This is a genomic window from Bradyrhizobium sp. CB2312 (assembly GCF_029714425.1).
Taxonomy (GTDB): Bacteria; Pseudomonadota; Alphaproteobacteria; order Rhizobiales; family Xanthobacteraceae; genus Bradyrhizobium.
On record NZ_CP121668.1, the window covers coordinates 5,983,274 to 6,095,798 of the forward strand.

Sequence of the window (112,525 nt, forward strand, 5' to 3'; positions counted from 1 at the left end):
CGGCGTATGGCCGCATGCATAGGCCGACGCCGATGCTACTTCTTCTGGCGGGATTCGCGGATCTTGATGAGGCGGTCGAGCTCTTCGTTCTGCTGGTTGATGCGGTCGGCGATCCGCGACTCGTTCTGCTCGCCGGAGGCGGCCGCGGCCTGCTCGATCAGCTGGCGGATATTGTCCTCGATGATCGCGATGCGGTCGTTGAGTGCTTCGAGAGAAATTGAATCTTCGTAGCCATTGCTCATGATGCTTTTTCCGCAAATCAATCAGGAGCGTTAAGGTGGGCAAAGCGAAGCGTGCCCACCTTGATTTAGCGCAAGGAAACTGGTGGGCACGGCGCTTTCGCGCCTTTGCCCACCCTACGCGAGCTTACTTCAGCGGCTCCAGCACGGAGACGTAGTTGGCGACCGCCGCGCCGCCCATGTTGAAGATGCCGCCGAGCTTGGCGTTCTTGAGCTGCATGCCCTCGGGCGCCTGGCCGGCGAGCTGCATCGCGGTCATCACGTGCATGGAGACGCCGGTGGCGCCGATCGGGTGGCCCTTGGCCTTGAGGCCGCCGGACGGGTTGACCGGCAGCTTGCCGTCCTTGAGCGTCCAGCCCTCCTTGATGGCGCGGGCGCCCTGCCCCTTCGGCGTCAGGCCCATCGCTTCGTACTCGATCAACTCGGCGACGGTGAAGCAGTCATGGGTCTCGACGAAGGAGAGATCGGACAGCTGCAGGCCCGCCTTCTCCAATGCACGCTGCCAAGCAATCGTGCAGCCCTCGAACTGGAGGATGTCGCGCTTGGACATCGGCAGGAAGTCCTGGGCATGCGCGGTGGCGCGGAAGCCGATCGACTTAGCCATGCCCTTGGCGGTCTCGGCATCGGCCAGAACCAGCGCCGCGGCGCCGTCGGACACCAGCGAGCAATCGGTACGCTTCAGGGGACCGGCGACGTAGGGGTTCTTCTCGCTCTCGGCGCGGCAGAAATCGAAGCCAAAGTCCTTGCGCATCTGGGCGAAGGGATTGGCGACGCCGTTCTTGTGGTTCTTGGCCGCGATCAGCGCCAGCGCATCGGATTGGTCGCCGTATTTCTGGAAATAGGAGCTGGCGATCTTGCCGAACACGCCGGCGAAGCCGCCGACCGTGTCGCCGTCCTCGGGCAGATAGGACGCCTTGAGCAGGTTTTTGCCGATCTCCGGTCCCGGCGTGCGGGTCATCTGCTCGACACCGACGACCAGCACGATCTTGGCGGCCCCTGCGGCGATCGCGCGCAGACCCTGGTGCACGGCGGCAGAGCCGGTGGCGCAGGCGTTCTCGACGCGGGTCGCGGGCTTGAAGCGCAGCTTCGGGTCGGCCTGGAGCACCAGCGAGGCGGTAAAATCCTGCGGCGAGAAGCCGGCGTTGAAATGGCCGAGCACGATCTCGTCGACGTCGGAGGCGGAAATGCCGGCATCGGCCAGCGCCTCGTTGGCGACGCTGGTGACGAGGCTTTCGACGGTTTCGGTGTCGAACTTGCCGAACGGCGTATGCGCCCATCCGACGATGCTGGCGGTCATGGTCTCTTCTCCCTGGGGTCTCTTAGCCCTGAGCTAAGTCTTAGCCCAGGGATGGCAAGACTTCACGCAGGTTTAAGGGCCTGGAGGGTGCGCTGGCAGATGGCAGTTATGCCGGCCCAGTTCCCCGCCCTGATCTCGGCCGTCGGGCACAGCCAGGAACCGCCGACCGCAATCACATTGGGCTCGGCAAGCCAGCTCGCTGCATTGGCTTCGCCGACCCCGCCCGTCGGGCAGAACCGCACGTTCGGGAACGGCCCGCCGAGGGCGCGCAGGCCCTTGATGCCGCCGGCCTGCTCGGCGGGGAAGAATTTTGCCACGTCGAAGCCGTGCGACAGCGCCAGCATCAGTTCGGAGGCGGTGGCGATGCCCGGCGCGAACGGCAGGGAGCTGTGGGCGGCGGCCGCGAGGAGATCGGGGGTCAGGCCCGGGCTGATTCCGAAGGCGACGCCGAGCTTCTCGACCCGGGTGAAGTCGGCCGGATTGAGGATCGTGCCGATGCCGACGACCGCCTCGGGGACCGCGGCCATCATCGCCCGCGCCGCCTCGATCGCAACGGGGGTGCGCAGGGTCACCTCCAGCGTGCGGACGCCGCCGGCCACCAGCGCACGCGCCAGCGGCACGGCGTCCTGGATCCGCTCGATGGTGAGGACGGGAATGACGGTCGCGGCCTTGAACAGCGCGACGAGGTGGTTCTGTTGGGCAGTGGTGGGCATGTTGATCGCTTCTTTACTTGGTCGCCTGGCGCGAGGTCGCCGGCCGGTGCCGCTTCTTCGGGGGCATGGCATAGCCCGGAATGATGGCGCCGGGATAGCAGATCACGAGACTGGCGAGGCGATGGCCGGCCTGGGCGGCCTCGACCGGTTCCGACCCGGCAAGCCGCGCCGCGATATAGGCCGCGGCGAAGCTGTCGCCGGCCGCGGTGGTGTCGACGACCGGCTTGGTCATGGGCTCGGCCCGGACCTCGTGGGTCCCGCCGGGAAAGCGCAGCAGGCTCACCGGCTCGGCCAGCCGGAACACCAGCTCAGGCGTGGGGATACGCGCCATCAGCTGCTCATGGCTCTCGCCGGGGTAGAGCGCGAGCAGATCCTCGGTCGAGGTCAGCACGATGTCGGCGGCCGCAAACGCAGTGGCGAACACCTCGCGCGCGACGTCGCGATCGGGCCAGCCGCGCGCGCGGAAGTTGGTGTCGAACACGAAGCGGGTGCCGAGCAGGCGCGCCCGCTTGATCGCCGCGAACAGGCGATCGCGCCCCGGAGCATCGTAGATCGAGAGCGTGATCGCGGAGAGATAGACGATGTCGTAGCTCATCAGCGAGTTGAGCAGCTCGTCGGTCTCCGGCAGGCTCATCAGCTGGCGCGCCGCCGCACTGTCGCGCCAGTGGAAGAACTGGCGCTCGCCCTTGGCATCCGTCTGGATCATGTAGAGGCCGGGAAGCTTGCCCGGCAGCCGCGCGACGCGGCGGGTGCCGACGCCCTCTGCATTCCAGGCTGCGATCATCTCATCACTGAGCGCATCGTCTCCGAGCGCGGTGAGATAGTCGACCTTGACCTCGAGCCGGGCCAGATACACGGCCGTGTTGAGGGTGTCGCCGCCGAAGCCGCGCGAGTACAGGCCGCCGCCCTGCCCGGCCTGCCCACCTTGGGCCTGCCGGAGCTCGACCATGCATTCACCGATGCAAGCAACGCTCGCCATCGTCATATCCACGCTGTTCATCTGATAGCTCAGGCGACGAAGTTGCCGCCGAGCTCGTCTTCGATGTGAATGCGGATGATGTCGTCGAAGGATTTTTCTTCGGTGGTGAAGCCGAGCTCGCGCGCGCGCTTGGCCTCGAAATTGCGCGGCCAGCCGCCGACGATGCCGACGATGAACGGATCGAGCTCGTGCTTGATGCGCGCGGCGACCTTGTCGCCGGCGACGCGCCGGAGCGCTGCGATCTGCTCGCCGACCGTGGCCGAGAAGCCGGGCATGGTCAGGTTGCGGCGCGGGCCGACCTTGGCGAGATCCATGGTGCCGGCATGGAGCAGGAAGCCGACCGCCGAGCGCGGCGTGGCGTGCCAGTGGCGGACGTCCTCGGACACCGGAAGGATCGCCTCCTTGCCGGCCAGCGGCTCGCGCAGGATGTTGGAGAAGAAGCCCGATGCCGCCTTGTTGGGCAGGCCGGGCCGGATGCAGATGGTCGGCAGGCGGATGCCGATGCCGTCGAGGAAGCCGCGGCGCGAATAGTCGGCGAGCAGCAATTCGCCGATCGCCTTCTGGGTGCCGTAGCTGAGCAGCGGGGTGTGGAAGAACTCGTCGCCGATCGCATCCGGGAACGGCGCGCCGAACACCGCGATGGAAGACGTGAACACGACGCGCGGCTTGTAGCCGCCGCCGGCGAGGCGGATGGCGTCGAGCAGCATCCGCGTGCCGTCGAGATTGATGCGGTAGCCCTTGTCGAAATCGAGCTCGGCCTCACCCGACACGATCGCGGCGAGATGGAAGATCACGTCGGGGCGGCCGGCGATCAGCTTCTCGGCCGCGCCCGGGACCGCGAAATCGCCCGAGACGGTCTCGACGGGGAAGCCGGCCTTCTCCGGCTTCTTCGGCTCGACCACGTCATGCATAGTCAATTTGGTGATGTCGCTCTTGCCGAGCCGGCCGTCGCGCAGCAGCCGTTCACACAATTTACGGCCGACCATGCCGGCGGCGCCCAGAACCAGAATGTGCAAGAGCCTACTCCTTCTTATTGGCCGGAACGCGCCGCTACTGGCGCGCTCTCAAGGCGGGCCCCGCTGGTCATTCCTTCACGGCGCCGGTCATCGCCGAGACATAATGCTCCACGAAGAAGGCGTAAAGGATGACGAGCGGCAGCGAGCCGGCCAGGGCTCCCGCCATGAGCGACCCCCAGCGATAGATGTCACCGTCCACGAACTCGTTGACGATCGCGACCGGCACCGTCTTGTTGCTGGTCGACTGCAGGAAGGTCAACGCGTAGATGAACTCGTTCCAGCACAGCGTGAAGCAGAAGATGAAGGCCGAGATCAGGCCGGGAATCGCGAGCGGCAGCACGATCTTGATCAGGATCTGCCAGCGGCTCGCCCCGTCGATCAGCGCGCATTCCTCAAGCTCGAACGGGATGGTCTTGAAATAGCCCATCAACAGCCAGGTCGAGAACGGGATCAGGATCGTCGGATAGGTCAGAATCAGCGCCAGCGGCGAATCGAACAGGCCGTACTGGAACACGACGGTGGCGAGCGGAATGAACAGGATCGACGGCGGCACCAGATAGGCGAGGAAGATCAGCCCGCCGACCAGATTGGCGCCCTTGTAGCGCAAGCGCACAATGGCATAGGCCGCGAGTACAGATGCGATGATCGAAAGCACCGTCGCACAGACGGCCACGTACATCGTGTTCCAGAGCCAGTGCGGGTAGTAGCTCTCGAACAGCAGCTTGTGGAAGTGCTTGAACGTCGGATTCCAGGTCCAGAACGGATTGTACCTGTCGAGATCGAGCAGTTGATCATCGGGTTTCACCGACGTCAGCGCCATCCAGTAGAACGGGAACAGCAGAACGATGACGATGATCGCGAGCGGCAGATAGAGCGTCACGAGCCGGCGCGGCACCGACTGCAGGTAGCTCATGCCCTCGCTGTGATCGGCCGTAGGCGCCGAGCCCGACAGCACATTCTTGAGATCGATGGATCTGGTGGGCAGGTCAGTCATTGCTCTCTCCCTGCTGCCATTTCCGGCGCTGCAATCCGAACCATGAGACCATGATCGCGGCGAGCAGGAACGGAATCATGGCGCTGGAGATCGCCGCGCCCTCGCCCAGCTGCCCGGCGATGATCGCGCGCTGGTACGACAGGGTCGCCATCAGATGGGTGGCGTTGACCGGGCCGCCGCGGGTCATGGCCCAGATCAGCTGGAAGTCGGTGAAGGTGAACAGCACCGAGAAGGTCATCACGACAGCGATGATCGGCGTCAGCAGCGGATAGGTGATGTACCGGAAATTCTGCCAGCGCGTGGCGCCGTCGAGCGTTGCTGCTTCATAGAGCGACGGCGACACCGTCTGCAGGCCCGCGAGCAGCGTGATCGCCACGAACGGCACGCCGCGCCAGATATTGGCGAAGATCACGCAGATGCGTGCCCAGGTCGTGTCGCCGAGGAAATTGATGTTCTGGTTGATCAGTCCGAGGTGCTTCAGCGACCAGGAGATGATGGAGAATTGCGAGTCGAAGATCCACCAGAACGCCAGCGCCGAGAGCACCGTTGGCACGATGAAGGGGATCAGGACCATCGCGCGCAACATCGCCTTGAAAGGCATGTTCTCGTTCAGCAACAGCGCGAGATAAAGCCCGATCGCGAATTTGAGGGCGCTGGCGACGAAGGTGTAGAGCAGCGTGTTGAACACCGACAGCCAGAAGATGCTGTCGTCCCACAGCCACTCATAGTTCTCGGTCGCGATGAAGTGCCCCACCCTGCCGATGCGGGTGTCTGTGAAGGACAGCCAGATGCCGAGCCCCAGCGGATAGGCCAGGAAGAAGATCAGGAACGCCATGGCCGGCACCATGAACCAGAAGCCGAGCCAGTTGCGATTGTGTTTGAGCTGGGTCCAGGCGCTGTCCTCGCTCATCTGAGGCTTGGCCCGGGGAATTGCGACATCAGCCATGCCCGATATCCCTGATCGAAATGTTGACGAGCGGGCGGCCGGAAGGCCGCCCGCCCCGTGACGTCAGCGATAGATGCGCTTCAGCTGGCGCTCGGCTTCCGTCATCGCGCCCTTCGCATCCTTGGCGCCGGTGCAGTAGTTGGCGAACATGTCGACGACGATGAAGTCGGCGATCGCGGTCGCCGCCTTCTCACCGACCGTGCCGATGCCGGAGGCCGGCAGCGTGCGCTTGGAAGCCTGCGAGAACACGGCGTTCTTCGGATCGGCGGTCCAGATCGGCGCCGACTCGTAGGCGTTCAGGGTCTGCGTGAGATAGCCCTGCGCGCCGTCCAGCCACTTCTCGTAGTTCTCCTTCTCCAGCATGAAGGCGATGAAGGCCTTCGACGCATTCGGATATTTGGTGAAGTTGAAGGCGAGGATCGGCAGCGCGAGCTGCAACTCGGTCGGCTTGCCGATCGGGCCGACCGGCCAGAGCGCGTGATAGGTATCCTCGGCAAGCTCTTTCTTGGACGCGTCGGTCTTGGCCGCCACGTAGATCGAGATGCCGTTCGCCGTGCAATAGAGCTCGCCGGCGAGGTACGCCTTGTTGTTGGAGGAATCGTTCCAGGACGGGGTGCCCGGAATGAAGCTCTCGTAGAGCGCCTTGCAATATTCCAGCGCCTTCGCCGTCTCCGGCGAATTGATGATGATCTTGTCGTTCTGGTCGACCGTGTAGGCCCCGTGGCCCCACAGCACCCAGTGCAGCCACGAATTGCCATCGCCCGAGGCATGTCCGAGCGCGAAGCCGGCCGGGGTGTTGTTGGCCTTGAGCGCCTTGCACATCTCGAGGAAGCCCGGGAAGTCCTTCGGGAATTCCTTGAAGCCGGCCTTGTCGAGCGCCGACTTGCGGTAGGTCATATAACCGCCGTTGGTCGCGACGGGAATGCCGAGCCAGTCGTCACCGAGCTTGCAGGTCTTGGCCGCCGCATCGGTCCAGCCGCCATATTTCTTGCCGAGGTAATCGGCGACGTCGTTCATCTTCAGGACTTTGGTGGGGAAGAGCTGCGGCAGCGTGTGCAGACCCCAGGCGAGATCGAGTCCCGAGCCGGTATTGGCCGCAACCGAGGCCTTCGGCTGCACGTCCTCGAAGGACTCGCTGAACACGTTCATCTCGGTGCCGGTCGCGGTCTTGAACGCCGCCACCATCGCGTTGAACGCATCGTCTTCCGCCGGCACGAAGCGCTTCCACCGCATCACGGTCAGCTTGGCGCCCGGCTCCGCCTTCCAGGGCGCGCTCTGCGCCCAGGCCTTGGCGAAGTCGAACAGTGCCGGACCGGTCAGCATGCCGGTCGCGGCCAGAGCCGTTCCGCCTTGAAGCAGAGTCCGGCGGGTAAAGTCTTGCATGTCGTCCTCCCTGTGATTCTTTTTTCTTCTTGGTCTTTTACGCGTTGAGGCGTTTGCCTGTCGCGTCGTCGAATAAATGAACCAGCGACGGATCTGGCTTCAGCCGGACCTTGTCGCCCGGGTTGAACTGGTGGCGCTCGCGGAACACCGCAACGACCTGCTCGCCGCCGACCTTGGCGAACACCTGCGTCTCCGAGCCGGTCGGCTCGACCACGATGATCTCGGCCTCGGCGCCGTCATCGGCGATGGTGAAGTGCTCGGGCCGCACGCCGTAGACCGCGGGACGGCCGTCGGACGCCGCCGGCGCGTTCTTGAGCGGCAGCTTGACGCCGTTCGGCCCCTCGAACGTCGCAACGCCGTTGACGCGCACGTGGCCCTTGAGGAAGTTCATGGCGGGCGAGCCGATGAAGCCGGCGACGAACTGGTTGTCGGGCTTGTCGTAGAGCTCGAGCGGCGTGCCCATCTGCTCGACGATGCCGTCATGCATGACGACGATCTTGTCGGCCATAGTCATGGCCTCGATCTGGTCGTGGGTGACGTAGACCGTGGTCGTCTTCAGCCGCTGGTGCAGTTCCTTGATCTCGGTGCGCATGGCGACGCGCAGCTTGGCATCGAGGTTCGACAAGGGCTCGTCGAACAGGAAGACCTGCGGATCGCGGACGATGGCGCGGCCCATGGCGACGCGCTGGCGCTGACCGCCGGAGAGCTGGCGCGGATAGCGATCGAGCAGCGGCGACAGTGCGAGGATCTCGGCGGCGCGCTTGACGCGCTTGTTGATCTCGTCGGAGCTCGCGTTCCGCAACTTCAGCGAGAAGCCCATGTTGTCGGCGACCGTCATGTGCGGATAGAGCGCGTAGTTCTGGAACACCATCGCAATGTCCCGCTCCTTGGGCTGGACATTGTTGACGACGCGGTCGCCGATCGAGATCGTGCCGGAGGTGATGTTCTCGAGACCGGCGAGCATGCGCAGCAGCGTCGACTTGCCGCAGCCGGAGGGGCCAACCAGGACGACGAACTGGCCGTCCTCGATCGGGATCGTCACGCCGTGCAGGACTTCAAAATTGCCGAACGATTTCCGCACGTCGCGGATTTGCACAGACGACATCTAGCTCCCTCCTCGAAAGTCCACGACGCCTCTAGCGCCGCGACCGTCTTGTTTTTCAGACTTCGCCAACCCGAAGCCCGAACCTAGCAGGCGACATTGTCGGCAGTTTGTGCGGTTTTGGCAATTTGTCTTTGGTTAGTCGCTGCTGGTAGCGCTGTCAACGATCCTTTGGTTTCGACATTGGCTATGCTAAAGAGCAGCAAATGGGTCGAAAACGCACCAAGTCAGGCAAAATCCGGCTGGCCGAAGTCGCCGAGCTTGCCGGCGTCAGCCCGATCACCGCGTCCCGCTTCTTCCGTAATCCGGAGGCGCTGTCGGTCGCCAAGCGGACGCGGGTCGAGAGCGCGGCCAAGGAGCTCGGCTACGTGCCGAACCTGGCGGCACGGGCGCTCGCCTCGCAGCGCACCGAAGTGATCGGCGTCTTGATCCCCTCGCTCACCAACAACGTGTTCTCGGACGTGCTGCGCGGCATCTATGACGCCTCCGAGGGCGGCCGCTACTCGATCCAGTTGTCCAACACGCGCTACAGCATCCTCCAGGAGGAGAAGCTGCTGCGCCTGTTTCTGGCGCAGAAGCCGGCCGGGCTGATCGTGACCGGCATCGACCAGACCGCGGAATCGCGCGCGATGCTGGAGGCGGCCGACTGCCCGATCGTGCAGATCATGGAGATCGGGCCCAATCCGGTCGACATGATGATCGGCTTTTCGCACTATGATGCAGCCCGCGCCGCGGTCGCGCACCTGTTCGCGCAAGGCCACCGCAAGATCGGCTTCGTCGGCGCGCGCATGGATCCCAGGGTGCAGCGGCGGCTGGACGGATATGTCTCGGCCATGAAGGATGCCGGCCTGTTCGAGCAGCGCCTCGTCGTCACCACGGCGACGCCGACCTCGGTGACGCTCGGCGGCGCCCTGTTCACCGATCTCTTGGCGCGGGAGCCCGGCCTCGATGCGGTGTTCTGCGCCAATGACGACCTCGCGCTCGGCGTGCTGTTCGAATGCCGGCGCCGGGAGATCGCGGTGCCCGAGCAGATCGCGATCGTCGGCTTCAACGATCTCGAATTCATGGCCTCCGCCGTCCCTACGCTCACCAGCGTGCGCACCAACCGCTACGAGATGGGCAAAACCGCCGCCACCATGCTGATCGATGCGATCGACGGACGGCGGCCGGAGCAGCCGGTGCTCGATCTCGGCTTCAAGGTGATCGAGCGGCAAAGCTCGTCGGCGCGGCATTCGGACAATCGGCCAGCCGCATCTGGCGGGGCCGCCGCGAACAAAATGGTAGCGTTACCAAGCGGCCATGACTAGTATCGGACTTGTGAGGAAACGACCCGCCAACGGGCAGGCCCATCGTCGCTCACATCGTTGGGCATCGCACAAGCCGACACCACAAGACGGACGCCAGTGCGTTTGCATTGCAGGAGAAACCAATGACAAAAAAGCCAACCAATGGGCACGCGGGCGCCGGTAACGGCACGCGCCGCCACCTCCGCTCGCAGGAATGGTTCAACAACCCGCATAATCCGGGCATGACCGCGCTCTATATGGAGCGCTACCTGAACTACGGCCTCACCCGCGCCGAGCTCCAGTCCGGCAAGCCGATCATCGGCATCGCCCAGACCGGCAATGACCTCTCCCCCTGCAACCGGCACCATATCGAGCTGGCGCACCGCGTCCGCGAAGGCATCCGCGAGGCCGGCGGCATCGCGATGGAATTCCCGACCCACCCGATCCAGGAGACCGGCAAGCGCCCGACCGCGGCGCTCGACCGCAATCTCGCCTATCTTGGCCTGGTCGAGATCCTCTACGGCTATCCGCTCGATGGCGTCGTACTCACCACCGGCTGCGATAAGACCACGCCGGCCTGCATGATGGCCGCCGCAACCGTGAACCTGCCAGCGATCGTGCTGTCGGGCGGCCCGATGCTGAACGGCTGGCACGCCGGCGAGCGAACCGGCTCCGGCACCATCGTCTGGAAGTCGCGCGAGCGGCTTGCCGCCGGCGAGATCGACTATGAGGAGTTCATGGAGATCGTGGCCTCCTCGGCGCCGTCGGTCGGCCACTGCAACACCATGGGCACGGCTTCGACCATGAACGGCCTCGCCGAGGCGCTCGGCTTCTCGCTGCCGGGCTGCGCGGCGATCCCCGCCCCTTACCGCGAGCGCGGCCAGATCGCCTACGAGACCGGCAAGCGCATCGTCGAGATGGTCTGGGAAGACCTGAAGCCTTCGGACATCCTGACCCGCAAGGCGTTCGAGAACTGCATCGTGATCAATTCGGCGATCGGCGGCTCGACCAATGCGCCGATCCACATCAACGCGCTGGCCCGCCACATCGGCGTCGAGCTGTCTATCGACGACTGGCAGAAGCACGGTCATGACGTGCCGCTGCTGGTCAACATGCAGCCGGCCGGCTTCTATCTCGGCGAGGAATTCCACCGCGCCGGCGGCGTGCCGGCCGTGGTCCGCGAATTGATGAACCACAAGCGCATCCACGAGGACGCGCTCACCGTCAACGGCCGCGGCATCGGCGAGAACTGCAAGGATGCGCCCAAGCCCGACAACGACGTGATCCGGGCCTACGACAAGCCGCTGGTGAAGGACGCCGGCTTCCTGGTACTCAAGGGCAACCTGTTCGATTCCGCGATCATGAAGACCTCCGTGATCTCCAAGGAATTCCGCGACCGCTATTTGAGCAACCCGAAGGACCTCAACGCCTTCGAAGGCCGCGCCATCGTCTTCGAGGGTCCGGAGGATTATCACGAACGGATCGACGACGCCTCGCTCGACATCGACGAGCACTGCGTGCTGTTCATCCGCGGCACCGGCCCGATCGGCTACCCCGGTGGCGCCGAGGTCGTGAACATGCAGCCGCCGGCGGCGCTGATCAAACGCGGCATCCTGTCCCTGCCCTGCATCGGCGACGGCCGCCAGTCCGGCACCTCGGGCTCGCCCTCGATCCTGAACGCCTCGCCGGAAGCCGCCGCCAATGGCGGGCTTGCGGTCCTCAAGACCGGCGACAAGGTGCGCATCGACCTCAACAAGGGCAGCGCCAACATCCTGATCTCGGACGAGGAGCTGAAGAAGCGCCACGCCGAGCTGAAGGCCAATGGCGGCTTCAAGCATCCGCCGAACCAGACGCCGTGGCAGGAGATCTATCGCAACACCGTCGGCCAGCAATCGACCGGTGCCTGCATGGAGCTCGCCACGCGCTATCAGAACGTCGCCGGCACCTTTGGCGTGGCGCGGGATAATCACTAGCAGCCACACCGTCATTGCGAGCGAAGCGAAGCAATCCAGAGATTTGTCCGCAGAGGCAGTCTGGATTGCTTCGTCGCTTCGCTCCTCGCAATGACGTGGGGCTGGCATTCTAATGAACACAAGGGAGAACAAAATGGCAGATCGCCTCAAGGGAAAGCGCGCCGTCGTCACGGCTGCGGCAGCAGGCATCGGGCGTGCATGCGCCATCGCATTCGCGCGTGAAGGCGCAACCGTCATCGCCACCGACATCAACGAGGCCGGCATCGCTGGCCTGACCAAGGAAGGCATCGCCGAAGTGGCAAAGCTCGACGTCCGCAACACCGCCGACGTCAACGCCTTTGCCAAACGCGTCGGCAAGATCGACATCCTGCTCAACGCGGCTGGCTTCGTGCATCACGGCACCATCCTGGAGTGCTCGGAAGAAGACTTCGACTTCTCCTTCGACCTCAACGTCAAGTCGATGCACCGGACCATCAAGGCCTTCCTGCCCGACATGATCGCGGGCGGCGGCGGCAGCATCGTCAACATCTCGTCCTGCGCGGCCTTGAGGCCGCCGGCGAACCGTTATGTCTACAGCTCGTCGAAGGCCGCGGTGTCGCTGCTGTCGCGCGCGGTCGCGCTCGACTTCATCACCAAGGGCATCCGCTGCAACTCGATCTGCCCCGGCACCGTCGAGACGCCCTCGATGCTCGACCGCGCCGCCGCGCAAGGGCCCCAGGGCAAGGAGATGTTCATCTCGCGCCAGAAGATGGGCCGCCTCGGCACCGCCGAGGAGATCGCATCCATGGCCGTCTATCTCGGCAGCGACGAGAGCGCCTTCACTACCGGCGTCGATCTGGTCGTCGACGGCGGTTACATGCTCTGACGCCAGGGGCACCCGGCATGAACAAGATCGATCTCAATGGCCGTACCGCCGTCGTCACCGGCGGTGCGCAGGGCTTTGGCCGCGCCATCGCCGAGCGCTTCGTTGCCTCCGGCGCCAAGGTCGCGATCTGGGATTTTGACGCGGCGCTGGCCGAGAAGACCGCGAAAGAGATCGGCGACAACGTCCGCGTCTTCAAGGTCGACGTCACCGACACCGCTGAAGTCGAGCAGGCCCGCGATGCGACGCTGGCCGCCTTCGGCAAGATCGACATCCTCGTCAACAATGCCGGCATCGCCGGCGTCAACAAGCCGGTCTGGGAGACCGATCTCGAGGAATGGCGGAAAGTCCTGCGCATCAACCTCGACGGCCCCTTCATCTGCTGCAAGGCCATCGTGCCTGAAATGCTCAAGCGGAAATACGGGCGGATCGTGAACATCGCCTCGATCGCCGGCAAGGAAGGCAATCCGAACGCCTCGCATTATTCGGCGTCCAAGGCCGGCTTGATCGCGCTGACCAAATCGCTCGGCAAGGAGCTCGCCGCGCATGACATCCTGGTGAATGCGGTGACGCCGGCCGCGGCGAAGACCGCGATCTTCGACCAGATGACGCAGCAGCATATCGACTTCATGCTGTCAAAGATCCCGAAAGCGCGCTTCGTGCAAGTCGAAGAGCTCGCCGCGATGGTGAGCTGGCTCGCATCCGAAGATTGTGCCTTCTCCACCGGCGCAGTGTTTGATATTTCGGGTGGACGGGCGACCTACTGAGGCATGGGCCGCCCGAGGGGGCGGACCATGCAATTTCGGCGACGGGACTTCGTGAAGCTCGCAGCGGGCGCGCTGCCGCTGCTGTCGTGCCCAGCGCTGGCGCAACTCGCGCCCAACCCGCCGAGCATCCGCCCGCCCTCGCCGGCCGAGCGCGGCGCCATGGCGCGGCTCGCGCGCAGCTTCATGGACAAATACGACGTGCCGGCGCTGTCCTTTGCGATCGGCTATGCCGGCACTGTCGTCCACGAGGATGCCTTCGGGCTTGCCGACCGCGAGCGCAACGAGACCGTGACGCCGCGACATCTGTTCCGGATCGCCAGCGTCAGCAAGATGATCACCTCGGTCGCGATGTTCCGCCTGATCGAGGAGAACCGTCTCAAGCTGACCGATCGCGTGTTCGGCCCAGGCGCTTTGCTCGGCACCGATTACGGGCAGCCGCCCTACTCTGCCGGCATCGACCAGATCACGCTCGAGCATCTGTTGACCCACACTGGCGGCGGCTGGAGCAACGACAACCGCGATCCCATGTTCACCCATCCGCGGATGGATCATGCCGAGCTGATCGCCTGGACGCTCGCCAACCGGCCGCTGGACCGGCCGCCGGGCCAGCATTACGCCTACTCCAATTTCGGCTATTGCGTGCTGGGGCGCGTGATCGAGAAGCTCACCGGCCAGCTCTATGCCGAGCACGTCCGCAGCGAGGTGCTGGCGCGCTGCGGCGTCACCGACATGACGATAGCGGGCAACACGCGCGACCAGCGCCAGGCCGGCGAAGTCGCCTATTACGGCCAGGGCGAAAGCCCCTACGACATGAAAGTGCGGCGGATGGATTCCCATGGCGGCTGGATCGCGACCCCGTCGGATCTCGTCCAGTTCCTGATGCATGTCGACGGCTACACCAGGCCCGCGACCATCCTGCGGCCGCACACCATCCAGGTCATGACCACCGCACCCAGCTATAGCCCGGACTATGCCAAGGGCTTCTGTGTCAACAAGTCAGGCAATTGGTGGCACAATGGCAGCCTGCCGGGCACGAGCACGATCGCCGTGCGCACCCATGGCGGCTTCTGCTGGGCTGCCTTCACCAACACCAGACGCGGGAATTCCAACATGGATGGCGATCTTGACGATCTCAACTGGAGCATGGCGCGCCAGGTCGGCGAATGGCGGGTGGCCTGAGCCATGATCCGGGAAGGTGGATGCCTGTGCGGCGCGGTGAGGTTCAAGGCGGAGGGCGAGCCGCTCAACGTCCGCATCTGCCATTGCCGCTTGTGCCAGAAGGCGATGGGCTCGCCGTTCTTCGCCCGCGCGCAGTTCGACCAGCGCGCACTGACGGTCGAGGGCGAGACCGAGCGCTATGCGTCGTCCGAGAACATCGACCGCGTCTTCTGCAAGCGCTGCGGCACGCGCCTGTTCGCCTGGCGGCGCAATGGCACGCTCGCCGGTGTCTCGCTTGCGACCTTCGATGATCGCAACGCCTTTACGCCGACCGAGCACATCTGGGTGAGCGAGAAGCTCGCCTGGCTGAAGCTCGATGACGGTCTGGTGCAATATCCGGGGACCATCCCGACGTGAGGTCGCGATCAGCCTGAGGCGCCGGCCGCTTCAACGCGCCGGCCCGTCGTGGTCGCAATCCAGATTCCGGCAAACACCGCGACGATGCCGGCCGCGAGATTCCACCGCAGCGGTTCGTGCAGCAACCAGGCGCCGACCAGCGAGGCCGTGATCGGGTTGACCGTCACCGAGATGGCGACGCGCGTCGGCGTCGTCCGCTCCAGCGCGAAGGCCCAGAGATAGAAGGTCAGCGCCGCGCCGAACGCGCCGAGATATGACGCCGCCAGCCATTGCGGCGCGCCGAAGCTTGCGACCGGCGCAAAACTGCCGCGGCCATACGAGAGCAGGATGAGGCAGGCCGCGCCCGCCGCCATGCTCATGGTGGTGAAAGCGATCGGGCTGGAGCGGCGGATCAGCGGCTTCGACCAGATGCCGTAGAGCGCCATGCATAGCGCAGCCGCCATCATCAGGAGATCGCCGCGCCAGGCACCCGGCGGCGCCGAGGTCAGGTCGGTGAGCAGCGCAACCGCAACACCCAGAGTCGCGATCACGACACCGATCGATTTACGCCAGGTCAGGGCTTCGGCACCGAGTGCGGCTCCGATCACGAGCGACAGCAGGGGAAGCGTCGACAGTGCGAGCGCGCCACGCGCGGCCGTCGTGAAGATCAGCGAGGCGTTGAACAGGATCGGGAACACGGCGAAGAACAGAATGCCGAGGGCGAAGGCGGCCGGCCAGTCGCCACGCCCCGGCCAGCGATCACCGCGCAGCAGCGTCAGCGGCAGCAGCAGGAGAACGCCGATGCCGAACCGGAACGAGCCGATCGCGAGCGGGTCGATGCTGCCCACGAGGTACCGCGTGGCGCCGATCGAGGTGCCGCCAAGGCCGCTCGACAGCACCGCGGCCAGAACGCCAAAAGTCTCGCCCACGCTCCCTCCCCGACTGCTTTGCGGGCGAGCATATGAGACGCGCCGAAACAGGGAATGGAATTTCTGTCATGCCAGGATAAGTTTTCATCATGATCGCACCTGTTCTCGATCCCGACCTGCTGAAGGCGTTTGTCGCCGTTGCCGAACATCGCTCGTTCACACGCGCTGCCGCGACGCTCCACCGCACGCAATCGGCGGTGAGCGTCCAGATCAAACGCCTGGAGGAGCGGCTTGGTGCAAGGCTGTTTCAACGTACCAGGGCGGGCGTCGTGCTGACCGCAGCAGGCGACGAACTCCTCGTCTATGCGAGGCGCCTTCTCGACCTCAATGCGGAAGCAATCGGCGCACTCCGCGCACGCAAGCACGAAGCCGTGGTCCGCCTCGGCGTGATGGACGATTACGGCACGATCGTCATTCCGCCCTTGCTCGCGCGCTTTGCCAAAAGCCATCCGGACGTCAGGGTCGAGATCGAGACCGGGTTGACCGCGACCATGCCAGCAAGGCTCGGCGAGGCCTATGACCTCGTCATCGCCATGCATCCGGAAGGACAAGGCGCTGGCGAGCTGCTGCGGCGCGAGCAGGCGGTGTGGGCGGCGGGCGCGTCCTATCCAGCCGGAGCGCGCGATACGCTGCCGGTCGCACTCTATCCGCCAGGCTGCCTGTTCCGGCAATGGGCCGCGGAGGCGCTGGATGCCGCCGGCCGGCCCTGGCGGCTCGCCTTTGTCAGCCGCACGCTGGCGGCGGTAGAAGCGATTGCGGCGCAGGGCCTCGCGATTACGGTGGTGAAAGCCGGCACCCTGCCCGCCAGCCTGCATAGCCTGTCGGACGGCCTGCCGCCGTTGCCTGCGGCAGACATCCGCCTGCACCGCGCACGCAACCTGTCGCGTGCCGGCGGCCTGCTGGCGGATCATCTACAGCTTGGGATTTCGCAACCAGCGCCCCATATCCTGCCCTGACGCGTTGCCTCACCACCGGATTGGCCGGGTTGGCTGCAAGGCCACGAGGCGCAAACCGGGATCGACGAGCCGTGAACATTTCCTTTTATGACATTTCGGTTTGGGTGCTGCCGCTGGTGCTCGCCATCACCTTTCACGAGGCCGCGCACGCCTTCGTCGCGCACCGTCTCGGCGACAACACAGCCGCGCAGCTCGGCCGCGTCAGCTTCAACCCGATCAGGCACATCGACCCGTTCGGCACCCTGATCCTGCCGGCGATGCTGCTGTTTGCGCATTCGCCGTTCCTGTTCGGCTATGCCAAGCCGGTGCCGGTCAATTTCCGCAAGCTCAACCATCCGAGGCTCGATATGGTCTGGGTGGCGCTGGCTGGCCCTGCCACCAACATCCTGCTGGCGCTCGCGGCCGCGCTTGCCCTGCACGCCCTGCCCTTCGCGCCTACCGGCGCGGCGCAATGGATCTTCGACAACCTCAAGAACGCGCTCCTGATCAACGCGGTCCTGGCGGTGTTCAACATGATGCCGATCCCGCCGCTCGACGGCGGCCGCGTCGCGGTCGGGCTGCTGCCGCGACCACTCGCTTTGCCCTTGGCCCGACTCGAGCCGTTCGGCATGCTGATCCTGATCGGCCTCTTGATCCTGCTGCCGCTGGCGGGCTCGCAGTTCGGTCTAAATCTTGATGTTATTTCAGCAATACTGCGGACGTTGACCGGATATGTGATTCAGGCTGTTCTCTTCCTGACCGGCAATGCGTAGTTGACTGAACACCCGAATTCCAGCCGAAGGGCCAGAGGCCGACTTGGTCAAAGCTGCCGATATGCTGATCGCGCGACGCGCGGACACCCGTGCCCGCGCCGATTTTGCCACCTGGAAGATGATGGCCAAGCTCAACGGGGCGTCCGCGCTGCCTCCAGACGCCCAGGAGTTCCTCGCCAGCTACAAGAACCTGCTGGCGCGGATGAGCGAGGGTGAAGCCACCGAGGCCACCATCGGCGCGATCTACAAGGCCTACTATGCCGAGATGGGCGGTGCGGGAACCGCGCCCGACGTCCGCCCCCGCCAAGCCGAGCCTGCCGCGGACAATGTTACCGCGTTCCGGCGCCCGGCGCCGAAGCCGAAGAAGGTCAGCTTTTTCGGGGCGGCGACCGCCAGCGGAACCCAGAAGCGGCCGCTGCCGGTGGCGCTGATTTTCGCCTGCCTGGTGGTGGTCTATGTCGGGATCAGGCTCTACTGGCGCTGAGCCGTCTTCTTTTTCTTCGCGTCCGGCGGCGTGAAGATGATGTAAACCGTGCGCTCGAATCGATCTTCGGTCAGCTTGGCTGGCGGCTGCGGAATGGGATCGGACTTGCGGACGATCGAGACCGCGGCCGCGTCGTAAGCTGCATCCCCCGAGGACTCCACAACATCCACCGACAGCACGTTGCCCTTCCGGTTGATCGCGAAGCTGACCTTGACCTTCTGGTTATTGGGCTGCTTGCCTTCCGGGTTGATCTTGTGCAGCGCGAGGTGCGCGCTGATCTTGCGGTTCCAGTCGGCTGTCAGCTGCAGGATATCCTTGCCGATGCCGATGATTGGCGCCATCGCCTTCTCGGCCTCGCGCGCGGCGTCTTCAAACGTTTGACGAGTCTGGTCAATCTGCTTTTGCGCCGCCTCCATGGCCGGAGTTTCAACGGCTGCAATCTTGGGGTCTTCCTCCTGCTCCTTCTTCGCCTTGTTTTCGCTGACGAGACGATCGGGATCCTCGGCCTGTTGCGGCCGATCCTGGGGGAGCTCCGTCTCCACCGTTTCGGCCTTCTGCTGCGGCAGCTCAGGGCGCTCTTCTTGCGCTTCAGAGTCGGTGGGCCCAGTCGGTTGATCCGACTCCTGAACGGGTGGCGAGGCCATCTCCACGGCGAACTCGGCGCCTGCCGCGCCCAGACCGTCGCCGTCGTCGTCGGTGCGCAAATGAGCCAACGCCAGCGCAGCACCGCCCAGATGGAGCCCGAGCGCCGCCACTGCCGCCAAGATCCAAAGTTTCCGGGATGGTCTGGGTTCGTCCGACATCACAGGCCTCTCAGGGCTGGGCGGCGCCGGCCGCGGGCGTCCCCGGAGGCCCTTCCAGCGCAACCAGCTTCACCCGATTATAGCCGCCCGAGCGCAGGAGCTCCATGACGCCCATCAACTCCCCATACGGCACCGAACGATCGGCGCGCAGGAAGACGTATTTGTCCTTGCTCATGTCGGACATGCCGTCGAGCGTCCCGATCAGCTCGGCGCGGTACACCGGGTTCTCCCCGATCGCCAGCGTCAGATCGGGCTTGATGCTGACATAGGTCGGCTTGTCCGGTTTCTTCTGCGGCATCGCGCTCGAGGTCGGCAGGTCGATCGGCAGATCGACGGTCGAGAGCGGCGCTGCGACCATGAAGATGATCAGCAGCACCAGGATGACGTCGATGAACGGCGTGACGTTGATGTCGTGCGTTTCCGCGAAATCGTCGTCGTCATCGTTGTCTGCGAGCGAAACGCCCATGGTTCACTCCGCCGCGCGTGAATGCGCGCTGCCGTGGCTGCGGTCGAGATCGCGTGACAATAGCCGCGCCGCCGCGCCCGAGGCACGGCTGACGAGCTCGAGATAGCCCTTCGTCATGCGCGAGAAGTGATTGTAGATGATAACGGCGGGAATGGCGGCGACGAGGCCGATCGCGGTCGCGAGCAGCGCTTCGGCGATGCCGGGCGCGACGACGGCAAGATTCGTGGTCTGCGACTTCGAGATGCCGATGAAGCTGTTCATGATGCCCCAGACCGTGCCGAACAGGCCGACGAAGGGCGATGTCGAGCCGATGGTCGCGAGCACGCCCATGCCGACGCGGATGCGCCGCGCCTCCGCGCGCACGATCTCCTGGAAGCTCGAGGCCGCGCGCTCCTTGATGCCGGCATCGCTGGACAGGCCGGCCGACATCCGCGCCTCGCGCAGCGCCGCCGCCAGGAAGGAAGGCAGGATGCCCCCCTTGGCGCCAAGCGCCATCTGGGCTTCGGCGAGCGAGCGCGCCTCCGCGACCTTTTTCAGCGCCGAACGAAGCTTGCTTGATGCGACCGACAGCTCGATCGACTTGGCGATCAGGACGGTCCAGGTCATCAGCGAGGCGAAGGCGAGCCCGATCATCACCGCCTTCACGATGACGTCGGCCGACATGAACATCACCCAGGGCGACAATTCCTTCATCGCCGGCGCGATACCAGCCGCCGTATCGGGCTTTACGGCCGCCGGCGCGGTGGCTGAGGGGGCCGCGGGTGCCGCCGCTGCCGGAGCAGCCACTGGGGCCGGACTGGTCGCAGCCGGCTGGGCCGTCGCTTGTGCCGGGGCCGCCGGCGGGGTCTGGGCGGAAACAGGAGTTGCGAGCCAGGCGGCCGTCAGGACGACAGCTGCGGCAAGGCTTGCTTGGAAGGACATCATCTTCATACTTCGGCCCAGTAGCGAATGAGGTTGTGATAGATACCCGTCAATTTGACCGTTTCGGGATCGTCACGCCCGAGCCGCTCCACCAGCGCCTGTATCGCGGTGTCGAGGTCAAAGATCATGGTACGGGCTTGATCGTCCCGTATCATGCTCTGAAGCCAGAAGAAAGACGCAACCCGCGTCCCCCTCGTCACGGGCGTCACGAGATGCAGGCTGGTCGAGGGATAGAGCACGCAGTCGCCGGCTGGCAACTTGACTTCGTGCGAACCGTAGGTGTCCTCGATCACAAGTTCGCCACCGTCATACTCTTCCGGCTCGGCGAGAAACAGCGTGACCGACAGGTCGGTGCGGATGCGAAGGCCGGTCAGCCGGTCGCCGCGGATCGCATTGTCGACATGCAGCCCGAAATGATGGCCGCTGTTCGCCGCATAGCGGTTGAACAGCGGCGGGAAGATCTGGAGCGGGATGGCCGCCGCAATGAAGCGCGGGTTCGAGGTCAGCGCCGAGATGATGCGGTTGCCGAGCTTGCGCGCGACCTCGCTGTCCGGCGGCAATTGCTCGTTGCGCTTCACCATCGCCGACTGTGCGCCCGCGGTCGAGCGGCCGTCCTCCCACGCGCTGGCGTCCATGATGCGGCGGAAATCCGCCACATCATTTTTGCTGAGAACGTTTTCGATGCATGTCAGCATGAAACTCGTTGTTGCTCCGTCAGTAGCGGGCTGACAGCACCAGGTAAGCGGCACGCCCCGGTGCTTCCAGCACGAAGGGCGCAGCGCTCTGGTACAGCGCGTCGTAGTAGCGCTTGTCGAAGATGTTGTTCACGAACAGCTTGACCTGCCAGTTCTTGTTGATCTTGGCCTCCGCGAACATGTCGAAACGCCAATAGCTCGGAATCGACGTGCCCTGGTTGGCCGCGAGGAACGTGCCACCATAGATCTTCGAGCGATAGACTGCCTGACCACCCAGCTCCCAGACGTCGTTGAACTGGTACTTGCTGAGCATGCTGAAGGATTGATGGGCGACGTTCGAAAGCGGCAGGCCCACGTTCGTCGTGTAGAGGGCCGTATTTGCAGGCGGGATCAGCGACTTCGTCACCTCGGATTGCATTAACACCAACCCGCCGAAGACACTCCATTTGTCGGTGATCTTGCCGCCGACGCCGAGATCTATGCCTCGAATACGGTAAGCAGCTCCGGCCGTGATACAGGAAACGGTTCCCGTAGTGCCTGCAGGATAAGGACAGGCTGCGGTCGCCGTGGCGGCCGTGATGTTGCGTGACTCGCGCGCATTGTCCTTCTCGGTCTGGAACAGAGCGGCTGTGAGCAGCAGGTGCCTGTCAAACAGCTCCCACTTCGTGCCGAGTTCGATTGCTCTGTTCTTTTCGGGACCAAAAATCTGCGTGGCATTACCGTTGAGCACCGGTGCAAGGCCGCCATACTGGACGCTGGTGCCGTCGAATTCCGCGCCGACCGGGTTCGACGACGTCGCGTAAGCTGCGTAGACGCTGCCGTTCGGCAGCGGCTTCAGCGTGAGACCGAGATTGAAGTTCGGCATTCCGTAGTCTTGCTGCTGCGTGCCGAACACGTTGGCGACCCCATTTACGGTGCCGTATCCGCTCGTCTTGATGTTGTAGTCGTCGTAGCGAACGCCACCATTCAGGATGACCAGATCGCGGTAGTTCGCGCTGTCCATCGCGTAGACGCTCTTGGTGTCGATCGTGATCTTGGTAGGCAGGCCGGACAAGCCGGCCGGTATTCCGAACGGAAGGTTCGTGAACTGCGGATTGAATACGCTCACCCCGGACAATGATCCGGTGCCGCTGAAACCGCCGGGAAGCGCTTCGGAGCTGAGACCGAGATACTTGTCGATGGACGACTTCTCGTGGTCGTATTCGAAGCCGGCAAGTGCCGTGTGTTTGAAGCCGACGCCGTCGTTGAATTTGTATGTCGCCTCCGTCTGGTTGGCGATCACACTGGTCTCCTGGAAGCGGCTCTGCGGATTGGCACTGAGTGTCGACGCCGAAAGCGGATTGGCCAAAACCGGCGCTTCCGGAAGCGTGCCGATGTAGTTCTGGGTGGAATACGAATCCCGGAACTTGTTGGTAATCAACAGGTCGGGTGTGATCTGCACTTCCGCGTTGAGTGTGCCAATGTCCTGGCCGGTCCGATAAAAGTCACGATTGACGAAGCCGTACCAGTTGTTGCGGTTGGAGCCGAAATCCGGGAACGGCCCGCCGGCCGTGCTCGCCGTGCTGGGCCGATAGTAAGGCACGCCGAAGTCGGGCAGACCGGTCAGCTCGGTATGGATGTAACCGGCCTGGATCTTGACCGCATCTACGGGCTTCCACGTCGTAGCGACAAACGCTCCGTCACGATTATCCTTCACATAATCGCGCCCGGCGACGCCTGCGTCCTGGAACAGGCCGCCAGCACGCACCGCCCAGGTCGGGTTGATCACCTGGTTGACGTCGAGCACCACGCGCTTGGTCTGGTCGGTGCCAAACGTCGTGTCCATGTTGTAGAAGCTCCCCGCCGTCGTCGCCTGCTTGGTGACGATGTTGATCGCACCACCGGCGATGCCGCGGCCGGCGAAGGTCGAGCCGGGGCCGCGCAGGATCTCGACCTGCTCGGTGAAGAAGTTCTCACGCACGCTGACGCCGGAATCGCGGACGCCATCGATGAAGACGTCGTTGCGGGCATCGAAGCCGCGGATGAAGAAGCGGTCGCCGAAAGCATTGCCGCCCTCGCCCGTTCCGAGCGTCACGCCGGCCGTGCTCAGGATCGCTTGCTTCAGGGTCGTGGCGTTCTTGTCCTCGAGCACTTCCCTCGTAAGCACGGTGATCGATTTTGGCGTGTTGAGGATTGGCTCAGGGAATTTGCCTGACGCTTGCACTCGGGTGGCCATGTAAGGCGCGGCGGGATTTGCGTATGGATCACGATCAGCAGCAAGACCGCCTGCATTAACCACCGGTGCCGTTGCAGCCTGCTGCCGCTGCGCCGCACGCCGCAGCGCGTTGCGTGCGCGGACCTGCTCGGCCGTCGGTTTCGAAGCGGTGGGACGCGGACGCTCGTGGGGCGCATCGACCGTGACGGGCGGCAGGTTGGACTGCTGCGCATGCGCGCCGCTCGACACCGACGCCACCGCGATCAGGCTCGCAACTGCCGAGACCGTCTTGCCAGAACCACCCGACGACTTCTCATCCATCGAATCGAACGCTGCGACCGAACGCAACGATTTCGGTGCGACCACCTGCCCCATTACCAAACGCCCCATCTTCTTGTTCGCTCATTCACTTCGATGAACGATGGGCTGTTGGTATCGGCGGCAAAATAGCGGGTCAATGCGGGCAAGCCGCCAGAACCCTTGAATACGTCAAGATCAAAACGATTCTAAACTGCAGTTTGAAACGGTTCTAAACGAAGATTGGAGTCGTTCTAAAACAAGCGCGAAAAGCACGTCGCTATCGGCATCGCGCGCACGCTTCAGTCGCTGCTCGGCGGCTTCATCAGCGAGAACAATTCGTCGATGTTTTTCTGCGCGATCGCGCGCACGCGATCGGTGTTGTCCAGCCCGGCGATGTTGACGCCGTTGACGACGGCTTTGATCTCGTCGCGGAAGTCGGTGAGGAAGCGCAATGGGTCGCGCTGCTCGTTGGCGACCCGCGCGATCAGTCCCGTGATCAAGATCTGACACGCGATCAGCTTGCCGTTCAATTCGTCCATCCTGCGCTCCCGTTGTGGCGGCGCCGATATGGACGATGCCGATTTTCCTGACAACCGAAACGGTCTGCGCAGAATTTAGAACCGTTCTTGGCTCGCCTGAGCCGGCCCTCCGCGCGGCGCATCTCGCTCTCGCGCACACCACTTCCGAGCATTGCACAAAGTTTGCCCGCTGATCGTTCCTCGTGGGAAAATGCAGCACTGCACACCGTAGCGTCACGGTGCTGCCTAAGCCGTGCAAAGCTTTCCAATTGTTTAGGATTCTCCACCGATAGTGCTGTTTACACTGGAACTTGGCGTGTATTATACAGGCGCGCTGGAACCCTACGATTGCCCCATAATTCGTTACTCAGGGCATACGAGCCGACACGAGCCGATATGAAAAAAACACGGCCGATCCTCTGGATTCTGATCATCGCGGCCGTGGCCTCCGCGGGTTACTATGGTTGGCAAAAATACGGCTCGCCCGAGGCCGGAAAAGCCCAGACAGCGCAGAAAGGTCCGCCGCGTGCGCCCGCCGTTCCCGTCAGCGTCGCGCCGGTCCAGACGGCCGATTTCCCGGTTTACCTGACCGGTCTCGGCACGGTTCAGGGTTTCAACACCGTCCAGGTCCGCACCCGGGTCGACGGCCAGATAGACAAGCTCGAATTCAAAGAGGGCCAGATCGTCAAGGAAGGTGACATTCTGGTCTCGATCGATCCCCGTCCCTACCAGGCCGCGCTCGACCAGGCCAAGGCCAAGAAGGCGCAGGACGAGGCCAATCTGGCCAATGCCAATCTCGAGCTCCAGCGCGCCATGAAGCTCGGCGAATTCGCGACCGCGCAACGGGTCGACACCCAGCGCTCCACCGTCGCCCAGCTCACCGCGCAGATCGCTGCCGACGAGGCCGCGATCGACAACGCCCAGACCCAGCTCGACTACACCCAGGTCAAGTCGCCGATCACCGGCGTCGCGGGACTGCGCCAGGTCGACATCGGCAACATCGTCAACGCGTCCTCGCAGACCGGCATCGTCATGATCTCGCAGGTCGAGCCGATCTCGGTGATCTTCACCGCGCCGGAGGACCAGCTTCCCTATATCAGCGAGGGCCAGAAGGCCGGCGCGCTCAAGGTGATCGCCTTCACCACCGACGGCAAGAAGACGCTGGCCGAGGGCAAGCTCGCGGTCATCAACAACCAGGTCGACACGAGCAGCGGGACTATTCGGCTCAAGGCGGTGTTCGACAACAAGGACCACGCGCTGTGGCCGGGCCAGTCGGTGTCGACGCGCCTCTTGGTGCGGACGCTGAAGGATGCGACCGTGGTCCCGGATGACGCGGTTCAGCATTCCACCAACGGCCTCTACGCCTATACCGTCAACCAGGACAACAAGGCCGAAGTGCACAAGATCAAGGTCAGCTACGCCATCGACGGACGTTCGGTCGTGGACGAAGGCTTGAGCCCCGGCCAGCAAGTCATCACCGGCGGTCAATTCAAGGTGCAGCCCGGAAGCCTCGTCTCGACGACGGTGGCGAGCTCGGATCCGGCCCAGAACAAGGTACGACGGGAATGACCGAGGGCGGGATTTCGGCACCTTTCATCCGTTATCCCATCGGCACCTCGCTGCTGATGGCCGGCATTCTCTTTGTCGGTCTCGTTGCCTACCCCCTGCTGCCGGTCGCGCCGCTGCCGCAGGTGGACTTCCCGACCATCCAGATCACCGCCAATTTGCCGGGCGGCAGCCCCGAGACCATGGCCTCATCGGTGGCGCAGCCGCTGGAGCGCCAGTTCGCGCAGATTCCCGGCATCGCCCAGATGACCTCGACGAGTTATCTCGGCACCGCCTCGATCACCATCCAGTTCGATCTCAACCGCAGCATCGACGGCGCCGCCAACGACGTGCAGGGCGCGATCAACGCCGCCAGCGGCCAGCTGCCGAAAAACCTGCCCTCGCCGCCGACCTACCGCAAGGTCAACCCGGCCGACGCGCCGATCCTGCTGCTGTCGGCAACGTCCGAGACGCTGCCCCTGACCACCGTCAGCGATGCCGTCGACGCCCAGCTCGCCCAGCAGATCAGCCAGCTCTCCGGCGTCGCCCAGGTCTTCATCGGCGGCCAGCAGAAACCCTCGATCCGCATCCAGGTCGATCCGGCAAAGCTGGTGGCCAAGGGCCTGTCGATGGAGGACGTGCGCAGCCAGATCGCGATCACCACGGTCGACAGCCCCAAGGGCAATATCGACGGCGAGAAGCGCGCCTACACGATCTACGCCAACGACCAGCTGACCCAGTCCAAGGACTGGAACGACGTCATCATCGCCTATCGCAACGGCGGCCCGTTGCGAATCCGCGACATCGGCCAGGCGGTCAGCGGCGCCGAAGACGCCAAGCAGGCCGCCTGGGCCAACGGCAAGCGCGGCGTGTTCCTGGTGATCTTCAAGCAGCCGGGCGCCAACGTCATCGAGACCGTCGACAGGATCAAGGCGACCTTGCCACGCCTCGTGGCGGCGATCCCACCCGCGATCAAGATCGAGCTCATCAGCGACCGCACCACCACCATCCGCGCCGCGGTCGAGGACGTGCAGTTCACGCTGCTCCTGACCATCGCGCTCGTGGTCATGGTCATCTTCATCTTCCTGCGCAGCTTCTGGGCGACGGTCATTCCCACCGTCACGGTTCCGCTGGCGCTGCTGGGCGCCTGCGCCCTGATGTGGGTGTTCGGCTATTCGCTCGACAATCTGTCGCTGATGGCGCTCACCATCGCGGTCGGATTCGTCGTCGACGATGCCATCGTGATGCTGGAAAACATCACGCGCTACATCGAGGAAGGCGAATCGCCGATGGCGGCGGCCTTCCGCGGTTCCAAGGAAATCGGCTTCACCATCGTGTCGATCAGCGTCTCGCTGGTCGCGGTGCTGATCCCGCTGCTGCTGATGGGCGGCATCATCGGCCGCCTGTTCCGCGAATTCGCCGTCGTGCTGGCGATGACGATCTTCGTCTCGATGTTCGTGTCGCTGACGCTGACGCCGATGATGGCCTCGCGCTTCCTGCGCGCCCATGGCGAGGTGACCCACGGCAAGTTCTACCAATGGAGCGAGCGCGCCTTCGACGCCATGCTGCGCGGCTACGAATATGGGCTCGACCATGCGCTGGCCTGGCGGCGCACCACGCTCGTGATCTTCTTCGCCACGCTCGGCCTCTCGGTCTACCTGTTCGTGCTGATCCCGAAGGGCTTCTTCCCGCAGCAGGACGTCGGCCTGATCACCGCAACCTCCGAAGCCTCGCAGGACATTTCGTTCAAGGAGATGCAGCGGCGGCAGGTCGAGCTCGGCAAGATCGTGATGGAGGATCCCGACGTCGCCACCATCGCGATGAACATCGGCGGCAGCGGCCGCGCCGGCAACAACGGCAACATGTTCATCACCCTGAAGCCGCGCAACGAGCGCGAGGCCTCGGCGCAGCAGATCATCGCGCGGCTGCGTCCCAAGCTCGAGAAGGTGTCCGGCGCCCGCCTCTACATGCAGGCGGCGCAGGACGTCCGGCTCGGCGGCCGGCCGACGCGTACGCAGTTCGAGTTCACCCTGCAGGACGCCGATCTCGCCGAGCTCAACGACTGGGCGCCGAAAATCCTAGCCAAGATGCAGACGCTGCCGGAGTTGCGCGACGTCGCGACCGACCAGCAGACCCAGGGCACCACGGTCCAGCTCAAGATCAACCGCGACACCGCCTCGCGCTACGGCATCCAGCCGCAGCTGATCGACGACACGCTGTATGACGCGTTCGGACAGCGGCAGGTGACGCAGTATTTCACCCAGCTCAACACCTACAAGGTGATCCTCGAGATCCTGCCGGAGATGCAGGGCAGCCTCGACAGCCTGGACAAGCTGTACCTGAAATCGCCGCTGACCGGCGACCAGGTGCCGCTCTCGACGTTTGCGACCTGGACCACCGATCCGGTCCGCCCGCTCTCGATCAGCCACCAGGGCCAGTTCCCGGCGATCACGATCAGCTTCAACCTCGCCCAGGGCGTCGCGCTCGGCCAGGCCACCGAGGCCGTGCAGAAGGCGATGGCCGATCTCGGCGCGCCGCCGACGCTGAACTCGAGCTTCCAGGGCACCGCGCAGGCGTTCCAGCAGTCGCTCGGCACCGTGCCGCTCTTGATCCTCGCCGCGCTCGTCGTGGTCTATCTGATCCTCGGCATCCTCTACGAGAGCTACATCCATCCGATCACGATTCTGTCGACCCTGCCCTCGGCCGGCGTCGGCGCGCTCGCGATCCTGATGGCGGCCGGCTTCGACTTCAGCCTCATCGCGTTGATCGGCATCATCCTCCTGATCGGCATCGTGAAGAAGAACGGCATCATGATGGTCGACTTCGCCATCGCCGCCGAGCGCGACGAGCACAAGACGCCGGCGGAATCGATCCGTCAGGCCGCACTGCTGCGCTTCCGCCCGATCATGATGACGACGATGGCCGCGCTGCTCGGCGGCGTGCCCTTGATGCTCGGCCACGGCACCGGCGCCGAAATCCGCCAACCGCTCGGCTACGCCATGGTCGGCGGCCTGATCGTCAGCCAGGCGCTGACGCTGTTCACCACCCCGGTGGTCTATCTCTATCTCGATGAGCTCAACAACTGGTTCTCGGGCTGGGGCCGCACGGGTGACGGCGAAGGCCACGAGACGCCAGAGCACGGCAGCGTCAAGCAAGCCGCCGAGTAAGCTTGCGTCGCGGCTCCCGCGACGCTACAGCGAGACCCCTGGTTCACGCCAACGCGGTTTCGCCATGCTCATGCAATCCAGACTTGTCGCCCTCGCCGCTGCTGTCCTGTTGTCGACGGGTGCCGCGCATGCCCAGCAGGGCGCCAAGAAGAACGCAGCCCCTGCCCCAGCCGCCGCCGCACAGCCCGCCGCCGCACAACCCGCTCCCGCCCCGACGCAGCAACCGGCAGAAGGCACCCCGGGGCAGCCGGGCTGGATCGTCCGCTGCACCAGCGCCAGCCGCGATGCGCCGCTCGAATGCGCGATGGAGCAGAACGCGGTGCTGACCAAGACCGGCCAGACCGTCGTCCTCATCAACATCCGCATCGCACCCGACACCCGCACGCCGATCGCGCTGCTGCAATTGCCGCTCGGCCTCAACCTGCCCGTCGGCGCCAAGCTCCAGGTCGACGAGGGCAAGTCGTTCGACCTCCAGATCCAGACCTGCGAGAACCGCGGCTGCTACGCCTCGACGCCGATCGCGGCGGACCTGCTCGCGGCCCTGCGCTCGGGCAAGCAGCTCAAGGTCTCCTTCCAGAACATGGCCAAGGAGACGATCGCGATCCCGATGCCGCTGAACGATTTCGCGGCGGCCTACGACAAGATCAAGTAAGGGGCGCTGTCATCGCCCGCGAAGGCGGGCGATCCAGTACGCCGCGGCAGCTCGACTCTAGCCGCGCTGGCTCGGAGTACTGGATGCCCCGCCTCCGCGGGGCATGACACCGGTTTTCCCTCACTGCCGCGCCATCTGCGCATTGCCGACGGCATCGCCGTCGAGCTTCTGGTCGTGGTGCATGGTGACGGTGACGCGCTGCAGCCTTCCCTCGAATTCGAACGGCGCCTCGTAATGCGAGACCGGGCTGCCGCGGTCGCGGCCGATGTCGAGGCCGGACCACGAGATCAGCGTGTGGAAGCCGAGCTGGGTCTGGAGCGAGCCGGCCTTCTCGCCGTCGATCAAAAGCGTATATTCGGTGACGCCAGTGCGCGAGCCCTTGGCGGGCGGCTCCTTGCGCACGAGGCGCTCGACGTGCACGCCGAGCCGGCGCGCGCCTGACGGCACCTTGCGATCCGACCGCACGATCTGGTGGCTGCCGCCGATGTTGAGGTCGTGCACGAGGTGACCATCCTTGACGTAGAGGCTGTAGCCGGACGTCGCATCGCCATGCGAGATCAGCACGCCGTCGGCCCCCCGCTCCTCGATCTCGACATGCGCCTCGATCGTGTAGCTGCGGCTGCGCACGTCGGGCGCGACGTCGGTCGGCACGTGGCCCATGCCGGCATGGAAGACGAAATGATGGCGCGCGCCGTGGAAGCGCGCGGCATTCTCGGCAAAGCGCGGCCCGAAGCGGTCGTCGAGCGGCAGCACCTTGTGCTTCTCGGCTTCGTCCCACCATGTCGCAATCATCTTTGCCAGCCGCTCCGGCTCTTTGAGCGCGAGGTCATTGGTCTCAGAGAAATCCTCGTCGAGATGGAAAAGCTCCCATTTGTCGTTCCCGAACGGTGTGCCCGATGGATGAAAGGCGACGGCCTTCCATCCGGCCTGCCAGAGACCGCGATGACCGAACATCTCGAAATATTGCGGCGAGCTTTTTGAGGGCGCGGCCGCATCATTGATCGAGCGCGCGAAGCTCTCGCCTTCCAGCGGCATCTGCCGGCAGCCCATGATCATGCTCGGCAACTCGATGCCGATCAGCTCCAGCAGCGTCGGCGTGAGATCGCAGGCGTGCACGAATTGGTGCCGCAGCTCGCCTTTCGCCGCGATGCGCTTCGGCCAGTTGATGACGAAGGGATCGCGGATGCCGCCGCCATGGGTGTTCTGCTTGTAGCGGCGCAGCGGCGTATTGGACGCCATCGCCCAGCCATGCGGGAAATTGCTGTGGGTGTCGGGCCCGCCGATGTCGTCGATGCGGGCGAGTTTTTCGGCGATCGGCTCCGGCTTGAAGTTGAACGGCCCCATCGCGTTGACAAAGCCGAGCGGCCCGCCCTCCTGGCTCGCGCCATTGTCGGACATCACGATGATGACCGTGTTGTCGCGGATGCCGGCTGTGTCCAGGAACGCGACGAGGCGTGCAAGATGCCGATCGGAATGGTCGAGCATGCCAGCGAAGGCCGCCTGCAGGCGGGTGAAGACGCGGCGCTCGTCGGCCGAATGCTCGTCCCATGCTTTCACCCCATCGTTGCGCGCCGGCATCCGCGTGTCCGGCGGCACCAGTCCCATCGCCTTCTGGCGCGCGAGACGCTGCTCGCGCTCGACGTCCCAGCCGTGCGCGAAGGCAGCATCATAGCTCCTGATGATATCAGCGGGCGCCTGATGCGGCGCGTGACAGGCGCCGAGCGCGATCCAGGTGAGCCAGGGAATCTCCGGCCGATCGGCCTGGTGGTCGCCGATGAAGCGGATGGCCTGGTCGATCAGGTCCTCGGTCAGATGATAGCCGTCGGCATAAGTGCCCGGCGGATCAATATGCGTGTTGTCGGAGACGAGCTCAGGCGCGTACTGATCGGTCTCGGCATCGAGGAAGCCGTAGAAGCGGTCGAACCCGCGCCCTAAAGGCCAGCCGTCGAACGGGCCGGTGGCGCCGCTCTCGGTCAGCGGCGTGACGTGCCATTTGCCGACCATGTAATTGCGATAGCCGTGCACGCGCAGCATCTCGGCGAGCGTTCCCGCCTCGCGCGCGATCTTGCCGCGGTACCCGGGATAGCCCGAGTCGAAATTGGCGAGACAACCGACGCCGACCGAATGATGGTTGCGCCCGGTCAGCAGCGCCGCGCGCGTGGTCGAGCACATCGCCGTGGTGTGGAAGCCGGAGTAACGCAGGCCCTCCGCGGCGAGCCTGTCAATGGTCGGCGTCCTGATCGCCGAGCCGTAGCAGCCGAAATCGGAGAAGCCGACGTCGTCGAACAACACGACGAGGATGTTCGGCGCGCCCTCGGGCGGCTTCACGGCCTCCGGCCACCAGGGTTTTGACTCCGCAACCGTCTTGCCGACGATGCCGCGGAACGGCGCGGTGCTGCCTGCGCTCATCTGCTCCTCCCTGACCCGGCTCTCGCGGTTGACCCGCAGCTTGGCCGTGGCTAAAACTATAATCCGAATTATGGTTATGATTTAGGCCGGATGCAAGCACGGATGAGGCCACGTTCAGAGCCCGAAGTTCGCGACTTCGACCTGCCCGGCGTCGCCCCGTCGCGCCAGAAGCGCAGCCGCGAGACCACGCTGGCGCTGCTGCGCGCCGGCGCCGACATGCTGCGGACTCGCGGCCTTGCCGAGCTCTCGATCGAGGCGCTCTGCACCGAGGTCGGCGCCACCGTCGGCGCCTTCTACAGCCGCTTCGAGAGCAAGGAGGCCTATTTCAACGCGCTGATGGCGCTCGCCGCGCGCGACGGCGAGCAGCGGCTTAGTGAAATCAGGCGACCGTCGCCCGATACGAGCCTCGACAAGCTCTGCCATCTGATCGTCGGTGGCATCATCGCCTGGATGCGCAACCATGAAGGCGTGCTGCGCGCCGCGCTCCAGCACGACGACACCCGCCCGGACAAGTGGACACCGTTCAAGGCGCTGGCGAAAGCCACGACCGAACGCGCTACCCCTCTCCTGCTCCCGGCCATGGGCAGGGGTCGCAAGGCAGCAAAGACCCGCACCATCGCCTTCGGCTTCCAGGTCGTGCTGGGCACGCTGGTGAACGCGATCCTCAACGATCCCGGGCCGCTGTCGCTTGCATCGAAAGAGATGGAGACGCGGCTCGCCGGCTGCCTGTTGCTGCTGCTCCAGGCGGAGCTCGGTCAGTCCACCCCGAGATAGGCCTTCTGCACCTGCGGGTCCTCTGCAAGCGCGGCCGCCGTGCCGGACAGCACGCTCTTGCCGACCTGGAGCACGGTGGCAAAGTCCGAGACTTCCAGCGCGAGCTCGATCGACTGCTCGGCGAGCAGGATGGTCAGGCCCTCGCGATGCAGGCGGCCAAACGTCTCGTACATGGATTCGACCACCGCCGGCGCGAGGCCGAGCGAGGGCTCGTCGAGCATCAACAGCTTCGGGTCGCTCATCAACGCGCGACCGACCGCGAGCATCTGCCGCTCGCCGCCGGACATGGTGCCGGCGCGCTGGTTGCGGCGCTCTTTCAGGCGCGGAAAGATTTCGTAGACGCGTTCGAGCAGCGTGGCCTGGCGCGACCTGTCGTGCAGCGGCGTCGCACCGAGCAGCAGATTGCTCTCGACGCTCTGCTGCACGAACAGCCGCCAGCCTTCCGGCGACAGCGCGAGCCCCTTGCGCACGATCGCAAAGGCCTTCTGGCCGGCGATCTCTTCGCCGCGAAAGCTGATCTTGCCGGAATGCACAGGAATGAGGCCGGCGATCGCGTTCAGCGTCGTGGTCTTGCCGCCGCCATTGGAGCCGAGCAGCGCGACGACCCTGCCTTCGGGCACCTCCAGCGACACGTCGGAGACGCCGATGAGGTCGCCGTAGCGCACGTCGAGGTGCTCGATCCGCAGAAGCGCTCCGCTCATAGGTCCGGCCCGCCCATCAGCTCGACCGGCGTATGGCCTGCGGCAGCCTTGGCTGCGCGCGTGCCGAGATAGGCCGCGATCACCGCCGGGTTCGACGTGACCTCGCGCGGCGAGCCGCGGGCGATCTCCTTGCCCTGATGAAACACCATCACGCGGCTCGCCAGCGACATGATCACTTCCATGATGTGCTCGACGATGACGAGCGTGATGCCGGAGCGGTGGATGTCGCGGACGAGATCGATCGCGAGCTTCACCTCGTTCGCATTGAGGCCGGCCATGGCCTCGTCGAGCAGCAGCACCTTCGGCTCGGTCGCAAGCGCGCGGGCAATCTCCAGCCGCTTGCGGCCGGGTGTGCCGAGCGAGCGCGCCGGCGCATCCGCAAGGCGGCTCATGCCGACGCGCTCCAGCACGGCATGCGCTTTCGCTTCGGCCTCCTTGCGATGCGAGGTGCGGAGGAACGCGCCGATCATGACGTTCTCGAGCACCGTCATGCCCTCGAATGTCTGCGGCACCTGGAAGGTGCGGGCAAGGCCGAGGCCGGCGCGCTGCTCCGGCGTGAAGCCGGTGATGTCGCTCCCCGCGAACAGCACGCGGCCGGAGGTGGCCTGGAGGTCGCCGGTGAGGCAATTGAAGAAGGTGGATTTTCCGGCGCCGTTCGGGCCGATCAGGCCGAGAATGTCGCCCTGCTCCAGGGTCACGGAGGCATCGTCCACCGCCTTGAAGCTGCCGAATGCCTTTGTGATCCCGCGCGCTTCAAGGAGCATGGCCCGCTCCCTTGTCCGTCTTGTGTTTGCTCCGTCCCATGAACAGGCTGAGCAGGCCGCCGGGCTGGAAGCGCGCGATCAGCACGATGATCGCGCCATAGACCACGAAGGTCAGGCCGGCGCCCTTGCCGCCGAGCCAGCTGTTCGAGATCTCCTCCAGCGGCACCAGGATCGCGGCGCCTACCAGCGGGCCGAACAGCAGCCCTGCCCCGCCCAGCGCCGCCATGATCAGGATCTTCACCGAGATCAGGATGCCGAGGCCAGACTCGGGATCGACAAAGCCGAACATCATCGCGTAGAGCGCGCCGGCGACGCTCGTCAGCGCCGCGCTCAGCATGTAGGCGTAAAGTTTCGTGCGGCTCGCCGGCGCGCCGAGCGAGCGCGCGGCACGTTCGGAATCCTTGATTGCGCGCAGGTAAAATCCCATCCGGCTGTTGGTCATCCACCAGGTGATCAGCAGCGTGATCACGAGGACGGCGAGGAAGAGATAGTAATACGGCAGCGACGACAGGAAGGAGAGATCGAAAATATTGCGCGGTACGGCTGGCCCCGAGAGACCAACGGCCGCGCCCAGCCATTCGGTGTTGGTGACGATCAGCCGCATGGTCTCGGCGACGGCAATCGTCGCCATGCTGAAATAATGGCCCGACAGCCGCAGCGTCGGCACGCCGACGATGGCGGCGAGCCCGACCGCCAGCACGATGCCGCCGGGGATGCCGAACAGCGGCGACAGGCCGAATTTGGCGTAAGACCCCATCGCGGCATAGGCGCCGCAGCCGAAGAACACGACATGGCCGACCGAGACCTGCCCGGCATAGCCGCCGACGATGTTCCAGGCGGATGCCGCGATGGCATAGAGCAGCACCAGCGCGCCGAGGCGCTGCTGGAACGGCGAGGACAGCAGCAGCGGATAGGCGATCGCGAAGGCCGCGACGGCCGAGAGCCAGATCCAGCGCCGCATCACATCTTCCCCATCAGGCCCTGAGGCCGGAACCAGAGGAAGAACAGGAACAGCACGTAGACGACGATGTCCTTGTAGACCGCGCCGATCAGATAGCCCGATAGCGACTCGATGACGCCGATCAGGAGCCCCGCGACGAGCGCACCCGGCACGCTGCCGAAGCCGCCGAGCGACACCGTGACGAAGGCGACGATGGCAAGCGTCTCGCCGACGGTCGGCACGATGTAGAAGAAGTTCGCGATCAGCGCGCCGGCGAGCCCCGTGGCGCCCGCCGCGATCGCCCAGGCGATCGCCTGCATGCTGTCGGGCCGGATGCCCATGAGTTGGGCCGCGGTCTGGTCCTCCGCCACCGCCAGCATCTTCGAACCGAGCGAGGTGCGCGTCAGCAAGAGATGCAGGCCGAGCGTCACCAGCAGCGCAACGACGCCGGCCAGCAGCCGCGAGGCTTCGATGCGCAGGCCCGCAAATGCATAGGTGCCGCCGACGATGTTCGGCGGCATCGACAGGAAATTGGCGCCGAACCACCAGAACACGGAATAGCGCAGCAACAGCGCAAGCCCGAAGGTGCCGAGGATCTGGGCCAGCATCGGCCCCTTCATGATGTCGCGGATCAGGCCGAAATAGACCACGACGCCCAAGGTCGCGAGCACGAGCATCGCCAGCGGCGCGCCGACGATGGGCCCTCCTCCCATCAGCGTGTAGACGACATAGGCGACGTACATGCCGAGCATGACGAAGTCGCCATGCGCGAAATTGACGATGTTCATCATGCCCCACACCAGCGTGAGGCCGGACGAAAACAGGGCGTAGACGGCGCCAAGCAGAAGCCCGCCGACGATCACCTGCACGAGGACGAAGGACATGAGCCGCGTTGCTCTGATCAAATCATCTTGGGACAGGCGGGGCGCGCGGCCCCGCCTTCAAAAAATCTCACCAGCCCTTGTAGGGCAGCACCGGCGGCTTCTCGGCATTGGCCTTCGGCCACACCGCGACATAGTTCTCGCCGTCCTGGAGCTGGATGATGGCGCCGGAGGCGAGGATGTTCTGGCCCTTGTCGTCGAACTTGACGCCCTTGTAGCCGATCATGAGCTGCTCGGGCTTCAGGTCCGTCGCCTTCAGCGCCGCCTGGATCTTGGCAGGCTCGGTCGAGCCGGCGCGGTCGATGGCGTCGGCCAGCACGAAGAAGCCTTGCATCTGCCGGGCGACCGTGTCGTCCATGTCCTCGCCGCTCTTCTTTTTGTACATGTCGGCGATGATCGCGGACGGCGAGCCCGAGGGACCAACGACCCAGGACGAGCGGTTGAAGACGCCTTGCGAGATCTTGCCGACCGCCTTGGTGAAGGACGGATCGGAATAGCCGGCATCGTCGGCGAGCAGCACGGGCGGCTTGTAGTCGAGCGACTGCATCGTCTTGGCGAACAGGATCGCGTCCGACGTGTAGCTGATCATGATGACGACGTCGGGCTTCTTGTCCTTGAGCTGGAGCACCTGCCCCTGCACGTCAGTCGCGTTGACGGGATAGGCGACGTCGAGCGCGATCGGCTGGCCCTTGTCCTTGAAGGCGCCGGCGATCGTGTTCGCGACCGAGGTGCCGTATTCGGTGTTGTCGTGAACGATCGCGACGCTCTCGGTCTTGGCCCCCTGCGCCTTGATGTCGGCGAGGAAGTCGACATAAATTTTGGCAAAGTCGGTGGCGATCGGCGTAGTCCGGAAGAACCATTTGAAGCCGCGCTCGGTGAGATTGGCGGCAACCGACTCGGAATTGAGGAATGGCACGCCGTATTTCTCGGCGATCGCGCTCGAGGTCAGCGTCACGCCGGACTGATAGGAGCCGAACACGGCCGCGACCTTCTCTTCCGTGATCAGGCGCAGCGCCTGGTTCTGGCCCGTTGCCGGGTTGCCCTGGTTGTCGGCGATGATCACTTCGACCTTGGCGCCGCCGAGGCCGGCAAGGCCCGCGTTCTTCGCCAGCGGGAAATTGCCGAGCTCGGGATGAGCGTTGTTGATGATGTCGGTTGCGACATCGAGCGCCGCCTTGGCGTGCGCGCCGATCGAGGCGGTGCCGCCGGACATCGGCATGATCACGCCGATCTTGACGACCTTGTCCTGCGCCTGCGCGGCGGACACCAGCGCAAGCGACATCGCGGCTACGCAAAGCAGCCCGGTGACATGCTTCAAATTCATGAAATCAGACCTCCCAAAGGGTTTCCCCGACCAAGGTTTTTTGGAAGCCGTGGCTAAGTGCCCGCTTCCGTTTGTTTATGCCTGGCCATGGGAGGATGGCATGGCGGCCGGACACCGGCAAGGTGCAACGGGGTGAGACGATGCTGCGCGCGGAGTAACCCGCATTCTATCTGGCGTCGTTCGATATTTCCCCGACAACCGCCACGTGAACGCAGCTGTCGCCGTGGCAATCCCGGCGCCGTTGCTGCGGCACAAAACGCACCAAGCACCGTGACGCCGGTTCGCTGGTAGCCCGTTCCGCGGCATGCGGGAGCACGCCCCTGCGCCTCACCGAGACGAGGCTTTCCGAGACAAGTCGTCGCGCCAGTCTATCCGGCTGTAGCTTGAGTCCGCTCCGACGGCAATGTAAGGTTGCATTTTTCGGGAGGTTCATTTGAGCACGAGACTTTCATTGCTTTGCGTTCACGGCGTCGGCCATGCCGAGATCGACGCCGAGTTTCGAAAATCTTGGTCCGAGGCGATCATACGCGCGGTCCAGTCGGTCGATCAGAGCCTCAACCCGGCCATCGACTTCCTCTCCTATGACGAGCTGTTCGACAAGAACCCGCCGAACCTCGTCACCTACGGCGTCGCACTGGCAAAGCTGCTGGCAAGCGCGACCGTCCACGGAATCGGAGATCTCGTCGCGGGCACGCGCAGCCTCGAAGACGTCCCGACCCTGATCAGATGGACCGCGGGCATGGTCGCCCAGTGGTCGGTGGATGAGCAGTTGCAGACCACGCTCCGCAGCACTGTGCTCGACAAGCTGAAGAGCGGCAATTACGACGTCGTCCTCGCTCACAGCCTCGGCTCGCTGATCTGCTACGACACGTTCGTGCGCAATCCGAATGCGATCAAGGACAAGGTCTTCGTTACGTTCGGCTCGCAGATCGGCAATCCCGCGGTGCGCGACATCTTCGCCGGCCGCATCAAGGACCTTCCCTGCCGGAAATGGTACCACCTGTTCAACCGGGAAGATCGCGTCCTCACCTACCCGCTCGAGATCGCCGCGGACAATTTCCAGCAGGTGCTGACGCCGTTCGACGTCCCCAACGACGTCTTGAATCACAACGCGACCTGGTACCTTTCGCGTCCCGAGACCGTCGCCACCGTCTGGCACGACGTGGTCCCGGTGCCGACATCGCGCTCGATCGTCGGCGCCGTGCGCGAGGTCGCGCGCATCGATGCAAGGCCGACCCGCCGCGCCCTCTTGATCGGCATCAACGACTATCCCGATCCTGCCAACCGGCTCGAAGGCTGCGTCAACGACGTGTTCCTGATGAGCTCGGTGCTCCAGGAAAGCGGTTTCAAGGCCGACGAAATCCGCGTCGTGCTCAACGAGCGCGCGACGACGCAAGGCATCATGGAGCGCCTGCACTGGCTGCTCGACGGCGTGCGCAAGGACGACGAGCGCATGCTGTTCTACTCGGGTCACGGCGCCCAGATGCCCAGATACAGTCCGGCCGGCACGCCGGATCGCGTCGACGAGTGCCTGGTGCCCTATGATTTCGACTGGACGCCCGAGCACGCCATCCTGGACCGCCAGTTCGCCCAGCTCTATTCGCAGCTGCCGTACGACAGCTATTTCGTCGCGATGCTCGATTGCTGCCATTCCGGCGGCATGACACGCGACGGCGGCCCGCGCATCCGTGGCCTCACGCCGCCCGACGATATCCGTCACCGGGCGCTGCGATGGGAGGCGAGCGAAGGCATGTGGGTGCCGCGCGACTTCAAGCCGCTGAACGAGAGCCTGAGCAAGCGCAGGAACGGCGCCGACTATGTCGGCCGCAACGGGGCGACGCAGCGGCTCGGGCGCGGCATGGCGCTCCGCACCAAACCCGACAAGGACTACAACAAGATAAGAGCCGAGCTCGGACATCACGGCCCTTATCTGCCGATCCTGCTCGAGGCCTGCCAGGAGGAGCAGCTCTCCTACGAATATCGCGACGGCGTGACGTCGTACGGCGCCTATACGTTCTGCATGGCAAAGGTGTTGCGGGAGCAGCGCGATGGCGGTACCAATCCGTCGTTCCAGGAATTGAGCGATCTGGTTGCGGCCAAGCTCCGCCGCCTCAAATACAGCCAGACCCCCAACCTCGTCGGCGCCAGGGAACAGCTCAAGGCGAAAATTCCATGGAGCGTAGCCGAGGCAGGTCGAGGCGAGCGGCGCGCGCCGAGAAAGCGCGCCGTCAAGCGCGGCCGGAAGCGGCGCGGCTGATCGCCCCGCGCCAGCCAGTCGAGGCATTGTGCCAATCGGGATCGCGAGGTTCGTCGGGCAAAGCCTGCCCGACAGCCGCCTCAACCGGCCGCCTTGCGCTACGGCGAGTGCGCCTGAAGCAGCGTCGTGAAGCCGCCATAGATCATGCGCTTGCCGTCGAACGGCATGTCGCCGCCCTTCAGCCGCGCATCCGCCATCACCTTCTTGTTGACGGCATCGCGGGTCTCGCGATCGCGGTAGATGATCCAGGAGAACACGACCACCTCGTCCTCCTTCGCCATCACCGCGCGCGGAAACGAGGTCAGCTCGCCATAGGGCACGTCGTCGCCGATGCACTCGATATAATCGAGTGCGCCGTGCTCCATCCAGACCGCGCAGGCCGTTCGCGCCAGCGCCTTGTAGGCCTCGATCTTGTCCTTGGGCACGGCTAGCACGAAACCATCGACATAGCGCATTTCGGATCTCCTTGGGTTGTGTGTCCCAAGGACGATGGAGCCGGCGGCGATCCGACCGGGCTCGGATGAGGCAAACCGTCGCGAGCGGCGGTGCGCGGAGCGAATTTCGCAACCGGGGAGCGGGGTCAAACAGAAGCTGGGAATGCGCCCGGAACTGGCTGGGGAACCTGGACCCTGAGGACCCCCAGCAAAAATTCAACGATTTCAATAACGGCATGAAATAAAACAGCTTTTAACGCTGAACGGTTACGAGTAGTGGTTACGAGTCACGGTTACGAGGACTCGAATGTCGATCGCCACAAACATCCAAAAGCGTCCCGGTCGCACGTCCTACTATGTTCGCGTCGGCGTCCCGCTGAAGCTTCAGCCGGTGCTTAAGCGGAAAGAGATTTGGCAGTCCCTCAAGACCACCGACCCACGGCAGGCGCGCGACAGAGCGGCGCCCGTGATCGCTTCGTTCCGCGCACAGTTCGCTGACCTGGAGCAGCGCCGCGAACCCTCCCCCGCCGATCTCCAGGCCGCCGTGTGGTCGCATTACGAGACCGAGCTGAACCAGGACGCCCAGGCGCGCGCGGCGCTACCGACCGACGCCGCGACCCGGGAAGCTGCGAACACGCTCGCAACCGATATCGAGGCCGGCCGGGTGCCCTGGTCCGCCGACCCCATAGTGCAACTCAATGCGACCATTGAGCTGATCGTCATGAAAGACGCGGCGAAGTTCGACCGCGAGCGCCGCGCCGTTCAGCTTGCCGAGCTTAAGAAGCAGTTGGCGACCGGTGAGACTGCTCTGATCGAATGGAAGGCCGATGAGGTGATCCATAGTGAGCGGCTGCTGATCGCCAAGGGCTCGCCAGCCTATCGTGACCTTTGCCAGCGCTTGCAGCGCGCCCAGGTCGAGGTGCTCGAGCGGGCCGCCGAACGTGATGCCGGCAAGTGGTCCGGCGTGCCCTCTGATCCGATTGTGGTGCCTGCCGACCTAACCCAGGGCAAGCGAGTTGCCGCGCCGGGTGAAACGCTAATGGAACTTTACGACAAGTTCAAAGCCGAGCGGATTGGAGACGCGCGGCCGGACACCTGGGACCAGAACCGCAAGATCGTGAAGCTGTTCGCCGAGTTTGTCGGCGGGGCCTCACACGTCACTACCATCAACCGGAAGGCTGTCCGAAACTGGAAACAGGCCTTGGCGCAATGGCCGGTGAAGGCGGCGGACACCAAGGCATTTCAGGGCATGTCCTTCCGCAAGATCATTGAGGCGAACGAGACGGTCAAAAAGCCCGCGATCAGCCAGAAGAGCGTGAACAAATATCTCGCGGCGCTAGGCAGCTTCGCGCGCTGGCTGCTCCAAAACGAATATATCGACGACGACGTGATGAGCGGCATGTATCTGTCGATCGACAAGCGGCGGAAGAACCGATTCCCGTTCACCGAACAACAGCTACAGACGATCTTCAACTCGCCGCTGTTCGGCTCATGCCTGGGCGACGAAGCCGAGAGCAAGCCCGGCAACGTCGCAGTGAGGGATTGGCGCTACTGGATTCCCTTGATTGCGATCTATTCGGGTGCGCGCCTGGGCGAGCTGTGCCAGTTGCTCACCGAGGACGTCTATCAGCTTCACGGCGCATGGGTCTTCCACATCAGCGACTTGGGTGACGAAGAGAAGTCGACCAAGACAGAAGGCTCAAAGCGCGTGGTGCCGGTGCATTCCAGACTGATCGAGCTGGGCTTCCTCGACTACCATGCAGGCGTAATTGCGCGAGGCGAGGCGCGGCTGTTTCCCCAAGTGGTGCGTGACAAGCGCGGCTATTTCGGCGAGGCCTCAAAGTTCTTCAATGGCTACTTCAAGGCCGTTGGCGTGAAAGTGGACAAGCGCGTCAACTTCCATAGTTTCCGCCACAACGTCGCTGATGCGTTCCGCGCTGCCGGTTACCTGGATGAGCAGCATGGCGTGCTGCTGGGGCACACGAAGGCCAGCACGACGGGGCGCTACGGTGTGCTGAAAGAAGGCCCGCTGCGGGATCGGGTGATGATGATCGAGGCCATTAGCTTCTCTCTTTGATCATGAGAGGATACTGCTGCTGGAAGCTCAAGTCGAACTCTCGCACGTGTCCCAAGGCAGGCGGATCAAATGATAGTCCCTGGGGATCCTCCATCCTTTGATCGCCAACGTTGGCCAACACTTTGATGCGGTCGGTTCTGATCGATGGTGACCACTCCGAATAGAATCCAGATACCCCCGACAGACGAAGCTGTGCGCCTGTCGGCCGCGGAAACTTGACGAAGCGCATGACGTGTTCGAATTTATCAGCTGATAGATGAACGTAGGCCTGGATGCTATCCTCTTGGGTCTGGCGCTCGAAATCCCATTCTGATGTGTAGCCTATCGAGCCCCATAGGCGACAGCGGTCCACATCATCGGCAGACTTGTAGATGAACAATCCAAAATCGGTGATTTGTCGTTGCGTGCCAAACATGGAGTAGAACCCGGCCTGCCTCGCCTCTACCGATGGCCTAAGCTTTCCAAAGATGTGTTCTGACACTTCAGCTTTGCTGGTCTCGGCTTCCTTGTCTTCCGATGTTATCCGGACGTTGCACGACGGGATCAACTCGATGACTTCAAAATACAGACTGTATCCCCAGGGGACCTGATCCGGACCGATTTGCCTTCCTCTGCTATCGAACTCTTTGATCGACCAATCGTAGAGATTATTGTGCTCTCTCTCGGTGCTCAGCACGACGCGGTTCTCGACTCGATAATCCATGGCCCCTCCACATTCCCCCGCGCAATCTAAGCGCGAGGGACGATCTTGGGCAATAGGTAGCAATACTACCGGGATTTCGCCGTTCCGAGTTGCATTGCCGTCACTAGCTCAGCCAGCATCCATTCCGCCGTTCCTTCCGGCGTCTTACCGGGCAGGAGTTTGCACGGTGCGGTTTGGTATTGAGGGTGCTCCAGGTAGACAAACTGACCGTCGAAATACCAATCGGCTGTGAGGCCGGATTTGGGGCCGACCGTCCCCTCTCTATCGTCGCTCATGCAGCTTCCTTCAGGAACTCGTGCGGTCCGAGCACGCCCTCGTCGCGGCACCACGCCTCAACGGTATCGATCTCGCCGGTCGCGGTGATGAAGTTGTTCTCCACAATGGCATAGGACGCCTGAAGGCAATTGGCTCCTCGTGGGCTTAGTTTGCAGATGCGCTGGTGTTCGGAGGCGCGATTGAAGCGACGGCGGGCAGCGGAATACGTGACGGGCTTGAACGGCTCGATAGGCATTCGGTTCTCCATGTCAGTGGTTGGATAATCTCCCCTGAAAATCAGCCCGGCGGGGTGATGCCGCCGGGCTGAGCACTGACAGAGGAGATGCGAACGGCCGCGAAGCCTTTCGCTATTGCCGCCTATAGGCAGGCCGTTGTGGGCATTCGCGAAGATTCTTCGCGGAAATTTTAGGCAGGCTCTTAGTGGCCTTCGCAATGCCCAAGCCGGCGAGCACCTGCTCGATCTCCGCGACGTCGTCGCGGGACGGCTCCTCGCTGTGCATCATGATCGACGGATGGCCGCGCCCGCAATCTGCGCTTGATGCCGGATAGATGTCAGCGGCGCACAACGCGACCTGAATTCGGTTCTCGACCCAGGCGCGCCCCATCACGACATAGGTGTCGGAGCCAGCGCGCGCGTCGGTCAGTGTGCGCACAAGTTGTAAGTAGCGGTCGTCAGCGATCAGCATGGCATTCCCTTTTTAGCCCCACCATTAGCGGTGTGGCGCCACTAGATTCATATTCGCAAGGTGGCGTCAATCCGTAATTTCACGTTCAAGTTGTAAGTCAATACTGACTTATATGGTCGCCGGTCGAGATGAAAACGGTGAATAGCCGCCGGGCGCCGCGGAGGTCCACGGTTCGTTTCGTGTTAGAACGCGCGTCGCCAACAGGTTGAATCAGGGGATATCTTTCTATGCTGGATGGCTGGCCACTCATTGCGCGATTTGTCCTGGGAGGAGTGCTCGCGGCGATCGGCGTTGTCGCAGCAACGATGGCGACAGCGATACTGAAGGAAGCGTGGGATTCTTGGAAAGCGAAATCTCAGCCGACGGTCACCTCAGCAAGTCCGTCTATAGGGAGCCCAGCAGCTCTTCTGTTCAAATGCGAACTTGCCAAGCTTCCCTCAACCGTCCCGCCGTCGGGTCGGGTGTCCACGATGGATATCGTCAGCAAGCTTGAGATGGGCGCCGAGCCGTGGGGCCTCGGCACACGCCACGGTCAACCAGGAGAAAAGTGGGAATGGTTCAAAGACGGCGAGATTTCGCTGGTCTCACGCTGCGACATCACCAACTACGCTGATTTCCCGATCTTCAACGTGGTTATGGTTTTCAAGGAAGAGTTCCGCGCTGCCATGAAGCCCCAGGACAACCCGGCGGCTACAAAATCGGGCGACATCGTTGACAGCTCCGATCGGACGGTCATCATCGACAACATTGACGCCAAGTCCACCTTCACGTTCTACGCTTACAGCCAGAGCCGTTACTTCGTGTCCGTCAAAACACCGACAGCGGTCAACTATCTTCGCGCCGGCAGTGACGCTCGTGAAGAGGCCAAGATCCTGCCGGCGGTTTTCGGATGGATGTCTTTCAGCCCTCGGGAGAGCAATCCAGGGCCGGAGACTCCTCCTCCAGGCGCCACCGTTCACTAGAAAAGCCATCATCGACGCCCTTGACGATAGAGCCGCTTTTGTCCCAAAACGGCGATACGGGGGCGAGACGTTATGGCATTAAAACCTTGCCGCGAGTGCGGCGCGCAGGTGAGCACTACTGCGAAAACTTGCCCTCATTGCGGGGTGAACAGACCTGTAAAATCCTCGGCGTCTTCAGTTGGCTGCCTTGCTGTGCTCGTGATCGCCGGAGTCATCGGTTTGGGTATCGCGCTCGCGCCAGGTCCTACTCCGGAGGAAAAAGCGAGGAGAGACGCTGAGGAGGCATTGCGGAAAGCAAACTTCTCAGCTGACTTCGACACACTCCGCTTGGCCGGAGCAATGGCCGTGGCGTCCGGCGATGCCACTAAGTTCGATATCAGCGGATGGAATAGCAGCCTGGACCTTTACCTTCCCAACCGCCTCGATCTTAAGGCCGCAGCGCTAGCGAACTACTACTGCAACCAGAATTTGAAGCTGAAGTCGTCTAAGTGGAAAGTCCGGGTATATCTCGTCGATGGCGCAGTGGGGGCGGAGTGTCGGCTCTTTTAAAATTGGCTGGTGGTGCACCTCACTGGGTCGGTGTTTAGGGTCCGCTCTTCGCTCACGTCGTCCGTCGCGTCCCCGCTCTTATAGCGGACAAACAAGTTCAAAGCACATAACCACAGCCCCATTCCAAGGGAAACTTTCTCCCTCCAGAGACAAGCAGAGAGCAACAGCCCTAATGCTTATCCCGAAGGGAGAGAGGTTCGAGGTTCATTCCATCGAAGGTTAATCTGGAGCGTAGCGTTGGTGATGACCAATGCGGCGAGGTGGCGTCCCGTGCCCTCGCCTTAAACTCCGCATCTCGATCGCAAGCGATCACGCGGTTACCCGGCCGGAGCCGGATGCCCAACCACCCGCTCGATATCCATCAACGGCGTGGTCGGAGAAGGTTGCCGTAAGGCAGTGCCTTCATCTTTTGGCGCGTTCGACAATCTGGTGATTGTCCGGTGCAACCCTACCAAGGCGTCCTATACAGGGGAGCGCTTGATCCGATATCCGTGCGCCTGCGGCTGGCTCATAGGTGGCGTCATGTTCCGCCACACCGTTCGTTCAAAGCCGCTATACTGCCGCGCAAGGCGCGCAACAGGGTCTCATCAACGAATGCATATAGCGGTCGCTTCGAGGTTTGCTCGATGTTTTTTCGCAACCCTCATCGAAAAAACTTCGCGAGAAAGTTGATGCGATTGCTATAATAGAGCCCGACACCGATAGCCGTGTGTCTCATCAGGGAAAGCCTCCGGTGTGCAACTCCACCGGGGGCTTTTCTCTTCATCGGCGGAGAACGCCTCCCGGTCGCATCTGCGTCCGAAATTCCTGCCCCACGATCGCGCGCACCTGATGCGTCACCTGCTCTGCAATATGCTGGGCAAGCTCCTGGTTCTGGGCCGGCGTGCCGTTGGAGACGCCGCCATGGACGTGAATGTCGCCCATCGTGACGCTGGCGCCTGACTGCCCGCTAACCAGGGGCGCCGCCGGCGAGCCGGCACCGACGAGCCCGCCGTCCGCAAATCGCGGAATGCGGTCGGCGTTGATCGCCTCTAGCACGGCGCGGTGCTTCGCTACGGCGGAGGCGCGCACCACGAATTCGCCATTGCTGAGCCGCGCCGGGATGCTGTCTGAGGTGCCCGTTCCTGGTCCGCTGATGTAGCCACCGTCCGCCTTGGCAACGGTCGCGGCGGTGACCAAGCCGCCGTCGCTAAAGCCGAACGTGCCGCTCAGCGAGCGCATGATCGGCTGCACAATCAGCATCTTGATCATGGCTTCCTCTAGGGCGCGCACGACGGCCCTGGACATATCGGCAAAGCCCGCCGACACGCTTTTGGTGCCGTCCAGGATGTCCGCGAGGCCGGAGGTCAGGCTGCTGCTCATGGTGCTGCCGATCGACCGCATGGCCTCATTGGTCCGCATGGCCGACGCCTCCACAGAATTTAGCGCCGTCCCTACGTCCGGATAAAGGCCCTTGAGCTGTTCGGCGATCTGCACGTCCTGGGGATCCAGCAAAGAGGTCTGCCGGCCGCGCCGGATCGACTGCGCCACGGTGGCCTCTTCGATGGCCTCGGTGGCCTTGCCATAGGCCTCGGTGACTTCCTGGATGCGCTGGCGCTGTTCGGCCGTTACGACGCCCTCCCCCTTCCCCGCCGCCGCATTTGCCTGCATGGCGACGACCTGGAGCTGGGCAGCGATCTTGTTTTTCTCACGCGCGGCGGTCGAGAGGTCCAGGCCGGCCGCTTCGGCCTGCAAGGCCGCCGTGCGCTTCTCGATGCTGTCGGCGGCCGTGTCGAGCTTGTCCACGTTGCCGCCGGTGCTGATCTTGGTCGGCGCCGGGCCGGTGCCGCGCGTCTGGCTAGGCGCCGGCGGACCATACTGCTCCCCGTTCGCCGTCAGCGCCGCGATCTCCTTTTGCAGGCGGTCGCGGTGGGCCTCCAGGTCGGCGCGCGTGCCACCGTAGACCTGCCCGATCCCGGGGATGGACAATGGTGGAAGCTCCACGCTGCCGAACAGGCCGCTACCGGTGCCGTTCAACCGCGCCTGCACCTGGGCGAGCGCGTCCCGCTTGGCGTCCAGGTCGGTCGCGCTTGCCGGCATGCCAGGGATGCGCGGAAGCTTGTTCGATAGCTCCGCGGCCTTGGCGATGTAGCCGATCACGTCGGCCCAGGCGGACTTGATGTCCATCATGACGCTGGCGAGGTCGTCCCAGGACGGCTTCAGCGCGGTCGAGAGGCGTTGATGGGCGATCTTGAGCTGGTCGTCGACTTCCTTCGCACGCTCGACCAGGGCGTTGCTGAAGATGCCGTCCGCGTTGGCGCTGGCCTCTCTGATTGTCTGCAACATGCTTTCAGCGCTGGTCTTGCCCTGTCGCATGCGATCAACGATGGCCGTGCCGAACATCTTCTCGCCTAGGTCAAGGCTCGCGGCATGCTGCCCGATCTGGTCGAGCTGGATCATGGCGGCGAGCACGGCCTTGATCTTGTCCTCTTGGGTCTGAGCATCCCGGAACAGGACCAAGCCTTGAAGCTGTTGGCCGGCGTCCTTGGCAAGCGTCTCATTGTAGACGCGCAAGGCCTTCTCAACGGCCGTGATCTTCTCTTCGCCGACCGTCCACTCGCCAATGTCGATCGGCGAGCGGTCCTTGGTCGCCTGGAATGCATGGTCGAGGGCAGATTCAAGCTCGCCGGCCTCTACCTTGAGCTTTCGGGCCTCGCTAGTGAAAGCCTGGAGGAACGCGGGCGATACGCCAAGGTTCTGGGCCTTGTCGGCGATATCGACCATTTGCTGCATCTGCTCGCGGGCGCCGCTGATCGCAGCCGTCATAAGCTTGTAGGCGCCGACCGCGATCGCGACCTTGCCGGCGAGATCAATGGCACCGCGCGCCATGGTCGCAAAGATCGCGTCCTTGGCGAGGTCTTTGTTCATGTCGAGGAACTGCTTTGCGATCTGGCGCGTCGCGGTGCCGGTCAAGCTTGAAGTCTGCCGGAGCTGTTCCTTCAGCTGGTCGAGGTTGACCGAGATCGGAATGCGGAGACTAGGCGCTGGCATTGTCGGCTCCTACAATCAACATGGCCAGAACCGTGCTAGCGACTGGCGCGCTGTGATTCAGCGGCTTATCGCGCACGTGGGCGTCAAGCAGCGCCTCAACGTCGCGCTCCGTCATGCCGCCGCCGATCAAGCCCAACTCGATGACGCGCTCTACATCTTCGGAGCTATAAATTTCACCTCCAAGGCGTGTGAGCAGAGCGTGCGGCGCGTGTCCGTTGATGCCGCGCCAAGCAATCACGCGCCTGACCCACGGATGCCCTAAGTCAAACGTATGGGTGCCGCCCGCCCATGTGATTTCGCGGCCGGTCGATTTAGTCATTCAGAACCTCACTCACTGCATCGTCGATTGCCTGCTGCATGTCGTCTCGCATGGCGTCATAGTTATTGAAAAAGAACGGGCGCGCCGGCTGATGGCTGGTCCCGAATTCAAAACCGAGCGCGTAATCGTATGGCTCGCCACTGCCGTCGCGGACTTCCTTGGTGGTCATATCGCCGCCGGCCTCAACGAAGTATTCCAGGTCATGGGCGCCGGCAGCGACCGTGCAGGACGCTTCCAAAGCGCCGGTCTCCGGTGACTGCTCAAGCGACCGCAACGCGGCGCGCTGAGCGTCGGAAAGCCGGAAAGCCTGCTCGCGCAGAACGTCGTCCAGATGCTCGGTGAGCTTGTCCGGCAACGAATTGAGGAAGTCGTCTAGATCGTCAGCCATGGGTCACCACGATAGAAGGTCAACAGCGTTCGGGAGGTCATATAGCGATCGGTGGCCTTCACCCGCAGCAGCGCGCGATACGGCCATCCAAGTTGCGGCCGCGCCGTCAATGCGATCGGTCGACTTGCTCTTGTGAATGATCCGGTTGTCATTTGCGTCTTTGTGGATGGCGACGTTCGCGAAGTTCCAGCGCAAGACCGGATGGCCGCCGTGCCGGAAGTTGCTGCCGATGATTGCCGCCTCAAGCGTGTTGAGCGCGGGCGATTGCGTCACCCATCCTTGCCGCATAGTGACGATACGTTCGCCGAATTCGTCGCTCAGCAACGCCATGACGGCTTGCGCATAGGCTACGTCAAAGCCGATCTCCTGGACCTGGAAGCGTTCTGCCAGCGATCGGATGTAATCCGCGACCGCAGCGTTATCGATGACGTTCCCGGGCGTCGCTGTGATAAAGCCGTCCTTTGCCCATGAGGCATAGTTCACGCCGTCGAGATCGCCGCGCTTGCGGACATCAGCCTCAGGGCAAAAGAAGTGCGGCAGCACGGTGTAGGTATCGCCGTCCCGGAAGCACGCGACGACGGCAGAGAGGTCGATCGTCTTGGACATATCGACGCCAACCCAGCACGGCGCACCGCGCAAGGCCTCATAGTCGATCGGCGCCGCGCCCTGGTCGTAAAGGTCCATTGCCACTAAGGGCGATGTCGAATGGTCAAGCCAGACGTTGAGCTTGTATTGCAATAGGCTGTCGCGCTCGGTAGGGCTGTCCTTCGCCCGCGCGATGTGACGCTGGTATCCCTTGATCGACGGATAGCCGTGCGCACTGCCGGGGTTAACCCGCCGCCACGCGTCCTCGCTGGCATAGTCCACATCGGCCGGTGACTCGAACAGGACCGGGAGCCACGTCGGGTCAACGATGTCGCCGCGCGCGATCTTGCGGGCGCGCTCAATCACTTCATGGGCGATGTTGTCCTGCCCCCGACCGGCGGTGGTGGCGACCACAAGCAAGCTGTTGTCGATCTTGTCCAGGCCGTTGGTGAGAACCTTCCAAAGATCAGCCCCGCGCCAGATATGGAGTTCGTCAGCCAGAACGAAAGCCGGCGTTCGGCCTTCCTTGCTCGGTGCATCAGCCGAGATGACTTCCAATTCGGTCCCGTCGCCGGGATAGGTGATCTTTTTCGCGCTGTTGAAGGCGTCATAAACCTTTGTCACCGGGACGAGATGCTTGGTATCCGCCTGAACGATGCCGCGCGCTTCCTTAAAGGCGATACCGGCTTGGCTGCGGTCACTGGCGGCAAAGATCACTTCGCCGCCGGAGACGCGTTCGGGGCCAATGGTATGGAGCAGCGCCAGGGCGGCGGATAGGCTGGTCTTACGGTTGCCGCGCGGGACCAGGATCACGACAACGGAGACAATCCGGTTCCCGGCAGCGTCGCGAGGCCCGTAGATCGCGCGCACGATACGTTCCTGCCACGGGTCGAGCTGGAATTGCTTCCGCGCGAGCGTTGACTTGGGATGCTTGAGCGACCGGAGAAAGCGCACGGCCCGATTGGCATGCCCGAAGGGGTCGGGAATGGGCGAGCCGTCGAAAATCCAGTGCGGATAAGTGTCAGACGATGCTGAGCGGGTTTTCATCATCATCCTGGTCGTTGTTGTCGCGGACAGCCGGCCGCGAGCGCGAAACTGGGGTAAGCCCTAGCTCAGCGGCAAGCTGGCGAGCCGTCACCATGGCCTTGTCCTGCATGCGGCAAAGCTTGGGATCGATGCCTGCGCGCAGGAGAATCTCCAGCTCGCGGATACGGCCGATAGCGATGCAGTAGCTTTCTAAGCATCCCAGATCGGCCGGCGTGAGGATGCGACGCTTGGCAAGCTCCGGCATGACGCGGCGCCATTCTGCCTTGGCGTGCTTGCTCAACCAGGATGGCGGCCGGGTCGAGGCATCGAGTGCGTTCGCATCAGCAGCAAGTTGTGGTTTTCGCCCGCGCATGCGTCAACCCCTCTCGACAGTGGGCGGGACGCGGGGCATCTTCGTGGAATGAATTACTTCCACCTCACTCCAATACGGCTTGCTCCCGGAAGCATCGTTCAACCCGGCAACTGGGGACGCATCATTCGCAAATACCAAAGCCCTAGCTCCAATCTGCAAACGTTCGGGAACGCATGGCTTATGGCGCGCGAGCTGATTTTCGAAAGCGTGCGAGCAGCGCAATTTTCGGCCAAACCGAGTCGGCTGGATGCTGCTTTTTGCTGCCTGGATGAGGCGAGCGCGAGGGCTTATCAGAACCAAGCTGACGGCGCCCAGATTCAAACGCTTCACGAAGTCGAGCTTGTAGACCCAACAAAGCCGACGCACCAAGCGCCGCTGCCGATGGTCGACTATCCTCCGCCAATGACACCCTTCATTGAGCAGACCACCCTTCGAGCCGTCCAATACTGGTCTGGCGACCCGAACGGCAATCAAGAGATCGTCACGCTTTCGCCATTGAGGGTGGTGCGGGCGCTTGATTAGACTGTTCACGGCCCAACCCTCTCGCAAGCAACGTCCATCCCAACGCGGCGGCCGATCTCGGTGATCTGCTTCACGTCATACTGATGGCCCTCATAGAGCAGCCGGTCATTGAGGCTGAGGCTGGCGAAGTAATACATGCGGAAGGTCAGCACGACGTTGGTGGTGTGCCCGCGCTCGCCCTCCCGATCGTCAGTGGCATTCTTGAGGAGCTGCGCCCGCATCGTGGCATAGGTGGTCCAGGTGTCGATCACGGTCCCGTAGAGGTCCAGGCCGGTGGTGCGGCGCTGGATTTCAATGATGCGGTCGAGGTTGCCGGCGCGCATGTCAATCCGCCTTCACAATCGCCGCGACCGTGACCACCCCGTGGCTGAACGAGCCGTGCGGGTCGCGGAGATACCGCGTTTGGGAAGCCTGCATGTCATGGACGGCGAAGCCGTCGATCCGCAGCACGCCATCCGCCTGGGCATCAATCCGCAGCGCCGCGACGATGGCGGAGACGGCTTCCTTGCATTGAACCAAGCCCGGTTCAGCAAACCACACATGAAGAGTGGCGTGGCTGGTCGCGTCCCAGCGCCGGAAGATGGTCTGGCCTTCGCCGATATAGACGGCCGGCATGATCTCCGGACGGCCATTGGCGTCCATCACATGGTCGGCCTGGACCAGGGTCATCAGTTCCGGGCTCGCGATGAGCCGCGATCGGATAGCCTTCTGGAGGGCGAGAGACGGGTCGGAAACGGTCATTTCAGAAGGCAAACGCGCGGTAAGGGGCCAACAAATCGAGGAAACCAAACGGCAGCGCCATTGCGGTGATGCCGACAAGGCTGGCCTCCCGGTTCTGATAGAGGTGCGCCGTCAATTGCAGCACCGCCTCCCGGATCGGCGCGGGTGTGGTGTCCGCGTCCGGATCGCCGGCGGTGTAGGCCGAAACCCACGCCTTTGCCGCCGCCAGCTTGTCGGTAAGCAGCGCGTCGTCAGCGTCCAGGGTGACGTTCAGGTGGGCCTTGGCTTGGTCCAGGGTGATGCCGGGCATAGTTGAAAAAACTCCAATTAGACGCTCTCTTGCGTGACCCGGGGGCACCGGTCGCGGACGATTTCTTGGGACTTTTGACCCACCCCCGGGGTAGTAGCGGCGTTGCGGTGGGCTTCGTCGCGCTGTGCGGCCAAGTGCTGATCGAGGCCATGGCGAAGCTCAGCCATCTGCTCTTCCATCTGGCGAACGAACGAGCGCACCGAGCGTGTCATCTGCCGATGTGCCGCGTGCATATCGCGCTGCCAGTCACTGAGCGTCGGCAACTCATGGGCAAGCGACGGTGCGAGCGCCGGCTTGGGCCTGCGACCTTGCTTGCCTACTGGCGTCGTCAAAGCCTCTTCAGCGGACCAGCCCAGATTAAGCCGCTTTGTGATTGTGTCGGAGCTGATGCCGGTGAGCTTTGCCCACTCGCATACAGGGCGAGACATACCGTTGAATTCGATCAGGCGCATGGGTCTACTTGGACCTTTCGAGACGTTGTTTGGTGCTGTTGTGATGATGGGTGCAGAGCGGCTGCCAATTGCCCTTGTCCCAGAACAAGGCGCGGTCGCCTCGGTGCGGCTTGATGTGATCGACCACGACGGCAGGCTTGCCGCACATGGCGCAATCAGGGTGCTTGTCTAGAAAGGCGCGGCGGGCCTTTGACCACTTGCTGTCATAGCCGCGATCGTTGGCGTTGGGTCGGCGCCTGTCGGCTTCCCTGCGGCGCTGGTTTTGGCACACACAGCGAGCGTCGCCGGCAACGATGCGCCCGCATGCGCACACTCGACCACATTTGTAGGGCATCAGCGCGGCCTCACATGGTTGGTGAGATCGCCGATGGCGTTGAGGTCGGCCTTGGAGGGCGGTTCGGTGCCGGCCTGATCGTCCTTGCCGCTGCCGAAGACCGCCTTGAGCATGTCGAGGCGGCCGGCGTGAGCGTTCATGATTTCAGCGGGCGTTGCATTCCAGGTGTCCGCGGCGGTCCAGCCGAGCCAGCCCGTTCCGATCTGATAAAGCTTGGTGAAGTATTCATCGAACGCCATCGGCTTGCCGGACGACTTCTCGCCGGAAGTGTCTGCACCGCTTAAGATCAGGACGAATTTGAGAAGCTGTTTACGCGCGCCCAGGATGGTGCCGATCGACGCAACCGGCATCGCATCGCTGGTCGCCGCAATCAGGTCCATGATGGCGGTGAAGCTGCCGTCATCAATGGCTTGGTATAGCTCCGCAAAGCCATACTTCTGATGAAGGTGAAATGCGGCCCGCAGCGAAGGCTTCAAGTCGAATGACTTGTCGCCAACCTGGAGAGCAAAAGTATTCGCTGCGAGCCGCATGTTCGTTATGCCGTTGCCTTGAGGACGACGACGGCTTCCGGCAGAATCGGCTTGCCACCGACGCGGCGCCGGGCGCGCAGCTTCACGATGCCGTTGTCGGCACCGGTGAAGTCGTCGCGCATCACAGCGACGCCGACCCGATCGACGATCTGGTATGCGCTGGCGTAGTCACCGAAGACGACCGGATAGGTCTCGGCGCCCGGCGAAGCGGTGCTCAGGATGCCGTCCATGTCGGGCGCTTCGAAGATCGGGCGGCCCAAGAGCGTGGCGGGCGTGCCGTTGGCGAGGCTGTCGGACCACATGCTGCGGCGGAGTGGCGAAACGTCGGCGAGCTGGCGAATGAAGCCCATGGTGGAGCGCTTCATCATCCATGCGCCGACGTTCGCGTATTCGCCCGGCAGCGCGTAGAACAGATTGATCAGCTTTTCCAGGAAGTCGGAACCGTCCTGGTCGGCGACGATTTGGGTGTAATCGGCCGGCGTATGCAGCAAACCAGTGGGCTTGCCGTTGCCGTCGCCGACAACGAAAGCGCTTGCTTCCGCCTTGCCGAATTTCTTGGTGATCCAGCGCTGCAACAGACTGGCGAGATCGACGGCGCTATCCTCCAGGAGCTGCACCGACACCGGAAGCGTCGCTGCATACTCAAAGGTCTTGATGTTCGCCTGATCGAAAGCGGGTTCAGCCGACGGACGTGGACCGGTTTCCGTGACCCAGCCGCCATCGGTGCCGGAGGTCAAAATCGGAATGTAGGTCTCGGTGGTGCCAATCGACATGACATTGGCGAGCGAGCGCAGGGGCGAGAACTGGGTCAAGCCCTCGATGACGCGGGTTGAATAGTCGGGTGCGACCACGAAGCCGCCGGCCGTGGTGGTGCCGAGGTTCAGCGTCTTCTTTTCGACGTCGTCGAGCGACTGCAAGCCGCCGCGGAGGAAGCTGTTCAGTGCCTTCGTTTCGACCTGGGGCTCATTGTCGTTCGCCGCCGACTTATTGCCGGGCCGATTGATCTTGGCCTCGATTCGGTCCAGCCGCTCAGTGAGCCTGTTGTCATTGGCCGCCTTCGTTTCGAGGGTCGTCCTCAGGTCCGCCAACTGCTTGGCGACGTCGGCAATCGGATCGTCCGCGTCACCGGTATCTTTGAATTCGAGTGCATGCGCAGTCTTCATTTGGTCGTCTAGCTCCTAGGATTTAAGCGATGCCGTGAATCGCTTGATGAGGTCGGCCACGGCACGCGCCGCGTCGTCGGATTTCGTGCCGGTAATCCGGGCGCGAGAATGGGCGGGGTCGCGGACCAAGCTGATTTCAGCGAGGTCGAGCGCGTCGATAATGCGTCCCCGGGCTTGCTTGCGTGAGGCCTTGGTCCGGAAGCCGATCGAAAGGCCGGTGACCAAGCCGGTCTTGAGCATCGCGCGAATGGAACGCGCGCGCGGCTGGTCGAGGTGAAGCTGGCCCTTAACGGTGAGGCCCTCGTCAGTTTCCTTCACTTCGTTCCAGGTGCCGACTAGGTCGTCAGGCCGGTGCTGATACAGAATGGGCAGGTCGGGCAAGATCGTCCCAAAAGCGCCCTTCGTGATCAGATCGCCGTAGCTGTCGGGGCCGGCGTTGAACGGCCAAGCGATGCCGGTGATCTCACCTTCATCGTTAACGCTGAGCGTTGCTTTGACTTCAAGGCGGTCCATTGCGCTCACGAGCGGTTTGCCTTGAAAGACAGTAATGGAGAGGTCGCGCCATCAAGACTGACCCGGATCAGGCAAGGGGGAAGTTCAAAGTTGCCTTCACCGCTTGCGGTAAAGGTCACGTAGTTGTCGCCGCTGCGATCAACGTCAATCCAGACCACGCCATTGTTTGGCGATTGCTGAAGCTTGGCGGTGCCTCCGCCGAACGTTCCCCATGCAGCAAATGAACCACGGCCTCCCGCCCAGAAGATCGGCGGTGTGGTGCCGTTGGCTGTGAGAGTAGCTTTCATTTCCGTTGGTCCTCATGAGGGTTGCCGAGGAGCGTCCGCTCCAAAATTCGAGCCGCGAGCTCGTAGGGTTCGATCAGGGGGCGGCCGTCCACGTAGGCCACGATCAGTTCATGGGCGCGCTTGGGCGTGGTGCCGCCGCCGATGAGCGCGAGCCGGATGGTCTCGGTTACGTCTGCCTGGGTGAAGTTGCTGCGCGAGAACAGCCGATTGGCGATCATGCCGATGCCGGAGCCGCACTTGGCTTCAAGCTCGCCGATCTGTGCCGGCGTGAGCCTGAACGAGTGCTCGCCGTCGCCGAAGAACGTGGTGTAAGAGGTCATGGTCATTGTCCGAACGCGGTCTCAATTGAGCCGGCGTTGTCGGCATAGACGCTGATGTCTTCCACGTCGGACCAGACTTCGACTGGGGTCGAGCCGACCATTACCTCGCCGTAGATCAGCGGGATTGCATCGCCTTGCCGGCCGGAGTTGCCGATGTTGCCGCCGTTCACGCTGAGCGCATTCGAGGCCTGCGTTTCTTGGCCGGCGGGCTTGGTGAGCAGCGTTGATGCGCCAGACAGTGCGAGGCCAAGGCCGATCGCAGCGACGGTGCCGTAAGTGGTGCCGGATAGAATGCCAGAAGCCGCAAGCGGCGTCGCGAGAACGCCTCCGGACAGGAAGATGGCGCTGCCGACCAGGGCAGCACCGAGCACGACCTTCGTGGTGCCCTTCGCCGTCTGGCTCGTGGCAGCGCCCTTGGCGCGCGGAATGATGTGAAGATCAGCATGTCCGAGATTGAAGCCGTTGACCAATTCAAGATCGAGCTTCATTCCGTTGCGCCGGTCACCCCGGACGACTTCGTAATAGCCCTCCTGGAGCGCCTGAACGAATCGACCGGGGAAAGCGCAGTTGAGCGCGCGAAGCGCTTCACCGGCCGTGGCAACGTCAAAGCGATGGGATTTGCCGAAGTCTTTGCCGAGCTTGCCGTGTAGGTGAACCAAACGCATCGTCATGCGGCTTCCTCCTGATTGTCATTGGCGCCGCCGGAATTGAGCGCGCCACCGGCATGTGCGGATGATGTGTTGAAGTTCTCGAATACGTCGCCACCCTCATAGGCCGGCAATCCGAAACCGATCTGTCGGGCTTCGTTCGGATTGAGGATGCGCGCGGAGACGGTTGCGCTCAGAGCCTGGGCGCGCGCGAGCAGATCGGCGCGGGCGAAGCCGTCGATGTTGAATTCGATGGCATACTGGTCGCGCTCTTCGGGCGTCAGGAGCTTCAACTCAAGCTCTTGCTCAAAGGACTTCAGCCGGGGCAACAGAGCTTGCGAGAGGAATTCTTGGCCGATCGATTCAATGCTGCGAGGTTGAGCGCGATCGACCTGCATCAGCATGTGCAGCGGGACACGATACAATCGCGCGATCTCAGCGACCGCATAGGTCCGCATTTCGAGGAATTGGCTATCGACGCTGTTGAAAGTCAGCGGCTGCCAAGCTGCATCGGTGGGCAGCACTGCGGTGCCGCCGGCCTTGTCGCCGCCCTGCGATGCCTGCCATGCGGCCTTTGCGTTCGTCAGGGTCGCTTCCGTTACCGTGCCCTTGAGACTCAGCACACCGGACGGGCGCGCGGCGTTACCGAAGAGGCGCGAAGCGTGGCGCTCCAGGACCAGGGCAAGCGCGATGGCGTTGCGGCCTTCGCCGACGAGGCCCTTACGAGCATCGTATGCCGGCGTCGGAATATGGATCAGGTCCGCGCCGTCGATCTCGCGACCGTTGAGCTTGTAAGCAGGCTCCAGGTCACTGGTATCAACCGCCACGGATTGGGTTTGCGGATCCAGTCGGATCAGTTCTGCGGGCTTGCCACCATCAACGCGATTGATCAGCGCGAAGCTGCCGTGCGGCTGCAACAACGCGTCGGCCATCAGCTGGGTGCGAAACAGCGCTGCCGGCGCCCAGCTATTCGGCGCATCATGCAGGAGCTTATAGAGCGGGTGGTCGGTGGCCTTCTCTTTGCCGCCGTCCGGAAGCTTCTTGTAAACGTGAAGGGGGAGCGAGCCGGCCGCCTCGGAGATCGAGCGGACTGCGCACGCGACAGGCGCGCAAGTCATGGCGCTGTGCGGGGTCACAACCACGCCGGCCAGGGTCGGAGTCGCGCCGAACAGATCGAAATAATAGCCGCTGCCGTCAGCGAGGCTGGGCGCGACTTTAATCTCGATACCGAGAAGCGATTTGAGGCGGGAAGCGATAGACAAAAGGACACACAACAGAGGCTGGCCCGCTGGTTAGGCGAGCAGTGGAAGGGCTTCTCTGTTTGTGCATTTGTTTCGAGGCGAGCCTCGATAACGCAACTATATTACGCATTACAATTGCGGCGAAAATGAGTCGCGGTTACAGGCAATGGTAGCGAAAAGCGGTTACGAGAGGCACCGTTTTCGAACCACCTAACCGCGCTTAAGTAGCTGATATTGTTATGAAAACACCGATATGGCTGGGGAACCTGGATTCGAACCAAGACAAACAGAGTCAGAGTCTGTTGTGCTACCGTTACACCATTCCCCAACGGAATAGTCGAACAAATTCAATGTCTTACTGATTTGTCCGACTGTGGCCGGAAGCGCGTTTGGCGCAAATCACGGCTCAGGCGTGGCAGCGTTCTAACCGCTCGCCTCTGGACTGGCAAGCGCTACGGTGCACGGGTCTGTTGACCTTCGGGAGGACCGGAAACGCCCTAGTCCGGCGCGAGGGTGGCGAGGCCGGCCTCGATGATCGTGATCTCCTCGCTGACCTGCGCGATGGCCTGCTTCGGATCGACGCCGGTGACCGAGACCAGCTGCCGCAGGAGATCCTGCCGGTGCGCCAGGATGTCGTGAAGCGCATCGCGGTCGTTCAGCCGCACATAGCCTTCGACGATCAATTCAAGGGAACGGGACATCGTACTCTCAAGACGCGGGTTACTGTTTAGGCCCTGAAAATATAGCGATCGCCGCCTTCGATGTGAGCGCGATGTCGCGTCAACCTTGACCGGTAAGGCTAACGGCCCGGGCGCGAAACGGCGGCGCGCCCGGATGGAGGCCTAAAGCATGATCCGGAAAAGTGCGCAGCGGTTTTCCGAAAAGATCATGCGCAAACAACAAGCTAAAGCGCGATGACGATTCATCCTGATCTCATCGCGCTTTAGTTCGGGCGTCCGATGTTGACGACGATCTCGCCCCTGCCGTGCGCGATCATGACCTGGCCGTATTCGTCCTGCGGCGGGCTTTCCTCGTAGCGCAGCGGGATCGTGGTGATCCCCTCCAGCGCTTCGCCGCTCGGCTGCTGCGCGCTCACGTCGAGGATCAGGATCTTCGGATTGATGCCCTGCGGCGAGCGCTTGGTGAGGCGGGCCTGCCAGCCGTTGGTCGGCACCCTGACGTCGCCGACCATGACCAGCTTGGGCGGTGCACCCGGCGCACGGTCGATCCAGGCCTTGAAGGTGTTTCTCAGCAGGACAGTCATGACGCGTCCCTCCTATGCCAAGTTGCGCGATCCTTCGGTCACGGGCGCAACATAGGCGGGCGAGGCGAAGCGGAACGTGAACGGCCCGTGAATTGAATATGACCTCCTGACACCGCGAGGTGGGGCCGCCTGCCGACCGTGCTCGCCTCTCTCCGCGGCACATCCGACCGGCGGATCGCGGCTCGCCGCTCCCGAACAGGATCAATTCCCGCTGGAATCACGTTGAAGGGATTGGGATTTCCGCCCCGCCCGATCTCCCTCGTCCCTAGTCCATCTTGATGTTCGCGGCCTCGATCACCTTCTTCCAGCGCTCGGTCTCGGCGGCGATGTAGGCCTTGAAGGGCCCGGAATCCACCGCGACCGCGGTCGCGCCGAGCTCGGCCATCTTCTGCACCGTCTCCGGCTGCTGCATGAAGGCGCGGATCTCGGCGGAGAGCTTTTCGACGATCGGCTTCGGCGTGCCGGCGGGGACGAAGAAGCCATGCCAGGCGACGGCCTCGAAGCCGGGCAGGAATTCGGCGACCGTCGGCACTTGCGGATCGAAATCGGCGCGCTTGGGCGTTGCGGTCGCAAGCATCGCGAGCTGGCCGGTCTTCACCTGCGGCAGCAGCAGCGGCACATTGTCGAAGGCAAGATCGATCTGACCACTGAGCACGTCCGTCAACATCTGGCTCGAGCCCTTGTAGGGCACGTGCACCATCTTGGTGCCGGTCATCTGCTGGAACAGCTCGGCGGCGAGATGCTGCGAGGTGCCGACGCCCGCCGATCCGAAAGAAACCTTGTCCGGGTTCGCCTTGAGGTAGGCAATCAGCTCCGGCACGGTGCGCGCCTTGATCTTGTTGGGATTGACCACGAGGACGTTGGGCACGACGCTGATCTGCGCGACCGGCGTCAGATCCTTGTCCGGCTGGTAGCTCAGCTTCGGCCCGTAGAGCGACGGATTGATCGCGAGCGCGGAGGTGCTCGCAAGGCCGAGCGTGATGCCGTCGGGCGCCGATTTCGCCAGCCGCGTCACGCCGAGGATCGAGCCGGCGCCGCCGACATTCTCGACCACGAACGGCTTGCCGAGCTTCACCTGCAGATGGTTGGACACCATGCGCGCGAAGATGTCGGCGGTGCCGCCCGCGGCGAAGGGGACGATCACCGTCACCTGCTTGGACGGATAGCCGTCCTGCGCCTTCACCGGGGACACCGCCAGCAGCACTGCCGACACAAGACCAAGCCACATCGATCGCATCGAAGTTTCCTCTACTCTCACTGTGTTGTTGATTGGGTGTTGCGAGCCGCGAGCGTGTTAGAACGCGGCCTCGTACATGTTCAGGATCGCGTCCCGGCTGAGATCACGCGGATTGTTGTCGAGCAGGCGGCGGATGGCGTGCGCCTCGTCGGCCATCACGCCGAGATCGCTCCTGGGCACGCCGAGCGCGGACAGCCGCATCTCGATGCCGAGATTCTTGCAGAACTCGTAGGTCGCATCGAAGGCGTGCTTCGGATCGCGCTGCTGCGGCAAGCCAAGCCCGGTCAGCACGGCGACCGTCTTCTCTTCCATCGCGGGCATGTTGAAAGCCAGCGTGTGCGGGAAGATCACGGCGCAGGCGAGGCCATGCGCCACATGATGACGCGTGCCGAGCGGATAGGCCACGGCGTGGCCCGCTGTCGTGTTTACCGGCCCGAGGCAATAGCCGCCATAGAGCGAGGCCAGGGACAGGCCCGCGCGCGCCTCGCGATCGCCACCATCGGCCACCGCGCGCTCGAGATAGCGTCCGACCAGCCGCGCGCCTTCGAGCGCGTAAAGGTCGATCGTGGGATGCGCCTTGCCGCTGGTGTAAGCCTCGACGCAATGCGCCAGCGCATCGATGCCGGTCGCCGCGGTCACCTCCTTCGGCACGGTCATCGTCAGGTCCGGATCGACGATGGCGATGTCGGCCAGCATGAAGCGGCTCTGCACCGCCTGCTTGTTCTGGCTGACGGGATCGGTGACGAGCGCGCGGGTGCCGGCTTCGCTGCCGGTGCCCGAGGTGGTCGGGATCTGCATCAGCGCGACACTGCGGCCGGCCACCTTCTCCGGCCCGACGATGTCGGCGAAGGCCACGTCAGACGTGCACATCACCGCGACCAGCTTGGCGAGATCCATCGCGCTGCCGCCGCCGAAGCCGACGACGAGATCTGGCTTCGCCTCCTTGGCCATCGCCACCGCCTTCTCGAGATTGGGCAGGTCCGGCTCGGGCTTGACGTCGCCGAACACTTTGACGGCGCCGGGCAGCGCCAGCGTGTCGACGCGGCGCGCATTGAACGGATCGGAGACCACCAGCGGGCGCTTGGCGCCAATCCGCTCGGCAAAGCGCGCGGCAGCGGTGATCGTGCCGTTGCCGAACTCCAGGATGGTGGGACGCTGGATTTCGATGGGCGTGAAGGCGTTGGTCATCCTGGGCTCGATCTCGTTACTTGGAAGCGCCGGCGGCCAGCCGTTCGGCATAGTCGATGGCCTCGATCAGGCTGTGCTCGTTGGCGATGCCCTTGCCGGCGATGTCGAAGGCAGTGCCGTGATCGACGGAGGTGCGGATGATCGGCAGGCCGAGCGTGATGTTGACGCCGGAGAGCTCCTGCCAGCGGCCGGTGGCGGGATCGACCTGGAAGCCGAGCAGCTTGACCGGGATGTGCCCCTGGTCGTGATACATCGCGACCGCCGCGTCGAACTGCCCGGCGCGCAGCTTGACGAAGATGGTATCGCCGGGCACGGGGCCGACAACGTCGAGCCCGTCGGCGACGGCTTTAGCGATCGTCGGCGCCGACACGTCGATATCCTGACGGCCGAACAGACCGCCCTCGCCGGCATGCGGATTGAGCGCGGCAATCGCGATCTTCGGCCTGGCAATGCCGAGCCGGCGCAGCGCATCGTTGGTGAGGTCGATCACCATGCGCAGCCGCTCCGGCGTCAGACGCTTCGGCACGTCCTCCAGCGCCACATGGGTCGAGACGTGGCTGACGCGCATGTTGCCGTGCGCGAGAAGCATCACCGAGCCGCGCACGCCGGTGAGATGCGCCAGCATCTCGGTATGGCCGGGGAAGTGATAGCCGGCCTTGTTGAGCGCTTCCTTGTTCAGCGGCGCCGTGACGATCGCAGCGGTGCGGCCCGCCTGGGTCAGGCGCACGCCCTGCTCGATCGCCTTGTAGGCGAAGCGGCCGCCATCGGCGCTGAGTACGCCCGGCTTGATCGGGTCGCCTTCGGCGTCAGCCTGGAGATAGCAAAGGTTCGGCCAATCGCGATCGTCGGCCGTCACCTCCGGGATCGCAACGTCGGCGCCGAGCGCGGCCTTCGCACCATCAAGCGCGGCACCGCTGCCAATGACGAGCAGGCGCAGATCACCCTTGGCGATGCGGTCCTTCAGCCCGACGCAGGCCTTGACGATGATCTCCGGTCCGATCCCGGCGGGATCGCCCATGGTGATGGCAAGATGGCGAGAGGTCATGTCGGACTCCCCATGTTCAGCAGATGATTATCCCGGAGCAGATCGCGCCACAGCTCGCTGGGGCCGAATGCACCGGATTTCGAGATGATGTCGACGCCGGCCCAGCGTCCGCCTTGCAGCACCGAGCGCGGCAATCCCGGCACGATGCGCCCGGTGACCTCAAGCGCATGCGCGCCGAGGGCAAGGCACGCGGCCTTCAAGGTCTCTCCGCCGGCAACGATCAGCGTGCCCGGCGGCTCGAGCGCCGCGATCAGCACCGTCATTTCACGGGCGATCCGCCGCGCCGCCTCGCCACGCGTCAAGCCTTCGGCGAGCGCGAACTTGACCAGCACAACGCCGTCTTCAGTCAGCTTGCGCTGAACGGGGGCCGCGCCCTCGCCCTCCGCAAGCGCGATCGTCGCCTCGCCGCATGCCGCAAGCTGGGACGCGGTGGCGAGTTGGTCGGAGCCGAACAGCCCCAGCACCGGCCGCTTCAACTGGCTCGGCGCATCGACACGATGGCTGCGGGCGAGCGCGCCGGCCAATCCGCCGCTTCCGCACCACAGCACCGGCCCCGGCATGTGCCGCGCCATCTCGACGACGTGGTCGAGATCGAGGTCGCTCTCGGCATCGAACACCTGAACGCCGCCCAGCGACAGCGTCTCGGGACCACCCTGCCGCGCCTCGATACCCTCGAGCTGGAGTTGGGTCAGGAGATTGTCACCGACGCGATGCCACTCGCCCTGCACCGTGCGCGCAAATTGCTGGCCCTCGACGGTGCGGCGCCCCTGATAATCGAAGGCGGGCGCGACGACGCACGAGACCCAATGGCCGCTGCGCAGGCAGGCGCCGAGCTCAGCCGCCCACGCGCCGCGCAACAGGCTATCGACCTTCTTGTAGGCGATCGTGGCGCCCTGAAGCAGCGGCGCCAGCCGGCCGACGATCTCGACGCTCTCCGCCTTCGAGCGCTCGCGGGTGCCGCTGTCGATGGCGAGGCTCCGGGCGCCGTGTGTCGCAAGTGCTTCCGGCCAGGTGACGTCGAACGGTCCGCACAGGCCGACGAACTCCGCCGCGGTGTCGAGCGCACCGGTGAGATCGTCGGCAAGCAGGCGGATGCTGGTCATGCTCGCGCGCCTCCCGCAGCGAAAATCTTGCCCGGATTCATCAGGCCGTTCGGATCGAGCAGCTTCTTGATATCGCGCATCAGCGCGATATCAAGGGGATCGGTGACGCGGGCGAGCCGGCCTCGATTGGTGATGCCGATGCCGTGCTCAGCGCTGATCGCCCCGCCTTGCGCCGCGGTCTCGTCGTCGACGATCTCGTTGATCTCGGCCACCAGCGCGGCCGTGGCGGCCGGATCCTGGCAATGCGCGCGATCGATCAAGGCCACGACGTGGATGTTGCCGTCGCCGATATGGCCGTGCATCACGACGTTCGCGTGCGGCACCGCCGCCTTGATCCGGGCCTCGACATTGTTGACAAAGACGGCCTGCCGCTCCAGCGGTACCACACTGTCGTGCGAAACTACATAGCCGCTGCGCTTGTTGCCCTCGGACACGCTATGCCTGACAGCCCAGATCGCCTTCGCTTGGGCCAGATTGGAAGCCAATATGACGTCCTCTGCAAGCCCGGCGTCCATCGCGTCCGCCAGCACCGTAGCCAGCGGCTCGTTGAGGTCGACATCTGTGAGCGTGTCCGTCAGCTCGACGATCAGATACCACGGTGTCGTCAGCGCGAAAGGAACGGTCACGTGCGGCACCGTCGCGGCGATCGCCTCGATCTGCGAGCGTGACATGATCTCGAGGCTGCCGAGCCGGTCGCCGACGGCGCCGCGCAGGCGCTGCAAGATCTCGAGCGCCTGCTCGACGCCCTGCAATTTCAACAGCGCCAAGGCCGAGCTGCGCGGCGGCGCGAACAGTTTCAGCACCGCCGCCGTGACGATGCCGAGCGTGCCCTCCGCGCCGATGAAGAGCTGCTTCAGGGCGTAGCCCGTATTGTCCTTGCGCAGCGCGCGCAGGCCGTTGAAGATACGACCATCGGGCAGCACCACCTCCAGCCCGAGCACGAGGTCGCGCGTCGGGCCGTAGCGCAGCACGGCCGTGCCGCCGGCATTGGTCGAGATGTTGCCGCCGATTTGGCAGGAGCCCTCCGCGCCGAGGCTCAGGGGGAAATAGCGATCGACGGCCTTCGCCGCGCTCTGCACCTCCGCGAGGATGCAGCCGGCCTCGACCGTGATCGTGTTGGCGAGCGGACTGACGTCGCGCACGGCTCGCATGCGGTCGAGCCGGATCACGACATTGCCGGCGCGATCATCGGGCGTCGCCGCCCCGCACATGCCGGTGTTGCCGCCCTGCGGCACGATCGCGAACTGCCTGTCCGCGCAGAACTTGACGACGGCGGCGACCTCGGCGGTCGAGCCGGGCTTCACCACCGCAACGGCGCGGCCCTGATAGCGCCCGCGCCAGTCCACGACGTAAGGCCCCTGGTCGGCTCCGGACGCAATGACGTGCTTGCCGCCGACGAGTGCGGCAAGCCCCGAAAGCGCGTCCTGGAAAGAGTCCGACATTGGATCGCCTCGTCGCTCGTGCCCGTGTTAGCCGGCGGCGGCGAATGCCGCAGCATTCGCAAGCAGCTCTTTCTCCTGCTCCGGCGGCAGGGACTCCAGCGGCGGCCGCAGCCGCTTCCATCCGGCATGGCCGGTCCGGTCGGCAGCCAACGCCTTCAGCGAGGCCATCTGCGGGAAGCGCGAAACCAGCTCCCGCGCCTTCACGATGCGCGCCTGAGCCGCCTTGAGCGCGGGATCATCATCGCTGTCGCCGAAGTGCTCAAAGACATAGGCGAGACTGCGCGCGACGATGTTGGAGGTCGCCGTGATGCAGCCTCCACCGCCCTTGCGCAGCAGCGGCAGCATCAACGGATCGGCGCCGCCCAGGACCGAGAACCCGGGGAAGCGCTCGACCATCGCGGACATGTTGGCGAAGTCGCCGGACGAATCCTTGATGCCGGTGAACGTCGCCGGATAAGCCTTGCGCAATCGCTCGATCAGCGCATGCGAGATCGGTTGCGCCGACATCTGCGGGTAGTGATAGAGGACGACTTTCAGGCGAGCATCGCCGATACGCTGCACCACTTCGCTATAGGCGGCATAGACGCCGTCGTCGCTGACGTTCTTGTAATAGAACGGCGGCAGCATCACCACAGTGTCGACTCCCACCGAAAGCGCGTGACGCGTCAGGACGACGGTGTCGGTGAACGCGGCGACGCCGGTGCCGGGCAGCAACTGGTTCGGCCTGATGCCGCCGGCGATCGCGGCTTCGAGCAGCGCAGTGCGCTCGGCGATGGAGAAGGAGTTCGCCTCCCCCGTGGTGCCGAGCAGCGCGATGCCGTCACAGCCTTCATCGAGGAGATAGCGGCAATGCGCGACGAACCGCGCGTGATCGGGCGCAAGCTCGGCGTCGAGCGGCGTCAGCGCGGCAGAGAACACGCCATGGGGGTGCAGCGATGATGTCGACAAAACTTCCTCCGATCGCCAAATCGATGTTGTTCGGAATGCGAACATTTGTTATTGGGTTGGCCTGTCGTAAAATCAGCCGATCCTCGCGTCAAGGGCGATGGCTGTCATGGCGGGCATTCAGGCATGGCCAAGGTCGACAAGAAGACCATCAAGCGCGCATCGGAAACGAGCGCGAAAAATCCCAAGAACAATCCCAAGAACTACGTCGCCTCCGTCGGCAAGGCCTTTGCCGTGCTCAAGAGTTTCACCAGTGAGGCCTTCGAGCTCACCTTGAGTGAGATTGCCGCACGCGCCGATCTCGATCGCGGAACCGCGTTCCGGCTGATCCAGACCCTGGTCGAGCTCGGCTATATCCAGGCCGTGCCGCAGAGCCGACGGTTCCGCCTCGGCGTCGCCTGTCTCGACCTCGGCTACACCGTGCTGTCGCACGGATCCTTGCGCACCATCGTCGAGCCGCTGCTGCGCGACCTCGTGCCTGAGGTTGGCGATGCCGCCTCGCTCGGCATCCTCGACGGCGGCGACGTGGTCTATCTCGCCCGCGTCGGCGCCGGCCTCGACCGCCACAAGATGGACCGGCGGCCGGGCACGCGCATTCCCGCCTACAGCGCCGCGCTTGGCCACGTCATGCTGGCCCATCTGGCTCGCGACGAGCAGATCGCCCGGCTGGAATCGCGCCCTCGCCTCAAGCTGTCGGAGCGAACGCTGACCGATCTCGATGCCCTGCTCGCCCGGCTCGATCAGGTGAAGAAGAAGGGCCATGCCGTCTCCGACGGCGAGAACGCCTATGGCCTGCGCACGCTGGCGACGCCGATCTTCGATGCACAGGGACTCGTGATCGGGGGATTGAGCGTCACGGTCGATGCCATGCGCATGGACATGGCCGCGTTTCGCGACCAGGCCCTGCCGCGGCTGATGCAGGCGACGATCAAGGTTCAGGATCTCGCGATCAAGTCGGGGCTGTCGAGCTGAGCGCGATCGCTAGATCACGATGTGATCGAAATCGGCGGCGATCCGGCTGCTCGGGAAGATCCTTGCCGCTTCGGCCAGGATCTCGTCGTCCTCGTAGCGTCCCGACATATGGGTCAGCATGAGCTGGCCGACCTTGTTCGCGGCCGCGAAGGAAGCTGCCTCCGCCGCGGTGAGATGGCCGTAGTCGCGCGCGGTCGATGCATCGCGATCGAGGAACGTCGCCTCGATCACCAGCATGTCGGCATCTGCAACGTATTGCGACAGCCCCTCGGTGGTCTCGGTGTCGCCGATCACGACGAGCTTTTTGCCGCCGCTTGGAGGCCCCAGCACGTCTTCCGGATTGATCGTGCGGTCGTCGATCACGACCGACCGTCCCGCGGCGAGCTCGCCGCGCATGGGACCGTCGGGAACACCAAACGCTGCGAGGCGGTCCGACAAGAGATGGCGGCGTGCGGGGCTCTGGAAGCAAAAACCAAAACTGTCGGTGTCGCGGTGGCGGACCGGAAAACAGCTGATCGTAAAGTCGCCAGCGTCGAGGACCTGTCCTTCGGCCAGCGGCGCGAACGACACCGGGATCGGCGCCCTGCCCGCGCCCCACAGTCCCGCGAGCATACGGACGACGATGTCGAGCGTGCCTTCCCCACCGTGAATGGTCATCTGGTCGGAGGTCTGCCGCAAGCCCAGCGTCGAGAACAGGCCCGGGATGCCGAGCACGTGATCGAGGTGAGCGTGCGTCAGCAGGATGCGATCGAGCCGCCGAAAGCCGGCACCGCTGCGCAGCAGCTGGCGCTGCGTGCCCTCACCACAATCGACCAGGATGCGCTTGCCGGCGGCTTCCACGAGGAGCGCGGGATGGTTGCGTTCTGCGGAGGGAACGCTGGCGGAAGTGCCGAGGAACGTCAGGGCGAACATGGGCGTGAATTGTCCAGCGGTCTGGAAGCCGCCTTCAATCGACCGGCGGCCTCACCGTCCCCAATGCCACGCGAGCAGCAGCGCGTACAGGCCCATCGAGCCGGCATAGAGCGCGGCGAGCAGCGCATAGCCTGCGATCTGGCGACTGATCGCCGCCTTCGGCGTGATCCACCAGTCCAGTGCTTTGAAGGCGGCGGGCACCAACCACCAGCCGAGCAGTTGGGTGCTGACGAGGTTGCCGATGAAAAGCGACAGCCAGACCGGCACGCCATGGCTGTCGATCAGAGGCCTGCTGATGAAGTAGCCCCAGAGATACACCACGGGATAGAGCACCAGCAGCACGATGAGGTTGCTCTTCCAGATGAAGCCCGGTCCCTGCGCCGGCGCCTCAACCTTGCCGGACGGGAACCAGAAATTGTAGCCGTAGCTCGCCCGCTTCACGTTCATGCCGGCGTTGAAGCGCTCGCCGTCCTTCAGCAGCGTCTGACGCAACGGCGAGTCGAGCCAGGCATTGAGGTTGGCATCGCTGTCGAACGACAGGATGATGATCCACTCATCATGCAGGCCGGGAATCGGCCGCTCGATCTTGTGGCGCAGGAACCCTTTGAACTCGGCTTCCGCGGCCTGGATGCGCTGCTGCCATTTGAGGAACGCATCCTCGAGCCCGTCAGGCACCTTGAAGGAGATCACGGCTGAGACTGCGCTATCGCGCTGGACGCCGGTGTCGGGCAGGATATGGACATCCTCCGAACCGACGAAGTAGCGCTGCACCTCTCCGATCAGCTTCGCCCGCACATCGCTCTGGAGCCAGGCACGTGCCGCGCTCGGGCTTGTGAAACGCAGGATCGTCACCCAGTCCACATGCGCGGGCGGCTGCGGCGGCACCACCTCCTGACTGAGGAAGCCGGGCCAGGTCTTGAGCACCTCGCCGACCTCGCCGTTCCAGCGCGCGAACGCGGCGAAGCCATCGTCCGCGATACGGCGCTGGATGACGAGGGCGACCGGCTGGCCGGCTGAATCAGGAGATGCGCTCATGGGCAGCGGCTTCAGCTCTTCTTGTAGAGACGCTTGCCCATCACCCAGGTCTCGTCGACGCAGCGATCGTCGCCGACCATCATGACGGCGAACAGCATGTTCGCGGCTTCGTCGACCGTGCGCGGACCAGCACCGTCGGCGACCAGCGACTGGTGCCAGGGCTGCGCCAGCTGGCCGGCATTCGGATCGAGCGCGACGAAATCGGCCTCCTTGCCGGGCTCGAAATTGCCGAGCTTGTCATCGATATAGAGGCCTTCGGCGCCGCCGAGCGTGACCGACCAGAAGCCGCGGTAGGGCGAGAGCTTGTTGCGCTCGGCTTCCGCGAGATCCTTGCGCGCCGGATCGATGCTGCCGTCGAGCATCGTGTTGTTGCACATGCCGACCTTGTAGGCATCGTCGAGCACGGCGATCATCGAGAAGCGGTTGCCGCCGCCGACGTCGGTGCCGAACGACATCCTGACGCGATGCTCCGGATCGGTGGCACGGCCGAGACGGAACAGGCCGCTGCCGAGGAACAGGTTCGAGCACGGGCAGAACACCACCGCCGCGCCCTTCTTCGACATGCGTCGGAACTCGTTGTTGGAGAGATAGACGCCATGACCGCCGGAGAATTTCGGTCCGACCAGATCGAACTTCTCGTAGACGCCGAGATAGTCCTGGCAGTCCGGATGCTCGACCAGCACGCCGGTGCATTCGGCCGGGTTCTCGGAGATGTGGGTGTTGACCCAGCAGTCCGGATGCTCGTGCTTGAGGCGCTGGCACGCCTTGAGCAGCTCAGGCGAAGCGCCGAAGGCAAAGCGCGGCGTGATGGCGTAGAGGTTGCGGCCCTTGTTGTGGTACTCCGCGATCAGCCGCTTGCTGTCGCGATAGAAATTCTCGGGCGTGTCGATGAAATCGGCCGGCGCGTTGCGGTCGATCCCTGTGAGGCCCGCGATCACGCGCATGTTGCGTCGTGCCGCTTCCTCGAACAGCTCTTCGGTCGAGACCGGCGAGGAGCTGGTGAAGGCCTGGCAGGTCGTGGTGCCGGCGGCGAGCAGTGCGTCGAGAAAACGCTTCACGCCCTCGCGCGCATAGTTGCGATCCTTGTACTTGATTTCCTCGGGATAGATCGACTTCTGCAGCCACGGCAGCAGCTGCTCGCCATAGGCCCCTAGCACGCGGGTCTGCGGCAGATGGATGTGGCCGTCGATGAAGCCCGGCAGAATTATGCGGTCCTTGATGTGGGTGACCTCGACGCTCCGATGCGCGGCGGCGATCTTGTCGTAGGGACCGAACGCCTTGATCACGCCGTCCGTGACGACCATCAGGCCGTCCTGATGAAAGCGCGCGGCGGCCTGCTCGTTGCCGATGTGCTTCCAGGGATCATCGACGAAGTCGAAGAACGTGCCGCGAATACCGACGGTGGTCATGAGGAGGTTCCTTCCTTAAGTCTGTGTGGCGTTGCGCGCCGAGGGCAGCGAGATCGCAAGCAGCGCGCCCGCGATGGCGCAGAGGCCGAGATAGAGCCAGCCGATCGGCGCCTGCGTCGTTTCGGGCAGCACCGCTGCGATCGCCATGGCGCCGCTGACGGCGAGATAGCAGAGCGCGCTGATGAGGCCGCCGATCAGGCCGTGGTCGCGCTCGAACAGGCCGAGCGCCATGCCGTACATCATCGGGCACAGCACGCCGCAGCCGCCGAGCACCAGCGCACCACCGATCGTGATCGACGTAAAATCGAGGCCCACGGTCATGCCGGTCGCAGTGAGGACCGCGGCGCCGGCAAGGAACAGCGCGAAGGCGCCAAATCCCATCACGCGGGCCGGCATGAAGCGAGCGAAATGCGCGCAGCCGAGCTCGCCGGCGAGATTGACACCGCCGAGACCGAGCGCGACGAGGCCGTAGATGGCCGCCGAATAACCGAGGCCGGTCTGGTAGAAGAACGGCGCAACGACGCCGAAGGCGAGCTGCGCGCTCGCGGCAGCCGCAAACACCAGCACGAAGGCGAGGAAGCCCGGACGGACAAGCGCGTCGCGCAAGATGCCGGAAGTGCGGCGTGGGTCGAACGGCGCGCGGCGATCTGCCGGCAGCGTTTCGGGCAGAAGAAACACGACGATGGTAGCGACGATGGCCGCGGCGATCGCGATGACGATGAAGACGCCGCGCCAGGAGGTCAGCTCGACAATGAAGCCGCCGGCGGCGGGCGCAAGCACGGGCGCAAGGCCCCAGGCCGCCCCGAGCAGGCCGGAGATCGCGGTGAGCTCACGGCCGCGAAAGCAATCGGCGGCGACCGCATAGGCGACGACGAGGCAGGTGCAGCCGCCGATGCCTTGCAGGAAGCGCAAGCCCAGCAGCAGCGAGGCGCTGGTGGCGAGCGCGCAGGCGATGCTCATCGCGATCAGCACCGACAGCCCTGCGAGCAGGACGTTGCGGCGACCGAGCGTATCGGAGGCGATGCCAACAGGCACCAGCGCCAGACTCATGCCGAGCATGTAGGCGGTGACGGTGTTCTGCATCGCGGCGGAATCGGTTGCGAGGTCCACCACCATCTGCGGCAGGCCGGGCGTATAGGCATCGAGCGGAATCTGACTGAACGGCACGACGCACAGCAGGATCGGCACGATCCCACTTCTCGCGCGACCGGCGTCCGAAGCAAGTGCAGTCATGGCTTACGCCCCCTCGATGCCCGCGGGCCCCGTCTTTTCGTGCGCGCAATGAGACGCGACGATGCAGGTTGCGGATATTGACGCGCGGGAAGCTGCCAGAACTGTGTGTAAAAACTCTTAGGAGGTCCGCTTCAATGCGGACAGCAGCGAGGGCTCAAACTGAAAACGCGAAAACAACCCCATGCACAGTACAAATCATTGAGGAATTTCGCCTCGAACGGCGCCAGCCGAGCCGGCGCCGACATTCGACACGTCGGGCAAAACAGGAGCGTCATGCAACGCTCCCGATTTCGAAGTCGCCGCCGGGCCGAACCATTAACCGTTCGGAAGGCATGGGCGTTTCAGCACCGGCCGGCTTTCTGCGAGGCGCCGGTCAGACCAGGAAACCCTCGAGTGCTTCGAGAAACTGTCGCGGCGATTGAAGCTGCGGCACATGCGCGCAACCCGGAATGACCTTGAGCTCGGCGCGCGGCAATCCGGCGGCGAGCTCCCGCGACATTGGCGGCGGTGTCGCTTCGTCGTGCTCACCGACCATCACGAGCACCGGGACCTTCACCGCGGCAAGCTCTCCGCGGAGATCGAGGCTTGCCAATGCAGTGCATGCGGCGCGAAACACATCAGGGTCCGTGCGCAAGAAGGCTGCGCGACGATCCTGCATCAGCTCCGGATGCTGCGCCTGAAACTCGGGCGCGAACAGGCGCCGCATCGCGACGTCGGTGATGGCCTCGAGCCCCTTCTCGCGCGACGCCTTCGCCATGTTGCGAAACGCCTCGCGGCCGGCTTCCGAAAACGCCGCGCCGCTGTCGGCGAGAACGAGCCTGCTGGCGATCGCCGGATGCCGGATCGCCATCTGCAGCGCGACGAACCCGCCATAGCCGTTGCCGAGCACGATCGCCGGCGCGCCGCCGGCGGCATCGCGCACAGCTTCGGCCATCCGGTCGGCAACCGCAGCAAGTCCGCCTTCGACCGCGCGTGAGCGGCCGAAGCCCGGCAGCTCCGGCACGATGGTGCGAAACGATGTCTCGAGCTCAGGCACGATCGCGTCAAAGCTCGCGCGGTCCGACAAGAGCGAGTGGAAGAGGAACAGCGGCGGTCCTTCGCCCGATTGCGCGGCGTTGACGGTCCCGTTGGCAAGAAGCCTGTCCATATCCGGTCTTTCCTTGATTTCGTCGGCCGTTGGCATGCCGCGGAAGCCCTGACTGATAAATCAACTGACAGGGAATTCAAGCATTTGGGCCTTGACGTGAAATATCACGACTGAGATATTAACGCCAAGGAGATCATAAAAATCATGCTTTTGCGCGAAAATATCTACGATCGGCTTAGGTCTGATATTTTAGCTTGCCGCTTAGCGCCAGGCGATGAAATGCGCGAGCAGGATTTAGCCGAGCGCTATGACGTGAGCCGGCAACCGGTCCGGGATGCGCTGCTGCGGCTGCAGCGCGAGCACCTCGTGACGGTGCAGCCGCGCCAGGGCTATCGGGTCACGCCGATCTCGCTGTCCGATGCCCGCGACCTCTTGCGCTTCCGTCTTGCGCTGGAGCCAGCCTGCGTCGCCGAGGCGATCGAAAGCGCGCCCGACAGCGTCTTGAAGTCGCTCGACCAATTCCGCCGCTTCTCCGGCAATCACGAGGACTTCATCGCCTACAATCGCGGCTTCCACACCGCGCTGGCGCATGCCTCCGGCAATCGCCGCATGGCCACGGCGCTCTGCGACCTGATCGGCCAGGCCGACCGCCTGGTCCGTGTCAGCATCTCCAATCTGAAAGGCCACGACCCGGCGAAGCTCGTTGCCGAGCATGTCGCCCTCATCAACGCCATGCAACGGCGCGAGACGCGAACCGCCGCGCGCATCATCAAGGCCCATATCGGGGCCACCGAAAAACGCGTTCTGCCGGCGCTCAAGCGTAACGCCGTCATCGTCGAAGAGAGGTCGTCATGAACATCCCGTCAAAACCCGCGTCGATCGACGTTGAAATCCACGGCAATTTCATCGATGGGCGTGAAGTCGAGGCCGGCGCCGGCGCGATGCTGGACATCCGCAATCCCGCGACCGGCGACGTCATCGCCCGCATACCCAATTCCACCGCCGAAGACATCGACCGCGCCATGAAAAGCGCGCGCGCCGCGTTCGAAGGCAAGGCCTGGGGCGGCATGGACACGCGCGCGCGGGCGAGGCTCGTCAACAAGCTCGCCGACGCGTTCGAAGCCAATCTCGATAGCCTCTACCGGCTGGAGACCCTCAACAACGGCCGCCCGGTCAACGAGACCCGCGCGCAGCTCTCCCGCCTGCCTGATTTCTTTCGCTATTTCGCCGGCGTCGCGCTGTCGCGCCGCGATTCCGTGATCCCCGTCGAAGGCGCCTATCTGAACTACACGCTCCGCACCCCGATCGGGATCGTCGCCAACTGCACGCCGTTCAATCACCCGCTGATGATCCTGTGCAAGTCGCTCGCCGTGGTACTGGCAACCGGCTGCGTCACCGTGGTCAAGCCGTCGGAATACACGCCGCTGACGACCTTGAAGCTCGCGCAGATCTTCACCGAAGCGGGCCTGCCGCCCGGCGTCTTCAATATCGTTCTCGGCCTCGGCCAGAGCGCCGGCAAGATGCTGGCCGAACACGGCGACATCGACAAGCTTGTCCTGACCGGCGGCACCGAGGCCGGCCGCATCGCCGGCAGCGCAGCCGCGAAGGTGTTTGCGCATCAGACCATGGAGCTCGGCGGCAAGACGCCTGTCATGGTGTTCGACGATTTCGACGTCGACCGCGCCGTCAACTACGCCGCGTTCGGCGCCTTCATCGGCGCAGGCCAGACCTGCGTCTGTGCCTCGCGTCATATCGTCCAGGCCTCGATCTACGACGAATTCGTCGAGAAGCTGCAGGCCAAGACCCGCACGATCCGCGTCGGCGATCCCTTCGATCCGAGCACCCAGATGGGTCCCGTGATCTCGGCCAGGCAGCGCGACCGCGTTCTCAGCTATGTGGGCTATGGTCACGCCGACGGCGCGCGTCTCGTCACCGGCGGCGTTGCCGCCAAGGTGCCGGGCCACGACAACGGCTATTTCGTCGAGCCGACCGTGTTCGCCGACGTCAAATCCGACATGCGGATCTTCCAGGAGGAAGTGTTCGGTCCATTCACCTCGGTGACGCCGTTCAAGGACGAGGCCGATGCGCTGCGGCTCGCCAACGACTCGCCGTTTGGCCTGGCCGCCGCGATCCGCACCCGCGACGTCGCCCGCGCCCACCGCGTCGCGGCATCGGTCAAGGCCGGCATCGTCTGGATCAACGATCATCACCGCCTCGATCCGGCTTCGCCCTGGGGCGGCGTCGATGATTCCGGCATCGGCCGCGAGTGCGGCACCGAGAGCTTCAACGACCATTTCAACACCAAGAGCGTGATGGTCGCGACCCACGAGCAGCCGTTCGACTGGTACCGCGACACGGCCAACCAGAAGCGATTGAACTAGCAGAGACCAGAACCGGCAGACCGCCCACAGAAGGCGGGCCGCATCAACCAGAACAACAGTCAAGGGAGAGCGTAAATGTCGACATCGGTGAACGCAGGCAGCCGTCTTGATCGGCTGCCGATCGGGCCATTCCATCGTCGCATCATGCTGCTGATTGGCATCGGCATGTTTTTCGACGGTTTCGACATCTACATTGCCGGAACCGTGCTCAGCGTGACGCTGAAGACCGGCTTTTCGACGCTCGGCCAGAACGCGGCGTTCATCTCGGCGACCTTCGTCGGCATGATGCTGGGATCGTTCGGCACCGGCTTCCTCGGCGATCGCTACGGACGCCGCTTCACCTATCAGTTCAATTTGCTCCTCTTCGGCCTTGCCTCCCTCGCCGCGGCGTTCTCGCCGAACATGGCCTTCCTGATCGCCTGCCGCTTCGTGATGGGCGTTGGCCTAGGTGCGGAGAACGTCGTCGGCTATTCGACGATGACGGAATTCGTGCCCGCGCGCACCCGCGGCAAATGGCTCGGCTTCACCACCGTGTGCGTCGTCACCGGCCTGCCCGTGGCATTGCTCGTCGCGTCCGTGCTGGTCCCGCAATTCGGCTGGCGCTCGATGTTCGTGCTCGGCGGTGTCGGTGCGCTCGTCGTCTGGTACATGCGCAAGTCGTTGCCGGAATCGCCGCGCTGGCTGGAGGCCGTCGGGCGCACCACCGAGGCGGAAGCGCTGATGCAGGCCATCGAGAAGGAGGCGGCGCAAGGCCAGCCCCTGCCTGCTCCCGCGCCCGTCACGTCAGCCCCGGTCGCCGCCGATCTCGGCACGTTGTTCACCGCGCCCCTGCTGTCGCGGATGATCGTCGGCGCGGTCTGCCTGATCACGATCAACACCCTGCTCTACGGCTTCGTGACCTGGCTGCCCGTCTTCTTCGTCAAGCAGGGCCTCTCGATCGCGACCTCGTTCGGCTATTCGCTGCTGATGGCGCTCGGCGCGCCCATCGGTTCGGCCATCGGCGCACTGACCGCGGACCGCTGGGGCCGCAAGCCGACCATCATCGGGGCCTCGCTGGTCTCGGTGGCGCTCGGCATCCTCTACCCCATGATCTCGGATCCGATCCTGCTGCCGGCCGTGGGCTTCGCGCTGACCGTGCCGATCTACGTCCTGGTCGCCCTTCTATTCGGCATCTACATCCCCGAACTGTTTCCGACCGAGGTCCGCCTGCGCGCCTCCGGCATCGTCAACACGCTGGGGCGCGGCGCCACCATCGTCACGCCGTTCCTCGTGGTCTCACTGTTCGAGACGCGCGGCGTCGCCGGCGTGATGGCGCTGATGATCGGCCTCCTGGTGGTGCAGATCATCACGGTCTGGTCGCTCGGCATCGAGCCCCGGCATCGCAGCCTCGAGGAGCTGAAGGCGGAGGACACGGCTTCGCCGGTGCTGAAGGAAGCGTCCTGACTCTCTCCACACCGTCATGGCCGGGCTTGTCCCGGCCATCCACGCCTTTGGCTACGCGGCACGAAGAACGTGGATGCCCGGGACAAGCCCGGGCATGACGACCTCTGGCGAAGCAGATGCCCCCCCGCCCCGACACGCGGGCAGATCTGGTTCCCATTGTGCCGCCTCCTCATCTCGCTGCCAACATTGCATGTTCGATTCCCGGATCGGTTCGCCGAGACGACGAGATACAAGGGAGCGCGCGATGACCGCAGATGCCGCTAACCTCAACTACGGCTCGATCGGCGCGCTCCTCGGCGCCCTGCACGCGCGCAAGATCTCCGCATCGGAATTGCTTGCACATACGATCGCCCGCATCGAGGCGCTGGACGGGCCGATCAACGCGATTGTCGTCCGCGATTTCGATCGGGCCAGGGACGCCGCGCGGGCCGCCGATGCCGCGCTCGGCCGCGGCGAGCGGTTGCCGCTGCTCGGCATCCCCGTAACCCTCAAAGAACCGTTCAACGTCGCGGGCCTAGCGACGACCTGGGGCTTTCCGCATTTCAGGGATTTCAAGCCGGCCGAGGACGCTCTCGTCGTCTCGCGATTGAAGGCGGCGGGCGCCGTCATCATCGGCAAGACCAACATCCCGATCGGGCTCAGGGATTTCCAGAGCTACAACGACATCTACGGCACCACGAACAATCCGTGGGACCTCGGCCGGTCGCCTGGCGGCTCCTCGGGCGGATGCGGCGCGGCGCTGGCCGCAGGCTTCGGTCCGCTCTCGATCGGCTCGGATATCGGCGGCTCGATCCGGGTGCCCTCGCATTTCTGCGGCGTGTTCGGACACAAGCCGAGCCTCGGCCTGGTGCCGCTGCGCGGATACAGCCTGCCGCCGGCGCCGCCTGTTCCCGGCCAGGGCGACCTTGCCGTCGTCGGGCCGATGGCGCGCACCGCCTCGGATCTCGCATTGTCGCTCGACGTGATTGCCGGTCCTGATGAGACCCGCGACGGGGTCGGCTACCGCCTCGTGCTGCCTGCCCCGCGGCATGACCAGCTCAGGGATTTCAGGATCCTCGTGATCGACACCCATCCGCTGATGCCGACGGGCGATGCCGTGCGCTCGGCCATCGGACGATTGGCCGAGCGGCTCGAACGATCAGGCGCGCATGTCGCGCGCTCGAGCACATCGCTGCCCGATCTCGCCGAGTCCGCTCGGCTCTACATGAAGCTGCTCAACGGCGCCCGAAGCCCGCGCCTGACACCGGCCGCCCTCGCCGAGGCACAAGAAGCGGCCGCAGCACTCGCGCCCGACGACCGCAGCCTTGAGGCCGAGCGCGCCCGCGGCTGGGGCATGATCCATCGCGATTGGCTGGCGATTGATGCGGCTCGCCTGCAGCTCCAGGAAAAGTGGTACCAGCTCTTCCGCGAGTTCGATGCGGTGATCTATCCCGTCGCCGCCGTGCCGGCCTTTCCGCACGATCATTCCGAGCCGTTCGACGCGCGAAAGCTCGACATCGATGGCAAGCTCTACAACTATTCCGATGCATGCTTCATCTGGGCCGATCCCGCCTCGACCTGCGGACTGCCGGCGACCGCCGTTCCGATCGAGCGTACGCCGTCGGGCCTGCCGGTCGGCGTGCAGATCATCGGGCCTTATCTGGAGGACCGCACGACGATTGCGCTGGCCGGGCTGATCGAGCGCGAGTTCGGCGGCTTCGTCCCGCCGCCGGCGTTGCCGAGCTGAATCAGGTTCGGTCGGCCGACTGCGCCTCGACCGCCTGCACCGCGACATCAGCGACTTGCCGCAGCGCCTCGCGATCCGCGCCTGATGACGCCATCACGCCCATGCCGACGGAGACGGCCGAAACGTAGCGCGCGAGCGCGGCGGGATCTGACGTGTCCTTGAGATCGCCCTCAGCCTTGGCGCGGACAAAACGCTCGCGGAGCTGGTCTTCGTTCTGGGCGCGGCGGGCGGCGAGCTCGAAGGGGACGCTCTCGGAGCCGGTGCCGCAGGCGATGCCGCCCTGGACGAGCAGGCAGCCGGGCGGATTGGCGGGATCGGTCTGCTTGTCGGCGATGCCCATCAGCATCCGCTCGGCGACCGCGCGGGCGGTGGGCGCTGCGACGACCTCGTCCATCCAGACGCCGCGCAGTTTTGTGTAGCGGTCGAGCGCGGCCTTCAGCAGGCCTTCCTTGTTGCCGAAGCAGGCATAGAGGCTGGGGGGATTGATGCCCATGGCCTCTGTGAGCTGGGCAATGGTCGCGCCCTCATAACCATGGCGCCAAAACACTTCCATCGCCCGGTCCAACGCCGTCTCGGCGTCGAATTCGCGGGGGCGTCCCATGCCCATGTGCCTGTCTCCTCGGATTTCACGTTCTGCCTGAGGCTTAACGCCAAGTCCTATCTATTTGTTCTAGCTGTCTTTTCTCAGCGTCTTCCAATTGTCGCGGTATGCGGCTACAATTTTCTTAGTGAATGGTACATAAGTATCTTGCACTGCGACATCCAGCTCCACATTTGTAGTGAACACTACATATCTGGAGCGCGCAAATGCATCCCCCGCAAAGTTCTCCCCGCACCGGCCGTTTCCGCCGCCTTCTTGGCGGCGTCGCCGTCGTGGGCGCCCTCGCCGTAGCCGGCTCGATCGCGACCGGCCACTACTTCCACGCTGCGCAAGCAACCGCAACCGCGGCCGCGGCTGAGCAGGCCGTTTCCGTCACCGTCGCGATGATCGAACCGAAGCAGACCGTGCTTTGGGACGATTTCTCCGGCCGGCTCGAGGCCATCCAGCGCGTCGAGCTTCGCCCGCGCGTGGCCGGCGCGATCCTGTCGACCAACTTCACCGAGGGCGCGCTGGTGAAGGCCGGCGACCTGCTGTTCAAGATCGATCCGGCGCCCTACGCCGCCGAGGTCGACAAGGCCGCCGCCCAGCTCGAGGCCGCCAAGGCCCGCGTGGTGTTCACCCAGAGCGAGCTCGAACGCGGCGCCCAGCTGGTTGGGAACGCCGTGGTCACCCGGCGCGACTACGACCAGCGCGACAACGCCCATCGCGAAGCCATCGCCAATGTGAAGGCGGCCGAGGCGACGCTCCAGACCGCAAAGCTCAATCTCGACTACACCGAGGTGCGCGCGCCGGTGGACGGCCGCGTCGGCAAGATCGAGGTCACCGTCGGCAATCTCGTCGCCGCCGGCACCGCCTCGCCGGTGCTGACCTCGCTGGTCTCGGTCAATCCGATCTACGCCTCGTTCGATGCGGACGAAGAGGTGGTGCTCCGCGCGCTGAACTCGATCGCGGATAGCATGGGCCAGCGCGGCAAGCTCGACCAGATTCCGGTGGAGATGGCGACATCAGGCGGCCTCTCGGCGAAGGGCCACATCCAGCTGATCGACAACCAGGTCAACGGCCAGAGCGGCACCATCCGCGTCCGCGCCGTGTTCCAGAACGACGACGGGCGTCTGATCCCCGGCCAGTTCGCCCGCGTGCGCATGGGCCAGCCCAAGCAGCAGACGCTGGTGATGATCGACGAGCGGGCGATCGGCACCGACCAGGACAAGAAGTTCGTGATGGCGGTCGGTGACGACAGCCGCGCGGTCTACCGGCCGGTTACGCTTGGCGGCGCCGTCGATGGACTTCGCATCGTCACCGCGGGCCTGAAGCCCGGCGACCGCATCGTGGTCAATGGCTTGCAGCGCGTGCGTCCCGGCGCCCTCCTCAAGACGGAGATCGCGGCGATGGGGGCGCGGGGGCAGCAGGCTTCCAACCACAGCAACCAGGACGTGGTGCAACGCTAACTATCCGAGTCGTTCCGGGGCGCGACGAAGTCGCGAACTACGGTGCGCAATTGCGCACCTGAGAATCTCGAAGTTACGAAACTCCGATCACTTCACCTCTGGATTCCGGGTTCGCGGGCTTCGCCCACGCCCCGGAATGACGGGGGGAGTTGTCGGAGAACCGCAGGATATTGCCCAGGGGCAAAGCCATGAATCTGTCAAAGTTCTTCATTGATCGTCCGATTTTCGCCGGCGTGCTGTCGGTCCTGATCTTCCTCGCAGGGCTGATCTCGCTGTTCGCGATGCCGATCTCGGAATACCCCGACGTGGTGCCGCCCTCGGTTGTGGTGCGCGCGACCTATCCCGGCGCCAATCCCAAGGTGATCGCGGAGACGGTGGCTACTCCCATCGAGGAGCAGATCAACGGCGTCGAGAACATGCTGTATATGTCGAGCCAGGCGACCACCGATGGCGCAATGACGCTGACGGTGACGTTCCGCCTCGGCACCGACCCCGACAAGGCCACGCAGCTGGTGCAGAACCGCGTGCAGCAGGCCGAGCCGCGCCTGCCTGCCGTGGTGCGCCAGCTCGGCATCATCACCAAGAAGTCGTCGCCCGACCTCACCATGGTGGTGCATCTGTTGTCGCCGAACGGCCGCTACGACATGACGTATCTGCGCAACTACGCCGTGCTCAACGTCAAGGATCGCCTGGCGCGCATCGACGGCGTCGGCGACGTCCAGCTCTACGGTGCCGGCGACTATTCGATGCGGGTCTGGGTCGATCCGCAGAAGGCGGCCGAGCACGGGCTGACTGCCAGCGATATCGTGAAAGCGATCCAGGCGCAGAACGTCGAGGCTGCCGCCGGCGTGGTCGGCTCGTCCCCCAACGTTAGGGGTATCGACCTGCAATTGTCGGTCAATGCGGAAGGACGTCTCGCCAACGAGGAGCAGTTCGGCGACATCGTGGTCAAGACCGGCTCGCGCGGCGAAGTGGTTCGTCTTCGTGATGTCGCGCGCATCGAGCTTGGCGCCTCCGAATACGGCCTGCGCTCGCTGCTCGACAACAAGCAGGCGGTCGCGATCCCGATCTTCCAGGCGCCGGGCTCCAACGCGCTGCAGATCTCCGACAACGTCCGCGCCACCATGGCCGAGATCAAGAAGAACATGCCGGAGGGCGTGTCCTACCAGATCGTCTACGACCCCACTCAGTTCGTGCGCTCCTCGATCGAGGCCGTCATCCACACGCTGCTTGAAGCGATCGCGCTGGTGGTTCTGGTCGTGATCCTGTTCCTGCAGACCTGGCGCGCCTCGATCATCCCCCTGCTCGCGGTGCCGGTCTCGATCGTCGGCACGTTCGCGGTGATGCACGTGTTCGGCTTCTCGATCAACGCGCTCAGCCTGTTCGGCCTCGTGCTCGCGATCGGCATCGTCGTCGACGACGCGATCGTCGTGGTCGAGAACGTCGAGCGCAACATCGAGGCCGGGCTGTCGCCGCGCGATGCCACCTATCAGGCCATGCGCGAGGTCTCGGGACCGATCATCGCCATTGCGATGGTGCTGATCGCGGTGTTCGTGCCGCTCGCCTTCATCTCCGGCCTCACCGGGCAGTTCTACAAGCAGTTCGCGCTGACGATCGCGATCTCGACCGTGATCTCCGCCGTCAACTCGCTGACGCTGTCTCCGGCGCTCTCGGCGCTGCTGCTCAAAGGGCACAACGAGCCGAAGGACAAGCTGACGATCATCATGGAGAAGAGCCTTGGCTGGTTCTTCCGCCGCTTCAATCGGGCGTTCACCTACTCGTCGGAGAGCTACAGCGGCACCGTCACCAAGGTCATCTCCGGCAAGGCCGCGGTGATGGGGCTCTATGTGGTGCTGGTTGGCCTCACCGCCCTGCTCTTCCAGCAGGTGCCGAGCGGCTTCGTGCCGGGCCAGGACAAGCAGTACCTCGTCGGCTTCGCCCGCCTGCCCGACGGCGCCACGCTCGACCGCAGCGAAGAGGTGATCCGCAAGATGAGCGACATCGCGCTGACCCAGCCCGGTGTCGAGAGCTCGGTGGCCTTCCCCGGCCTGTCGATCTCCGGCTTCACCAACTCCTCCAACGCCGGCATCGTGTTCTCGACGTTGAAACCGTTCGACGAGCGCAAGGATCCCTCGCTCAGCGGGCCCGCGATCGCGGCCGAGCTGAACAAGAAATATGCGGGGATCCAGGAAGCCTTCATCGCCATGTTCCCGCCCCCGCCGGTCAACGGCCTCGGCACCATCGGTGGCTTCAAGCTGCAGATCGAGGACCGTGCTGGTTTGGGCTATGAGGCGCTGAACGATGCGACCAAGGCTTTCATGGCGGCGATGCAGAAGGCGCCGGAGATCGCCGGCGTGTTCTCGAGCTTCCAGGTCAACGTGCCCCAGCTGTTCGCCGACATCGACCGCACCAAGGCGCTGCAGCTCGGCGTGCCCGTGACCGAGGTGTTCAACACGCTGCAGATCTACCTGGGGTCCTACTACGTCAACGACTTCAACAAGTTTGGCCGCACCTATTCGGTCCGGGTCCAGGCCGACGCGCCGTTCCGCGCCCGCGCCGACGACATCAGGCAGTTGAAGGTGCGCTCGTCCTCGGGCGACATGGTGCCGCTGTCGGCGCTGCTCAAGATCCGCCAAAGCGCGGGGCCGGAGCGCGCGATCCGCTACAACGGCTTCCTGTCGTCCGACATCAACGCGGCGGCCGCGCCCGGCTTCTCCTCGGGCCAGGCGCAGGAGGCGGCGACGCGGATCGCGGCAGAGACGCTGCCGCCGGGCTTTGCCTTCGAATGGACCGACCTGACCTATCAGGAGTTCATCGCCGGCAATTCCGGCATCTGGGTGTTCCCGCTGGCGATCCTGCTGGTTTTCCTGGTGCTGGCTGCGCTCTATGAGAGCCTGACCCTGCCGCTCTCGATCATCATGATCGTGCCGATGGGCCTCTTGGCGGCGATGTTCGGCGTCTGGATCTCCAAGGGCGACAACAACGTCTTCACCCAGATCGGCTTGATCGTGCTGGTCGGCCTGTCCGCCAAGAACGCGATCCTGATCGTCGAATTCGCGCGCGAGCTCGAATTCGCCGGACGGACGCCGATCCGGGCCGCGATCGAGGCGAGCCGCCTGCGACTTCGTCCGATCCTGATGACGTCGATGGCGTTCATCATGGGCGTCTTGCCGCTCGTGCTCTCGACCGGCGCCGGCTCGGAGATGCGGCGGGCGATGGGCGTTGCGGTGTTCTCCGGCATGATCGGCGTCACCGTGTTCGGCCTGTTCCTGACGCCGGTGTTCTATGTGCTGCTCAGAACCATCACCGGCAACAAGCCGCTGGTGCATCACACCAGCGACATCAGCGCGGCGCCTGTGCAGGGCATGAGCCACGAGGCCGGTCACTAGATCAGGCAAATCCCTGATACCAGCAACAGAACGAGCACGGTCTTGCGAAAGACCGTCTCGTTGACCCGGTGGAAGGCGATCACGCCCAGCGCCGAGCCGGCGAACAGCGCCGGCAGGCTGATCGCGAGATCGACGAAGACCTTTGACGACAGATCCTGGTGCCCGACCAGCAGCGCGATCGCGAACAGCTGCATCGCCGCGATGAAGGGCTGCACCAGGCCGCGCTGCTCGCTCTTGGGCATGCCGCGCATGTCGCACCAGATCGTCGGGATCGCGCCGGGCATCGCGGTGAGCCCGCCGACCAGCCCTCCCCCAAATCCGATCAGCGCGACCCAGTGGCGGCCGACCGCCTCGCCGGCCGTGACCAGCGTCGGCCGCAGCAGCATGTAGGCGGCATAGAGCGCGACGATGATGCCGAAACCGCGCCGGAGAAGGTGCGTGTCCGCGGTCTGCAACAGCGACACCGCAATGGGAACGCCGATCAGCCCGCCGACGATCAGCAGCAGACTGCCCTCCCAGCGGATGCTGCGCCGGAGCGCCCACAGATTGGTGGCCTGCACGCCGATGCTGCACGCCATCATCAGCGGCACAGCTTCAAGCGGCTGAAATACCCGGAGCAGGATCGCGCCGGCCACCGCCGAGAACGCGAAGCCCGAGAGACCCGAGACGAAGGCGCCGGCGAAGACGGCAACGCTGAGCAGCATCAGGGTCGTGAGATCAGGCACAAGCCGTCCTCCTGTCAATCATAGGGAATCTGCGAGACGGGAACGTCGGCGCTCTCGGAACAAACGGCCTGTTCACGAGGCAACGACACCTGCGTTGCGTGCGCGTGAGACCGCTCCAGCATTGCGAGCCCGATCAGCTGCAGCGTGACGAGTGCCGCGGTCAGGGCGGTCGCGACGATATTGGCGTTACGCGCGCTCGAACGCGGGTGCGCCGGCGGCGCGCTCGCACGCATCAGATCCGTGGGCATGTTCTGAAATATCCTTTTGCTTGCTGACCGGAATGAATTGGTTCAAAGGCAATGTTTCATGCGCCGGCTCCAACAGATGGCGATAGCGCCGCAACGCGCGCCGCGCCTCGATCTCGCGCTGCTCGCGGAATGCTGCGCCGATGCGGGCGACGATGTCGCGGAACCTGCCGACCCAAAGCGGTGACGCCGTTCGCATGACAACCCCTCTCGACCAGCGCGACGTGAGTTGCTTCACACCGAGATCGCAGTGTCGAACAACAGATCGCGTGACATCTCGTAAGAGAGCGCGCGGAAAATCGCGTCACCCGAACGAATGAGGCACGATAACTTTCTCATGATGGTTGGGCTTTGAACCTGATGCGAGCTGCAGCGACTCGCGTTACGCACGGCTCATGTTTTGCGCGTCAGCGCACGAGCGGATTGGAGAACCCCGCCGCGAGCTTGACGAGATCGGCCTGACGCGAAACGCCGGTCTTGGCGAAGACACGATGCAGATGCGTTTTCACCGTGGTCTCGGCGATACCGAGCGCGGCCGCGGTCTCCGGCACGCCGCCGACCTGGACGATCGACTGCAGCACCCTGAGTTCCGCCGGCGTCAGATCGAACGTGCGGTCGATCAGGCCGGCAGACGAGCGGCCGTCGAGTTCCGCCTTCCAGACGAACAAGGCACCGATCGCCGTCGTGCGCCCCGTCACGCCCTCGCGCAGCAGCGACGGCAGCGCGATCACGTGCGCGACATAGTACGATCCGTCATCCGACGTCAGGGGAATCTTTCGATCGGCCGCCGCCGCGACGGCAACCTCCCCGGCGTCGCGGAAGATGTTGCGCAGGGCCCGATTGGCCTCGGACGATCTGGTCACGAGCCGGCCCGAGATGGTACGCAGGACATCGTCGGCGGCCAGGATCGTCTCGGCGGCCGGATTGCAGTGGACGATATTGCAGGCCGCATCCAGCAGGATCACGCCGGCATTGAGGCGATCGACGACGTCGGCGAGCGCGGTCGCGTGCTGCTGCTTGCGCTCGATCGCGCGGTTGATCAGCAGCGCCCGGCTCGTGTGCGGGACGAGGAACTGCATGCGCGCGCGCTGCGCGGCATCGAGCATGTCCCTGCCCGGGATCACGGTCAGCAACATCGGACACGGAGATTTCGACTGCTCCAGCACCACGTTGGCGACGTCGACGCAGCCCTGCGGGCGCAGCCATTCCTGATAGAATCGTCCGCGGCGATATTCGTCGAAATTTACGAGATCGGGGATGTTGCGCACTTCGCCGTATTGTGGGAGCCGCGCAAGCGGATCGTATTGGGCGTAGGTCTCGGCATAGAGCTGGATGTAGTGCGGATCGACCCCGCAGTAATAATGCGTCGCGCCGGATTTGCTGACCGGGTCCTTGGAGATCAGACCGCAGGCCTGGCTGCCGATATATCCATTGAGCATGACCACGACATCGTTCCACAACTCCGGGTTGAGTCCGGCGTTATAGATGCTCTCGATCAGCTCGGATTGTTTCGGAAGTCGGGACATCGGAACAGCCAATGGTCATGAACTGAGAGAGCGGAATGTTCGGGATGCCCGGCGGCTTCTGTGAGTCCTGCGCGGGAACAAAAGGTTCAACGCCGAGCCGCGATTGACCGGTCGGCTGACGAGCGGATTGAGACTCCCGCGGCGAGCCTGACGAGACCGGCCGATCGCGGCACGCGTTCATGGGCTGAAATGGCCCGGGTGATCAATATCCCCAAGCATAGCACAACCACAACATGCGGCATCCACCGATCGTAGGAGGCGCCGGCCGGGCGGATGGAGCCCGGCCGGCAGGGCGCCGCGTTCAGACCGCCAGGGCTGATGCCGGCTCAGAACGCGACGCGAACGCCACCCTTCGCCGTGCCGGTGCGGCTCTGGTCGGACATCATCATGCCCTCGACGGCGCCGAGCACGGAGACGTTGCGCGTGATGCGGTAGTCGAAGCCGAAGCCCGCGACTGCGCCGACCGTAGAGCGGCTGCCGGGCGTGACGAAAGAGAGGTTTTGCCCGAGCAGCACCGTGTTGATGTTGGTGTCGCCGACGCGCTGGAGCGCGATCACGCCGCCATGGACATTGGCTTTGAGCTCGCCGCCGGCAAAGCCCGTCACGCGCGACAGATCGACCTCGCCGCGCTCCTCGAAATCCTGGAGCGTGCGACTGCCGACCGAGAGCCCTTGCGCCGAGCCGGTCTCGCTATAGCCATCGAATCGGCCGGCGACGTAGCGCAGCCGCGCCGTCGGCGTTAGCAGATAGCCGTTGCCGATCTCGAGCTTATAGCCGTAGGCAACTTCAGGGCTGACGTACCAACCGCTGTAGTTTGCAGTGGTCGTCTCCATGCCGCCCACTGTGGCATTGTTCAGCACCAGGCGGCGTGATTTGTTGTCGGCATTGCCGCCCTGGATGATGAAGTCGAAGAACTGCGCAGCCCATTCGAACCGGCTGTAGACACCACCGAAGACGTAGTTGGTATCGACCGACTGCGAGTTGAGATCGACCGAGAGGCCGCCCTGCCCGCCGCCGAGGAAGCCGCCGACCAGCCAGTTCGGTTGCACCCTGCGGTCGATGCCGATCGCACCACCCCACGCCGTCGAGGTCGCGCGCAAGGTCGAGACCGTCTCGTCCTGGATGCGCTGGCCACCGAAGGAGTTGGCCCAGACCGTGATCGGCGCCGAATCGGTCCAGAGGCTGCGCGGCGCCTTGGTGAAGGGACTGGCCTGCGCCGTCTCGGGCGCATAAGCCATCGCCATCATGTTGCTGCCGGCCGGCCCCGTGCCACCGTTCAGGCGCCCTTGCACCAGCGAGGACACGCCGCCGGTGAAATCCATCAGCGTGCGGTCGGTCTGCGCCAGCGCGGTGGGATCGAGCGTTGCCAGCGTGGTGCCGGACACGACTGATGGACCGTTGAAGGCGCCTGCCGACGTGACGGTATAGATGGTGCCTTCGAAATTGATGAAGGTCGGCAGACTGATCGTCGTTAGCGACGACACTCTGCTGCTGATCGGCGACAGATTGATGTTGATCACATCGGCGCCAAAGCCGAAATCGACCACGCCGTTGATCTTCGAGCCCGGCAGCAGCGTCAGCGTGTCAGCCCTGTTGGAAAGCTGAATCGCCTTCCCGGCGGTACCGGTGATCGTGCCAGAGTTCGTGATGTTCGATCCATCGCTCGACTGAATGCCAATCCTGCCGATGATGGTGCCGGAATTGTTGACAGTCGCCTGGGTCGTCAGGATCCCGATGCCGTTGGTGGCCGAGGCCTGAAGCAAACCGGTGTTGGTCACGTTGGCGATGTTGGCGTTGACCGCCGTCTCCCTCCCGGTAATCGTGCCGGAATTGTTGACGTTGCCGACGATCGCATTGATACCGCGGTCACCTCCCGTGAGGGTTCCGGCATTGTCGAGATTGACCCTGCTACCGGACAAGCCGAAACCATTCGCCGAGATCTGTCCCGTGTTCGTCACGTTGACGGTTTCGGCAAATACGGCCGACGATCCGCCGGAGATGGTGCCGCTGTTGATCACGTTTGCCGTCTTGGCTGCGTGGATGGCGAACTCTGTCCCGGCAATCGATCCGCTGTTGCGAACGGTCGCGTCTGCGATATTCGCGACGATGGCATTGCCATTGCTGCCGTCGCCGGTGATGGTCCCAGAGGCGAGATTCGACAGGTTGACGTTCTGGCCGGATACGCCGAACGCGTGACCGGCGATATTGCCTGCGTTCACCACCGTCGCCAGACCGGAGGCCTGGATGGCGCCTCCGGTTGCCGCGATCTGGGTGATGACGCCGGAGCTGTCGTTGGTCAGGTTCAGGGTAATGCCGGTGACCCCGGCCGCATCCCCGGAGATCGTTCCGATGTTCGAGATCAGGTTCACCGTGTCGCCGTTGATGCCGACCGTGTCGGGCCCGACGCCGGAAATCGTGCCGGAATTCCTCACATTGGCGACAAACGCATCGACGCCGCTGCCGCGTCCGCCCGCCTCGCTCGCGATGGTGCCTGCGTTGGTGAGGTTGAGGGTTGAAGCGGTGATTGCGTGAAAGCCGATGATCGTGGCTCCGCTGAGGTTCGAGATGGTCATATCGCCACCTGTAATACCAGCCGAGAACGTTCCCTCGATCTTCCCGGCGTTGACAATGACAGCGCCCTCGCCAGTCTGAAGGCCAAAGAACCTTCCGTGGACGGTCACCCCCGATCGGACGTCATAGGTATTGTTGTCGTCGCCGCGCGCGCCATAGCCCGTGCCGCCGCCCTGCTGGGTGTCGGTGTCAGTTGCGCACACCACCGTCGCATTGCTGACCGGAGCGGTCGGCGTACAGGCCGCTCTCGCGGGCTCGCTGATGAACACCGGCGCAGCCGGCAGCAAAAGCAGCAGCGATCGCCGCGCCAAACGCCATCGCGCAACACCGTCCCCACCCGTCTCAATCATTTTTAGTCCCTCAGCTCACAGGCACGTTGCCAGCGACCTCCTCCGATCGGGTGAGGCTGCTCTTGCGAATTTGGATTCGCTGAACGCCAACGTAGAAAGGGACGCCGGTTTCGACTTGGATGGTGACGACCGGGTTTCGGGCCAGGACGAACTGAAGGCGTTTCGCGCAGCACTGGTGCAGCGTTGCTACACCGTCGCCCGCGTGCTCACGCCTGGTCCCATCCCGCTTTCTCCGCACTCTCGGCCCAGACCGCGGCGCGATAGATCTCGCGGCCGCCATTGTCTCTGACGCGGATCCAGGCGTCGCGGTCGCGCAAATCATCGCGCCAGACGAAGAGATGGCTTGCCATCTCGTCGGCCACCACGAAGGTCGCCTCGGCGCATTCGAACACCATGCCGCCCGGGTCGATCTTCACGATATTGCCGACCAGAAGGTCGAAGAAGAAACGGCGCATCGACTTACTCCAGCGGGTCGCGCGAGCGCTGCCAGGTCATGACCCAGTCGGCCCGCAGAGGGTTTGCGCAATGGCCATGACGTCGCGGTCAAGGATCATCTCGAATCCCTTTCTCCAGGTTGAAATCGGCAGGTGGATGAAATTCAGTCGAATTCGGTCACGACACTTCGCCGCTCCTGACGTCACTCGGCGTCGCGCCATAGGTCCGCCGGAAGCAGCGGTTGAAATAAGAGAGATCGCCGAAGCCGACATCGTAGGCGATCGAGCTCACCGTGCGCTCGGCGTATTCGGGCTCGCGCAGCATGCGATGGGCACGCTTGACACGCTGCTCGGTCAGGAAAGAGGAGAACGTCTTGCCGTCGGCCTCGAACAGGCGCTGGAGATAACGCGGCGTCACGCCGAGTTCCTGGGCCACCGCCGTCACTGATAGCTCCTGCCGCCAGCAATTGTTGGCGATCGAGACCTTCGCCTTCTGGAGCCTGGCCGCCTTGACGCCGCGCCGTCCGGCGAGCTCCCGCGTCTCACCGGTCGCGCCGAGGACGAGCGCGAGAAGATCGTGCAAATGCCCGACCGCGAGCTGCCGTAGCGCGGGCGTGTCGAACGCCTTCTCCCGGACCAAGGTCACCGCGTAATCGACCAGCAAACGAAGTCCGGTGGAGCTTTCCGGCATGACGCGCATCACGGCGTCATCGACGTCCACGATCATCGGTGCCAGCACGCGTCGCGGCACACGCAACGAAAAGCAGCTCCCGAGCGACAACCGCTCGAACGTCGTGACGTCCTCCGCGCTGGTCAGGACGGCTTGTCCGGCGTGAAGCGCCAGATCGTGTCCTCGCTCGGATATCCCGAGAACGCCCGACCTGTTCACGATCAGGGCGAGGCTGTCGTCGCCATCGGCAACCAGCTGCCTGGTGCGAATGACCCGGGCTCCGCACAATCCGCCCATCAGCAACTGGGCTTCCGACAAGATGTGCGAGGTGAAGCTCGCCGCGGCCGGCTTGCCGTTCCTTGCCTCGACCTCCGCCTTCAACACCCCGCGGCAGTAGAAATCGCGAAGCAGCGGGATTCGCTCGCCTTCAGGAATTTCGATTGTTGAAACATTGAGAACCGAAAAATCAGTCTTGCTGCTCACTGCAATCTCTCCAACGACCGGCAGGCCCGGCCGCATGCCGTCATTTCCTCACCCGCGTTCCATGCCGTCGCGGCACGTCTTCGGCACTCGCTGCCCTTCATTCACGAGCGCGATATACGAAAGGCTTAGATGATACGCGTCCTGCAATCGGAGGACCCGCGGGCTTTGCTCATCACAATGGATTGAGATTGCGCCACGTCGGGACCAATGATGTGAAATGGCTCACACGTCACCGCCGTTGGTGCGCCGACCGAACGGCACGGCAAAGCCGGCGGCGATCTTCACGAGATCGGCCTGCCTGCCGGCGCCGGTCTTCTCGAACAGGCGGCCGAGATGCGTCTTCACCGTCGTCTCGGCGATGCCGAGCTTGGCCGCGATGTCGGGCACGCCTCCGATCTCGATGATGGCCATCAACACGCGCAATTCGGACGGCGTCAGCCTGAAGGCCGCCGCGATCGCCTCGGTTGCGAGCAAAGGCACCATCGAGGCCTTTTGCACGAAGAGCACGGTGGCCGCGATATCGCGCGGCTGGTTGCGCTCGCGCTTCAGCGGAAAGGCATGGATCAGGTGATGCTGGCCATCGGCCGAGGTCACGAGCTCGATCTGGCGACGTCCGCTCGCTTCAGGTCCGCCATTGGTTGCGACGTCGAACAGACCGCGGAATATTTTGTCGGTCTGGGTGTTACGCGCGACGATCCGGTCGCCGACAATCGCCAGCAGATTGCCATCGGCGACCAGCTGCCGGCACGCGGCGTTGGCGTGGACGACACGCGCGTCGGCGTCAAGCAGGCAGATGGCGGTGCCAAGGCCGTCGAGGACATCGGCGAGGTCGTCCACGGTATGCAAGCGAGCCCCGATCTGCCGGCCCATGAGCCTGGAACGGTGGAGGTGCGGCGCAAGCAGCCGCATGCGCTCGCGCATGGTGTCGTCGACGGGTCCGCGGGATCGATGGCGCAGCACCTGCAAGATCGTGGTGCGCGTGCCCGACGTGTCGAGCGTGACTGCCGCGAGATCGATCGCATCCTGGGGCTCGAGCCATTCCCGGTAGAAGCTGGTCGCCACGAAATCCGAATGAGGCATGACGTCGGTCACGCCGGCGGTCTGCCCGACAGCGAGACCGGGATGGCGATCGAGCAGCGGGTCGAGTTCCACGTAGCGGTCACGATAGAGCTCACGGAATCGAGACTCCGTGCCGAAATGCTGATGGATCTCGATCGAGAGCCCGGCCACATCGCGCGACAGGATCGTCGCCGCGAACCCGCCGACGAATTCAGCAACCTGCTCCAGCACAGCGCTTCGCAGCGCAGGATCAATTGCCGCATCGTAGATGTCGCCGACCAGCGACGAGAACCGGCTCGCATGGACGACGGTCATCTGCCGGACGATGCGATCAGTGCACAGCCCCGGTGACGAAGGGGGCTCGCAATTCGGGAACCGGAGGAGCGAACGGGACGGTCAAGCGCCGCCCTCGACGAGGAAAAAGGATTGCAGCGAAATGCTGGAATATCGAACATCGTCCTTGCGTAACGTCAACCGCAGGATGCGGCTTGGACGTTTTCGCCAAAGACTAGGATTAATGCGAACAGCGATCGGGCTGTGTGCGATGAGTCACGCGCACGCTGCGCGCAGGCTTTGTATGCGATCAGGCCTCGACGCAATTTGCGTCACCATCGGCTCTCTTAGGGTGGGCAAAGGCGCGTGGCGCCGTGCCCACGATCTCGTGCCGAATGCAAAAATTGGTGGGCACGCTCGCGCTTTGCCCCCCTAGAGAGCGGTGCCTGACGCAATCTACTTCCGGTTCTCCTCACAGAATTTCAGCGCGGCGAGCGCTTCGCCGGCGCGTGGGATCTGCATCTCGATGCTGTCGTCGTCATCGTCCTCGAAATCGAGCGTGAGGCGCTTGGCCTTCGAGAGCCGGTCCATGATCGACTGGTCGTATTCGAAGATGCCGCGCACGGTGGTCTTGTCCATGACCTCCCACTTCGCCTTCTTCATGATGTCGGCATCATCGGTGCCGACATCGGCCCGCAGGATCTCGCCGACCTTGTCCCATTCCCAGCCGTCGTAGATCATCACCATCACGATGGCCTTGTCGGAATAGGTGATGACGATGACGTAGTCGCGGTTCTCGTCGTCCTTGTCCTTGTAGCCGCGGCTCGCATTGCAATGCGTGTCCTGCGTGCGCTTCTCGATGGTCCAGTCGCCGACCTTGGATTGTTGTGCGAGCGCCGGGCTTGTGTTCAAGGCGGCTGCGCTCAGAACCCCTGCGAGCATTCCGGCCGTGAAAAGTAATCGTTTCATGTCAGCCTCCCAGCGTGTTCCCCGCAGGGAGATGACCATCTCTCCCGGCGGCCCGCAAGGGTCTGACGAGGCCCAACGGCGTTGGGGGCGGCCCTTACGCCCGCCGCGGCACGATCGCGATCGGGGTGAAGGTGTAAACCTCCTCGCCGTCCTGGTTGAACATCGTCCATTTCACCAGTGCGATGCCCTGCGGCTTCGACTTCGACGGCGTCAGGCTCATGACCTCGCCGACCAGATGCAGGCGGTCGTTGGGCCGCACCGGCATGGTCCAGCGCAGGCCGTCGACCCCTGCGCCGATCAGCGGATGCGGGCCGAAAGGGCGGATCTGAACCGCGAGGTTCATGGCGATCGCGGCGGTGTGCCACCCTGATGCAGCGAGGCCCTTGAACAGGGTGGCCTTGGCGGCCTCGTGGTCGAGGTGCATCGGCTGCGGATCGAACTCCGCCGCAAAACGCTTGATGTCGGCCTCGGTGACCTGAACTTCCGGCGATTTGAACCGCATTCCGATGGTGAGATCGTCGAACCACTCGACCTGCGCCATGATTTTGCCTCGCAATATGATGGCCCGCCCGCTGGAGGCGCGCGATTGAAGGGATTGACCAGAAACGGGAAATAGCGGCTCCGCGCCGCACAAGCCAGCCCCGAGGTTCCCCGCGAAACCCGTTTCCCAAAACGACGAAACACCCCTGAAACAGATGGCCGGTTAAGTGCTTGTCAAAATAAATACAGGGACGGCCACCATGCAGTTCATCCTCGACCTGATCTACGATTACGCCTGCTGCCAGCACCTCGTCGCCCAGCCGCTGCGGGAGGACGAGCTATGATCGAGCTGATTTCCGCCCTCCTCGCCCTTTGCAGCATCGGCGTCTTTACGGCACATGCGGTGGATGCCTATCGCACCACGCATGACTGACCGCCGCGCCCTCGCGGCGCTGGAGCCGACGTCGCCTAGACAACAACCTCAAGCGCGATGACGATCTAACCTGATCTCATCGCGCTTTAGAACGGCCGCCGGTAGAAGTGCTCCGAATGGGTCGCCGGCGGAAACCGGTTGGCGAGCGCCAGCGCGCCCCTCTCGTCCGTTTCAAGCGCGATCTTCTGTGCCAGCATCACGTCGCCCGGCACCAGGAAGCCTGACGGGACGAAGCACCATCCCATCGTCGCGTGCCCGTCGCCGTCGATCTCATGGACATTGGCGGCGGTGCCATAATGGATGCGATAGGTCTTGCCGGTATCGCCGCCGATCACATCGAAATACCGGTGCTCCTCGAACTGCGCGCGCTGCTCCGGCGACAGCCATTCGGCCAGCAGCCGGCGGCCGCGCGCATCCGGCGTGTTCTCGCCGAAGAAGCGCCGATAGAGCTCGCGCAGCGCATGCAAACGCGCACGCGCCGGCGCGCGAAGCCAAACTGCCGCGAACATGAGCAGCTCAGATCAACCGCCGACCAGGCGGGGATAGAACAGCGTTTCCTGCGCGGTCGGGTCGAACGATCGGATCCGGGTGACTTCGCCCGGCCCGGTGCGGAGGGCGGCGGTGAAGCCGGCTCCGGTCAGCTCCCGAAAGCGCCGTTCGGCTCGCGCCAGCGCTTCGGCATTGCCAGGATCAAACTCGTGGCGCGTATCGCCAGTCTGGTCCATCACGATCTGGGTTGCCATCGTTGAGTCTCCTCATGCCCAGCCCCGAACCTGATCAAAGCAAACGTCGTGCCGTCAGTTCCTGATGGCAACAACTTTCTCGCGCCGACACATCACGCCTTGCTGAGCAAGAGCGTCTTAGCGCGAAGCTTGACGCCGGTTCGCGTCAAGAAAACGCGTCAAAACAAGAATCTAGAGCCCCGTTCGAAACGACGGCTCTGGTCAGCGGGAGGCGGCCGCCCCGCCCTCGTCGATCTGCCGGCCCATCAGCGCGATCGCCTTCTGATAGACGCCCGCCGCATTCCAGGCCTCGATGGCGGCGAAATTCGGCTCGCCCGGCTGGTAACCGGCTCCCGCCCGCCAGCCATGGGCCCGGAGGAAATTCGCCGTCGAGTTCAGCGCGTTGGCGGCAACGTCGAGATTGCCGGTGCCATAGGCCAGGATGTTCTTGGGCATGAACTGGGTCTGGCCGACCTCACCATGCATGGAGCCGCGGGTTGCCCCCGACAGCGTGCCGCGGTCGATCAACTTCAGCGCGGCATAGAGCTGATCGGTGAAGAATTCGGGACGGCGGCAGTCATAGGCCAGGGTCGCGATCGACGACAGCATGTTCTGGTTACCGCGCTGGCTGCCGAAGCCGGTCTCCATGCCCCAGATCGCGATCAAGGGCCCCGGCGGGACGCCATAGCGCTGCTGGATCGAGGCGAACAAGGCGGCCTGCGATTGCTTGAGCTGCCGCCCCCTGGCGACGATGGTGGTGGCGCCGCGCTTGGCGAGGAACTGGTCGAGCGACAGCGAGAAGCTGCGTTGGCCGCGGTCGGCCGCGATGGTGGCGCTGGCGTAATTGGCCTGCATCAGCGCCGAGATCGCGGTCTGGCCGATGCCCTTGCCTTGGGCCTCGGCGCTGAACTCGCGCTTCCAGGCCTCGAAGCCCGCGGCAGAGCTACCGCATTGCGCGGCCTCGGCCACAGGCAGAGAGAGCAGCAGCGCGGTCGCGCCAATCACCGCCGTCGCGACTGTCCTGCCCTTGATCATTGCGCGTTCCTCTTGCTGCTGCGCGACCGGCTCGCGCAAGCGCATGATCCTACGTCAGTTGCAATCGCTCAAGTCCCGATGGCTACAATCAATCCAGGCAAAGCCCTTGACACCAGCGGTCACGCCTCGTCCGTTCCCAGCAGGAAATCCACCATGATGCCCTGGTGCTGCTGGTACATGTCCGTGCCGGTCCCGGTCACGCAGCCGATCCGGCGGGCCGCTGCGATGAAGGGCGAGACCTCGGGCTTGGTGATGACGCAGCCGCAATAGGACGTCGGCGCGAGCCGCGCGACATCGACCGGCAGCGGATCGCCGTCGTTCATCCCCGCCGGTGTCGCATTGGCGACAAAATCGAAGCCCGCCGGATCGGTGCTGCCGACCCGCACCGGCGCCTTGCCGAGGGCATTGAGCCGGCCGATCAGCGTGTCGCGGCGGTCCGCCGCGCTGTCGTGAATGGCAAGCTCGCGCACGCCGGCCTCGACCAGCGCAAGCGCGACCGCCGATCCCGCGCCGCCGGCGCCGACGAGCAGCGCCCGCATGCCCGCAGGGTTGATCCCCTTCGCCCGCGCCGCACCGACGAAGCCGAGGCCGTCCACCATGTCGCCATGCCACGCACCGTCGGCGCGGCCGCGCATCAGGTTCACGGTGCGCAGGAAATGCGCGCGCTCGGTCGCGCTGGCGCAGGCCTGGTAGCAGGCGAATTTGTGCGGGATGGTCACGACGATGCCATCGAGATTCTTCAGCCGCGCTGCGACCGAGAGGAAGTCGGGCAGATCGCTCGGGGTGACCTGAATGGGCATCAGGATGCCGTCGTGGCCGCGTGCGGCGAAGGCGGCGCTCACGCCTTCGGGCGAGCGCACCTGCGCGATGGGATCGCCGACGATGACGTAGAGCCGCGTGGCGCCTGTCGGGGCCGGGATCGTTTTGCTCAAGCCGCAACCTCGGATGTCAATTCCAGCCCGTCCAGATTGCCCTCCTTGCGCCACTTGTCGAGCAGCCGCAGGAAGGCCACCGGCCCGCGCCAATATTGGCTGTTTCGCGCCGCGATCGGATCGAACACGCCCTCGTTGTTGTAATAGCCGGGCGTGCATTCGGCGAGATAAGTCTGGCGGCCGAGCGCGGCCTTGACGACCTCCTCGACCCAGGCGTTCTCGGCCGCCAGCGTCGGCTCCAGCGTGCGCGCCTTGCGCTTGCGCGCTTCGGCGATGACATAGGCGATATGCTGCGACTGCTCGTCGATGATGTGCGGGAAATTGGCGCTCTGGCCGGCCTGCACCGTGACGATCAGGAAACAGTTCGGGAAGCCGCGGCTGTAGAAGCCGTGCAGCGTCTTGACGCCGCCCTGCCAGCGCTCTGACAGGCTGGTGCCGTCGCGGCCGTAAACTTCAAAACCCATGCGGCGGGCGTAATCGGTGCCGACCTCAAAACCGCTGGCATAGATCAGGCAATCGAGCTCATAGGCCTTGCCGCCAGCCACGACGGCGTTCTCGGTGATGCGCTCGACGCCCCGCCCTTTGGTGTCGACGAGATGCACATTGAGACGATTAAAAGTGTCGAGATATTCGTCATGAAAGCACGGCCGCTTGCAGAACGCCTTGTACCAGGGCTTTAGCGCCGCCGCGGCCGCCTCGTCCTTCACGATCGCATCGACGCGGGCGCGGATCTCCTCCATCTTGCGATAGTCGGCCTGCTCGATGACCTTCAGCGCCTCCTCCATCGAGGTCACCGGCTGCGGCTGGCGGCGCGGCGCCAGCAGGATCTCGCCGAGCAGGCCGGTCCAGCCGTCCTGCACCAGATCCCGCTCGACCGGCTCGCCTGAGATCACCGCGGTGAAATTGTCCATGCGCTCACGCTGCCAGCCGGGCTTGAGGCTCTCCGCCCAGCCCTGATCCGTCGGCCGGTCGTCGCGCACGCCGATCGCCGATGGCGTGCGCTGGAAGACGTAGAGCTCCTTTGCCGCGCGGCCGAGATGCGGCACGCATTGCACGGCGGTGGCGCCGGTGCCGATGATGCCGACGCGCTTGTCGGCAAGACCGGTCAGGTCTCCCTCGGCGGTGCCGCCGGTATATCCATAGTCCCACCGGCTGGTGTGGAAGCTGTGGCCCCCAAAGCTTTCGATGCCGGGAATGCCCGGCAGCTTGGGGCGGCTCAGCGGGCCGCCGGCGAGGATGACGAAGCGCGCGCGGATGCGGTCGCCGCGATCGGTCTCGACCAGCCAGCGCGCCTCCTGCTCCTGCCATTCCATCCGCGAGATCACGGTTTGAAACAATGCGCGCTCGTAGAGCGAGAAGTGACGGCCGATGCGGCGGGAGTGCTCGTAGATCTCGGGCGCCCGCGCATATTTGCGGACCGGCATGTAGCCGGTCTCCTCCAGCAGCGGCAGATAGATGTAGCTCTCCGTGTCGCAGGCAGCTCCAGGGTAGCGATTCCAGTACCAGGTACCGCCGAAATCGGCGGCCTTTTCCACGATGCGAAAATCGTCGATGCCGGCCGAGCGCAAGCGCGCGCCGCACAAGAGACCGCCGAAGCCGCCGCCGACGATCAGAACTTCGGTTTGTTCGCTGACAGGCGCGCGCGCAAAGCCGGGATCGGCCCAGGGATCGTCGAGGTAACGGCCGAACTCGCCGGTCACCTCGACATATTGCGCCTTGCCCTCGCTGCGCAGACGGCGGTCGCGCTCGTCGCGATAGCGGGCACGAAGTGCGGAAATGTCGACCGTAGACTCGCCGGCTGTACCGGTCTTGTGTCTTTCCGCTGACATTCATTTCCTCCACGGCGGGCGCTGCTTCGCAGGCACTCACAGCAGGTTAGCCCTGAAAAAGTGACGCATGCAATCACATCAGCGGTTTTTTGCGTGAACGCCGCGTGACGTTCCGCTAACTTTGCAGCGCCAATCACAAGCCTATGCCGTGCAACGACATGGCGCTCCGGAGGGAAACGATGCAGGGATTGATGATGGACATGCCGCTGCTGATCAGCGGCCTGATCCAGTACGCCGCCGACTATCACGGCGAAGCGGAGATCGTCGCGCGCGAGATCGAGGGCGACATCCATCGCTACACTTATGCAGACGCCCATCCGCGCATCAAGCGCATGGCGCTGGCGCTCAAACGGCTCGGCATGCAGCGTGGCGACCGCGTCGGCACGCTGGCCTGGAATACCCATCGGCATTTCGAGATGTTCTATGCCGCGCCGGGCGTGGGCTATGTGCTGCACACCGTCAACCCGCGCCTGTTTCCCGAGCAGCTGGTCTACATCATCAACCACGCCGAAGACCGGCTGCTGTTCATCGACCGCGCCACGCTGCCGATCGTCGAGGCGATCGCGCCGCAGCTGAAGACGATCGAGGCCTTTGTCGTGATGTCCTCGCGCGAGCGCATGCCGGAGACGAAGCTCGCCAACGTGCATTGCTACGAGGACCTGCTGGACAAGGAGAGCGATGCCGGCTTCACCTGGCCGGAGTTCGACGAAAAATCCGCCTCCACCATCTGCTACACTTCGGGCACGACCGGCAATCCCAAGGGCGTGATCTATTCGCACCGCGCCGCAATCCTGCAGACCATGACCTGCTGCAATTTCGACTTTTTGCCGGGCCATGTCGAAGGCGTGCGCGAGGTCATGATGCCGATGGCGCCGCTGTTCCATGGCAACGGCTGGAACATGCCGTTCACTGCGCCCTATACCGGATCGAAGTTGGTGCTGCCCGGCCGCAATTACGAGCCCGACAAGCTCTATGAATTGCTCGAGGGCGAGAAGGTGACACTGTCGGCGGGCGTGCCGAGCTTCTGGCTGATCCTGCTCGACTGGCTTGGGCGCACCGGCAACAAGTTCTCCACCTTGCGCGCGACGCTGTCGTCCGGCTCGGCACCGCCGCGCGCGATGGTCGAGAAGCTCAAGCGCGACTACAACGTCGACTACATCCAGGCCTGGGGCATGACCGAGGCGCTGGGCTGCTCGATGCCGGGCTTGCGGCCGGGCTCGGAGCATCTCGGCGACAAGGAGAAGTTCGACCGCCGTCAGGTCTCGGGCCGCGCCTGCTTCGGCACGCATTTGCGCATCGTCGACGATGCCGGCAATGAGTTGCCGCGCGACGGCAAGACCGTCGGACATCTTCGCGCCCGCGGCCCCTGGGTCGCCTCCGGCTACATGAAGCTCGACGAAGGCCTCGACCGCGACGGCTGGCTGATCACCGGCGACATGGCCGTGATCGACAGCCAGGGTCACGTCACGCTGACCGACCGCTCCAAGGACGTCATCAAGTCCGGAGGCGAGTGGATCTCCTCGATCCAGCTCGAGGACATCGCGCTGTCGCACCCCGACGTGCTGCAAGCGGCCGTCGTCGCCATCGCGCACGAGAAATGGCAGGAGCGTCCCCTGCTCCTCGTCGTCCGCAAGAAAGGCGCCACCGTCGACGGCAAGGCGCTGCTCGATCACATGCGCCCGAAAATCGCGAGCTGGTGGCTGCCCGACGCCGTCGAATTCCTTGACGAATTCCCGATGACGGGCACCGGCAAGGTGCTGAAGTCGGCGCTGCGCGAGAAGTTCAAAGAGTATCGCGTCGCCTGACGCGACGTGCCATTGCGCCGCACGCTGCGCCGTTCATCGATCAAGGAGACCTAAAATGCTCTACCCGATGTCGCCCAAAGTCGTCGAGCTCAAGCGCAAGCTCGAGAGCTTCATGGACCGGCACATCTATCCGAACGAGGAGCGGTTCTATCGCGAGGCGGAAGAGCTCGGGCCGTGGAAGGTCTATCCCGTCGTCGAGGAGCTGAAGCCGCTCGCACGCGCCGAAGGGCTGTGGAATCTGTTCCTGCCGGAGTCGCGCCACGGCGCCGGCCTCACCAATCTCGAATATGCCCCGCTCTGCGAAGTCATGGGCCGCTCGCATCTCGCGCCCGAAGTGTTCAACTGCTCCGCGCCCGACACCGGCAACATGGAGGTTCTGGAGCGCTACGGCAGCGAGAAGGACAAGGAGCGCTGGTTGAAGGCGCTGCTATCAGGCGAGATCCGCTCCTGCTTCGCCATGACCGAGCCGGCGGTCGCCTCGTCCGATGCGACCAACATCGAGAGCTCGATCGTGCGCGACGGCGACCATTACGTCATCAACGGCCGCAAATGGTACACCACGAACGCGACCGACCCGCGCTGCAAGATCTGCATCTTCATGGGCAAGACCGATCCCGACAATCCGGACCGCCACAAGCAGCAATCGATGATCCTGGTGCCGATGGACACGCCCGGCATCGAGGTCAAGCGTCCCCTGCCCGTGTTCGGCTTCTACGGCGTGCCCGATCGGGCCTCCGAGGTCGTCTTCACCAATGTGCGCGTGCCCAAGGAAAACATGCTGCTCGGCGAAGGCCGCGGTTTTGAGATCGCGCAGGGCCGCCTCGGCCCGGGCCGCATCCACCACTGCATGCGGCTGATCGGCCTTGCCGAGCGCACGCTGGAGAAGATGTGCCGCCGCGTGCGCAGCCGTATCGCCTTCGGCAAGCCGGTCTCCGAGCAGACCGTGACGCAGGAGCGTATCGCCGAAGCCCGCATCATGATCGAGCAGGCCCGGCTGCTGACGCTCAACGCCGCCTACGCCATGGACACCGTCGGCAACAAGGTCGCGAAAAGCGAGATCGCGATGATCAAGGTCGCGGTGCCCAACATGGCCTGTCAGATCATCGACTGGGCGATCCAGGCCCATGGCGGCGGCGGCACGTCGAACGATTTCGGCCTGACGCAGGCTTACGCGACGGCGCGTCTGCTGCGGCTTGCGGATGGGCCGGACGAGGTGCACCGCAACCAGATCGCACGGTTCGAACTGAAGAAATATTCGAACGCGTAAGCCGGCGTTGGCAAGTCGGTACCAGAGAGTGCGCTAGAGGATCGTCGTCTAGTCGACTCTTGGCGGCTCCTGGATGGACGAAAATACATTCTGATTCGAAATCGCTTCGAGCATCGCTCCGAAAATGATGATCGGCAGATAGAACGCAAGCATGATTGTATTCCTCCTACTGTGACAACTTGGGCCCGTAAGGCCAGGTTCCTCAAATTGACGCTCGCCCGCCTCGGAACATTGTTGGCGCTTACCAAGCTACCGACGAACCCGAGTCGCAGGCCGTATCAAGAGCGCATCGCGTCAATCGCATGGGCGATCAGAACGACTGCGCTTGCGGCAATGAGAAACACAAACAACCAGCTCACGTCCGCCTCCGATCCCGGAAGTGAACGCGTTCATCCGTGCACAGTCAAAAACCATCGGTCTGGAACCGTTATTCTGCTGCTCGCTGATGCTTCGCCGCAACAATTGCATCTGCTATCGGCGCTATCGGCAGAACGCCAAAAGGAGCAACGTGCCGACGACGCAGGCCGCTAGGATTAAAAACCAAACGCCCATGCAGTCCCCCGACTCAACACGCGAGTCAGGATTAGCCTTACGATTTGGCATTGAAATGCTTGTTGCCGGTTTTCCCCAGGGCCAAGCGCGATCATCTGCTCGCGCCGTTAGTCCAATACCTCCACCGTCGCCGAGCGGCCGGCCACCAGTGACAGGGCTTCAGGCACCGGGTCCAGCGCGATGCGCACCGGCACGCGCTGGGCGAGGCGCACCCAGCTGAAGGTGGGGTTCACGTTCGCAAGCAGATTTGCGCCCTCGGCGCGGTCGCGGTCCTCGATGCCGGCGGCGATGCTCTCGACGTGGCCGGTCAGCGTGGCCTTCTCGCCCATCAGGCGGACCTGGACCTTGTCGCCGACGCGGATGCGCGCGAGCTTTGTCTCCTCGAAATAACCCTCGACATGCAGCGTATCGGTATCGACCAGGGCCATCACGCCCTTCCCGGCCGTGACGTAAGCGCCGGGGCGCAGATCCATGTTGGTGATCACGCCGTTGACGGAGGCGCGGACCTCGCTGCGGTCGAGGTTGAGCTGGGCGACGGCACGATCGGCGACGGCCTGATCGAACGCCGCCTTGGCCTGGAGCTGGGTCGCCAGCACCTGCTCCTGCTTCTGCTGCGAGACGGCATCGGTCGTCAACGTGCTGTAGCGCTTCAGATCGGCATTGGCCTGGTCGAGCGTCGCCTGATGACCAGCGACCGACGCATCGGCCTGCCGCAGCGCCAATGCGAAGCGCTCGCGGTCGATCCGGAACAGCACGTCGCCGCGACGGACCTTCTGGTTGTCCTTGACCAGCACCTCGGTCACGAAGCCTGAGACATCAGGGGCAACCTGCACCACGTCGGCGCGCACGCGGCCGTCGCGGGTCCAGGGCGACTCCATGTAATAGACCCAGAGTTCGCGGCCGACGGCGAGCGCGGCGACAACGACGATGATCGTCAGCGCGAGGCGACCAAGCCCGGCAAGATTTCCTTTCATGAGAGATACTCCGAGAGATAGACGACGCCGCCGAGAAGGCAGACGAAAATCGCGAAATCGAACAGCGCGCGGTGCCAGACCAGCCGGTAGAGGTCGAAGCGTTGCATGAACCGGCGCTGCACCGCGCTCAGCGCATAGGCGATGATGATCCACAGCAGCAACGCCGGCACCAGCACGCCGTAGATGTCGATCACATACCTCATGCCGCAACACTCTCGCCTGCGCGCGGCCGATAGGCCGGCGCGTCCGGAAACAGGCCGCGGCGGATACCGACGAGGCCGATCAAGGCGTCTTCGCGCGCTTTCTCATTGGGATCTTTCACCGCGTGTGCGAGCGCCCGATCGACGCTCGCCAGAAGCTCGAGCGGCATCCCCTCGCCGGCATAGCTGCGGCAGGCGGCGGCAAGCTGGTCGAGCATGTCGTCGATGACGGAGATGGTCGATATCGCGAGGCCATAGCGCGCGCGGCGAAGGTCGATGATGTTCAGCCCGATGCGGAGCTGGACCAGGCTGTCGGTGTCGCGGCGATCGCTTTCGGAGAGGAAGGCAATGCGCTGCACCAGCAATCCAAGGCGGTGCAGCATCAGGCCGGCGAACTCGGCACGGTCGCGCTTGCCGCGGCGCTCGGCGGCAACCGCGATCGTCTTCCAGCTCGACAACACCAGGCGGTTGGCGATCCACTCCGCGCCGACCCCGCGCGCAATCCGCGTCACGATCTCTGCGATGACGACGCCAATGAAAAAGGCGACGGCCGAGTTGGCGTAGGAGGCGAAATCGGCGCTGTAGGTCGACTGGATCGCAAGCAGGGTCGCGGTGTTGGCCGCGAGCGCCATGCCGGCCCCCGCGGTGGCGGGACGGCCGATCAGGAAGCCATAGAGCAGGAACGTCGGCGCCAGCGCGACGATCAGGACCTCGAGATGGGAGATCGCCGGCACGATCGCAAACAGATAGACGGCGACAACGACGATGGCGACCAGCGACCACATGCCAAAACTGCGAATGAAGCGCGCCGGCTCATCCTGCGCGGCAAAGAACGAGCAGGCCACCGCCGCCATCATCGGCGCCGATGCGCCGTCCGGCCAGCCGGTGCCGATCCAGAACGCGCAGCAGATCAGGATCGCCGTCGCAGCACCTGCCGCCGACCACAGCGCGAGGCCGCGGTCCCTGTGGCGCACGGGCGCTGCGCCCGCCTCCGAATGGAAGGCGAGATCGAGCGTCGAGACATTGCGGCCATCGGCAATCGCCTCGGTCAGCGCGCGGCAGTCGCGCGAGAGGTCGACCAGCTCGCGCAGCCGCAACAACAGGCTGGTGGTGATGATCCGCTCCCAGGAGGCGCTGCCATCGAGCACCGCCTGCCGCTCCGCGATCATGGCGCGGATGCGTTCCGCCGGCTGGCGCGCGCCGACGTCGCTCGTGATCCATTGCGCGAGATCCTCCAGCAGGCGCTTCAGCTCGGGCTGCCGGCGCAACGCCTCCTCGCCCAGCGCCGCGAGCCGATCCTCCAGCGAGGCGATCACGGGCAGCAGCATCAGCATGCGCAGCCGGATTTCACCAAGGCCGGTCACGGCATTGCGATCGGTCAGCCGGTCATAGGCGAGATGCGTGGAGAGCGTATCGATCTCGACGATGTCGGTCGCGAGCTTGAGGCGCCGGCCGCGGCGCGTTTCGCTCGTTCCCTGCCGCAGCAGCACCGCCTCGCTCAGGCGCTGCGCGTCCGACAGCCAGGTGTCGACCCGATGGGCGACGGCCGGCGCGACGCTGCGCGGGAAGACGATGGTGGAGACGAGGCTGGCGCAGATGATGCCGAGCGAAATCTCCTCGACCCGCGCCACGGCGATGTCGAAGATGGCACCGGGCTCGGAGACCGAGGGAAAGCCGATCAAGGCGACCGTATATCCGGCCAGCATGAAGACGTAGCTGCGCGGCGTGCCGTCGAGCAGAGACAAATAGAGGCAGAGTCCCACCCAGAGCGCGATCGCAAGGCTCAGCAGTTCCGGCGCGTCGATCAGGTGCGGCACCAGCGCCACCGTCATGGTCGCGCCGACCAGCGTGCCGATCACGCGGAAGAAGGCCTTCGAGCTGGTCGCGCCCGCGAGCGGCTGCGAGGTGATGTAGACGGTTGCCATCGCCCAATAGGGCCGCGGCAGGTCCATGGCCAGCGCGATGACGAGCGCCAGCATCGACGCGGCGAACGTCTTCAAAGCAAAAATCAGGTCCGCGTGGCGGACCAGGAACGGCTCATCGGCGCGCATGGCTACTTCGCCTCTGGGCCTGTCTTAACGTCCTGCAGACGGCTGGCCCGCTGTTCGATGCGCTGAAGAGTCTCGAAGGTTATCGCAAGTTCCTCGGGCTCGATATCCCTCAGCAAGCTCGCGCGCACCCGGCGCAGCACCCGGTTGGTCTCCTCGACCTTGGCCGCGCCCGCTTTCGTGAGGTGGAGCGTTTTGGCACGGCGGTCGGTCGGGTCCTCCCGGCGTTCGACCAGGCCCTCGGCCTGAAGCAGATCGATCAGGCGCACCAGCGACGGCCCTTCGATGCCGAGTTCGTCCGCGAGAACACCCTGGCGGACGTTCTCGCCCTGGCGCGACAGCAACAGCAGCGGGATAGCGGTCGCATAGGACAAGCCGTGCTCGGACAGCGCAGAATCCGACTCGCGCCGCCACATCCGCCCCAAGCGCGTGATCAGCCGGCCGATCTCGGCATAGATGAAGCCTTGCGAGGGTGCCATGCAAATTAGATAGGACGCGAACTATTAGTTTGCAACTATATACTCCCCATCGCGGCGGCGATCACGCAGAAGCGAACGAGGACAGATGCCATGGGACCGGGTTCCCCGGCACATGCAGCCGAGACGATGGCCGGTCACAGCGCGCTGACGCTGGTCCCGACCTTCATCGTCGTGGCCGTGGACGCCACCGGCATGGGCATCATCCTGCCATTGCTGCCGTTCTATTCGCAGCGGCTCGGCGCAACGCCCTTCGTGCTCGGCGCGCTGATCTCGGTCTATGCGGTGTGCCAGCTCATTGCAGGGCCCGCGGTCGGGATACTCTCGGACCGTTACGGCCGGCGGAAGGTGCTCGTGGTGAGCCAGATCGGGACACTGATCGGATTCGTCCTGCTCGCGCTCGCCGGCAATCTGACGCTGGTGTTCCTGGCCCGCATCATCGACGGCCTGACATCAGGCAACATCTCGGTCGCCCACGCCTATGCCGCCGAGCACAGCGCGCCGGCGACGCGCAAACAGGCGCTCGGCATGACCAGCGGTGCGATCGGCACCGGGCTGCTCCTCGGCCCGGCGCTGTCGAGCTTCCTCGTGCACTACGGCCAGACCGCGCCCGTGTGGGCCGCGGCTGCGCTCTCGCTGATCAGCATCTTTGCGACCATCGCCCTGCTCCCGCCTGACCATCCCGCCGTCGAACCACTCTACCAGCACCGCGTGCCCGAGCCCACGCTGACCCGCAGCCTGCTCGGCATGCGCTACGCCTCGCGCCTGCTCGGCCTCCTCATCGTGTTCTTCTTCGTCAACTCGATGTTCCTGTCGCAGATCGGCCTGTTCCTGTCGGCGCGGTTCTCCTGGGAGGGACATGCCTTCGGCGCGCGCGAACTTGGATGGATCTTTGCCTATGCCGGCTTCATCAACATGGTGGTCCAGGGCCTCTTGATCACCCGCGCCAACATCATCGCCTCCGATCGCTCGATCGTCATGGCGGCGTTCGCCTGCATGGGGCTTGGCTTTGCAGGCCTTGGGGCCGAGAACAATGTCGGCCTGCTCGCGGTCAACCTGACGCTGATCATCGTCGGCACGATGTTCGCGCGGAGCACGCTGACAGCGGAGCTGTCGCGCTCGACCGCGATCAACCGCCAGGGCATGATCATGGGCCTCAATCAGTCGCTGATGTCAGGCGCGAACATCAGCGCCCCGCTGGTCAGCGGCGCGCTGATCGGTCACCGGCTGTTCGTGGCGTGGGCGCTTGTCATGGCCGCGATCGCGGCGATTGGCGCAGCGCTGGCTGGTCAGCTGCTCGATACGCCGCGGACGCGATAGGATAGATCAAGCTAAGCGCGCGATGCTCACCTCTCCCTTCGGGAGAGGTGAAAGCAGCCCTCGCCTCACTTCACCACGTAGACGTCCGGATCGGCGCTCGAGCTCGGGTTCTTGAAGGCATTGCGCAGGGCCGGCGACATCGGGACGTTGTAGTTGATGCCGTTCGGCGGCGTCGGCGATTCCAGCCAGCGCTTATAGAGCGCTTCGATCTCCGGGCTGGCGTAGAGCTCCGCCGTGGCGCCATCGGCGAGCGCCTTGAACGGTGCATCCTCCCTCCGCAGCATGATCCCGAAGGGCTCGGCCTTCGCAAACGTCTCCTCGCTGATCATGAATTGCCCCGGCTCCTTCGAGCGCGCAATGGCGACCGCGAGCTGGACGTCGTCGAGCGCATAAGCCTGGGCACGGTCGGTTTCCAGCAGCAGGAACGCCTCGGCCTGATCCACAGCCGGCATGATCTTGATGCCGAGATTGCGCTCGGTGTTGACCTTGGCGAGTTGGTTCAGGTTGACCGAGCCCGCCACCGCCGTGACCGCCTTGCCCTTGAGATCATCGATGGTGTTGATCTTGGCGGCCTTCTTGGCCGCGAACCGCGTCGCGCTGAGGAAGTGCGTGTTGGTGAAGGCGACCTGCTTCTGGCGGTCGGCGTTGTTGGTGGTCGCCGAGCAGTGCAGGTCGAGCGTGCCGTTGACCATCAGCGGAATGCGGTTCGAGGACGTCACGGCGACATAGTCGACGGCGATGTCGGGCATGGCGAGCTGCTTCTTCACCGCGTCGACGATCTTGAGGCAGATATCCATGGCGAAGCCGACCGGCTTCTGGTTGCCGTCGAGATAGCTGAACGGGACCGAGGCCTCCTGATAGCCCAGCGCGATCTTCTTGGTCTCCTTGATCTTCTGGAGCGTGCCGGTGAGGTCCTCGGCTGAGGCTGCGCCTGCAAGGCATGTCAGGGCGAGGACAAGGGTGGGAAGACGCATCGGGGGCTCCTCAAGGGGGTCATCGGCCGCGTCGGCGCGCAGCCGCGCGTGTGATAACCCAGAGCCGGACCGATCACCAGACGAGGTTCCGCTTATCAGCTATCGCGCTTTTGTATCGGCCCGGCCGCGCGGAGCGCCCTGCCCTAGTCGCAGGTGAGCTGCTGCTCGAACCAGCCGGACAGGCGCTCCGACAGCGGCGGCCACATCCGCTGGAAATTCGTGTAGCGGCCGACATTGGCGCGGTACATCACCCGCAACTCCTGCTCGATCGCGGGCAAGTCTACACCCGTGCAGACGCCATCCCTCACGATCGTCTGGCCGCCCACGACGACCTCGTTGACCAGCGATGCATTGCCGCGTGCAAACAGCAGCGCCATGGGATCGACGGGCATGATCCGGTCGCGATCGAGCCGGTCGAGATCGATCACGACATAGTCGGCGGGGTGACCGGCGACGAGCTCGCCGCTTCCGGGCGCGCCGGTGGCGCGGCGACCATTGCGGATGGCGAGCGCAAACATCTCGGCCGGCGTCCAGGCCGGCTTGAAGCCGACGCCGCCATGGACCAGCTGCACAAGCCGCATCTCGCGCAGGATGTCGTCGTCCTCGTCCAGCGCCAGCCCGTCGACACCAACGGCGATGGCGCAGCCGCATCTGCGTGCGGCGGCGATCGGAGCGAGCCCCGAGCGCAGATGCATGTTCGAGCTGAAATTGGTGACGATGCGCGCACCTGACGCCGCGATCATCTCGATCTCGTCCGGGCGGGCGTGGATGCAGTGCGCCAGCGTCAGCCGGTCGGAGAGGAAGCCGATGTCACGCAGCCACCGCACCATGTCCGGAAAATTCTGGTCGGCCCAGGCGCGCTGATGCACGGTCTCCAAGAGATGCATGTGAATGCGGCGGCCGGTCAGTGCCGAATTCTCCGCCACCGCCTCCAGCAGCGGCTTCGAGCACCATTGCACGCCGGCGGGACCGAGCTGCACGTCCACCATCGGTCCCGCGATGGCAGCGGCAATGGCGTCGGTCAACTCGATATAGGCCTTCGGCGACATCGGCGCGCGGACGAAGAGGTCTTCGATGGTCTTGCGGTCGTCGCCGGGAAGAGACGAGAGCACCGGCCCGGCATCACCGTACACGATCGGATTCTGGTCGCGCACTGCGATCGCAAAGGCCATGCGGATGCCGACGTCCGATGCCGCTCTCGCAACTGCCCTGGCTTCATCGAGCAAAGGCATCGTCCCGCTCGGTCTCGTATAATGCACCATCATGGCGGCGCAGCCGGCCTTGGCCGAACGCGCCAGCGCGGACGCCGCGGTCAGATACGGATCGACCGGCGTGCCGAGTACCGTCCGCAATATCCAGCTTTCGAGGGGGCATGCCGACCGCACCGAAGGACGACGCGGTGGCACGAGCGTGGTCGTGCGCGTTGACGAAGGCCGGAATGACGAAGGATCGTGGGCCGCTGGCAGGCCCCGCTCCTTCCGAGATGCCGGTGATGACGCCGCCGTCGTGCCGCAGCACGACATTGTCGCTGATAGCTTGGTCGGGGCCACGAAACAGGCTGGTTGCCGAAATCTCCGTGGCCATGACCGTCCCTCCGAAATTCAGTTGGCAGTATACACCAACTCCCGCTCCGTGCGCGGCGGCAGGAATTCGCGCGAGAAGACCTCCGCCGGGGTCGGGGCACGGGCGAGCTGATAGCCCTCGACCACGATGCCGATGGCGCGCGTCATGCGGTCGTCCTTGATATCGCCGATACCGATCTCCTTCATCTCCGGCGAGACGATCAGCTTGTCGAAGGAATATTGCAGCCGGCGCTTCTCGACGGCGACGTCGATCAGATTGTCGTAGTTCAGCGCCGCCTTCATGCCGGCATTCTGGTCTTTGGCGACCGCGATGGCGCCCTTGTTGATGGCGCGGACGAGGCCGGCCACGGCCTTCGGGTTCGACGCGATCAGCTTCTTGGAGACCATGACGCCGTTGGAATAGAGGTCGAGGCCGTACTCACCGAACGAGAACCATTTGAAGTCCTTGTCCGGGTCCTGGCGGTTGAGCACGAGGTTGAAGTAGCTGGTGATGTTGAACACGAGGGCGGCATCGATGTCGCCCTTGATCAGCATCGGCTCCTGCAGGTTCGGGGCCATGTTGGAGATCTTGATCTTCTCGCCGTCGAGCCCGTTCTTGCGGGTGAACACGGGCAAGAGCCGCGTGGTCGGCGTGCCCTGCGCGCCGCCGAGGGTGTGGCCCTCGAAATCCTTGATGGTGTTGATGCCGCTGGTCTTCTTGGCGACGATCGCGAATGGCGGCTGGTTCCACATCATGTAGACCATGACGGGCGCCTCCTGCGGCTTGGTCGAGGCGTTCTGGATGATGGCGTTGACGTCGCCGAAGCCGGCGTCGTAGGCGCCCGACATCACGCGCGTGACGGTGGCGCCGGAGCCCTCGCCCTGGTCGATGATGACGTTGAGGCCTTCCTCCTTGAAGAAGCCGTTGTCCTTGGCGTAGAAGAACGCGGCGTCGCTGCCTTGCGTCTTCCAGCCCAGCGTGAACTTGATGGTGGTTTCCTCGGCCGTGGCGGCGCCTGCGGACAGGGCCAGTCCCAGCAGCGCGACAGTTACTTTTCTCAACATCGAGACCTCCTCAGCTTCGTTGCGTGACGGTTCGGGATTTCAGGTGGCGATGACGTCGTTCTTGCGCGTGGCCCAGCCGGTGACCTGCCCCTCGATCAGCGAGAACACCACGTAGAGCGCGACGCCGAGACCGGCGAGCACGAACAGGCCGGCGAACACCAGCGGCACGTTGAAATTCGAGGACGCGGTCATCATGACGTTGCCGATGCCGCGGTTGGAGGCGACGGTCTCCGACAGCACCGCGCCGACGAAAGCATAGGAGATCGCGACCTTCAGCGAAGCGAAGAAGAACGGCATGGTTCTGGGCAGACCGACATTCCAGAGAATGTCGGTCTTGCTGGCGCCGAGGGCCTTCAAGACGTCCTCGAGCTCGGGCTCGGTGGTCGCAAGGCCCGTGGCGATGTTGACCACGATCGGGAAGAAGCAGATCGACAGCGCGGTCAGCACCGCCGGCACGGTGCCGGAGCCGAACCACAGCACAAAGATCGGCACCACCGCGACCTTGGGGATTGAGGAGAAACCGATCAGCAGCGGATAGCAGGTGTCATAGGCTGTCCTGGAGACGCCGATGATGGCGCCGAGGGCGACACCGAGAGCGACGCCAAGGACGAAGCCGAACATGGTGGTGGCGAGCGTCTGCACGATGTGCGGCCACAGCACCGGGAAGCGCTGCACCAGCGTCACGAACACCTGCGAGGGCCGTGGCAGTACCAGGTCCGACATACCCGTCATCAGGCAGAACAATTCCCAGGCGACGAAGAACAGCACGATCAGTCCCGCCGACCACGCCTTCTGCCTGACATCGATCCCGAACATCAGCCTGCCCCCTGCTCAGCCGCGCTGCGCGCATCCTCGATGAAGGCGCGCAGCTTCTGGTTCAGCGCGACGAAATCCGGCTCGAACGTCATGGCGACGGTGCGCGGCCGCGCGAACTCGACGCGGCTGTCGTCGAGAATGCGGCCGGGACGCGCGCTCATCACGCAGATGCGGCTGGCAAGGAAGCCGGCCTCGCGCAAATCGTGCGTCACCAGCAGCACGGTCGGCTTGTGCGTCATCCAGAGGTTCTGGAGGATCGCCCACAGCTCCTCGCGTGTGAACTGATCGAGCGCGCCGAAAGGCTCATCGAGCAGCAGCATACGCGGCTCGTGGATCAGCGCGCGGCAGAGATTGGCGCGCTGGAGCATGCCGCCGGAGAGCTGCCAGGGATAACGGTTGCCGAAGCCCTTGAGGCCGACCTGCTCCAGCAGTGCGTTGGCCTTGTCGCGAAACTCGGTCTTGCGCAGTCTGCGGAAGTTCGAGCGGAACGGCTCGACGATCTTCAGCGGCAGCATGATGTTCCGCTCGATCGTCATCCACGGCAGCATGGTCGGGTTCTGGAAGGCCATGCCGACCCGCATCGCCCGCGCCGCCACCTCGCGGCCGCCGACGATGACGACGCCGCTGGTCGGCTGCACCAGGCCGCTGACGAGACGCAAAATGGTCGATTTGCCGCATCCGGACGGGCCGACCAGTGCGACAAACTCGCCATCGGCGATCCGCAAGCTGGTCTTCGACAGAGCGGGCACGGCGCGATCGCCGCGCCCGAAGGTCACGGAGGCCTCGGACAGCTCGATTGCGGTGACGGCGGTGCCTTCGGGAACGGGCCGGCCGTCAAACTGGTCGTTAGGTTGCATGCGCATCACAGCCAAAGTGCATG

110 protein-coding genes and 1 tRNA gene are annotated in these 112,525 nt (G+C 64.3%); 29 read left to right on the forward strand and 82 right to left on the reverse strand.

Annotated features, from left to right (window positions below):
• Positions 1-35 precede the first annotated feature (35 nt).
• From QA642_RS29430 to ugpC, 9 genes are all read right to left on the reverse strand, one after another.
• On the reverse strand, positions 36-242 hold the full coding sequence (locus tag QA642_RS29430; RefSeq protein WP_027557405.1) for a hypothetical protein: 207 nt from the start codon (positions 240-242) through the stop codon (positions 36-38).
• A gap of 124 nt (positions 243-366) precedes the next feature.
• Entirely contained in the window at positions 367-1,536 is a 1,170-nt protein-coding gene (locus tag QA642_RS29435; protein ID WP_283079967.1) for an acetyl-CoA acetyltransferase, read from the reverse strand.
• Between the two features lie 62 nt (positions 1,537-1,598).
• Positions 1,599-2,249, reverse strand: a complete 651-nt coding sequence (eda, locus tag QA642_RS29440) for a bifunctional 4-hydroxy-2-oxoglutarate aldolase/2-dehydro-3-deoxy-phosphogluconate aldolase (protein ID WP_283079968.1) — start codon at positions 2,247-2,249, stop codon at positions 1,599-1,601.
• A 13-nt stretch (positions 2,250-2,262) separates the two neighbouring features.
• Entirely contained in the window at positions 2,263-3,228 is a 966-nt protein-coding gene (locus tag QA642_RS29445; protein ID WP_283079969.1) for a sugar kinase, read from the reverse strand.
• 29 nt (positions 3,229-3,257) lie between these two features.
• Positions 3,258-4,244: a D-erythronate dehydrogenase gene (gene denD / locus QA642_RS29450; protein WP_283079970.1), complete on the reverse strand. Its 987-nt coding sequence runs from the start codon at positions 4,242-4,244 to the stop codon at positions 3,258-3,260.
• A gap of 67 nt (positions 4,245-4,311) precedes the next feature.
• The gene (locus QA642_RS29455; protein WP_283079971.1) at positions 4,312-5,238 is read right to left on the reverse strand and encodes a carbohydrate ABC transporter permease; all 927 of its coding nucleotides are present in this window, start codon (positions 5,236-5,238) and stop codon (positions 4,312-4,314) included.
• The gene (locus tag QA642_RS29460) at positions 5,231-6,184 is read right to left on the reverse strand and encodes a sugar ABC transporter permease (RefSeq protein ID WP_051377944.1); all 954 of its coding nucleotides are present in this window, start codon (positions 6,182-6,184) and stop codon (positions 5,231-5,233) included. Before QA642_RS29460 ends, QA642_RS29455 begins: the two co-directional genes overlap by 8 nt.
• Before the next feature lie 63 nt (positions 6,185-6,247).
• Positions 6,248-7,567 (reverse strand): ABC transporter substrate-binding protein, encoded by a 1,320-nt coding sequence (locus QA642_RS29465; RefSeq protein WP_283079972.1) that lies wholly within the window; start codon positions 7,565-7,567, stop codon positions 6,248-6,250.
• 37 nt (positions 7,568-7,604) lie between these two features.
• A complete protein-coding gene (ugpC, locus tag QA642_RS29470) occupies positions 7,605-8,672 on the reverse strand; it encodes a sn-glycerol-3-phosphate ABC transporter ATP-binding protein UgpC (RefSeq protein WP_027557397.1) in 1,068 nt (355 codons plus the stop codon).
• 203 nt (positions 8,673-8,875) lie between these two features.
• Here ugpC and QA642_RS29475 point away from each other — a divergent pair, with 203 nt between their 5' ends.
• The 6 genes from QA642_RS29475 (at position 8,876) to QA642_RS29500 (ending at position 15,132) form a co-directional block, all read left to right on the forward strand.
• On the forward strand, positions 8,876-9,976 hold the full coding sequence (locus tag QA642_RS29475) for a LacI family DNA-binding transcriptional regulator (RefSeq protein WP_283079973.1): 1,101 nt from the start codon (positions 8,876-8,878) through the stop codon (positions 9,974-9,976).
• Between the two features lie 122 nt (positions 9,977-10,098).
• Positions 10,099-11,928, forward strand: a complete 1,830-nt coding sequence (locus QA642_RS29480; protein ID WP_283079974.1) for an IlvD/Edd family dehydratase — start codon at positions 10,099-10,101, stop codon at positions 11,926-11,928.
• 133 nt (positions 11,929-12,061) lie between these two features.
• A complete protein-coding gene (locus QA642_RS29485) occupies positions 12,062-12,793 on the forward strand; it encodes an SDR family oxidoreductase (protein WP_130362352.1) in 732 nt (243 codons plus the stop codon).
• A gap of 17 nt (positions 12,794-12,810) precedes the next feature.
• Positions 12,811-13,557 (forward strand): SDR family NAD(P)-dependent oxidoreductase, encoded by a 747-nt coding sequence (locus QA642_RS29490; protein WP_283079975.1) that lies wholly within the window; start codon positions 12,811-12,813, stop codon positions 13,555-13,557.
• Positions 13,558-13,584: 27 nt separating this feature from the next.
• Positions 13,585-14,736: a serine hydrolase domain-containing protein gene (locus QA642_RS29495; RefSeq protein ID WP_283079976.1), complete on the forward strand. Its 1,152-nt coding sequence runs from the start codon at positions 13,585-13,587 to the stop codon at positions 14,734-14,736.
• Between the two features lie 3 nt (positions 14,737-14,739).
• Positions 14,740-15,132 carry a GFA family protein gene (locus QA642_RS29500; RefSeq protein ID WP_283079977.1) on the forward strand — a complete coding sequence of 131 codons (393 nt, stop codon included), beginning with the start codon at positions 14,740-14,742 and terminating at the stop codon, positions 15,130-15,132.
• An 8-nt stretch (positions 15,133-15,140) separates the two neighbouring features.
• On the opposite strand, the gene QA642_RS29505 is transcribed toward QA642_RS29500, so the two are convergent.
• Complete coding sequence (locus tag QA642_RS29505) at positions 15,141-16,040, reverse strand: DMT family transporter (protein WP_283079978.1); 900 nt, start codon at positions 16,038-16,040, stop codon at positions 15,141-15,143.
• A gap of 89 nt (positions 16,041-16,129) precedes the next feature.
• On the opposite strand from QA642_RS29505, the gene QA642_RS29510 reads away from it, so the two are divergent.
• From QA642_RS29510 to QA642_RS29520, 3 genes are all read left to right on the forward strand, one after another.
• The gene (locus tag QA642_RS29510; RefSeq protein ID WP_283079979.1) at positions 16,130-16,996 is read left to right on the forward strand and encodes a LysR family transcriptional regulator; all 867 of its coding nucleotides are present in this window, start codon (positions 16,130-16,132) and stop codon (positions 16,994-16,996) included.
• 71 nt (positions 16,997-17,067) lie between these two features.
• The gene (locus QA642_RS29515; protein WP_283079980.1) at positions 17,068-17,748 is read left to right on the forward strand and encodes a site-2 protease family protein; all 681 of its coding nucleotides are present in this window, start codon (positions 17,068-17,070) and stop codon (positions 17,746-17,748) included.
• Between the two features lie 61 nt (positions 17,749-17,809).
• Complete coding sequence (locus tag QA642_RS29520) at positions 17,810-18,232, forward strand: hypothetical protein (RefSeq protein ID WP_283087003.1); 423 nt, start codon at positions 17,810-17,812, stop codon at positions 18,230-18,232.
• Here the strand turns inward: QA642_RS29520 and QA642_RS29525 are convergent.
• From QA642_RS29525 to QA642_RS29550, 6 genes are all read right to left on the reverse strand, one after another.
• Positions 18,220-19,035 (reverse strand): energy transducer TonB, encoded by an 816-nt coding sequence (locus tag QA642_RS29525; RefSeq protein WP_283079981.1) that lies wholly within the window; start codon positions 19,033-19,035, stop codon positions 18,220-18,222. The genes QA642_RS29520 and QA642_RS29525 overlap by 13 nt on opposite strands.
• A 10-nt stretch (positions 19,036-19,045) precedes the next feature.
• Complete coding sequence (gene exbD / locus QA642_RS29530) at positions 19,046-19,501, reverse strand: TonB system transport protein ExbD (RefSeq protein WP_283079982.1); 456 nt, start codon at positions 19,499-19,501, stop codon at positions 19,046-19,048.
• Between the two features lie 3 nt (positions 19,502-19,504).
• Positions 19,505-20,431: a tonB-system energizer ExbB gene (exbB, locus tag QA642_RS29535; protein WP_283079983.1), complete on the reverse strand. Its 927-nt coding sequence runs from the start codon at positions 20,429-20,431 to the stop codon at positions 19,505-19,507.
• Positions 20,428-21,117: a Fe2+-dependent dioxygenase gene (locus QA642_RS29540; RefSeq protein ID WP_283079984.1), complete on the reverse strand. Its 690-nt coding sequence runs from the start codon at positions 21,115-21,117 to the stop codon at positions 20,428-20,430. Before QA642_RS29540 ends, exbB begins: the two co-directional genes overlap by 4 nt.
• Positions 21,118-21,136: 19 nt before the next feature.
• Positions 21,137-23,686: a TonB-dependent receptor gene (locus QA642_RS29545; RefSeq protein WP_283087004.1), complete on the reverse strand. Its 2,550-nt coding sequence runs from the start codon at positions 23,684-23,686 to the stop codon at positions 21,137-21,139.
• 224 nt (positions 23,687-23,910) lie between these two features.
• Complete coding sequence (locus QA642_RS29550; RefSeq protein ID WP_235547003.1) at positions 23,911-24,150, reverse strand: hypothetical protein; 240 nt, start codon at positions 24,148-24,150, stop codon at positions 23,911-23,913.
• Between the two features lie 375 nt (positions 24,151-24,525).
• Here QA642_RS29550 and QA642_RS29555 point away from each other — a divergent pair, with 375 nt between their 5' ends.
• The 3 genes from QA642_RS29555 to QA642_RS29565 all read left to right on the forward strand — a co-directional run bounded on the left by QA642_RS29555 (position 24,526) and on the right by QA642_RS29565 (position 29,493).
• Positions 24,526-25,698 (forward strand): efflux RND transporter periplasmic adaptor subunit, encoded by a 1,173-nt coding sequence (locus QA642_RS29555; RefSeq protein ID WP_283079985.1) that lies wholly within the window; start codon positions 24,526-24,528, stop codon positions 25,696-25,698.
• Positions 25,695-28,841: an efflux RND transporter permease subunit gene (locus tag QA642_RS29560; protein ID WP_283079986.1), complete on the forward strand. Its 3,147-nt coding sequence runs from the start codon at positions 25,695-25,697 to the stop codon at positions 28,839-28,841. Before QA642_RS29555 ends, QA642_RS29560 begins: the two co-directional genes overlap by 4 nt.
• Positions 28,842-28,905: 64 nt before the next feature.
• Positions 28,906-29,493 carry an invasion associated locus B family protein gene (locus QA642_RS29565; RefSeq protein WP_283079987.1) on the forward strand — a complete coding sequence of 196 codons (588 nt, stop codon included), beginning with the start codon at positions 28,906-28,908 and terminating at the stop codon, positions 29,491-29,493.
• 120 nt (positions 29,494-29,613) lie between these two features.
• On the opposite strand, the gene QA642_RS29570 is transcribed toward QA642_RS29565, so the two are convergent.
• Complete coding sequence (locus tag QA642_RS29570; protein ID WP_283079988.1) at positions 29,614-31,902, reverse strand: arylsulfatase; 2,289 nt, start codon at positions 31,900-31,902, stop codon at positions 29,614-29,616.
• 102 nt (positions 31,903-32,004) lie between these two features.
• On the opposite strand from QA642_RS29570, the gene QA642_RS29575 reads away from it, so the two are divergent.
• The gene (locus QA642_RS29575; protein ID WP_283079989.1) at positions 32,005-32,676 is read left to right on the forward strand and encodes a TetR/AcrR family transcriptional regulator; all 672 of its coding nucleotides are present in this window, start codon (positions 32,005-32,007) and stop codon (positions 32,674-32,676) included.
• Here the strand turns inward: QA642_RS29575 and QA642_RS29580 are convergent.
• The 5 genes from QA642_RS29580 to QA642_RS29600 all read right to left on the reverse strand — a co-directional run bounded on the left by QA642_RS29580 (position 32,658) and on the right by QA642_RS29600 (position 37,286).
• Entirely contained in the window at positions 32,658-33,377 is a 720-nt protein-coding gene (locus tag QA642_RS29580; RefSeq protein ID WP_283079990.1) for an ABC transporter ATP-binding protein, read from the reverse strand. The two genes, QA642_RS29575 and QA642_RS29580, sit on opposite strands and share 19 nt — an antisense overlap.
• The gene (locus QA642_RS29585; RefSeq protein ID WP_283079991.1) at positions 33,374-34,141 is read right to left on the reverse strand and encodes an ABC transporter ATP-binding protein; all 768 of its coding nucleotides are present in this window, start codon (positions 34,139-34,141) and stop codon (positions 33,374-33,376) included. Before QA642_RS29585 ends, QA642_RS29580 begins: the two co-directional genes overlap by 4 nt.
• Positions 34,131-35,102 carry a branched-chain amino acid ABC transporter permease gene (locus tag QA642_RS29590; protein ID WP_283079992.1) on the reverse strand — a complete coding sequence of 324 codons (972 nt, stop codon included), beginning with the start codon at positions 35,100-35,102 and terminating at the stop codon, positions 34,131-34,133. Before QA642_RS29590 ends, QA642_RS29585 begins: the two co-directional genes overlap by 11 nt.
• The gene (locus tag QA642_RS29595) at positions 35,102-35,965 is read right to left on the reverse strand and encodes a branched-chain amino acid ABC transporter permease (RefSeq protein WP_283079993.1); all 864 of its coding nucleotides are present in this window, start codon (positions 35,963-35,965) and stop codon (positions 35,102-35,104) included. The genes QA642_RS29590 and QA642_RS29595 overlap by 1 nt, the downstream gene beginning before the upstream one ends.
• 67 nt (positions 35,966-36,032) lie before the next feature.
• On the reverse strand, positions 36,033-37,286 hold the full coding sequence (locus QA642_RS29600; protein ID WP_283079994.1) for an ABC transporter substrate-binding protein: 1,254 nt from the start codon (positions 37,284-37,286) through the stop codon (positions 36,033-36,035).
• Between the two features lie 433 nt (positions 37,287-37,719).
• On the opposite strand from QA642_RS29600, the gene QA642_RS29605 reads away from it, so the two are divergent.
• Complete coding sequence (locus QA642_RS29605) at positions 37,720-39,543, forward strand: caspase family protein (RefSeq protein WP_283079995.1); 1,824 nt, start codon at positions 37,720-37,722, stop codon at positions 39,541-39,543.
• A gap of 98 nt (positions 39,544-39,641) precedes the next feature.
• Here the strand turns inward: QA642_RS29605 and QA642_RS29610 are convergent, their stop codons facing one another.
• Positions 39,642-39,998: a DUF1428 family protein gene (locus tag QA642_RS29610; RefSeq protein WP_283079996.1), complete on the reverse strand. Its 357-nt coding sequence runs from the start codon at positions 39,996-39,998 to the stop codon at positions 39,642-39,644.
• A 286-nt stretch (positions 39,999-40,284) separates the two neighbouring features.
• Here QA642_RS29610 and QA642_RS29615 point away from each other — a divergent pair, with 286 nt between their 5' ends.
• Positions 40,285-42,054, forward strand: coding sequence for a site-specific integrase (locus QA642_RS29615; protein WP_283079997.1), 1,770 nt, complete (start codon positions 40,285-40,287; stop codon positions 42,052-42,054).
• On the opposite strand, the gene QA642_RS29620 is transcribed toward QA642_RS29615, so the two are convergent.
• The 4 genes from QA642_RS29620 to QA642_RS29635 form a co-directional block, all read right to left on the reverse strand.
• Positions 42,038-42,757 carry a hypothetical protein gene (locus QA642_RS29620; RefSeq protein ID WP_283079998.1) on the reverse strand — a complete coding sequence of 240 codons (720 nt, stop codon included), beginning with the start codon at positions 42,755-42,757 and terminating at the stop codon, positions 42,038-42,040. The genes QA642_RS29615 and QA642_RS29620 overlap by 17 nt on opposite strands.
• Before the next feature lie 65 nt (positions 42,758-42,822).
• Positions 42,823-43,032 carry a hypothetical protein gene (locus QA642_RS29625; protein WP_283079999.1) on the reverse strand — a complete coding sequence of 70 codons (210 nt, stop codon included), beginning with the start codon at positions 43,030-43,032 and terminating at the stop codon, positions 42,823-42,825.
• A complete protein-coding gene (locus QA642_RS29630; RefSeq protein ID WP_283080000.1) occupies positions 43,029-43,268 on the reverse strand; it encodes a hypothetical protein in 240 nt (79 codons plus the stop codon). The genes QA642_RS29625 and QA642_RS29630 overlap by 4 nt, the downstream gene beginning before the upstream one ends.
• A gap of 112 nt (positions 43,269-43,380) precedes the next feature.
• The gene (locus tag QA642_RS29635; protein ID WP_283080001.1) at positions 43,381-43,719 is read right to left on the reverse strand and encodes a hypothetical protein; all 339 of its coding nucleotides are present in this window, start codon (positions 43,717-43,719) and stop codon (positions 43,381-43,383) included.
• 227 nt (positions 43,720-43,946) lie between these two features.
• On the opposite strand from QA642_RS29635, the gene QA642_RS29640 reads away from it, so the two are divergent.
• Both QA642_RS29640 and QA642_RS29645 read left to right on the forward strand, forming a co-directional pair.
• Positions 43,947-44,681 carry a hypothetical protein gene (locus QA642_RS29640; RefSeq protein WP_283080002.1) on the forward strand — a complete coding sequence of 245 codons (735 nt, stop codon included), beginning with the start codon at positions 43,947-43,949 and terminating at the stop codon, positions 44,679-44,681.
• 219 nt (positions 44,682-44,900) lie between these two features.
• On the forward strand, positions 44,901-45,230 hold the full coding sequence (locus QA642_RS29645; RefSeq protein WP_283080003.1) for a hypothetical protein: 330 nt from the start codon (positions 44,901-44,903) through the stop codon (positions 45,228-45,230).
• A gap of 762 nt (positions 45,231-45,992) precedes the next feature.
• On the opposite strand, the gene QA642_RS29650 is transcribed toward QA642_RS29645, so the two are convergent.
• The gene (locus QA642_RS29650) at positions 45,993-47,669 is read right to left on the reverse strand and encodes a hypothetical protein (protein ID WP_283080004.1); all 1,677 of its coding nucleotides are present in this window, start codon (positions 47,667-47,669) and stop codon (positions 45,993-45,995) included.
• Between QA642_RS29650 and QA642_RS29655 the strand changes: the two genes are divergently transcribed.
• Positions 47,640-48,188, forward strand: a complete 549-nt coding sequence (locus QA642_RS29655; protein ID WP_283080005.1) for a hypothetical protein — start codon at positions 47,640-47,642, stop codon at positions 48,186-48,188. The two genes, QA642_RS29650 and QA642_RS29655, sit on opposite strands and share 30 nt — an antisense overlap.
• A gap of 58 nt (positions 48,189-48,246) precedes the next feature.
• Here QA642_RS29655 and QA642_RS29660 read toward each other — a convergent pair whose 3' ends face one another.
• From QA642_RS29660 to QA642_RS29675, 4 genes are read right to left on the reverse strand one after another with little or no spacing between them, the layout of a single operon-like run.
• Positions 48,247-48,579, reverse strand: a complete 333-nt coding sequence (locus tag QA642_RS29660) for a gene transfer agent family protein (protein WP_283080006.1) — start codon at positions 48,577-48,579, stop codon at positions 48,247-48,249.
• The gene (locus QA642_RS29665) at positions 48,572-48,967 is read right to left on the reverse strand and encodes a hypothetical protein (RefSeq protein WP_283080007.1); all 396 of its coding nucleotides are present in this window, start codon (positions 48,965-48,967) and stop codon (positions 48,572-48,574) included. The genes QA642_RS29660 and QA642_RS29665 overlap by 8 nt, the downstream gene beginning before the upstream one ends.
• A 3-nt stretch (positions 48,968-48,970) precedes the next feature.
• A complete protein-coding gene (locus QA642_RS29670) occupies positions 48,971-50,605 on the reverse strand; it encodes a terminase TerL endonuclease subunit (protein WP_349253801.1) in 1,635 nt (544 codons plus the stop codon).
• Complete coding sequence (locus QA642_RS29675) at positions 50,574-50,951, reverse strand: phage terminase small subunit P27 family (protein WP_283080008.1); 378 nt, start codon at positions 50,949-50,951, stop codon at positions 50,574-50,576. Before QA642_RS29675 ends, QA642_RS29670 begins: the two co-directional genes overlap by 32 nt.
• 48 nt (positions 50,952-50,999) lie before the next feature.
• Between QA642_RS29675 and QA642_RS29680 the strand changes: the two genes are divergently transcribed.
• Positions 51,000-51,473 (forward strand): hypothetical protein, encoded by a 474-nt coding sequence (locus QA642_RS29680; RefSeq protein WP_283080009.1) that lies wholly within the window; start codon positions 51,000-51,002, stop codon positions 51,471-51,473.
• 5 nt (positions 51,474-51,478) lie between these two features.
• Here the strand turns inward: QA642_RS29680 and QA642_RS29685 are convergent, their stop codons facing one another.
• The 21 genes from QA642_RS29685 to QA642_RS29785 form a co-directional block, all read right to left on the reverse strand.
• Positions 51,479-51,796 (reverse strand): head-tail adaptor protein, encoded by a 318-nt coding sequence (locus QA642_RS29685; protein WP_283080010.1) that lies wholly within the window; start codon positions 51,794-51,796, stop codon positions 51,479-51,481.
• A gap of 1 nt (position 51,797) precedes the next feature.
• The gene (locus QA642_RS29690) at positions 51,798-52,214 is read right to left on the reverse strand and encodes a DUF3168 domain-containing protein (RefSeq protein ID WP_283080011.1); all 417 of its coding nucleotides are present in this window, start codon (positions 52,212-52,214) and stop codon (positions 51,798-51,800) included.
• 1 nt (position 52,215) lies between these two features.
• The gene (locus tag QA642_RS29695) at positions 52,216-52,503 is read right to left on the reverse strand and encodes a head-tail connector protein (RefSeq protein ID WP_283080012.1); all 288 of its coding nucleotides are present in this window, start codon (positions 52,501-52,503) and stop codon (positions 52,216-52,218) included.
• Between the two features lie 17 nt (positions 52,504-52,520).
• Positions 52,521-52,955: a hypothetical protein gene (locus QA642_RS29700; RefSeq protein ID WP_283080013.1), complete on the reverse strand. Its 435-nt coding sequence runs from the start codon at positions 52,953-52,955 to the stop codon at positions 52,521-52,523.
• Between the two features lie 4 nt (positions 52,956-52,959).
• Positions 52,960-53,103, reverse strand: coding sequence for an HNH endonuclease signature motif containing protein (locus QA642_RS46605; protein ID WP_349253802.1), 144 nt, complete (start codon positions 53,101-53,103; stop codon positions 52,960-52,962).
• Between the two features lie 185 nt (positions 53,104-53,288).
• Complete coding sequence (locus QA642_RS29710) at positions 53,289-53,819, reverse strand: hypothetical protein (RefSeq protein ID WP_283080015.1); 531 nt, start codon at positions 53,817-53,819, stop codon at positions 53,289-53,291.
• Between the two features lie 5 nt (positions 53,820-53,824).
• The gene (locus QA642_RS29715; protein WP_283080016.1) at positions 53,825-54,982 is read right to left on the reverse strand and encodes a phage major capsid protein; all 1,158 of its coding nucleotides are present in this window, start codon (positions 54,980-54,982) and stop codon (positions 53,825-53,827) included.
• Between the two features lie 15 nt (positions 54,983-54,997).
• Entirely contained in the window at positions 54,998-55,495 is a 498-nt protein-coding gene (locus tag QA642_RS29720; protein ID WP_283080017.1) for an HK97 family phage prohead protease, read from the reverse strand.
• 5 nt (positions 55,496-55,500) lie between these two features.
• A complete protein-coding gene (locus tag QA642_RS29725; protein WP_283080018.1) occupies positions 55,501-55,782 on the reverse strand; it encodes a hypothetical protein in 282 nt (93 codons plus the stop codon).
• Entirely contained in the window at positions 55,779-56,102 is a 324-nt protein-coding gene (locus QA642_RS29730; protein ID WP_283080019.1) for a gene transfer agent family protein, read from the reverse strand. The genes QA642_RS29725 and QA642_RS29730 overlap by 4 nt, the downstream gene beginning before the upstream one ends.
• A 2-nt stretch (positions 56,103-56,104) precedes the next feature.
• Complete coding sequence (locus QA642_RS29735; protein ID WP_283080020.1) at positions 56,105-56,773, reverse strand: hypothetical protein; 669 nt, start codon at positions 56,771-56,773, stop codon at positions 56,105-56,107.
• A complete protein-coding gene (locus tag QA642_RS29740) occupies positions 56,770-58,011 on the reverse strand; it encodes a phage portal protein (protein ID WP_283080021.1) in 1,242 nt (413 codons plus the stop codon). Before QA642_RS29740 ends, QA642_RS29735 begins: the two co-directional genes overlap by 4 nt.
• 233 nt (positions 58,012-58,244) lie before the next feature.
• Positions 58,245-58,318, reverse strand: a tRNA-Gln gene (locus QA642_RS29745).
• A 169-nt stretch (positions 58,319-58,487) separates the two neighbouring features.
• Complete coding sequence (locus QA642_RS29750) at positions 58,488-58,691, reverse strand: hypothetical protein (protein WP_027557371.1); 204 nt, start codon at positions 58,689-58,691, stop codon at positions 58,488-58,490.
• 242 nt (positions 58,692-58,933) lie between these two features.
• Positions 58,934-59,254 carry a hypothetical protein gene (locus QA642_RS29755; protein ID WP_092216497.1) on the reverse strand — a complete coding sequence of 107 codons (321 nt, stop codon included), beginning with the start codon at positions 59,252-59,254 and terminating at the stop codon, positions 58,934-58,936.
• Positions 59,255-59,519: 265 nt separating this feature from the next.
• The gene (locus tag QA642_RS29760) at positions 59,520-60,491 is read right to left on the reverse strand and encodes a tripartite tricarboxylate transporter substrate binding protein (protein WP_283080022.1); all 972 of its coding nucleotides are present in this window, start codon (positions 60,489-60,491) and stop codon (positions 59,520-59,522) included.
• A gap of 57 nt (positions 60,492-60,548) precedes the next feature.
• Positions 60,549-61,679, reverse strand: coding sequence for an iron-containing alcohol dehydrogenase (locus QA642_RS29765; RefSeq protein ID WP_283080023.1), 1,131 nt, complete (start codon positions 61,677-61,679; stop codon positions 60,549-60,551).
• A gap of 16 nt (positions 61,680-61,695) precedes the next feature.
• Positions 61,696-62,724, reverse strand: a complete 1,029-nt coding sequence (gene pdxA / locus QA642_RS29770) for a 4-hydroxythreonine-4-phosphate dehydrogenase PdxA (RefSeq protein WP_283080024.1) — start codon at positions 62,722-62,724, stop codon at positions 61,696-61,698.
• Entirely contained in the window at positions 62,721-63,827 is a 1,107-nt protein-coding gene (locus QA642_RS29775) for a four-carbon acid sugar kinase family protein (RefSeq protein ID WP_283080025.1), read from the reverse strand. Before QA642_RS29775 ends, pdxA begins: the two co-directional genes overlap by 4 nt.
• Positions 63,824-65,269, reverse strand: a complete 1,446-nt coding sequence (locus QA642_RS29780; RefSeq protein WP_283080026.1) for an FAD-binding oxidoreductase — start codon at positions 65,267-65,269, stop codon at positions 63,824-63,826. The genes QA642_RS29775 and QA642_RS29780 overlap by 4 nt, the downstream gene beginning before the upstream one ends.
• Before the next feature lie 27 nt (positions 65,270-65,296).
• A complete protein-coding gene (locus QA642_RS29785) occupies positions 65,297-66,217 on the reverse strand; it encodes a dihydrodipicolinate synthase family protein (protein WP_283080027.1) in 921 nt (306 codons plus the stop codon).
• Between the two features lie 123 nt (positions 66,218-66,340).
• Here QA642_RS29785 and QA642_RS29790 point away from each other — a divergent pair, with 123 nt between their 5' ends.
• Positions 66,341-67,186 (forward strand): IclR family transcriptional regulator, encoded by an 846-nt coding sequence (locus QA642_RS29790; protein WP_283080028.1) that lies wholly within the window; start codon positions 66,341-66,343, stop codon positions 67,184-67,186.
• A 9-nt stretch (positions 67,187-67,195) separates the two neighbouring features.
• On the opposite strand, the gene rnz is transcribed toward QA642_RS29790, so the two are convergent.
• From rnz to QA642_RS29815, 5 genes are all read right to left on the reverse strand, one after another.
• The gene (gene rnz / locus QA642_RS29795; RefSeq protein ID WP_283080029.1) at positions 67,196-68,098 is read right to left on the reverse strand and encodes a ribonuclease Z; all 903 of its coding nucleotides are present in this window, start codon (positions 68,096-68,098) and stop codon (positions 67,196-67,198) included.
• Positions 68,099-68,149: 51 nt separating this feature from the next.
• Complete coding sequence (locus QA642_RS29800; RefSeq protein WP_283080030.1) at positions 68,150-69,133, reverse strand: antibiotic biosynthesis monooxygenase; 984 nt, start codon at positions 69,131-69,133, stop codon at positions 68,150-68,152.
• 11 nt (positions 69,134-69,144) lie between these two features.
• Positions 69,145-70,542, reverse strand: coding sequence for a guanine deaminase (gene guaD, locus QA642_RS29805; protein WP_283080031.1), 1,398 nt, complete (start codon positions 70,540-70,542; stop codon positions 69,145-69,147).
• A 15-nt stretch (positions 70,543-70,557) separates the two neighbouring features.
• The gene (locus QA642_RS29810) at positions 70,558-71,775 is read right to left on the reverse strand and encodes a multidrug effflux MFS transporter (protein WP_283080032.1); all 1,218 of its coding nucleotides are present in this window, start codon (positions 71,773-71,775) and stop codon (positions 70,558-70,560) included.
• Positions 71,776-72,148: 373 nt separating this feature from the next.
• Positions 72,149-72,922 (reverse strand): alpha/beta fold hydrolase, encoded by a 774-nt coding sequence (locus tag QA642_RS29815; RefSeq protein WP_283080033.1) that lies wholly within the window; start codon positions 72,920-72,922, stop codon positions 72,149-72,151.
• Positions 72,923-73,066: 144 nt separating this feature from the next.
• Here QA642_RS29815 and QA642_RS29820 point away from each other — a divergent pair, with 144 nt between their 5' ends.
• The 4 genes from QA642_RS29820 (at position 73,067) to QA642_RS29835 (ending at position 78,412) form a co-directional block, all read left to right on the forward strand.
• Positions 73,067-73,717: a GntR family transcriptional regulator gene (locus QA642_RS29820; RefSeq protein WP_283080034.1), complete on the forward strand. Its 651-nt coding sequence runs from the start codon at positions 73,067-73,069 to the stop codon at positions 73,715-73,717.
• On the forward strand, positions 73,714-75,243 hold the full coding sequence (locus tag QA642_RS29825) for an aldehyde dehydrogenase (protein WP_283080035.1): 1,530 nt from the start codon (positions 73,714-73,716) through the stop codon (positions 75,241-75,243). The genes QA642_RS29820 and QA642_RS29825 overlap by 4 nt, the downstream gene beginning before the upstream one ends.
• 75 nt (positions 75,244-75,318) lie before the next feature.
• Positions 75,319-76,686 carry an MFS transporter gene (locus tag QA642_RS29830; protein ID WP_283080036.1) on the forward strand — a complete coding sequence of 456 codons (1,368 nt, stop codon included), beginning with the start codon at positions 75,319-75,321 and terminating at the stop codon, positions 76,684-76,686.
• A gap of 244 nt (positions 76,687-76,930) precedes the next feature.
• A complete protein-coding gene (locus tag QA642_RS29835; protein ID WP_283080037.1) occupies positions 76,931-78,412 on the forward strand; it encodes an amidase in 1,482 nt (493 codons plus the stop codon).
• Position 78,413: 1 nt separating this feature from the next.
• Here QA642_RS29835 and QA642_RS29840 read toward each other — a convergent pair whose 3' ends face one another.
• Positions 78,414-79,019: a TetR/AcrR family transcriptional regulator gene (locus tag QA642_RS29840; RefSeq protein WP_283080038.1), complete on the reverse strand. Its 606-nt coding sequence runs from the start codon at positions 79,017-79,019 to the stop codon at positions 78,414-78,416.
• 200 nt (positions 79,020-79,219) lie between these two features.
• Here QA642_RS29840 and QA642_RS29845 point away from each other — a divergent pair, with 200 nt between their 5' ends.
• Together QA642_RS29845 and QA642_RS29850 are read left to right on the forward strand one after the other, a co-directional pair.
• On the forward strand, positions 79,220-80,461 hold the full coding sequence (locus QA642_RS29845; protein ID WP_283080039.1) for an efflux RND transporter periplasmic adaptor subunit: 1,242 nt from the start codon (positions 79,220-79,222) through the stop codon (positions 80,459-80,461).
• Between the two features lie 188 nt (positions 80,462-80,649).
• On the forward strand, positions 80,650-83,850 hold the full coding sequence (locus QA642_RS29850; RefSeq protein WP_283080040.1) for a multidrug efflux RND transporter permease subunit: 3,201 nt from the start codon (positions 80,650-80,652) through the stop codon (positions 83,848-83,850).
• Here QA642_RS29850 and QA642_RS29855 read toward each other — a convergent pair.
• From QA642_RS29855 to QA642_RS29920, 14 genes are all read right to left on the reverse strand, one after another.
• The gene (locus QA642_RS29855; protein WP_283080041.1) at positions 83,847-84,575 is read right to left on the reverse strand and encodes a sulfite exporter TauE/SafE family protein; all 729 of its coding nucleotides are present in this window, start codon (positions 84,573-84,575) and stop codon (positions 83,847-83,849) included. The two genes, QA642_RS29850 and QA642_RS29855, sit on opposite strands and share 4 nt — an antisense overlap.
• Before the next feature lie 186 nt (positions 84,576-84,761).
• On the reverse strand, positions 84,762-85,058 hold the full coding sequence (locus QA642_RS29860) for a hypothetical protein (RefSeq protein ID WP_283080042.1): 297 nt from the start codon (positions 85,056-85,058) through the stop codon (positions 84,762-84,764).
• 169 nt (positions 85,059-85,227) lie between these two features.
• Positions 85,228-86,346, reverse strand: coding sequence for a LuxR C-terminal-related transcriptional regulator (locus QA642_RS29865; protein ID WP_283080043.1), 1,119 nt, complete (start codon positions 86,344-86,346; stop codon positions 85,228-85,230).
• A gap of 326 nt (positions 86,347-86,672) precedes the next feature.
• On the reverse strand, positions 86,673-89,267 hold the full coding sequence (locus tag QA642_RS29870; protein WP_283080044.1) for an autotransporter domain-containing protein: 2,595 nt from the start codon (positions 89,265-89,267) through the stop codon (positions 86,673-86,675).
• A 206-nt stretch (positions 89,268-89,473) separates the two neighbouring features.
• Positions 89,474-89,722: a hypothetical protein gene (locus QA642_RS29875; RefSeq protein ID WP_283080045.1), complete on the reverse strand. Its 249-nt coding sequence runs from the start codon at positions 89,720-89,722 to the stop codon at positions 89,474-89,476.
• A gap of 157 nt (positions 89,723-89,879) precedes the next feature.
• On the reverse strand, positions 89,880-90,854 hold the full coding sequence (locus tag QA642_RS29880) for an AraC family transcriptional regulator (protein WP_283080046.1): 975 nt from the start codon (positions 90,852-90,854) through the stop codon (positions 89,880-89,882).
• Between the two features lie 222 nt (positions 90,855-91,076).
• On the reverse strand, positions 91,077-92,228 hold the full coding sequence (locus QA642_RS29885) for a LuxR family transcriptional regulator (protein ID WP_283080047.1): 1,152 nt from the start codon (positions 92,226-92,228) through the stop codon (positions 91,077-91,079).
• A gap of 414 nt (positions 92,229-92,642) precedes the next feature.
• On the reverse strand, positions 92,643-93,155 hold the full coding sequence (locus QA642_RS29890) for a hypothetical protein (protein WP_283080048.1): 513 nt from the start codon (positions 93,153-93,155) through the stop codon (positions 92,643-92,645).
• A 94-nt stretch (positions 93,156-93,249) separates the two neighbouring features.
• On the reverse strand, positions 93,250-93,696 hold the full coding sequence (locus QA642_RS29895) for a MaoC family dehydratase (RefSeq protein WP_283080049.1): 447 nt from the start codon (positions 93,694-93,696) through the stop codon (positions 93,250-93,252).
• 458 nt (positions 93,697-94,154) lie between these two features.
• A complete protein-coding gene (locus tag QA642_RS29900; RefSeq protein WP_283080050.1) occupies positions 94,155-94,577 on the reverse strand; it encodes a hypothetical protein in 423 nt (140 codons plus the stop codon).
• 12 nt (positions 94,578-94,589) lie between these two features.
• Positions 94,590-94,811, reverse strand: a complete 222-nt coding sequence (locus QA642_RS29905; RefSeq protein WP_007592399.1) for a hypothetical protein — start codon at positions 94,809-94,811, stop codon at positions 94,590-94,592.
• 201 nt (positions 94,812-95,012) lie between these two features.
• Positions 95,013-95,825 carry a lytic murein transglycosylase gene (locus tag QA642_RS29910; RefSeq protein ID WP_283080051.1) on the reverse strand — a complete coding sequence of 271 codons (813 nt, stop codon included), beginning with the start codon at positions 95,823-95,825 and terminating at the stop codon, positions 95,013-95,015.
• A 119-nt stretch (positions 95,826-95,944) separates the two neighbouring features.
• Positions 95,945-96,757 (reverse strand): shikimate dehydrogenase, encoded by an 813-nt coding sequence (locus QA642_RS29915; RefSeq protein ID WP_283080052.1) that lies wholly within the window; start codon positions 96,755-96,757, stop codon positions 95,945-95,947.
• On the reverse strand, positions 96,754-98,586 hold the full coding sequence (locus QA642_RS29920) for an NAD(P)/FAD-dependent oxidoreductase (RefSeq protein WP_283080053.1): 1,833 nt from the start codon (positions 98,584-98,586) through the stop codon (positions 96,754-96,756). Before QA642_RS29920 ends, QA642_RS29915 begins: the two co-directional genes overlap by 4 nt.
• Before the next feature lie 179 nt (positions 98,587-98,765).
• On the opposite strand from QA642_RS29920, the gene QA642_RS29925 reads away from it, so the two are divergent.
• Together QA642_RS29925 and QA642_RS29930 are read left to right on the forward strand one after the other, a co-directional pair.
• Positions 98,766-100,391: a long-chain fatty acid--CoA ligase gene (locus QA642_RS29925; RefSeq protein ID WP_283080054.1), complete on the forward strand. Its 1,626-nt coding sequence runs from the start codon at positions 98,766-98,768 to the stop codon at positions 100,389-100,391.
• A 55-nt stretch (positions 100,392-100,446) separates the two neighbouring features.
• Positions 100,447-101,658, forward strand: a complete 1,212-nt coding sequence (locus QA642_RS29930; RefSeq protein ID WP_283080055.1) for an acyl-CoA dehydrogenase family protein — start codon at positions 100,447-100,449, stop codon at positions 101,656-101,658.
• Between the two features lie 659 nt (positions 101,659-102,317).
• Here QA642_RS29930 and QA642_RS29935 read toward each other — a convergent pair.
• From QA642_RS29935 to QA642_RS29950, 4 genes are read right to left on the reverse strand one after another with little or no spacing between them, the layout of a single operon-like run.
• Complete coding sequence (locus QA642_RS29935) at positions 102,318-103,184, reverse strand: HlyD family secretion protein (protein WP_283080056.1); 867 nt, start codon at positions 103,182-103,184, stop codon at positions 102,318-102,320.
• Positions 103,181-103,387 (reverse strand): DUF1656 domain-containing protein, encoded by a 207-nt coding sequence (locus QA642_RS29940; protein ID WP_283080057.1) that lies wholly within the window; start codon positions 103,385-103,387, stop codon positions 103,181-103,183. Before QA642_RS29940 ends, QA642_RS29935 begins: the two co-directional genes overlap by 4 nt.
• Complete coding sequence (locus tag QA642_RS29945) at positions 103,384-105,435, reverse strand: FUSC family protein (RefSeq protein WP_283080058.1); 2,052 nt, start codon at positions 105,433-105,435, stop codon at positions 103,384-103,386. The genes QA642_RS29940 and QA642_RS29945 overlap by 4 nt, the downstream gene beginning before the upstream one ends.
• A 2-nt stretch (positions 105,436-105,437) precedes the next feature.
• Positions 105,438-105,911 carry a MarR family transcriptional regulator gene (locus tag QA642_RS29950; protein ID WP_283080059.1) on the reverse strand — a complete coding sequence of 158 codons (474 nt, stop codon included), beginning with the start codon at positions 105,909-105,911 and terminating at the stop codon, positions 105,438-105,440.
• Positions 105,912-106,001: 90 nt separating this feature from the next.
• On the opposite strand from QA642_RS29950, the gene QA642_RS29955 reads away from it, so the two are divergent.
• Positions 106,002-107,228 (forward strand): MFS transporter, encoded by a 1,227-nt coding sequence (locus tag QA642_RS29955; RefSeq protein ID WP_283080060.1) that lies wholly within the window; start codon positions 106,002-106,004, stop codon positions 107,226-107,228.
• A gap of 65 nt (positions 107,229-107,293) precedes the next feature.
• Here the strand turns inward: QA642_RS29955 and QA642_RS29960 are convergent, their stop codons facing one another.
• The 5 genes from QA642_RS29960 to QA642_RS29980 all read right to left on the reverse strand — a co-directional run bounded on the left by QA642_RS29960 (position 107,294) and on the right by QA642_RS29980 (position 112,502).
• A complete protein-coding gene (locus QA642_RS29960; RefSeq protein ID WP_283080061.1) occupies positions 107,294-108,202 on the reverse strand; it encodes an amino acid ABC transporter substrate-binding protein in 909 nt (302 codons plus the stop codon).
• A 143-nt stretch (positions 108,203-108,345) separates the two neighbouring features.
• A complete protein-coding gene (locus QA642_RS29965; protein ID WP_283087006.1) occupies positions 108,346-109,725 on the reverse strand; it encodes an amidohydrolase family protein in 1,380 nt (459 codons plus the stop codon).
• A 78-nt stretch (positions 109,726-109,803) separates the two neighbouring features.
• A complete protein-coding gene (locus tag QA642_RS29970) occupies positions 109,804-110,829 on the reverse strand; it encodes an ABC transporter substrate-binding protein (protein WP_283080062.1) in 1,026 nt (341 codons plus the stop codon).
• Positions 110,830-110,868: 39 nt separating this feature from the next.
• Positions 110,869-111,645 (reverse strand): ABC transporter permease, encoded by a 777-nt coding sequence (locus tag QA642_RS29975; protein ID WP_283080063.1) that lies wholly within the window; start codon positions 111,643-111,645, stop codon positions 110,869-110,871.
• Positions 111,645-112,502, reverse strand: a complete 858-nt coding sequence (locus QA642_RS29980) for an ABC transporter ATP-binding protein (RefSeq protein WP_283080064.1) — start codon at positions 112,500-112,502, stop codon at positions 111,645-111,647. The genes QA642_RS29975 and QA642_RS29980 overlap by 1 nt, the downstream gene beginning before the upstream one ends.
• Positions 112,503-112,525: the final 23 nt, after the last annotated feature.

Excerpts from the sequence above, each read along its gene's own strand:
- QA642_RS29430 (WP_027557405.1), bottom strand. The coding sequence starts at position 242 with ATGAGCAATGGCTACGAAGATTCAATTTCTCTCGAAGCACTCAACGAC.
- QA642_RS29435 (WP_283079967.1), bottom strand. The coding sequence starts at position 1,536 with ATGACCGCCAGCATCGTCGGATGGGCGCATACGCCGTTCGGCAAGTTC.
- eda (WP_283079968.1), bottom strand. The coding sequence starts at position 2,249 with ATGCCCACCACTGCCCAACAGAACCACCTCGTCGCGCTGTTCAAGGCC.
- QA642_RS29445 (WP_283079969.1), bottom strand. The coding sequence starts at position 3,228 with ATGGCGAGCGTTGCTTGCATCGGTGAATGCATGGTCGAGCTCCGGCAG.
- QA642_RS29455 (WP_283079971.1), bottom strand. The coding sequence starts at position 5,238 with ATGACTGACCTGCCCACCAGATCCATCGATCTCAAGAATGTGCTGTCG.
- QA642_RS29460 (WP_051377944.1), bottom strand. The coding sequence starts at position 6,184 with ATGGCTGATGTCGCAATTCCCCGGGCCAAGCCTCAGATGAGCGAGGAC.
- QA642_RS29465 (WP_283079972.1), bottom strand. The coding sequence starts at position 7,567 with ATGCAAGACTTTACCCGCCGGACTCTGCTTCAAGGCGGAACGGCTCTG.
- ugpC (WP_027557397.1), bottom strand. The coding sequence starts at position 8,672 with ATGTCGTCTGTGCAAATCCGCGACGTGCGGAAATCGTTCGGCAATTTT.
- QA642_RS29475 (WP_283079973.1), top strand. The coding sequence starts at position 8,876 with ATGGGTCGAAAACGCACCAAGTCAGGCAAAATCCGGCTGGCCGAAGTC.
- QA642_RS29480 (WP_283079974.1), top strand. The coding sequence starts at position 10,099 with ATGACAAAAAAGCCAACCAATGGGCACGCGGGCGCCGGTAACGGCACG.
- QA642_RS29485 (WP_130362352.1), top strand. The coding sequence starts at position 12,062 with ATGGCAGATCGCCTCAAGGGAAAGCGCGCCGTCGTCACGGCTGCGGCA.
- QA642_RS29490 (WP_283079975.1), top strand. The coding sequence starts at position 12,811 with ATGAACAAGATCGATCTCAATGGCCGTACCGCCGTCGTCACCGGCGGT.
- QA642_RS29495 (WP_283079976.1), top strand. The coding sequence starts at position 13,585 with ATGCAATTTCGGCGACGGGACTTCGTGAAGCTCGCAGCGGGCGCGCTG.
- QA642_RS29500 (WP_283079977.1), top strand. The coding sequence starts at position 14,740 with ATGATCCGGGAAGGTGGATGCCTGTGCGGCGCGGTGAGGTTCAAGGCG.
- QA642_RS29510 (WP_283079979.1), top strand. The coding sequence starts at position 16,130 with ATGATCGCACCTGTTCTCGATCCCGACCTGCTGAAGGCGTTTGTCGCC.
- QA642_RS29520 (WP_283087003.1), top strand. The coding sequence starts at position 17,810 with ATGCTGATCGCGCGACGCGCGGACACCCGTGCCCGCGCCGATTTTGCC.
- QA642_RS29525 (WP_283079981.1), bottom strand. The coding sequence starts at position 19,035 with ATGTCGGACGAACCCAGACCATCCCGGAAACTTTGGATCTTGGCGGCA.
- exbD (WP_283079982.1), bottom strand. The coding sequence starts at position 19,501 with ATGGGCGTTTCGCTCGCAGACAACGATGACGACGACGATTTCGCGGAA.
- exbB (WP_283079983.1), bottom strand. The coding sequence starts at position 20,431 with ATGAAGATGATGTCCTTCCAAGCAAGCCTTGCCGCAGCTGTCGTCCTG.
- QA642_RS29540 (WP_283079984.1), bottom strand. The coding sequence starts at position 21,117 with ATGCTGACATGCATCGAAAACGTTCTCAGCAAAAATGATGTGGCGGAT.
- QA642_RS29545 (WP_283087004.1), bottom strand. The coding sequence starts at position 23,686 with ATGGGGCAGGTGGTCGCACCGAAATCGTTGCGTTCGGTCGCAGCGTTC.
- QA642_RS29550 (WP_235547003.1), bottom strand. The coding sequence starts at position 24,150 with ATGGACGAATTGAACGGCAAGCTGATCGCGTGTCAGATCTTGATCACG.
- QA642_RS29555 (WP_283079985.1), top strand. The coding sequence starts at position 24,526 with ATGAAAAAAACACGGCCGATCCTCTGGATTCTGATCATCGCGGCCGTG.
- QA642_RS29560 (WP_283079986.1), top strand. The coding sequence starts at position 25,695 with ATGACCGAGGGCGGGATTTCGGCACCTTTCATCCGTTATCCCATCGGC.
- QA642_RS29565 (WP_283079987.1), top strand. The coding sequence starts at position 28,906 with ATGCTCATGCAATCCAGACTTGTCGCCCTCGCCGCTGCTGTCCTGTTG.
- QA642_RS29570 (WP_283079988.1), bottom strand. The coding sequence starts at position 31,902 with ATGAGCGCAGGCAGCACCGCGCCGTTCCGCGGCATCGTCGGCAAGACG.
- QA642_RS29575 (WP_283079989.1), top strand. The coding sequence starts at position 32,005 with ATGAGGCCACGTTCAGAGCCCGAAGTTCGCGACTTCGACCTGCCCGGC.
- QA642_RS29580 (WP_283079990.1), bottom strand. The coding sequence starts at position 33,377 with ATGAGCGGAGCGCTTCTGCGGATCGAGCACCTCGACGTGCGCTACGGC.
- QA642_RS29585 (WP_283079991.1), bottom strand. The coding sequence starts at position 34,141 with ATGCTCCTTGAAGCGCGCGGGATCACAAAGGCATTCGGCAGCTTCAAG.
- QA642_RS29590 (WP_283079992.1), bottom strand. The coding sequence starts at position 35,102 with ATGCGGCGCTGGATCTGGCTCTCGGCCGTCGCGGCCTTCGCGATCGCC.
- QA642_RS29595 (WP_283079993.1), bottom strand. The coding sequence starts at position 35,965 with ATGTCCTTCGTCCTCGTGCAGGTGATCGTCGGCGGGCTTCTGCTTGGC.
- QA642_RS29600 (WP_283079994.1), bottom strand. The coding sequence starts at position 37,286 with ATGAATTTGAAGCATGTCACCGGGCTGCTTTGCGTAGCCGCGATGTCG.
- QA642_RS29610 (WP_283079996.1), bottom strand. The coding sequence starts at position 39,998 with ATGCGCTATGTCGATGGTTTCGTGCTAGCCGTGCCCAAGGACAAGATC.
- QA642_RS29615 (WP_283079997.1), top strand. The coding sequence starts at position 40,285 with ATGTCGATCGCCACAAACATCCAAAAGCGTCCCGGTCGCACGTCCTAC.
- QA642_RS29620 (WP_283079998.1), bottom strand. The coding sequence starts at position 42,757 with ATGGATTATCGAGTCGAGAACCGCGTCGTGCTGAGCACCGAGAGAGAG.
- QA642_RS29625 (WP_283079999.1), bottom strand. The coding sequence starts at position 43,032 with ATGAGCGACGATAGAGAGGGGACGGTCGGCCCCAAATCCGGCCTCACA.
- QA642_RS29630 (WP_283080000.1), bottom strand. The coding sequence starts at position 43,268 with ATGCCTATCGAGCCGTTCAAGCCCGTCACGTATTCCGCTGCCCGCCGT.
- QA642_RS29635 (WP_283080001.1), bottom strand. The coding sequence starts at position 43,719 with ATGCTGATCGCTGACGACCGCTACTTACAACTTGTGCGCACACTGACC.
- QA642_RS29640 (WP_283080002.1), top strand. The coding sequence starts at position 43,947 with ATGCTGGATGGCTGGCCACTCATTGCGCGATTTGTCCTGGGAGGAGTG.
- QA642_RS29655 (WP_283080005.1), top strand. The coding sequence starts at position 47,640 with ATGCTGCCCGATCTGGTCGAGCTGGATCATGGCGGCGAGCACGGCCTT.
- QA642_RS29650 (WP_283080004.1), bottom strand. The coding sequence starts at position 47,669 with ATGATCCAGCTCGACCAGATCGGGCAGCATGCCGCGAGCCTTGACCTA.
- QA642_RS29660 (WP_283080006.1), bottom strand. The coding sequence starts at position 48,579 with ATGACTAAATCGACCGGCCGCGAAATCACATGGGCGGGCGGCACCCAT.
- QA642_RS29665 (WP_283080007.1), bottom strand. The coding sequence starts at position 48,967 with ATGGCTGACGATCTAGACGACTTCCTCAATTCGTTGCCGGACAAGCTC.
- QA642_RS29670 (WP_349253801.1), bottom strand. The coding sequence starts at position 50,605 with ATGATGATGAAAACCCGCTCAGCATCGTCTGACACTTATCCGCACTGG.
- QA642_RS29675 (WP_283080008.1), bottom strand. The coding sequence starts at position 50,951 with ATGCGCGGGCGAAAACCACAACTTGCTGCTGATGCGAACGCACTCGAT.
- QA642_RS29680 (WP_283080009.1), top strand. The coding sequence starts at position 51,000 with ATGAATTACTTCCACCTCACTCCAATACGGCTTGCTCCCGGAAGCATC.
- QA642_RS29685 (WP_283080010.1), bottom strand. The coding sequence starts at position 51,796 with ATGCGCGCCGGCAACCTCGACCGCATCATTGAAATCCAGCGCCGCACC.
- QA642_RS29690 (WP_283080011.1), bottom strand. The coding sequence starts at position 52,214 with ATGACCGTTTCCGACCCGTCTCTCGCCCTCCAGAAGGCTATCCGATCG.
- QA642_RS29695 (WP_283080012.1), bottom strand. The coding sequence starts at position 52,503 with ATGCCCGGCATCACCCTGGACCAAGCCAAGGCCCACCTGAACGTCACC.
- QA642_RS29700 (WP_283080013.1), bottom strand. The coding sequence starts at position 52,955 with ATGCGCCTGATCGAATTCAACGGTATGTCTCGCCCTGTATGCGAGTGG.
- QA642_RS46605 (WP_349253802.1), bottom strand. The coding sequence starts at position 53,103 with ATGTGCGGCAAGCCTGCCGTCGTGGTCGATCACATCAAGCCGCACCGA.
- QA642_RS29710 (WP_283080015.1), bottom strand. The coding sequence starts at position 53,819 with ATGCGGCTCGCAGCGAATACTTTTGCTCTCCAGGTTGGCGACAAGTCA.
- QA642_RS29715 (WP_283080016.1), bottom strand. The coding sequence starts at position 54,982 with ATGAAGACTGCGCATGCACTCGAATTCAAAGATACCGGTGACGCGGAC.
- QA642_RS29720 (WP_283080017.1), bottom strand. The coding sequence starts at position 55,495 with ATGGACCGCCTTGAAGTCAAAGCAACGCTCAGCGTTAACGATGAAGGT.
- QA642_RS29725 (WP_283080018.1), bottom strand. The coding sequence starts at position 55,782 with ATGAAAGCTACTCTCACAGCCAACGGCACCACACCGCCGATCTTCTGG.
- QA642_RS29730 (WP_283080019.1), bottom strand. The coding sequence starts at position 56,102 with ATGACCTCTTACACCACGTTCTTCGGCGACGGCGAGCACTCGTTCAGG.
- QA642_RS29735 (WP_283080020.1), bottom strand. The coding sequence starts at position 56,773 with ATGACGATGCGTTTGGTTCACCTACACGGCAAGCTCGGCAAAGACTTC.
- QA642_RS29750 (WP_027557371.1), bottom strand. The coding sequence starts at position 58,691 with ATGTCCCGTTCCCTTGAATTGATCGTCGAAGGCTATGTGCGGCTGAAC.
- QA642_RS29755 (WP_092216497.1), bottom strand. The coding sequence starts at position 59,254 with ATGACTGTCCTGCTGAGAAACACCTTCAAGGCCTGGATCGACCGTGCG.
- QA642_RS29760 (WP_283080022.1), bottom strand. The coding sequence starts at position 60,491 with ATGCGATCGATGTGGCTTGGTCTTGTGTCGGCAGTGCTGCTGGCGGTG.
- QA642_RS29765 (WP_283080023.1), bottom strand. The coding sequence starts at position 61,679 with ATGACCAACGCCTTCACGCCCATCGAAATCCAGCGTCCCACCATCCTG.
- pdxA (WP_283080024.1), bottom strand. The coding sequence starts at position 62,724 with ATGACCTCTCGCCATCTTGCCATCACCATGGGCGATCCCGCCGGGATC.
- QA642_RS29775 (WP_283080025.1), bottom strand. The coding sequence starts at position 63,827 with ATGACCAGCATCCGCCTGCTTGCCGACGATCTCACCGGTGCGCTCGAC.
- QA642_RS29780 (WP_283080026.1), bottom strand. The coding sequence starts at position 65,269 with ATGTCGGACTCTTTCCAGGACGCGCTTTCGGGGCTTGCCGCACTCGTC.
- QA642_RS29790 (WP_283080028.1), top strand. The coding sequence starts at position 66,341 with ATGGCCAAGGTCGACAAGAAGACCATCAAGCGCGCATCGGAAACGAGC.
- rnz (WP_283080029.1), bottom strand. The coding sequence starts at position 68,098 with ATGTTCGCCCTGACGTTCCTCGGCACTTCCGCCAGCGTTCCCTCCGCA.
- QA642_RS29800 (WP_283080030.1), bottom strand. The coding sequence starts at position 69,133 with ATGAGCGCATCTCCTGATTCAGCCGGCCAGCCGGTCGCCCTCGTCATC.
- guaD (WP_283080031.1), bottom strand. The coding sequence starts at position 70,542 with ATGACCACCGTCGGTATTCGCGGCACGTTCTTCGACTTCGTCGATGAT.
- QA642_RS29810 (WP_283080032.1), bottom strand. The coding sequence starts at position 71,775 with ATGACTGCACTTGCTTCGGACGCCGGTCGCGCGAGAAGTGGGATCGTG.
- QA642_RS29815 (WP_283080033.1), bottom strand. The coding sequence starts at position 72,922 with ATGGACAGGCTTCTTGCCAACGGGACCGTCAACGCCGCGCAATCGGGC.
- QA642_RS29820 (WP_283080034.1), top strand. The coding sequence starts at position 73,067 with ATGCTTTTGCGCGAAAATATCTACGATCGGCTTAGGTCTGATATTTTA.
- QA642_RS29825 (WP_283080035.1), top strand. The coding sequence starts at position 73,714 with ATGAACATCCCGTCAAAACCCGCGTCGATCGACGTTGAAATCCACGGC.
- QA642_RS29830 (WP_283080036.1), top strand. The coding sequence starts at position 75,319 with ATGTCGACATCGGTGAACGCAGGCAGCCGTCTTGATCGGCTGCCGATC.
- QA642_RS29835 (WP_283080037.1), top strand. The coding sequence starts at position 76,931 with ATGACCGCAGATGCCGCTAACCTCAACTACGGCTCGATCGGCGCGCTC.
- QA642_RS29840 (WP_283080038.1), bottom strand. The coding sequence starts at position 79,019 with ATGGGCATGGGACGCCCCCGCGAATTCGACGCCGAGACGGCGTTGGAC.
- QA642_RS29845 (WP_283080039.1), top strand. The coding sequence starts at position 79,220 with ATGCATCCCCCGCAAAGTTCTCCCCGCACCGGCCGTTTCCGCCGCCTT.
- QA642_RS29850 (WP_283080040.1), top strand. The coding sequence starts at position 80,650 with ATGAATCTGTCAAAGTTCTTCATTGATCGTCCGATTTTCGCCGGCGTG.
- QA642_RS29865 (WP_283080043.1), bottom strand. The coding sequence starts at position 86,346 with ATGTCCCGACTTCCGAAACAATCCGAGCTGATCGAGAGCATCTATAAC.
- QA642_RS29870 (WP_283080044.1), bottom strand. The coding sequence starts at position 89,267 with ATGATTGAGACGGGTGGGGACGGTGTTGCGCGATGGCGTTTGGCGCGG.
- QA642_RS29875 (WP_283080045.1), bottom strand. The coding sequence starts at position 89,722 with ATGCGCCGTTTCTTCTTCGACCTTCTGGTCGGCAATATCGTGAAGATC.
- QA642_RS29885 (WP_283080047.1), bottom strand. The coding sequence starts at position 92,228 with ATGACCGTCGTCCATGCGAGCCGGTTCTCGTCGCTGGTCGGCGACATC.
- QA642_RS29890 (WP_283080048.1), bottom strand. The coding sequence starts at position 93,155 with ATGAAACGATTACTTTTCACGGCCGGAATGCTCGCAGGGGTTCTGAGC.
- QA642_RS29895 (WP_283080049.1), bottom strand. The coding sequence starts at position 93,696 with ATGGCGCAGGTCGAGTGGTTCGACGATCTCACCATCGGAATGCGGTTC.
- QA642_RS29900 (WP_283080050.1), bottom strand. The coding sequence starts at position 94,577 with ATGTTCGCGGCAGTTTGGCTTCGCGCGCCGGCGCGTGCGCGTTTGCAT.
- QA642_RS29905 (WP_007592399.1), bottom strand. The coding sequence starts at position 94,811 with ATGGCAACCCAGATCGTGATGGACCAGACTGGCGATACGCGCCACGAG.
- QA642_RS29910 (WP_283080051.1), bottom strand. The coding sequence starts at position 95,825 with ATGATCAAGGGCAGGACAGTCGCGACGGCGGTGATTGGCGCGACCGCG.
- QA642_RS29920 (WP_283080053.1), bottom strand. The coding sequence starts at position 98,586 with ATGTCAGCGGAAAGACACAAGACCGGTACAGCCGGCGAGTCTACGGTC.
- QA642_RS29925 (WP_283080054.1), top strand. The coding sequence starts at position 98,766 with ATGCAGGGATTGATGATGGACATGCCGCTGCTGATCAGCGGCCTGATC.
- QA642_RS29930 (WP_283080055.1), top strand. The coding sequence starts at position 100,447 with ATGCTCTACCCGATGTCGCCCAAAGTCGTCGAGCTCAAGCGCAAGCTC.
- QA642_RS29935 (WP_283080056.1), bottom strand. The coding sequence starts at position 103,184 with ATGAAAGGAAATCTTGCCGGGCTTGGTCGCCTCGCGCTGACGATCATC.
- QA642_RS29940 (WP_283080057.1), bottom strand. The coding sequence starts at position 103,387 with ATGAGGTATGTGATCGACATCTACGGCGTGCTGGTGCCGGCGTTGCTG.
- QA642_RS29945 (WP_283080058.1), bottom strand. The coding sequence starts at position 105,435 with ATGCGCGCCGATGAGCCGTTCCTGGTCCGCCACGCGGACCTGATTTTT.
- QA642_RS29950 (WP_283080059.1), bottom strand. The coding sequence starts at position 105,911 with ATGGCACCCTCGCAAGGCTTCATCTATGCCGAGATCGGCCGGCTGATC.
- QA642_RS29955 (WP_283080060.1), top strand. The coding sequence starts at position 106,002 with ATGGGACCGGGTTCCCCGGCACATGCAGCCGAGACGATGGCCGGTCAC.
- QA642_RS29960 (WP_283080061.1), bottom strand. The coding sequence starts at position 108,202 with ATGCGTCTTCCCACCCTTGTCCTCGCCCTGACATGCCTTGCAGGCGCA.
- QA642_RS29965 (WP_283087006.1), bottom strand. The coding sequence starts at position 109,725 with ATGTCGTGCTGCGGCACGACGGCGGCGTCATCACCGGCATCTCGGAAG.
- QA642_RS29970 (WP_283080062.1), bottom strand. The coding sequence starts at position 110,829 with ATGTTGAGAAAAGTAACTGTCGCGCTGCTGGGACTGGCCCTGTCCGCA.
- QA642_RS29975 (WP_283080063.1), bottom strand. The coding sequence starts at position 111,645 with ATGTTCGGGATCGATGTCAGGCAGAAGGCGTGGTCGGCGGGACTGATC.
- QA642_RS29980 (WP_283080064.1), bottom strand. The coding sequence starts at position 112,502 with ATGCAACCTAACGACCAGTTTGACGGCCGGCCCGTTCCCGAAGGCACC.